Genomic DNA, 115,343 nt, shown 5'->3' with positions numbered 1-115,343 from the left:
GGACCTCCTGCTCGTCGACCGGCCGGGTGCCGTGCAGTCCCAGTTCCGCCTCTCGGCGCAGGCGATCAGCCGCACCGACCCGCGCTACCCGGCGCTGCAGCTGGCGAACCTCGCCTTCGGCGGTTTCTTCTCCTCCCGGCTGGTGGAGAACATCCGCGAGGACAAGGGCTACACCTACGGCGCCCGCTCGTCCCTGGAGTTCACCCCGGACGGCGCGACCCTGCTGGTCGACACCGACACCGCGAGCGCGGTCACCGCGGGCGCGCTGCTGGAGATCCGCTACGAACTCGGCCGGATGGCCATGGTGCCGCCCACCGAGTCCGAAGTGGACATCGTGCGGCAGTACGCGGTCGGCTCCCTGCTCACCTCGACGTCCTCGCAGGGCGGCCTGGCCTCCCAGATCGCCGCGCTGGCCATCCTCGGTCTCGGCGTCGACTGGCTGACCCAGCACCCCGACCGGCTCAAGGCCGTCACCGTGGAGCAGGTCGCCGAGGCGGCACTGGAGTTCTTCGCCCCCACCCGCTTCACCGGCGTCATCGTCGGCGACGCCGCCAAGCTCAGCGCCCTCCAAGCGCTGGGCGGGGTAACCCTGCAATGACAGCGGACACCAGGACCGGCGAGCCCTTCCGGCTCGCCGGTCCGCCCGCGCTCTCCCGCACAACAACCGTGCGCGACGAGATCGTGCGCAAAGACCCAGCCCGCCTCGACGACCTGTGGCGCCGCGGCAAGGTTCTGCTCCTGGACCGCACCGGCCGAACCCCAGTCACCGACGACGCCACCGCCCTGGCCCTGCGCGACGCCTCGACCATCCAGGCCGAACGCCCCGAGGAAGCTTCCCTCCTCGGCGAACAGGGCGAGGTCGCCTACTGGTCCGTCCCGGCCGCCGAACCCATGCGCCCAGACCCGATCGTCCCCCCGAACGCCTGGGGCCTATGGCCCGGCGCGGTGTCGGAGACAGGCGAGCAGTGGCACGACCTCCGAGGCATTGGCGCCCTCCTCAACGACACCGACGCGGGCCTGCTCACCGCCGCCGTAGCCCTGGCCAACTGGCACGCCCGCTCCCGCTACTGCGCCAAGTGCGCCCACCCGGTAGCCCGCACCTGCGCCGGCTGGGCGACCAAGTGCACCGGCTGTGACCGCGAGGAATACCCCCGCACCGACCCGGCGGTCATAGTCCTCATCCACGACGACGAAGACGAGTACGTCCTCCTCGCCCGTCAACCGATCTGGCCCCCGGATCGATATTCGGTCCTTGCCGGCTTCGTCGAGGCAGGCGAATCCCTGGAAGCCTGCGTCGAACGCGAGATGGAAGAAGAAGTCGGCGCAAAGGTCAGCGACATCCGCTACCTGGGCAGCCAGCCGTGGCCCTTCCCCCGCTCCATCATGATTGCCTTCGCCGCCCAAGCCGACCGGACCGCTGACGTCCACCTCGCCGAAGGCGAGATCGAAGACGCCCGCTGGTTCACCCGAGCCGAAATCCGCACCGCGTTCGAAGGCGGGGGAGAGGGCGTGGGCCTCATCCTCCCGGGCCCGACCTCCATCGCCCACCACATGCTCCGCGCCTGGGTGGGGAAGTAGTCGCTTGAAGGCAGGCGCAGCTGTTGATCCGGTAACGGATACTCAGGAGTCCTGATTAACGCCCTCTGTGGCCATCGCAGGGTCGATGGTCCGGCCTGGCCAACCGGCGACGAGGACGGTCGCGAACGAGCAACACAGCACTGCCTGATAGACGAGGGACACTGGTGTGCTGCCCGCGATGTACGTCGCCTGCTCGAGCCCGGACGACCACCACCCGGCGAGTGCCCCCAGCGCGAACACGTGCCAAGCCAGGAATGTCGTGCTGAAGGCGAGCAGGACCGTGCCTGGCCCCGCTCGCCGACGGGCGCGCAGCGCGGCGACCACCAACGCGGCGGCGTTGGCAGGCAGGGCCAGCAGGGACACGGCACCCAGACCCGCGGCGGCGATCCTGGTCGGATCGCCCGGCGGTCCGCCGAACAACAGCAGGCTCGCGCAGGCCTGCACGGACACGGCGCCGAGCCCCACCCAGGTTGGCCACGGGGTGCGGATCTCGTTCATCGTGCTTTCCTCTCGACGTGCTGTGGGCCCCGATACCTTCCACCGCACGCGCTGCGCCCGATGGGGCCTCCGCCCCAAACGGGCCGGACCTAGTCCGTCATGCCGATGTGGCCCCGCGCCCAGGAAGGGCTCGGGGCCACATCGGTCGGTCAGACCAGAGACTCCTCCTCAACCACCGGCCCAGCGAACTGAGCCTGATACAACGCCGCATAAGCCCCACCCGCGGCCAGCAGTCCATGATGGCTGCCCTGTTCCACGATCCGCCCGTCCTCCATCACCAGAATCAGGTCCGCGTCCCGAATCGTCGACAGCCGGTGCGCGATGACAAACGACGTCCGGTCCGACCGAAGAGCCGCCATCGCCTGCTGCACCAACAACTCCGTCCGAGTGTCCACAGAGGACGTCGCTTCGTCCAGGATCAGCAGGGCCGGGTTCGACAGGAACGCCCGAGCGATCGTGATCAGCTGCTTCTCGCCCGCGCTGACATTCGACCCCTCCTCATCGATCACCGTGTCGTACCCGTCGGGCAGCGAGTGCACGAACCGGTCGACAAAGGTCGCCCGGGCCGCCGCCAGGATCTCCTCCTCCGAAGCCGACGGGCGACCGTAGGCGATGTTGTCCCGGATGGTGCCGTGGAACAGCCAGGTGTCCTGCAACACCATCCCGACCTGCCCCCGCAACGAACGCCGAGGCATCGACGCGATATCGACGCCGTCGAGGGTGACGTGGCCTGAGTCGAGGTCGTAGAACCGCATGATCAGGTTGACCAGCGTGGTCTTGCCCGCCCCGGTCGGTCCGACGATCGCCACGGTCTGACCCGGTTCGGCCACCAGCGACAGGTCGTCGATCAGCGGCTTCGCCGGCTCGTAGCGGAAGCTCACGCGCGAGAACTCCACCCGGCCGCGTGACACCGAGGCAGCCGAGCCCGGCGAGTCGGCGGGTTCCTCCAAAGCGTCGAGCAGTTCGAAGACGCGTTCCGCGGAGGCGACACCGGACTGCAGGAGGTTCACCATGGACGCCACCTGGGTCAGCGGCTGGGTGAACTGCCGCGAGTACTGGATGAACGCCTGCACGTCACCGAGACTCATCGTCCCCGACGCCACGCGCAGGCCGCCGACGACCGCGATCACCACGTAGGTCAGGTTCCCGAGGAACATCATCGTCGGCATGATCAGCCCGCTGGCGAACTGCGCGCCGAAGCCCGCCTTGAACAGTTCCTCGTTCTGGTCGGCGAACTGCCGCTCGACCTCACGCCGCCTGCCGAAGACCTTCGTCAGGGCGTGCCCGGTGAAGGCCTCCTCGACGTGGGCGTTGAGCTTGCCGGTGGCCCGCCACTGCGCGATGAACTGCTTCTGCGAGCGCTTCATGATCGCCCCGGTCACCGCGATGGTGAGCGGGATGGTGACGATCGCGATCAGGGCCAGCGCCGGGCTGATCCAGAACATCATGGCGAGCACGCCGACGACGGTCAGCAGCGAGGTGAGCAGTTGGCTCATTGTCTGCTGCAGCACCTGGGAGACGTTGTCGATGTCGTTGGTGACCCGGCTCAGCAGCTCACCCCGTGGCTGTTTGTCGAAGTAGGACAACGGAAGCCGGTGGATCTTGTCCTCGACTTCGGCGCGCATCCGAAGCATGGTCCGCTGGACGACGCCGTTGAGCAGCAGTCCCTGGGTCAGGCCGAGCACCGCCGAACCGACGTAGAGAACCAGCACCACCGTCAGCACGGTCCCGACCGCGCCGAAGTCCACGCCCTGGCCGGGCAGGACGTTCATCGACGACAACATGTCGGCGACCCGGTCGTCGCCCGCCGCGCGCAGGCGCTCGACGGCTTCCTCCTTCGAGACACCAGCCGGTAGCTGCTTGCCGAACAGCCCCTCGAAGATCAGGTCCGTCGCCGTGCCGAGGAGCTTCGGGGCGATGGACATCAGCGCCACGCTGGCCACGGCGAGCGCCAGCACCGCGAGCACCTTCACGCGTTCCGGTGTCAGCCGGGCGAATAGCCGCTTCGCCGACGGGCCGAACGTCATCGACTTCTGCCCGACCATGCTCGACCCGAACGGGCCACCGCGTCCCGGCCCGCCCATGCCCTGGACGCGCTCGGTCACCTTCATCGTGGTCATGCCGCGTCCTCCGCGCTGAGCTGCGAAGCGACGATCTCCGCATAGGTCGGGCAGGTCTCCGACAGCTCGTCATGCGTCCCGAGTCCGACGATCTCGCCGTCCTCCAGCACAACGACCTGGTCCGCGTCCAGCACCGTCGACACCCGCTGGGCGACGATGATCACCGCCGAATCCCGGGTGACCGGCCGCAGCGCCGCCCGCAGCCGCGCGTCGGTCGACACGTCCAGAGCGGAGAACGAATCGTCGAACAGGTAGATCTCGGGCCTGCGCACCAAAGCGCGCGCGATGGCGATGCGCTGCCGCTGGCCGCCGGACAGATTCGTTCCACCCTGGGAGATCGGCGCGTTCAGCCCCTCGTCCAACGCCTCGACGAAGTCCCGCGCCTGCGCGATCTGCAGGGCCGCCCAGAGCTCCTCGTCGGTCGCCGCCGGCTTGCCGTAGCGCAGGTTCGACGCGATGGTGCCGGTGAACAGGTACGCCTGTTGCGGCACAAGTCCGATCTTGCTCCACAGCACGTCCTGGTCGAGCCGCCGAACGTCCTCGCCGTCGACCCGCACGACACCGCTGGTGGCGTCGAAAAGCCTGGGGATCAGGTTGAGCAGCGTGGTCTTGCCCGCGCCGGTCGACCCGATGATCGCCGTGGTCTGCCCGGGCCGGGCGGAGAACGACACGTCGCACAGCACCGGATCGGTCGCGCCGGGGTAGGCGAACGACACCCCGTCGAAGTCGACCTCACCGCCGGCCTTGACCGACATCACCGGGTCGGCGGGCGGCACCACCGAGGAGTCGGTGTCGAGTACTTCCTTGATCCGCACGGAAGCCACCGCCGCGCGCGGGACCATCATCAGCATGAAGGTCGCCATCATCACGGCCATCAGGATCTGCATGACGTAGTTCAGGAACGCCGTCAGCGCGCCGACCTGCATCAGGCCGTCGTCCACCCGGTGCCCGCCGAACCACAGCACACCGATCACCGACACGTTCATGATGAACATGACGAACGGGAACATGGCGGCCATGTAGCGCCCGGTCTTGGTGGCGACGTCGGCGAGCGCGGTGTTCGCCCCCGCGAACCGCGCGGTCTCGAACGGCTCGCGGACGAACGCGCGCACCACGCGGATGCCGGTGATCTGCTCGCGCAGCACTCGGTTGACATCGTCGATGCGGACCTGCATGTCCTGGAAGCCCGGGACCATCCGCTTGATGATGAAACCCAAGCCCACGAACAGGATCGGCACGCAGACCAGCAGCAGCCAGGACAGCCCGACGTCCTCTTGCAGGGCCATGACCACGCCGCCGACCATCATGATCGGCGCGGCGACCATCATCGTGGTCGTCATCATCACCAGCATCTGCACTTGCTGCACGTCGTTGGTGACCCGGGTGATCAGCGACGGCGCGCCGAACTTGGACACCTCGCGCGAGGAGAACGAGCCGACCTGGTCGAACACCCCCGCCCGCAGGTCACGGCCGAACCCCATCGCGGTCTTCGCGCCGAAGTACACGGCGATGACCGAGCAGGTGATCTGCACCAGCGACGCCAGCAGCATCCACGCGCCGACGCGCACGATGTAGCCCGTGTCGCCGTTGACGATGCCGTTGTCGATGATGTCGGCGTTCAGGCTCGGCAGGTAGAGCGACGCCATCGTCCCGACCAGCTGCAGGCCGACGACGTAGGTCAGCCAGGTTCGGTATCTGGACAGGTACTCCCTGAGCACCTTGATCAACATCAGTGTTCCCCCTCTTTGGTGACGCCGTGGAGCAGGACGCGGGCGATCTCGTCCGGCGTGATTTCGTCGAAGTCCATGCCAGGGTGCCGCGAGCCGAACACGAGGCTGCGGAGCGCGATCGCGGCGGTCTCAGGCGGGACGGACAGCTCGTCGCGGTGTTCGGCGAACATCTCGGTCAACGCGGTGTGGAGCGACCGGTTGGCCTCGATGATGAACTTCGGCGGCCCGTCCGGCGGCCGATCGCCGGACATCAGGACGCCGCGGACGGCGATCATCACCGCCATCGTCATGCGGAAGCGTTCGAGCAGGTGAGCGGTGATGCGCCGCACCTTGTCGTGCAGGTCACCCGCGCCTTCGAGTGCCGCGGCAAACGTTTGCGCGCGCTCTTGCGGGTTCATCGTCTCTTCGGCGGCGGCGACCATGAGCGCGCATTTGTCGGGGAACGCCCGGAAGATCGTGCCCTCGGCGATGCCCGCGGCCTCGGCGATCTGTTTCGTGGTGACGGCCTGGCCGTGCTCGATGAGCAGGGGGATGACCGCTTTGACGATCGCCTTGCGACGGTCGTCCGGGGTCATGCGGGGGGCTCGCTGCCGTTCGGTCACCCGAGCGAGTGTAATGAGTGAGTGCTCACTCATCAACTGGATTATGGACGTTGGCCGTTCGGCCGGGTTTGGTTCAGCTGAGGTCGGCCAGCAGCAGTTGGAGGACTACCTCTTCTTCGACAGCCCAGCCCGCTCGCAGTGCCTCGGTCAACGCCGGCTCCCACGGCGCCGCGCCAGGATCGGCGCCCAAGGCGGGGAGGTCGATGTTCTCGGCCCGCGCCAGGTCGAGGCCTTCGCGGTAGTCGTCGGCGCCCATGCGCCACGGCGTGCCGTTGGCCAGGACCAGAACCTGCCTGGTGAGCAGCAGGCCGGTGCGGTCGAAGTCGGCGTGACAGCGGATCTGCGCGCCCGACGCTGCCAGTCGCGCCAGGAGTTGGCGGGCGACGGTGTTCAGGTGGCCGGAGAGGCAGACCAGCGGCTTCGTCAGCCCGGCGTCGATCGCGGCCTCGACCAGGCGCGGGTTCTCGCACACCCAGACGACCGTTCCCGGTTCCACCAGGTCTTCCTTGGCGGCGACCAGGTCTCGGAGGTCCGCGTGGCGCGGGAGGGGCAGGCCCACGCTCAGGACGGTGGTCGCCAGGCCGTCCGGGGCGACTCCGCAGCGCTCCCACAGGGCGCGTTCGTCGCCCGCTGTCTTGGGGAAGTCGAGGCCGTGGGCCAAGGCCGCGGCGCGGAGCACCAGGCCTGCCACCTTCTGGCCCCGGTCCAAGGCGCGCGGGTGGGCGGCCAGGTCGGTTCGGGCGATCCACTCGGTGGGGATCGCGCCCGGGGTGAGGGTGAGGCGCGACAGGATCGCGGTGGCCTGGGCGGCCGGTTCCGCGAGCCGCTCCGGCGGGATCTTGGCGTACCGCCGGACGTGGTCGATCCACAGCGATGCCCATGGAGCTGTCTGGAGTCCGGCCGTGGTCAGGGCTTCGATGAGGATCTCGTCGGACCAGTCACGGCGGGAGGCGTCGACCGAGGGCTGTTCCGGGCTGAACACGGCCGCCTCGCCGTGAACCGCCGCCAACACCTCGTCGAGTCCACAGTGGAACTCGCCCGCGCGCAGTTGCTCGTCGAGGTCGGCGACGGCGATCGTCGTGCCGACCAAGGCGGTCAGTTCCCGGCCGATCAGCGCCGACACAGCCGACGCGGCGGCGGGATTCGGCGCCTTGTAGCCGAGTTTGACCTGACCCCGCGCCACGGCCTTGCGGGCTTGGCGCCACAGCACCTCGTACTCGGGACGGCCGTAGACCTCCGGCATCGTCACGGGTCGTCCCGTTCGAGGCCGCCGCCGTCCCAGGTGGTGTGCGTGCACGCGACACCGTGGCCGGACTTGGGGCGCAGCACGTCGTAGATGTGCATGCGCGGGATGCGGTCGGACACGCCCCAGCCGCTGGGCCAGGTGATCACCCAGTCCATGTCGAGGTCCACGAGCAGCCCCAGCATCCGGGCGATGGTCGGGTCGTCGAGCCGCTCGAACGCCTCGTCGAGCAGGACCAGCCGCAGCGGCGACATCCGGGACGTCGCCGCGACACCCGCGCTGATGGCGCCGTAGAACGCCGCCGCCGCAGCGAAAAGCGTCACGTAGGAGATCAGGCGGGTCTCGCCGGAGGAGAGCTGGCGCAGCCGCCGCGAGCGCGGCTTGCCGTCCGGTGCGCTGTCGCGCACCCGCACGGTGAAGGCGAACCAAGAGCGGTAGTCCAGTGCCCGCGCCAAGATCTCCGTGTAGCCGCCCGACGCGGAGTCGCGCTCGGCTTCGATGCGGTCGGTGAACACCTGCTGCAGCCGGGCGTCCTGTTCCTCGCTGCGGTCGGCGAACGGCATCCGCAGCAGCCGCAGAGCCTCCACAGTGGACTCGTCGAGCCACGCGGCGGGCTGCCAGTCGAGCTGGACATGGACGCCCTGGCTGGACCGGGCGGTGTCGAGCACGTCGTTCATCCGGCGCGTCAGGTCCTCGGCCACCGCGATCTGGCCGGACAGCCGCTCGGCGAGTTCACGGACCAGGTGCAGGGCGAAGATCCCCTGGTACTGCTCGGTGAGGAAGCCTCGACGTTCCGCCAGACGGTCGGCGACTCGCCTGGCCGCGACCGCGACCGGCGCCGGACCTTCCTCGGCGGACACGACGACAGTGAGGATGCCCGCGTGCCGCTCCGGCAGCACGTTGTGCGTGCCGGCCAGCGACGCCTGTAGCGCCTGCAGCTTGGTGAGGACGTTCTCCTCGCTCGGCAGCCGCTTCGCCTGCGACACCGCGGTTTCCAGGAGGGCGAACGCCTCTTCGTCGTCAGCCGGGCGGTCGTCGTCGATCGCGGCGGGCCACACGCCCGGAGCGGCCAGCGCGTCGGTGAACGCCCGCGCGGCCGTCGCGGCGGCGGCGCGCTTTCCGTCGATCTCGGCCACCCGGGTGTCGAGCAGCGTCTGCGTCTTCACCACCTGGTTGGACAGCTCCGTCGTGGACTTGCGGGCCGCGGGCAGCTCTTCCCGCGTGGTTCGACGCTGCCGTTCCAGCTCGGTCAGCTGGCGGGCCACGCCTTCGGCCTCGCCGCCGATCGCGGAGGTCAGCTCGGCCAGCGCGGCCGCTTCCCGGTGGAACGCCACGCACTTCTCGTTCGCCACGGCCTCGGCGGTGTCGCGGTCGTCGACGGCGGCGTTGTGGTCGTGCAGCGCCTCGACCAAGTCGCGCACCGTTCCGGCGCAACGCTTGGCGAGCGCGTCGCGCAGGCTCTCGGCGGCTCCCCGCGCCTGTGTCGCCGCGCGGTGGGCCTGGCGCAGGGCCTCGGTGTCGGCGGGCAGCCCGGCGGCGCCCGCGTCCTGGGCCAGCTCGGTCTCCATCGCCTTGACTCGGCCGTCGGCGCTGAGGTGCTCGGCGCGCAGCAGGTCGGCCTTCGCCGAGGTCTCGGCGGCCAGCCGCTCCGACTCGATCGCGCTGACCCGCCCGGCGATCAGATCGCGGTCGTCCGGGAACGCGTCGAGGTGCGACTCCCACACCTCGACAGCTTGAACGCGGCGGCGCAGCTCGGTTTCCGCGTCCGCCAGCTGATCGTGCATCGTCTCCAGCGCGGCGCCCAGCTCGGTGATCGACCGCTTGCGCGCGGCCTCCCGGGCGCCCGCGCCGACGAACTCGGCGTCCTTTTTGGACAGTGCGCCGGTGAGGACGCCCGCGCGCCACCGGCCCGACGACCACACAGTCAGTCCGGGGTGGTCACCCTCGTAGGACACGGCGTCGAGCAGCCGCGCCACGACGTCGGCGGGAACCGGGCTGTCCGGCTCGACGGCGGGCGCCAGCGCGGCGGACAGCGGGCGCGTCGCCTTGGTGTCCACGGTGGCGAGCACATCGGAGACCGCCGGGTCGGCGAGACCGTCGGCGGTGACCCAGGCGTTGAGCAGCCCACTGGCCTGCAGAGCCGCCTCAAGCCCGGCATCGGCCTCGCCCGCGACGAAGTCGACCAGGCGGTAGAACGGCCTGCCCGCGGCGGGATCGCGCTCGGCGGCGGCGTACTGCGGCGGCGGGGGAGTGGCGTCGACGCCCTTGCGCAGCTCGATCAGCCGCGCCTCGGTGTCCTTGATCCGCCCCACGAGGTCGTCGACGACCTGGCGGGCGCCCACGACCTGCTGGCGCAGCGCCGAGAGGTGCGGCGCCGCCCACTGCCGCGCGGAGTCCCTCGCCTGCCTGCTGGCGTCCGGCACCTCTTCGATGCGGGCGACCGAGGGCTGACCCGGCGGGCGGGGAGCGTGGTCCTCGGCGAACGGGCCGGCCTTGGTCCACGCGCGCGCCTGCTCGCACCACATCTCCGCGGCGACACCGAACCGTTGGCGGGCCTCATTTCGGCGGCCGGCGGTTTCGGTCGCCTCGATCTGCGCCTCGCGGGCTTTCGCCTGCAGGCGGTCGAGTTCGGCCCGCTCGGCGTCGAGCTTGCGCGCGCGCTCGTGCAGCGACATCGCCAGCGCGCCGCGCTGGGCGAGCTGCGATCCGGCCTCGGTGACCCGCGCGGCCGTGGCGGTCAGCTCCGCGTCCAGTCCATCCGGGGCGATCTCCGGTGGCGTGCGGCGCTGGATCTCCAGCGGCTCGGCCTCCGGGTCGGGCTTGGCCCGGACCTTGTCGGACATGGTGCGCGGCAAGGGGTTCGGCGCGACAGGCAGCGGTGGACACAGGCCCGGGTCGAGCCCGGCGGCCACCAGTCCATCCTCTGTGGAGTGTGCGAGTTCGGTGGCGTCCTCGAGATCGCCGCCGAGCCTGCGCAGCACGGTCAGCACGGTCTCGACCGCGCGGTCGGCGTGGTTGCGCTGGGTGGCGGCGTTGTCGAGCGCGGCGCCCGCCGCTTCGCGGGTGCGTTCCACCAGCCGCTCGCGGTCCTGCAGGTCGCGCAGACCCTGGTAGACGGGCAGCGACTTGAGCGAGTCGATGCTGTTCTCCAGCTCGGCGTCGCGCTCCTCCAGCAACTGGACTTTCTCCTCGCCACCACGGTGCTTGCCGCTGTCGGTGGCGAGTTTCCCTTGCAGGGTACGGATTTCGGCGTGCGCCTTGTCGAGGACGCCGTTCGCCGCCGCGGCCCGGCTGCCCGCCGCGTGCAGCGCGTTGAGGGCATAACCCGAGTAGCCCGACAGGAAAGCGCTCATCGCCTCGTCGGCCGAGCTGAGCCTGCCGATATTCTCCCGGATGGATTCCAGGTCCTCGAACGAAGTCGCGAGCTGCTCGACGACGCCGATGTCGAGCGGCGGCAGCGCGTCGGACAGGATCTGCTCGAGCTGCCCGTCCTGGACCTTGAGGCCGATGTCGGGGTTTCGCAGGGTGCGCTGCAGGTGGAGCAGGTCGCCGTAGCGGCCGCCCGGCACGCCGTAGACCGTCTCGGCGACTTTCGCGCGGAAGGCGGCCTCGTCGTAGATCCGGTCGGCGCCGAGGACATCGCGCAGCGCGGCCGGACCCAGCGGGACCCGGTCGGCGGAGGCGAGCTGGAAGTGGGTGCCGACGCGCGACGGCGTGACGAACCGCCACGAGTCGCTGATCTGCTGCGATGTCGCCGACGCCTTCACACCGATGCCGCAGGTCAGGTACTCGTCCTGACCGGCCGCGCCGGTGCGGTGCAGCTCGATCCACGCGTAGCCGATGCGGTTGGGGCCGCCGTCGTAGTCGTCGAGCATGAGCCTGCGGATCGAGACCGTGCCGGCGCCCTTGGAACCCAGGTAGCGCAGGTCGCCGTCGAGGCACAGCGGCAGCAGCAGTTCCAGGGTGCGTGACTTGCCGGAGCCGTTGGTGCCCTGGAAGATCGCGCGGCCACCGGAGAAGTCGAAGGTCTGCTCGCGGTACTGCCAGATGTTGACGATCCCGCCCCGGTGCAGCCGCCAGCGGCCCACCACCGGAGCGGCTGTCGGATCGGCCGCGGTGTCATCCGGCGTGCTCAAGACTCCCCTTCCTCGTCGAACAGCGACCACCCCGGTTCGGGGGCGTACTGGACCGGCGTCACGGTGTTGCGCGCGGGTGTGTCGTCCGGCTGCGGCAGCCAGCGGTGCGCCGCCGGGCTGATGAGCCACCCGTCGCCGTCCGGCACCGCCAGTGTGAGGCGGGTCAACAGGTCCGCGATCGAGGCGACAAGTGTCTCCAGGTCTTCGGTGGCCTGACGGGCCCACGCGGCCGGGTAGTCCTCGACCAGGTTCGCGCAGACCTCGCGCAGTCGGGCGGCCGACACCGGCACCCGCCCGTCCGGCCGGTCGGTCTCGTCGAGCAGTTCCGGCAAGGCGAGCAGGGCGATGCGAGCGACCGTACTCGTGCCGGGGAAGACCACGTCGGTCAGGTACTCCTCCGGGTCGGTGACGGCCACACCCTCCGCCCGGGTCTCGGTGATCAAGCCGAAGCACCGCTCCAACACCACGGATTCGCGGCGCTGCCTGCGCAGCAGCCAGTCGGCCTCGTCGGCCGGCAGGTCCGCGTGCAGCGTCACCGGGTTCTCCACCAGGCGACGGCGCACCGCGTGCTCGACCTGGCCCGGCGCCGCGGCGATCGCGACGAGTTCCTCGGCGGACTCGGCCTCGGCGAGCGAACCGGCGAGGAGCTGGCCGAGCAGGTCCGTGTGGATGGTGATCAGCGCCTCCGCCGGGACTTCGCCGATCAGGCCCGCGACGGTGCCGTCGGTCTCGCTGATCACGCCGAGGCCGATGAGGTGGCGCAGCGCGGCGGTCAGGGCGCGGCGGTCGGCGATGTCGTCGACGACGGCGATGCCCGCCTCGCTCGCGGTGGCCCGCACGTCGGCGACCAGCCGGGACAGCAGCACCTGCCTGCCCACGCCGGTCAGCGCGGCCATGGTCAGGCAGACGTAGGCGTAGCCGCGTGGGGACAGCGTCGGCTCACCGCGGGTCGGGTCGGTGCCGGGGCCCGCCTTGTAGAGGCGGGCGAAGCGGCGCTCGACGACGAGCCGGTAGCCCAGGAGCGCGGCGAACATCTCCTGCAGCGCGGTGCGGTAGCGGTAGACCATCGGGAGGAGGTCGCCGTCCGGGCCGCCTGGGCGCAGCAGCGGGTGGCGCAGCAGCACCTTGGCGCAGCGGGCGACGTTGGCCGCGTCGATGTCGGACAGCCCGACTAGGGGGTCTCTGGCGTCAGCGCGCACCGCGCACCTCCGCTCTTGCGATCCCGACGGCGGTGTCGCGCAGGGTCAGCGTGCCCGAGGTGCTGCGGATCATGGTGGTGCGACCGGACTCCGGTGTCAGCGTGAGCGTCAGGCCGCGGACCTGGTCGGTGGCCGCGCCCGGGTCGTCGGCGCCTTCGCGCTGCGCCATGGCCAGCGTCAGGAGCTCGCAGAACGCGCCCAGAGCCTCGCCGGACAGCGTGACACTGTCCAAAGCGGACGATGCGGCGGCCAGTTCGGCGGACGCCGACTCCCGGCGTTCGTCGGCCGCACGGGCCTGGGCGAGCAGACCCTGCTCGGTGATCGGGTCGTCCATGATCCGCGAAGTCCGTCCGCGCGCGCCGCGATCGCCCCGGCCGCGCACGCTCACGGACACGTCGACTGCGGGACCGTCGCTCCAGGCGGTGTGCTCGTCGTCGCCGTCGTGCTCCGGCGCGGGCAGGAGGTTGCGCGCGGAGTACATGCCGAAGGCGGCGGCGTAGATCGCGTGGGCCTCGTCGGGAGAGGCCGCGTTGAACCAGCCGGCGAGCCTGACCAGTTCCGCGCGCCTGCTCGGCAGCAGCCCGCCGCCGGTGGTGGCTCGGCGGACCGTGGCCAGCAGGGCGCCGATGGCCCGGGTCGTCGCGTCGCGCAGGGCGGTCACCTGGCTGGGGTTGCCGGGGCGGTCGGCGAACCAGTCGGTCAGGTCCTGCCAGTCCTTGTCGCGGCGGCCGCGGGTGCGCTCGACGGCGGTGCCCAACTGTTCGGCGGGCCGCAGGAGGCTGAGCAGCTCGGACCGGGCGCCCGCCAGCGTGGACAGGGTCGCGGCGATCTTCGGGGTGTGCCGCAGGACGTCCTCGACGACGACCTGGATGTACTCGACCAGCAGATTCCGGAACCCGGAGATCTCTTCCGGCGCCAGGTGATGGCGGGTGAGAATCTGGCCCAGGTAGGCGTAGAAGTCGCGGACCGTGGCGGCCAGCTCGGCGTGCTGCAGGAACAGGGTGGTGACCCGCTCGGCCAGCAGCTCCCGGGCCCGGCGGGCGGGCAGCGACCCGGCGTCGAGCTGGGTGCGCGCCGACGCCGTGGCCAGCGTCTCACCGAGCTGGACCAGGCCGCGCTCGATGGCGGGCAGCAGCTCACGGGACACCTCGCGGGCGCCCTCGGGAACCCGCAGCAACTCGTCGACGTCGCGCTGCACCCGCACGGCGAGCTTGCTGACCTGGTAGCGCATGCTGCCCTGCTGGAACTCGGCGATGCTCGCGGCGATCGTCTCGCGACGGCCGTGCACGAGGTTGCCCCACTCCACGAGCTGCCGCATTCGGGGAATCACCACGTCGACGTGCGACTCACCGATGTCGATGCGCCCGTCCCGCTCGGCGGCGGCCAGGGCGGAGGACACCTCGCCCGCCGAAAGGTCGGCAAGCAGGGTCGAGGTGAACAGCCGCATGATCGCGAGATAGGTGCGGTGGTGCTCACGCGGCTGCAGATAGGCGTAGAGCTGAAGCCTGTGCTCGGTGTCGGTCTCCTGCTCTGGCTCCACGGCGGCCCACGATAGCCAAGGGGGCCGACACCCGCGCACTCCGGGACCGCGCGCGCGATACGGTTCCCTCTCCAGGGGGAATCTTTGCGAGGAGGGACCGTGTCGTCGGCGCGCGCTATCGGACTGCTGTTAGGCGTCGCCGCCGACGTCGTCTTGGGGGACCCGCGACGCTGGCACCCGGTCGCCGGATTCGGCACCGTCGCCCAGCGCGTCGAGCGGACGCTCTACCGCGACCACCACGTTCCCGGCGTCGCATACACGGCCGCGCTGGCGGGTTCAGCCATCGCTTTGGGTGTGGCCGTCGAACGGGCGGGCAAGCGCCGCCCCTGGGTCCGGGTCCTCGGCACAGCGATAGCCACCTGGTTCGTCCTGGGCGGCCGCTCGCTGGCCGCCGAGGGCGCGATGATCGGCCGCCACCTCGACGCGGGAGCGGTGGAAGCGGCCCGGGAACGCATCCCCCACCTGTGTGGCCGCGACCCAAGCACGCTCGACTCACCCGCGATGGCCCGCGCCACCGTCGAATCGGTCGCCGAAAACACGTCCGACGCTGTCGTGGCGCCCCTGTTCTGGGGTGCGGTCGCAGGCGTCCCCGGCCTCCTTGGCTACCGCGCGATCAACACCATGGACGCGATGGTCGGCCACAGGTCCCCCCGCTACCGTCGCTTCGGCTGGGCCTCAGCCCGCCTCGACGACCTGGCGAACCTCTTGCCCGCCCGATTGGCGGCGGCGTTGACGGTGATCGGGGCCCCCGTGGTCGGCGGCGACCGCAAGGGCGCTTGGACAGCCTGGCAACGAGACGCCGCCGCACACCCGAGCCCCAACGCGGGTCGGGTGGAGGCCGCCTTCGCGGGGGCTTTGGAGGTCCGCCTGGGTGGCCGCACGGTGTATCCACACGGTGTCGAAGACCGCCCAGTCCTCGGAACCGGCCGCATGCCGGACGCGGGACACGTGACCAGGGCGGTGGAACTCTCCCGCGTCGTGGGTGCCCTCACCGCCGTCGTCGCCGCAACCGTCGCCCTCTTCACCGGCCCCCCGCGAGTCGCCCCTTCCGGCAAACGAGTCGCCCCGTCCGGCAAGTGAGTTCAACACTCACGCAGGCTTCGGCGTCGGAGTGCCGTGGCGTGCGGTCCGGTGTTCGCGCGGCTGAATGGTGAACTCACTTGCCGGACGGGGCGACTCACTTGCCGGAGGGGGCGACTCGCGGTTGGGTGGCGTGGGCCTTGTCGTCGTCGGCCAAGATCTCTGCCACAGAACGTCGCTTGGGGGCGTCCGTGCGCAGCATGCCGCCGGGTTTGATCTCTCGCCAAGTGAAGTACACCAAGCCAAGCAAGGCCATCGCGCCGAAGGCGATCCACTGCAGGGCGTAGGACAAGTACGGACCCACGTCCAGTTGCGGCAGGGGAAGGGCGCCCAGGACGCCGGGTGAGCCTTCCTCCAGCTGTGCGTACCCAGGCCGAATCGACAACCCAGCCGTCTCACCGACCGTGCGGGAGTCCACCGCGTAGACGTGTTTGCGGCCTTCCTCCGTGAAAGCCGGCCTGCCCTGTGGGTCGCGTTCGTCCGCCCGGACGCGTGCGACCAAGTCGACCGGGCCGGTGGGGGCCGGGGCGAAGTCGGGGACGCGGACGCCCTCGACCGGGCGGATGAAGCCTCGGTCGACCAGGATCACCTCGCCCGTCGCCAGCCTGAATGGGGTCAGGACCTCGAACGCCGCCGCGCCCTGCACCGTCCGAAGGCGGGCCACCGCTTCCGCTTTCGGCAGGTACGTGCCGGACAACGTCACCCGGCGCCACTGGGTCGCGGGGTCGGCGGACTGGATGGGGATGGGGGCGGCCTCGAAAGACGACGTGATGGCGTCGTTGGTGGACTTGCGGTCCTCGTAGCGGGTGAACTGCCAGGGGGCGAGCAGGGTGAAGCACGCCGTGGCGAAGACGACCACGACGAAAGCCAGCATCAGCCACCCAGGGCGCAGCAGCGACCGCACCCCACAACGGTAGGCCGGCGGCCGCTGTGACCTGGCTCCCGGTCCCCGAGAACCCCATTGGCGACCGATGAATGGCAAATGGGAATGGCAAATGGGAATTACTGCCGGGAACTCCCACCACTCGTCGGTTCTGCTGAAACCAGGCCTTGGCTAATGTTCAATTCGGGATCAATGTCCCCAACGATGATTCCGCACGGAGTCCACCCTGCGCCCGGACTCGGAAACCTCTGTGGTGACGAGTCTGGGTAACTCCAGAAGGAGCACCACCTTGAGGTTTCGACGAATTAGCGGCTTGATGCTGCTTATGGCAGGCGTGCTGGCGGTGTCGACCGCGCCCGCCGGGGCGCACGACCCGGAGACGCCCGAGGGTCAGGCCGCCGCGCGCGCGTTCATGGCCGACTACGAGCCCGCCGACCGCCGGGCCCCGATCACCGGGACCGCCGCGGGTGTGCCGTGCGTCAACGGCAAAGCCGACATCTACCCCTGCAAGAACGTCGACTTGGTCAGCGTCCTGCCGCTCTCCGGCCTCGGCGGCGGCAACGGCAACGACATCTGGGGTTGGACCGACCCGACCAACCAGAAGGAATACGCGATCGTCGGCCGGACCAACGGCACCGCGTTCGTCGACATCAGCACGCCGACCTCGCCGAAGTACCTGGGCAACCTGCCCTCCAACGGCGGCAGCAGCACCTGGCGCGACATGAAGGTCTACAAGGACCACGCGTTCATCGTCGCCGACATGATCAACGGCCACGGCATGCAGGTCTTCGACCTGACCCGCCTGCGCACCGTGACCTCCGCGCAGACGTTCACCGTCGACAAGCTCTACACCGGCTTCGGACCCGCGCACAACATCGCGATCAACGAAGAGACCGGCTACGCCTACGCGATCGGCTCGAACACCTGCAGCGGCGGCCCGCACATGGTCGACATCCGCACGCCGAAGAACCCGGTCAACGCGGGCTGTGTGTCCCAGGACGGCTACACGCACGACAACCAGTGCGTGGTCTACCGCGGCCCGGACACCCGCTACACCGGTCGCGAGATCTGCTTCAACTCCAACGAGGACACGCTGACGATCGTCGACGTGACCACCAAGAGCAACCCGGTGCAGCTCTCCCGCACCGGCTACTCGGGCGCCCAGTACTCGCACCAGGGCTGGCTCACCGAGAACCAGAAGTTCTTCCTGATGGACGACGAGCTCGATGAGCAGCGCTCGTCCGCGGACAAGAAGACCAAGACCTACATCTGGGACCTGACCAGCCTGACCGCGCCGCGGCACACCGGCACCTACAGCTCCCCGGTCGAGGCGATCGACCACAACATGTACGTCAAGGGCGACTACGTCTACCAGGCGAACTACCGCGCGGGTCTGCGCATCCTCGACATCAAGAACGTGGCGTCGGCGTCGCTGACCGAGGCGGGCTACTTCGACATCTACCCGTCCGCCGACGGCGCGCAGTTCAACGGCGCGTGGAGCACGTACCCGTACTTCCCGTCCGGCAACGTGGTCGTCAACGGCATCGAGCAGGGCCTCGTAGTCGTCAAGCCCAACCTGGGCGGCGTCGTCGACCCGCCGCCGACCGGCGGTAAGTTCGAGAACACCAACAACGTCAACATCCCGGACGCGGGCGCCGCGATCACCAGCGACGTCACCGTGACCGGCCAGGCGGGCAACGCCCCGTCGACGCTGAAGGTGAACGTCGACATCAAGCACACCTGGCGCGGTGACCTGGTCATCGACCTGGTGGCCCCGGATGGTTCCCTGTACCGGTTGAAGAACTCGTCGGGCAACGACTCGGCCGACAACGTGATCACCACCTACACGGTGAACGCTTCGACCGAGGTCGCCAACGGCACCTGGAAGCTCAAGGTCCAGGACGTCGCCCAGTACGACACCGGCTACATCGACGCCTGGAGCGTTCAGTTCTAGACCGCTGAGGGGTCCCGCCCGAACGGCGGGACCCCTCAGTCCATTCGCAATCCCAGAAGTTTCACAGCGACCTACTGGCAAGAATTGTCGGGTTCCCGGCGAAATAGGCGATGACTACCGTTTTCATACGGAGTCATCGCCTATTCGGTGTTTTCCGATATCTGGACTCCCTGCATCCAGAAGGAGCACTACCGTGCGGTATCGAAGAAATGTCTTCGCGGCCCTGGTCATCGCCGGGTCCATATTCGCCATGACGAATGCGACAGCGGGCGCCCACGATCCGAACACCCCGGAGGGTCAGGCCGCGATCCAGGAGTTCATGGCCGACTACCAGCAGCCCGACCGGAGCGCCGCGATCACGGGTACCGCGGCCGGCGTGCCGTGCGTCAACGGCAAGGCGGATCAGTACCCCTGCGAGAACGTCGACCTCATGAGCTACCTGCCGATGTCGGGCATCGGCGGCGGCAACGGCAACGACATCTGGGGCTGGACCGACCCGACCAACAACAAGGAGTACGCGCTGGTCGGGCGCAGCAACGGCACGTCGTTCGTGGACGTGACCAACCCGACCTCGCCGGTTTACCTCGGCAATCTGCCCACCAACGGCGGCACGAGCAGTTGGCGGGACATCGACGTCTACGCCAACCACGCGTTCATCGTCGCCGACTTCGTCACCGGCCACGGAATGCAGGTCTTCGACCTGACCCGCCTGCGTGCGGTGACCTCGCCGCAGACCTTCACCGCCGACAAGATCTACACCGGATTCGGCCCCGCGCACACGATCACGGTCAACCCGGCGACCGGTTTCGTCTACGCGAACGGCTCCAACACCTGCAGCGGCGGCTCACACATGGTCGATGTGCGCACGCCGAAGAACCCGGTCAACGCCGGCTGCGTGTCCCAGGACGGCTACGTCCACGACAACCACTGCGTCACCTACGACGGCCCGGACGCGGCGTACCGCGGGCGCGAGATCTGCGTGAACTCCAACGAGGACACGATCACCACCGTCGATGTGACCGACAAGGCCAACCCGAGGCAGCTCTCGCGCATCAGCTACACCGGCGCGAAGTACGTGCACCAGGGCTGGTTCACCGAGGGCAAGCGCTACTTCCTGCTCGACGACGAACTCGACCACGAGGGCGCGGCAGACAAGCGCGCGAAGACCTACATCTTCGACATGGCCAGCCTGGCCGCGCCGAAGCACATCGGCACCTACACCTCGTCGGTCGAGGCGACCGACCACCAGATGTTCGTGGTCGGCAAGCACGCCTTCCAGTCGAACTACCGCTCCGGCCTGCGCATCCTCGACGTCACCGGCGTGGCGAGCGGGTCGCTCACCGAGGCGGGCTTCTTCGATATCTACCCCAGCAGCGACGGCGTCGGCTTCAACGGCACGTGGGCGAACTACCCGTTCTTCAAGAGCGGCAACATCATCGTCAACGGGATCGAACAGGGCCTGTTCGTGGTGAAGCCGAACCTCGGCGGCGACCTGCCGCCGCGGGTGTACGAGAACCCGAACAACGTCAACATCCCGGACGCGGGCGCCGCGGTCACCAGCGACATCCAGGTCACGGGACTCGACGGCGCCGGATCCCCGACGACGAAGGTCGACGTCGACGTCAAGCACACCTGGCGCGGTGACCTGGTCATCGACCTGGTGGCCCCGGACGGCACGGCCTACCGCTTGAAGAACTCCTCGGGCAACGACTCGGCGGACAACGTCATCGCGACCTACACGGTCGACCTGTCCTCCGAGCCGCTCAAGGGCGTCTGGAAACTCAAAGTCCAAGACGTCGCCCGCTACGACACCGGCTACATCGACAATTTCAAGATCACGTTCTGACCGCTGAAGGGCCCCGGCCGGGGCCCTTCAGCGCGCCCTGACCCAGTCCAGCAGACCCGGGCAGGCGGCCTCGACCATGGCCATGACCTCGGCGAATCCCTTGTCGTCGCCGTAGTACGGGTCCGGGACATCGAGGTCGCCGCCCGCGTCGGGGTCGAACTCGCGCAGCAACCGCACTGTCGTCGGGTCGGGAACCCGGACACGCAACGCGCGGGCGTGTCCGGCGTCCAGCGCGATGAGCAGGTCGGCGTCAAGATGGTCGTCGCCGACCTGGGCGGCGCTGTGGTCGCTCGGGTAGCCGTTGTCGGACAGGACCCGCACGGTCCGGGGGTCGGCGGGGTCACCCACATGCCAGCCACCCGTCCCCGCGCTGGTCACCCGGACCTGGTCGGCCAGCCCGGCGCGGCGCAGGTGCTCGCCGAACACCAGGGCTGCCATCGGGGAGCGGCAGATGTTGCCAGTACAGACGAAGCAGATATGCACAGGGAGAGAGAGTAGGGATGGACGAGGAGCCGTGGTGGTCACCGGAGCGGATCCGGCGGCTGCCGGACTCGGAGCGCGCCCAGGCGATGAGCAGGCTCACCGAGGCCGTCGACCACCACATGACCGTGCGGTCCACCACCGACGACCTCGCCCGGCTGCGCTCGAAGCGCTGGCTACGCGAACACGGCCTCAGCGCCCTGGTCGACTAGCCAGATCAAGGTAGATCCGCCGCCGGCCGTCGCGCTTGGCGAAGACCGGCTCGAAGCACCCGGTCATCAACCGGTGCTCGGGGGAGAACCCCGTGGAGCAGGACGGCGGTGTGTTCCCCGTGGCCGTGCTCGACGTAGTGGACATCGACATCGGCGGCATGGACGAAGGCATGGTCGCGCAACCTGGCGGCGGCCGGAGAGCGGTCCAACCGAACTCATTAGGATTACCGCGATGACCAGCACCGGATCCGACGAGCACGCCCTCTTGCGGCACCACGGCGACGTCGACGCCGCGCCGGGCCTGCTCGACTTCGCGGTGAACGTGCGCGGCGAGCGTCCCCCGGCATGGCTGCGCGACCGCCTCGTCGCCGCGGTCGACCGACTGGGCAAGTACCCATCCGCTGCCGACGACCTCGCCGCCCGCACCGCCGTCGCCGACCGGCACGGCCGCGACGCCGACCAGGTGCTCATCCTCAACGGCTCCGCCGAGGGCTTCGCGCTGCTGCCTCGCCTGCGGCCCGCGCTCGCCGCGCTGGTGCACCCGTCGTTCACCGAGCCCGAGGTCGCGCTGCGGCAGGCCGGGGTGCCCGTCCATCGGGTGCTGCTCAGCGCGGACGACGGCTACGCCCTGCGCCCCGAACTCGTTCCCGCCGAGGCCGACCTGGTGGTCGTGGGCAACCCGACCAACCCGACCTCGACGCTGCACCCGGCCGACCTGATTCGCGCGCTCGCGCGGCCCGGGCGGACGGTGCTCGTCGACGAGGCGTTCATGGACGCGGTGCCCGGCGAGATCGAATCCCTGGCCCACGACCAGGAAACCCCCGGCCTGCTGGTCTTCCGCAGCCTCACCAAGACCTGGGCGCTGCCCGGCCTGCGCGCCGGATACGCGCTCGGCTCCCCGGACCTGCTGGCCCGACTCGGCACCGACCGTCCACAGTGGCCAGTTGGCACCCTGGTCCTGGAAGCCGTCATCGCCTGCAGCGAGCCGCCCGCGGTGGCCGAGACCGAGGTGGCGGCCGTCGAAGCCCTGTCCCACCGCGAAGACCTCGTCGAAGCGCTGGAGGAACTCGGCATCACCGTGACCGGTCCGGCGTCGGCGCCCTTCCTCCTGCTGCGCGTCCCCGACGGCGAGCGCGTGCGCCAAGGCCTGCGGGAACGGGGGATCGCGGTCCGCCGGGCCGACACGTTCCCCGGCCTGGGCCCCGACCATCTGCGGGTCGCCGTCCGCTCGCCCGAACAGTGCGCGCCGCTCGTGGCCGCGCTGAAATCCGAACTCGCCGTGGAGGTCACCCTGTGACGACCGTCGCCGACGCGGTGGCCGCGCTCGACGCCGCCTACCCGCCCGCGCTCGCCGAGAGCTGGGACGCCGTCGGCCTGGTGTGCGGCGACCCCGCCGAGGAGGTCACGGGAATCCTGGTCTGCGTGGACCCGACCGAGTCCACAGTGGACGAAGCGATCGAACTCGGCGCGCAGCTGATCGTCGCTCACCATCCGCTGCTGCTTCGCGGCGTGCACGGCGTCCCCGCCGACACCCCCAAGGGCTCGCTCGTGCACCGCATGGTCCGCGCGGGGGTCGCCCTGTTCTGCGCGCACACCAACGCCGACGCCGCCGACCCAGGCGTGTCCGACGCGCTCGCCGAGGCGATCGGCCTGACCGTCACCGGCCCGCTCAACCCCAACGCCGACGGCCGCACCGGCATCGGCCGGATCGGCACCCTCGACAAGCCCGAGCCGTTCGCCGTCTTCGTCGAGCGCGTGGCCCGGGCGCTGCCCGCCACCGAGGGCGGTGTGCGCGCCGCGGGCGACACCAACCGGCGCGTCCAGACCGTCGCGGTGTCCGGCGGCGCGGGTGACTCCTATCTCAGTGCCGCCGCCGCCGCGGGCGTCGACGCCTACGTCACCGCCGACCTGCGCCACCACCCGGCCTGCGAGCATCTCGCCGCGGGCGGGCCCGCCCTGGTCGACGTCGCGCACTGGGCCGGCGAGTGGCCGTGGTGCGACCAGGCGGCGGGCATCCTGCGCGCGGGCCTCGGCGGTACCGTCAGCGTCACCGTCTCCACCATCCGCACCGATCCTTGGACCGCCCAGTCCGCCGGGGCGCCAACCCGAACCGGGAGGTTCACCGGGTGAAAGCCGATCCCGCTGTCCAACGTCGTCTCCTCGACCTCGCAGGCGTCGACGCCGAACTGGCGCGCGTGCAGCACCAGCGGCGCACCATGCCGGAGCTGGCCGAGGTCGCCGACGGCGAGAAGGCCGCGCAGGCCAAGCGGGACGCGCAGGTCGCCGTGCAGATGCAGCTCGACGACCTCGACCGCGAGGTGGCACGGCAGGAGAAGGAGATCGACGCCGTGCGGGCCCGCGAGGACCGCGACCGCAAACTGCTCGCCGGTGGCACCGTCGGCGCGAAGCAGCTGACCGACCTCGAACACGAGCTGGCCACCCTGGAGCGCAGGCAGGGCATCCTCGAGGACGACCTGCTGGAGCTGATGGAGCGCCGCGAAGCCGTCGAGATGGACGGCAAGCACGCCTCCGTCGAGCTGGCGAAGGCCGAGGACGCGCTGGGCGAGGCCAACCGCCGCCGCGACGAGAACCTCGCCGACCTCGACACCAACGAGTCCCGCCGCGACGCCGAGCGGGCCAAGATCCTGCCCGACATCCCGGAGGACCTGCTGGCCATCTACGAGCGCAAACGCAAGCAGAAGGGCGTCGGCGCGGCCCTGCTGCGCGCCCGCCGCTGCGGCGCCTGCCGGATCGAACTCGACCGGCGCGAGATTTCCCGGATCAAGGACACCGCGGGCGACGAGGTCCTCGAATGCGAGGAATGCGGGGCGATTCTGATTCGGACCCCGGAGTCCGGCCTGTGAAGGTGATCGTCGAAGCCGACGGCGGATCCCGGGGCAACCCGGGCCCCGCGGGCTACGGCGCCGTCGTCTTCGACGCCGCCACCGGCGCGGTCCTCGCCGAACGAGCCGAGGGCATCGGCCGCGCGACCAACAACGTCGCCGAGTACCGGGGCCTGATCGCGGGCCTGGAAGCCGCCGCCGAACTCGGCGCGGACTCCGTCTCGGTCCGCATGGACTCGAAGCTGGTCGTCGAGCAGATGTGCGGCCGCTGGCAGGTCAAGCACCCCTCGATGCAGCCCCTGGCCCAGCGCGCCCGCGAACTGGTCCGCGCCTTCCAGCGCGTCGAGTTCGACTGGATCGCCCGAGCGAAGAACACCCACGCCGACCGCCTCGCCAACGAGGCGATGGACCGCCAGGCAGGCATCGAGCCGAAGGTCGCCAAGCCTGCCAAGGCGCCATCGTGGACCGGCGTCCAGGGCGAGCCGACCAGGTTGTTGCTGCTTCGCCACGGCCAGACCGCGATGTCGGCGGAGCGCCGTTACTCCGGCCGGGTCGACGTCGCCCTGACCGACCTCGGCGAGGCCCAGGCCGAGGCCACCGCGAAACGGGTCGCGAAACTCGACCACGTCGACGCGGGCACCCCGATCGTCGCCTCCCCGCTCTCCCGGACGATGGCCACCGCCCGCGCCGTCGCGGCGGCGACGGGCGGCGAGGTCACCACCCATGAGGGCCTGATCGAAACCAACTTCGGCGACTGGGACGGCCTGACCTTCGCCGAGGCGTCCGCTCGAGACCCTCGGCTACACACCCAATGGCTCTCGGACACCTCGGTCGCGGCCCCCAACGGCGAAAGCATGGACGCCGTCCACCGCCGAGTCCGCAAAACCCGCGACGACTTGATCACCAAATACGGCGGCAATACCCTGATCGTGGTCAGCCACGTAACCCCGATCAAGTCCTTGCTACGCATGGGTCTCGACGTAGGTCCCTCGCTGCTTTTCAGGCTGCATCTGGACTTGGCGTCGCTGTCGATCGTGGAGTTCTACCCGGATGGAAACGCCTCGGTCCGCTTGGTCAACGACACCTCTCACCTCGCATGACGGCACGGGCAACATAGGCGTCCGAAGCCCGAAGTCAGCCCGCGAGCGCGACGGGCGAGCGAACAGCCGCCATGAGCCGAGCGAACTCGGAGAGCGTCTCGTTCAAAGCCACAGCGGCAAGCGGCCGAACGAAGCCACCTTCCTCAGGTGCGGCGATCATCCGATCAAGCACAAAATGCCCGGGCAACACATCAGTGGCCCCCAGCGCCCGCAACAACGGCAACAGAGCGAAATCGATGGCCACGATGTGCCCCTGCGTCCCACCATTCGCCAATGGCAACACCGCGATGGACTCAAGCGTCCCCGAGGGCAGCAGGTCGAGCAGCGACTTCACCAGCCCGCTATACGCGGCGCGGTAGACCGGACTGGCCACGACCAGGCCATCTGCGGAAGACACGAGGTCGAGCGCCGCCCGAATCTCCGGGTGGTCGACGTCCTCGGACAGAAGGGCGACGGTCGGTAAGTCGCGTACCGCGATCGTGTGAACCGTGTGACCGGCCCGGCGCAGTTCGACTTCGGCGTGGGCCACCAAGATGGCCGCCCGGGTGCGCCCCGACGGACTCCCGGAGATGATCACCACCGATGCCATCGCACACCTCCTCATCCCTTTCACTTGAGTAGATCAGGTGCCCGCGACCTGCTCAAAGAGCGTCCACACCATGGGAGTGCCAGGGCAGGAGACGCGCTCCGTATCCTTGATGTGCGGGCGAGTCGGCAGGGCGGCCGCGGCGGTGTGAAAGCACCGGCGAGGAAAGTCCGGACTCCGCAGGGCAGGGTGGTTGTTAACGGCAACCCGGGGTGACCCGCGGGACAGTGCCACAGAAAACAGACCGCCTGGTGAAAGCCAGGTAAGGGTGAAACGGTGGTGTAAGAGACCACCAGCATCTCGGGTGACCGAGGTGGCTAGGTAAACCCCACCCGGAGCAAGGCCAAGAGGGAGCCTCCGGGCTCCTGCGCAGACGTTCGAGGGCTGCCCGCCCGAGTCTGCGGGTAGGCCGCACGAGCCTGCCGGCGACGGCAGGTCTAGATGGATGGTCGCCGATCGGGATTTCGGTCCCGTGGACAGGATCCGGCTTACGGTCGGCTCGCCCGCCCTGTCCGCTCGAAACTGTGAACGCTTGACATACACCGATCGGAGTAACTTCGCGCGAGACGCGCCTGAAGTTCACCTGTGAAATGTCACACCCCGCGTGCACGATGTGGTGCAGGTGGGTGAACTCCGCCGGTGACTGGGAAATTCGGGTGGTCATCGGCTCTGACCAGCCCTGTTCGACCGATGATGGGGGTAAACAAACTCATCCGACGGGAGGACGCGGGCCTGGTGGATCTACGGAGCGCATCACATCAGCTACCGATCGTAATGACAATCATGTGCTCCTCATGAGACCCTCCTGGGGGCCCAGCACAGACCTGCCGCGCCGGGTGGCACCGTCCGGCGCACTTGGGAGATCGAAATGACCACCCCGACCCTGATGACACTCGTGGACCTCGCCCAGCAGCAGCCGACCAATGTCGGCACCACAGGCGTCCGCGACTGGATTCTCAACAACATCATCCCCCTGCTTCTCCTCGTGGTCGCGCTGCTCGTGCTCTGGCTCGGTGGAGGTAAGGGCGACAACGCAGGCGTGATGCGCAGGCTCGGCGGGGTGATCGTCGCCCTGGGCATCATCGGCCTCGCGGTGACCACCGACGCGGGTCAAGGCATCGGTCGCTGGATCGCCGGCCTGTTCACCGGAGGATGACCTGACGTGCGGATCCGCACTGACGACGAGGTGTACCGGGTCGACGCCGTCTGGCTCGGCCCGCCCAAGGCGACCTTCCCCTGGCGTGCCCGCTACGTGGCCTGGGGCATCGGCTCGGTCGTCTTCCTCTTCATTCTCACCATCCTGCGCAACGTGGGCATCGGCCTGTTCTGGTCGTTCTCCTGGGGGATGGTCGCGACCGTAGCCATCACCATGTTCATCTGCTCGCGGATCAGCCATGAACGACCCCTTGGTGCGGTTCTTGCCATGTGGGTGCGCGAAGTGACGGCCCCTCGCGAGATCATCGAGGGAATCGGCGGCGCGGCCAGCGCCGCTCAGGTCCGTGTGCGTTCCGAACTGCCCCGGCGGCGCCCGCGGGGGCGGAAGCGGAACAACGGCTACAGGGAGGTCAGCGGTGTTCGGACGCGGTAAGCGTGAGCCGGATGTGCTCGCGACGTACCCGGCGGGACATTCGCAAGGCCGATCCCAGGGACAAGGCAAACACGCGCGCTACGAGCAGGCTCGCTACGACAAAGAGGTGCGCAAGCGCGGCAAGCGGCTGCCCGGTGAGCAGAGCCTGCCCAGCTACACCCCGGAGATCGCGACGCGCACGATCGACGGCCACCTGCTGCGCACCGGCACCGACGTCTACGCGTGGTACCGGCTCGCCCCGCAGCGCTGGTCGTTCCGGTCGGACTCGCAGCGCCAAGACCTGATCGCGGCCATCGCGGGCCAATACGCCGAGCTGTCGGGCCGCTGGATGCACCTGCGGGTCACCACCCGCCCGTACCCGATCCGCATGTGGGCCGAGGCGCACGTGCACAACGCGGTCAACCGCCTGCCCGACGTGCCCGGCGCGCTGTCCTTCGACGACTACCTCGTCGGCGAGCAGCAGCAGCTCATGGGCCGCTCGATGGCGGAGAAAGAGGTCTACCTGGGCGTCCAGGTGCAGACCCGCAACGTCATGGACCGCGCCGTCGAGCGGGCCGCGCCGCTGCTGCGCAAGGTCTTCCCCGAGGCCGTCGACGCCGAGCTGCTCGCGATCGAGAGCGAGGTCGAGCACCTCGACCAGGTCATCGGCTCGGCCGGGCTCGAAGGCCGACCGGTCACCGCCGAGGAGATCTCCTGGCTGATGCACCGGTCGTGCTCGCTGGGCCTCCCGGCGCCCCGCAACATGCCCGCCGTCCCCGGCGCGGCGTGGGAGCCCGAAGACCTGGCCAGCTTCACCGACGCCGCCGACTTCCACCAGGACCCGTATTCGCCCACGGTCACCGTGCGCGGCCGGACCGGCTCCAACGCGGGCGTCAAGCGGCACGTCGCGGTGCTGACCGTCGGCATGATGCACGGCCTGCAGATCCCCGAGATCGACGACCCGTGGGTCCAGCGCGCCGACCGGCTTCCCGCCGCCGTGGAATGGTCCGCGCGCATTTACGTGCGCAGGCCCGAAGAGGTCCAAGGCGAGCTCGCGCGGCAGATGAACAAGGTCCGCTCCCAGGTCAAGCACTACACCGATGAGCACGAGCTGGAGCCGCCGCAGTCGCTGGCCCGGCAGGCGAGCCGGGTGCTGGAGATCGACGACGAGATGACCTCGGGCTTCACCGCCCTGGCCACCCGCGTCCGCTCCTGGTGGCGCCTGGCCGTGTCCGGCCCGACCGACCGCGACGCGCTGCGGCTGGCCCAGGAGCTGCTCGACCTCTACAAGCCGAAGATCGCCATCGAGCACCCGGAGGCGCAGTACGCGCTGGCCAGGGAGTTCATCCCCGGCGAGCCGCTCGCCTCCGCCGCCTACCTGCGCCGCGGCTCGGTCGTCTGGGCCGCGTCCTCGGTGCCGACGGCCACGGCCGAGGTCGGCGACCGGCGCGGCATCCTGCTCGGCGAGACCTGCACCGCGACCCGGCGTCCGGTGGCGTGGGACCCGTGGATGGCGCAGGAGATCCGCGACTCGTCCGGCCTGACCGCGATGGTCGCCGGTCTCGGTGGCGGCAAGTCCTTCCTCGGCGGCGGCATCGTCTACAAGACGCTGCGCGCCGGGGCGCACTGGACGATCCTCGACCCGTCCGGCCCGCTGGCGAAGCTGTGCGACCTGCCCGAGCTGCGGCCCTACGCGCGGCCGATCAACCTGCTCAACGCCCAGGCGGGCATCCTCAACCCGTACCGGGTGGTGGCCGAGCCCAAGCTCGATCACTTCCTCGACGAGGAGGACCCGGAGCGCGCCTGGCGTCGGGAGAAGGCGCTGGCCGCCGCGACCCGTCGACGGCTCGTGCTCGACGTGCTCTCCGGTCTGCTGCCCTATGAGGTCTCGCGGCTGCCGCAGAGCCGCATCGTGCTGCTGCGCGCGGTCCGCACGGTCGGCGGTCGCGCCGACGCCGACCCGAGCCTGGTCTTCGACGCGCTGCGCCGCGATGCCAGCGAGCACCACGAGCACGCCGTCGTCGTCGCCGACTTCCTCGATGAGATGAAGGAGCGCATGTCGCTGCTCATCCCCGAGCGCGGTGCCGACCCGTACGACGAGCAGCGCGACGACCGGCTGACGGTCCTGACCATGGCCGGGCTGACCCTGCCGAAGGACGGTGTCGGCCGCGAGCACTGGACCGACGCGGAGGCCCTCGGCGTCGAGATGCTCAACCTCGCCGCCTGGCTCACCCAGCGCTCGATCTACGAGAAGCCCAAGGACATGCGCAAGGGCGTCTGGATCGACGAGGCGTTCTTCCTCTCCGAGGTCCCGACCGGCCGCGTCCTGATGAACCGCTTCGCGCGTGACTCGCGAAAGTGGAACGTCCGTGTGCTGCTGTCCTCGCAGATCCCGGCCGACTTCCTCAAGATCCAGGGCTTCGTCGCCCTGCTCGACTCGGTCTTCATCGGCCGCCTCGACGACGACCAGGCCCAGTCCGACGCGCTGCGCCTGCTCAAGGTCCCGGTCAACGCCGGCTACGAGCAGGTCATCGCCAGCCTGGGCAGGCGTCCGGCCCAGCGCGGCGTCGAACGCGACACCGCCCCCCGCCAGTTCATCTTCGGCGACGGCGCCGGTGGCGTGGAGCGCATCCGGATCGATCTGTCCGGCTCCCACCTTGAGCACCTGCGCGGGGTCATGGACACCACCCCGGACGCCATGCGCGAGCGCAACGCCCGCGCCGCCCTGCCCGCGGCCCCCGCCACCCCGGCGGCGCCCGCACTACCCGAACCGGAGCCGCTCGACGGCTCCACGATGCCCAGTGACGAGGAGTTCGAACGCGCGGCGGAATTCGAGCTCGGCCTGAGCGAGGACGAGTTCCTCCTCGAGCCGGACCCGGAACCGTCCGATAAGAAAGACGGCGAGAAGAAACGCGGTCGTGAGGACGCGGCATGAGCGATGATGTGCCATCGCAGAAGTTGATCAAGCAGAAGTTGATCAAGCTAGTGCCCGGTAGCCCGAGCTCGAGGTTGGTGGACGTCACATGATCACGTTCCTGATGGTGGTGGTCGCCGCCTCGCTGCTGTACGCGGCGCGGCGGCGGAAGAGATCACCCCATTCGCGCAAGCGGCTCACGATGCTCGCCGTCATCGGCATCATCGGGCTGCAAGCGGTGATCGGCAGTCCGGCCATGGCGCAGGACAACAGCTGCGTTCCCAACCCGGAGCGCCCCGGCGCGGGCATGGTCGGCGCGCTCGACCCGCCGCAGGGCAATGGCGAGGCCGACAGCCCATACCTGGTCTACGGCTACGCGGGCATGGTCTGGCACGTCTACGACGAGTCGTGCGGCGGTCTGGTGCCCAACGGTGTCAGCGACCCCGGTTCCACGATCGACACGTGGGCGGGCAACGAGCTGTTCAACATCGCCAAGAACATCATCGGCGCCACCAACTCGCTGCACTACACGCTGCTCAACGGCGGCGTCCTCGGCGGACTGAACGAGCAGATCGGCAAGGCGGCCGACTCCGTCTTCAACAACCTCTACGCCCAGCTCTTCAGCGTGTTCATGCTCGTCCTCGCCGTCCTGATGTTCCGCCAGATCTGGAAGGGCGACCTGGCCGCGGTCAGCAAACGCGCCCTGTTCGCCTTCGCGGGCATGTGGCTGGCGGCTTCGTCGATGGTCCTGGTCACCAACTACGACCGGATCGACGACCTGATCGTGCGCACCACCTCCGGCATCCAAGCCGGCTTCGTCGACCCAGAGGAAGACCGGGTCGTGCGCCACATCCTGCCGACCGAGCTGCACAACAAGGTCGTCTACGAGAACTGGCTGCGCGGTGAGTTCGGCAGCCCGGACGATCCGAAGGCGGCAGAGTTCGGCAGGCGCCTGCTCGACGCCCAGGCCTGGACCCGCGATGACATCGTCACCGGACGCGACGCCGACAACAACGCCGAGCAGCAGAAGAAGAACGAGTACAAGCAGATCGCCACTCAGCTCGGGTCGGCCACCGGCTACTTCAAGGGCACCGACGGCAGCCGCACCGGCGCGGGCATCCTCGCGATGTTCCAGTCGATCGTGTACTCGCTGTTCCAGTTCTTCGCGAAGCTCGCGGTGCTGCTCGCGCAACTGCTGCTGCGGATCCTCGCGCTGGCCGCGCCGGTGATCGGCCTGGTGGCGCTGGTCCACCACGACATCCTGCGCAAGGTCGGCCGGGCCGTCGGCGCGGTCGTGCTGAACGTGCTGGTCCTGGCCATGCTGGCGGGCATCCACTTCAAGTTCCTCGAGATGATCTTCTCGCCGGACGCCAAGCTGTCGCTGCTCACGCAGATGCTGCTGGCCGCGATCGTCACCTTCGTGTTCTTCCTGGTGGGCCGCCCGATGCGGCGCATGTGGCAGATGCTCGAGATGTCGGTCGGCGCGGCGGGCGCGTCCATGCCCGCGGCCGGGTCGGGGATCTTCTCCCGGTTCCGCCGCAACAAGCACGAGGGCACGACCCCGCAGGACGAGTTCTGGGAGACCGTCCGCGACGGCGAGGACGGCGAGTCCACCGGCCTGGCCAAACACAGCCAGGGCAACCGCAGGCCCCGGCCCGAGGCGAGCAACCCGGTCACCGCGACCGCCCAGCGGATGGACACCCGGCAGCCCGCCATCGGCGGACCGCGCCAGGCCCTCGAGTCGTCCATCACCCGGCTGGGTCCCGGCGACCACGACGTCGTCCTGCCCGGAACCCCACGGCCCGGCCGCGGCGGTCCGGCGACGATCGTGCGGGCGAGCAGCCGCGTGGTCGACACGGTGCCCGTCGCCGACCGCAACTGGGACCGCGGCGAGGACGCCGTCGTCATCCCGTCGCGGGTGCCGAACGCCGAATACGCCACACCCGACGCGATCGCGAGCCCGCGCCCCGCGGACGTGGAGATGGTCGCGGGCCGACCGGTGCACGTCGTCTACCGACCCTCCCGCGGCCTTGAGGTCGCCGAGTCCCCCCGGCGGATGCCGCTGCACGACGGTCCGCGTGAGACCGACTCGGTGGTGAGGTAGGCCGATGCCGATCCGCACCAACCGCGGCCGGGCCGCGGTCTACCGAAAGCTCTGGGGCTGGCCGATGCGCTCGCCCAAGCACCTCGCGGTGACGGCGGTGATCGCGGCCGTGCTGATCACCGGGCTGGGCATCGTCATCCCGAAGCTCGCGGGCAAGAACGGCCTGCCCGCGTCCGCGTCCACCACGTCAGGCCGCCCCGGGTCGGCCACCACCTACCTCGGCCAACCCCCGCAGCCCGGTGTCACCTCGGTGCCGACGTCGCTGCCGACCCGACTGCCGTCGCCGACCCAGCGACCGTCCTCGGCGCCCGCATCCCCGGAGGCGCTGGACACCGCCATCGCGTGGGCGGAGGCCTGGGTGTTCCATCCCGCGGGCACCACGACCGAGCGCTGGCTCGACCGGCTGCGCCCGCACACCACCGAGGAATACCTCGGGACGCTGTCCACGGTGGAACCCGCGAACGTGCCCGCGAACGCGGTCACCGGCCGGGCTGTGGTGAAGAACTCGTCCGTGGGCGCCGTCGAGGTCGAGGTGCCCACCGACAACGGAACTTTGCGGATCACGGTCATCAAGACCGACAAGGGCTGGCGGATCTCGGAACACAAGCGGGTGGGCTGATGCGGGCGACAGTGATGATCGGCGCGCTCGCGGCGGGCGGACTCGTCGTCGCCATCACCGCGGGCGTCGTCACGGTCGTGCAGAAAGACCAGATGGCCGACGCCATGCGGGTGGCCACGATGTCGTGCAACGCCACCCTGGGACCGGCGACGACCGGCCCCGCGGGATCGGGCGCGGGCGACGCGGCGCGGCTCACCGACGAGCAGCGCGGCACGGTCGCGCACATCATCGCGATCGGCAAGCAGCGCAACCTCGCGCCCCGCGCCTGGCAGGTCGCGATCCAGGCCGGGATGACCGAGTCCGGCCTGCGCAGCCTCAACTACGGCGACCGCGACTCGCTGGGCATCTTCCAGATGCGCCCGTCGATGGGCTGGGGTTCGCCCGCCGAGGTCACCGACCCGGTGTACGCGGTCAACAAGTTCTACGACGTCCTGCTCAAAGTCCCGAACTGGGAGAACCAGCGCCCGGGGGAGTCCGCGCAGGACGTCGAGCGCTCCGCGTTCCCCGACCGGTACCACCGGTGGGAGGCGATGGCCGCGCACCTGATCGGCACGCTGGGCGAGGTCGTCAACGCCACCGGCTGCGGTCAGGGAGTCGGCAACCTGCTGCCCGCCCCGACCGCGGCGGCGGGTGCGGCGATCAACTGGGCGCTCGGCCAGCAGGGCAAGCCCTACCAGTGGGGCGCGCTGACCACGCACCAGAACTCGTTCGACTGCTCAAGCCTGATGGTGCAGGCCTACCGGTCCTCCGGGATCACGCTGCCCCGCACCTCCCGCGAGCAGTACCGGGCGGGTGCGATGCTCCCGGTCGAACAGGCGCAGCCCGGCGACCTGCTGTTCTGGGCCTACGACGAGAACGACCCACGCACCATCCACCACGTCGCGATGTACCTCGGCGATGGCAAGATCGTCGAGGCACAGCAGGACGGTGTGCCGGTCCACATCAGGCCGGTGTCGTGGACCGAAGGCGAACTGGTCAACCAGGCCGTCCGGCCGGGCGTCTGAGGAGAAGTCGACATGAGCGAGCTTGCGAGCGAATCAATGTCACTGTGCCTTCGCGAGTGGAGCCACCGAATTTGTGAGGTGGCCGCATGAGCGAGCTTGCGAGCGAGTCAGTGTCACAGTGCCTTCGCGAGTGGAGCCACCGAACTTGTGAGGTGGCAGCATGAGCATGTACGCGCCCGACCCGCTTCCCCGCCACGCGGGCCCGCCCGCTTCGAGCACCCCGATCCGCGACTTCCTCAACTCCGCGCCCCGGCCTGGGATCAGCGAGGGCTACGCGGTGCTGCCGCGCGGGCTCGCCGAGGGCATGCCGCTGCCGTGGCAGCAGGCGATGTCGCACCTGCTGCACGAGTTCCACCAGGTGTACGCGCACCTGACCTGGCCGGAGTACCGGGTCGTGCCGTCGCGCCGGGAGCGGCTGGTCGACCTCGACGAGGACCAGCTGGCCGAGGTCGGCTGCCTGGTGGAGATCGACGTCGACGGCGAACTGGTCTACCGCGAGCGCAACGGCAAGCGCATCGAGGACCCGGAGCGGCACGAGGTCCTGGTCTCCTGCCTGGACCCGATTCCCAGCCAGCACCTCAACGCGAACCAGGACACCCCGCCGCGAGGTTTCCCGGTGCAGCAGGGCCCGCACTGGGGTTAGGTGGAGCCATGAGCGAGCTTGCGAGCGAATCAATGTCACAGTGCCTTCGCGACTGGAGCCACCGAACTTGTGAGGTGGCCGCATGAGCACTGACCCGAACCCGGACCCAGGCTGGTACTACAACACCCGCACCGGACAGGTCGAGCACGGCGAGGTCGGCCGCGCCATCGACCGTCTCGGCCCCTACCCCGACCGTGCGAGCGCCGAGCGCGCGTTGCAGACCGCGCGTGAGCGCACGGAGGCCGCCGATCGGGCTGATCGGGCGTGGAACACCGACGACGACTAAAGGCGGCCTTTTGCCGCGAGTTCAACGTTCAGGACAATGAGTTCAACATTCAGGCGAGTGACTTCGGTACTCGCGAGTTGGTCGGGCGGCCTGAATGTTGAACTCATCGTCCTGAACGTTGAACTCGCGGATGCGGTGGGTGGTCCGGAAGGTTTGGACCTGGTCGCGGTGGACTGTTCGCCTTGGGGTGGGGCGTGAGTGGGTAGGGTGCGGGGTGTGAACTCGCGGGTGATCGGGACGGACGGGGCCGAGGTCGACTTTGGGCGGGTGCGCGCGGATTTCAGTCTGCCGACGCAGTTCCCGGCCGCGGCGCTGGCCGAGGCGGAGCAGGCGGTGTCCGACGGGCCGAGAGGCGACCGGGACGACGCGACCGACTTGCCGTTCGTGACCATCGACCCGCCTGGCGCCAAGGACTTGGACCAGGCGATGTTCGTCGAGCGGGTCGGCGACGGCTTCCGGCTGCACTACGCCATCGCCGACCTCGGCGCGTTCGTCGTGCCCGGTGGCGCCCTCGACACCGAGGTGCGCAAGCGCGGCCAGACCATGTACCTGCCCGACGGCAACGTCCCGCTCCACCCGACCGCGCTGTCGGAGGGCATGGCGAGCCTGCTGCCCGACCAGGTCAGCCCGGCCGCCCTGTGGACGATCGACCTCGGCGCCGACGGCGAGCCCACCGCGGCCACCATCCGGCGCGCGTGGATCAAGTCCGTCGCCCAGTTCGACTACGAGACCGTCCAGGCCGCGATCGACGCGGGCGACCCGCACCCGTCCATCGCGGCTCTTCCCGAGCTGGGCAAGTTGCGCCGCGAGCACGCCGTGAAGCGGGGCGCGGTCGAGTTGCAGCTGCCCGAGCAGGAAGTCGAGCCGGACGGCGCGGGCGGCTGGCGGCTCGTGCTGCGCCCACGCACCCAGGTCGACGCGTGGAACGCGGAGATCTCGCTGCTCACCGGCATGTCGGCGGCGAAGATCATGCTCGACGCGGGCGTCGGTGTCCTGCGCACACTGCCCGACCCCGACGACAACGCGATCACCTGGCTGCGCCGCTCCGCGAAGAACTTGGGCATCGACTGGCCGGAGGAGCGCTCCGCCGCCGAACTGCTCGCCGACCTCGACCCGTCGCGGCCCGACGCGCTGGCGCTGTTCATGGACGCCACCCGGCTGCTGCGCGGCGCCGGCTACACCGTCTTCGACGGTCAGACCCCGGGATTGAGCACCCACGCGGGAATCGCCGCGTCGTACGCCCACGTCACCGCGCCGCTGCGCAGGCTGGTCGACCGTTTCGGCACCGAGATCTGCCTGGCCGTATGCGCGGGCGAGGAGGTGCCCGCCTGGGTGCGCGAGGCGCTGCGCGCGCTGCCCGCGCTCATGGAGGGTTCCGACAGCCTCGCGAGCAAGGTCGACCGCGCCTGCCTCGACCAGGTCGAGGCGTGGGTGCTCAGCGACCGCGTCGGGCACGAGTTCGACGCGGTGGTGCTGCGCAGCGACGCCAACTCCGCGGAGATCTTCATCCCCGAGCCGCCGGTGCTGGGCCGGTGTCCGGGTGAGGGGTTGCCCGAGGGCGCGACCATCCGGGTCCGGCTGACGGAGGCCGTGGTGGCTGAGCGCAGGGTCGAGTTCGAACGGGTGGAGGACGCGTGACCGAGGTCAGTCAGCTCAAGGTCGGGGTGCTCGGCGGGACCGGGCCGCAGGGCCGGGGTCTGGCGCTGCGCTGGGCGCGCGCCGGCATCAGCGTCGTTCTCGGCTCCCGTTCCGCGGAGCGGGCCGAGGCCGCCGCCGCCGAACTGCGTGAACTCGCCGGCGTCGAGGAGATCACCGGGCTGGACAACGCCGCGTGCGCCGCGACGGCCGACGTCGTCCTGGTCGCCGTGCCGTGGGACGGGCACCGCGACCTGCTGGAATCGCTGCGCGTCGAACTCGCGCAGAAGATCGTCATCGACTGCGTGAACCCGCTCGGCTTCGACAAGCAGGGCCCGTTCGCTCTGCCGGTCGAGGAGGGCAGCGCCGCGCAGCAGGCCGCCCTGGTGCTGCCCGAGTCTCGGGTGACGGCGGCGTTCCACCACGTCTCCGCGGTGCTGCTGGCCGACCTCGGCGTGTCCGAGATGGACATCGACGTGCTGGTGCTCGGCGACGACCGCGAGGCCACCGACACGGTGCGCGCGCTGGCCGACGCCATCCCGGGCATGCGCGGCATCTACGGCGGCAGGCTGCGCAACGCGCACCAGGTGGAAGCGTTCACCGCCAACCTGATCGCCATCAACAAGCGCTACAAGGCGCATGCGGGAATCCGCGTCACGGACGTCTGACGTGTTCTTCGACGACCTCGGCGAGCCGGTCCCGCTGACCGGGACCCCGTCGCGGGTGGTCAGTCTCGTCCCGTCGCTGACCGAGGCGGTCGAGACGTCCGCGCCGGGTCTGGTCGTGGGCGCGACCGAGTACTGCACCCACCCGGCCACGCTGGACGTGCCCAGGGTGGGCGGCTCGAAGTACCCGACCGTGGCCGCGGTGCTCGACCTGCGACCGGACCTGGTGATCGCCAACTCGGAGGAGAACCGGCCCGAGGATGTCGAGCGGCTGCGTGCCGACGGTGTCGCGGTGTGGGTGACCCGGGCGGCCGACACCGTTCCGGTGGGCTTGGCGTCGATCCGCAGACTGCTCACCCAGGGCCTTGGGTTGTCCGAGCCGGATTGGCTGCCTGCCGCAGAGGATGCCTGGCACCACGCGGAGCCGGTGCGCGCCACCGCGGTGATCCCGGTCTGGCGCAAGCCGTGGATCGTCGTCGGCCGCGACACGTTCGCGGGCGATGTCCTGCTCCGGCTCGGCGTCGCCAACGCCTACGCGAACCACGCCGACCGCTACCCGCGGCCGACGCTGGCCGAGCTGAACGCGATGCCCGCTGACCTGGCCGTGCTGCCGGACGAGCCGTACGAGTTCACCGCGACCGACGGTCCTGAGGCGTTCCCGGAGAAGCGATCCGTGCTGGTCAACGGCCGGTACCTGACGTGGTGCGGCCCGTCTCTGGTGGCCGCTCGCGAGTCCTTGGGTGCGGCGATAGCCGAGGTCTGCTGAAAAATTTGTGCAGACCCAATAAATTGTGTAGCCTCGTGTTATGACAAACGTGCTGCTAGTGCTGACCTCTGCCGCTTCGCTCGGTGGACACCCGACCGGTGTCTGGCTGGAGGAGTTCACCGTCCCGCTCCACGCTTTCCAGGCCGCGGGCTTCACGGTCGAAGTGGCCTCCGTCCTCGGCGGGACCCCGCCGATCGACCCGGCCAGCGGTTCGGGCGGTCCGACGGACACCCTCGCGCTCGCCGACGTGGATCCCACCGCGTACGACGCGGTCTTCCTGGTCGGCGGCCACGGCGCCATGGCCGACTTCCCGGACAACCCCGCCCTCACCGAGGTGCTGCGCAACACCGACGTGGTGGCCGCGGTCTGCCACGGCTCCGCAGGCCTGCTCAACGTCCCCGAACTGGTCAACGGCAAGGTTGTGACCGTGTTCAGCGACAGCGAGGAAACCGCGGCGGGTGCCGACGCGATCATCCCGTTCTCCTTGGCGCGCAAGATGGTCGAGCTGGGCGCCAACGTCGAGGCGGGCGACCCGTTCACCAGTTCGGTGCGCCAGGACGGCAAGCTCTTTACCGGCCAGAACCCGCAGTCGTCCGGCGCGCTCGCCGACCTGGTGGTGCGGGAACTGCGATGACCGACCTTTTAGCCGCCCTTCCGCTGCGCGAGCGCAAACGCGCCCGGGTGCGGGTGGGGTTGTGGTCGCACCTGGTGGAGCGGATCGAGAGGACGCCGTTCGCCGAGGTGTCGGTCAAGGAGCTGGCCGCCGCGGTCGAGGTCTCGGAGCCGACGTTCTTCAGCCACTTCCCGAACAAGGCCGACCTGCTCGGGTATCACATCTGCTTGTGGCGCATCAGGATGGTGCTCGCCTCGGTTGAGGCAGGGGAGGGGCGCGCGTTCCTGCTGCGGTTCTTCGACGAGACCGCGAAGTCCATTGTGGATGGTCCGAGGATGTGGTTCGAGATCACCGCGGAGATCGCGCGCGGCGGCGGTCTCTGCGCGCCCCAGGAGATCTCGGCCGCCGAGCGGCTGCTCGCCTTCGGCGACCCGGCGGCGTTGGAGATCACGGTGACTCCGCAGGCCGACCTGTTCGAGCACCACCTGCGGGTGGCAGGTCTGCCTGATGTCCCGGCCGCGGTCACCGCACTGCTGACGGGCTTCTACGGCGTCCCGCTGGCATTGGGCGAAAGCAGGCTCGACCAACTCGCCGACGCCTACCGCGACCACGTGACCCGCGTGGTGTGAGCGGTCAGCCGGTCCGGAACTCGTCGGTGGCTTCGCGAAGTGCTTGCAGGACACCGGGATCGCTGACGGCATGGCCCGCGGTGGGCAAGGTCAGCAGTGAGTCCGGCCACGCCTGGCGAAGTTCCCACGCCGTCACCGGCGGGCACACGATGTCGTAGCGGCCCTGGATGATCCGGCCCGGGATGCCCGCCAGCTTGCCCGCGTCGCGGATGAGCTGGTCGTCGTCGAGCCAGCCGCCTTGGGTGAAGTAGTGCAAAGCGATCCGGGCGAACGGGATGGCGAACGACGGCGCCGCGTACTGGGCGATCAGGGCGGGACTCGGGACCAGCGAGACCGTCGCCCCCTCCCAGTTGCTCCACGCCAGGGCCGCACGGGTGCGCAGGTCCTCGTCTTCGCCGAACACCAGGTCACGGTAGGCGGTCAGCGGGTCCGCGCCCGTCGGGACCAACGCGGCGAAGTCGGCCCACGCCTCGGGGAACAGCGCGCCCGCGCCACCCCGGTAAAGCCAGTCCAACTCGCTGGGGCGCAACAGGAAGACCCCGCGCAGGATGATCTCGCTGACCCGCCCGGGATGGGTCTCGGCGTACGCCACGGCGAGCGTCGCACCCCAGGAGCCGCCGAACAGCTGCCAGCGCTCGATGCCCAGGTGCTCACGCAGCCGCTCCATGTCCGCGACCAGGTGCCACGTCGTGTTGGCCGACAGGTCGGCACCCGGCTCACTCACATGCGGCGTGCTGCGCCCGGACCCGCGCTGGTCGAACATGACGATCCGGTAGGCGCTCGGGTCGAAGTGCCTGCGCTGGACCGGGTTGGTGCCCGCGCCCGGTCCACCGTGGAGGACCACCACCGGCTTGCCGCCGGGGTTGCCGCTGACCTCCCAGTACACGCGGTGCCCGTCGCCGACGTCGAGCATTCCGTGCTCGTGCGGCTCGATACCGGGATACAGGACGTCCATGCGCCCATGCTGCCCTACGCCTAGGGACGTCGATATGGCGATCGCACAATTTGGCCAGCCGAAGATCAATCCGACGGGGAGTGTCCCTGTTGGACCAAGCCCGGCCGCATGGCTTGAGCCACCCGGCCGGGCTTGAAATCTCTTAATGGAAGGCGTGCTCCGGGCCCGGGAACTCTCGGCCACGCACGTCCGCGGCGAACTGTTCGGCCGCGTTCAGCAGCACGCCCGCCACATCCGCGTAGCGCTTGACGAACCGAGGGGCCTTGGCGCGGCGCATGCCCGCCATGTCTTGCCAGACCAGGACCTGGGCGTCGCAGTCCGGGCCGGCGCCGATGCCGACGGTGGGGATGTGGAGTTCGTGGGTGACCTTCTTGGCCACCTCGGCGGGCACCATCTCCATGACCACGGCGAACGCCCCGGCCTCCTGCAGTGCCACCGCGTCGGCGAGGACCGTGTCGCCCGCGTCGCCGCGGCCCTGGACGCGGTAGCCGCCCAGGTTGTGTTCGCTCTGCGGGGTGAAGCCGATGTGGCCCATGACCGGGATGCCCGCGTTGGTGATGGCCCGCACGTGCGGCGCGAACACCTTGCCGCCCTCGAGCTTCACCGCGTGGGCGCGGCCTTCCTTCATGAACCGGACGGCCGTGGCCAAGGCCTGCTCAGGGGAGAGCTGATAGGAGCCGAACGGCAGGTCGGCGACGACAAGAGCCCGCTTCGCCGACCGTGTCACGGCCGACACCAGCGGAATCAGCTCGTCGACCGTCACCGGCAGCGACGTCTCGTACCCGTAGACGTTGTTCGCGGCCGAGTCGCCGACGAGGAGCACGGGGATCCCGGCCTCGTCGAACAGTTCGGCGGTGTACATGTCGTAGGCGGTGAGCATCGGCCACGGTTCGCCGCGCTCCTTGAGCTCCCGCAGGTGGTGGATCCGGACCCGCTTGGCAGGCTTCGAGCCTTGCGCTGCGGCGGCACCCGTCCCATAGGGGGCGGCTACTTCGGCGGAGTTCTTCTCAGCGGACATCGCTGTCGACCGTCCTTCCCTCGAAGCCCGCGTCGTCGCAGGTCCCCGGGTAATTGCGGATGGCTTACGGGTAAAGCCTGACACTCGGGCGATCGACAAGCGACTCGGTGGGACGAGCGTCACAGGAGACGGAAACGACACCGGAACACGTATGCGCCTGCCACCGATACCCAGGGTTGGAATCTTCGGGATGCGGCTCGGAGCTGACGCCTGGCCCGCCGAACGTCCTGATCAAGAACCCTCTCGCCAGGCGCTGGTGATGGGGAGGCGGCGGTCGCGGCCGAAGGCCTTGAAGCTGATCTTCGTGCCCGGCGGGTACTGGCGCCGCTTGTATTCGGCCCGGTCGACCATGCGCAGGACGCGGTCGATGAGTTCCGGGTCGAAACCGGCCTTGATCAGGTCGTCGTAGCCGCGGTCGCCCTCGATGTAGTCGTCCAGGACGGCGTCGAGGAGTTCGTAGTCCGGGAGGGAGTCGCTGTCCATCTGGCCGGGGCGCAGTTCCGCCGACGGGGGTTTGACGATCGAGTTCTCCGGGATCGGCGGGACTTCGCCGCGCTTCTCGGCTTCGGCGTTGCGCCACTTCGCCAGTTCCCACACCAGGGTCTTCGGCACGTCCTTGATCGGCGCGAACCCGCCGACCGCGTCGCCGTAGATCGTGGAGTAGCCGACGGCCAGTTCCGTCTTGTTGCCCGTCGCCAGGACCAGGTGGCCGTGCTGGTTCGACAGGCCCATCAGCGTGACGCCGCGGCAGCGGGCCTGGACGTTCTCCTCCGCCAGACCCGTCAGACCCAGTTGGCCGACGAACTGCTCGACCATCCCCGCGATCGGCTGTTCCGAGTAGTGCAGGCCGGTGCGCTCCGCCAGGTCCGCCGCGTCCGAGCGTGAGTGCTCCGAGGAGTACACCGACGGCATCGAGACCCCGTAGACCGCGTCCGCCCCCAAGGCGTCCACCGACAGCGCCGCGCACACCGCTGAGTCGATGCCGCCCGACAAACCCATGACGACCGACCGGAAGCCGTTCTTCTGCGCGTAGTCCCGCAGGCCCGTGACCAGCGCCGACCACACCTCGGCCTCGTCGGGCAGCGGCTCGGCGACGCCGGGGGAGTGCTGGGGCTGGTAGCCGGGCACCGGGTCCGTCGACACCGTCACGCGGCGGACGGTGAAGGTGTCGACCACCTCGGCGTCCGTGCGGGTCGCGCCGCCGGGGATGTCCATGTCGATGACCATCAGGTGCTCGACGAACTGCGGCGCGCGCGCCAGCAGCGTTCCGTCGACGCCGACGACCATCGAGTCGCCGTCGAAGACAAGGTCGTCCTGGCCACCGACCTGGTTCACATAAACGAGCGGCGCTCCGGCTTCGCGGGCCCGTCGGGCCACCAGCGGCAACCGGAGGTCGTCCTTGTCGCGCTCGTACGGGGAGGCGTTCGGGGACACCACGAGGTCCACTCCAGCGCGGCCGAGCCCGGCGATGGGGCCGCCCTCCTGCCAGATGTCCTCGCAGATCGCCATGCCGATCTCCAGCCCGCGGACCTTCACGATGTCCAGGTTCCGGCCGGGCACGAAGTAGCGGCGCTCGTCGAACACGCCGAAGTTGGGGAGGTGGTGCTTGTACTGCCGCGCCACCACCGCGCCGCCGTGCAGCACGGCCGCGGCGTTGCGCGGGCCGACATCATCGAGGTCGAGGTAGCCCGCCCACACCGGGATGTCCCCGCAGCCCGCCTCGACCAGCCCGCCCGCCAGCGAGTCGAGCGCCGTCCGCGACGCGTGCCCGAAGGACGCGCGCATGGCGAGGTCCTCGACCGGATAACCGGTCAGCACCATCTCGGGGAACACCACCAGGTGCGCCCCGGCCTCCACCGCCTTGCGCGTCCACTCGACGACCGTGGCGGCGTTGCCCGCCAGATCGCCCACAGTGGGGTTGACCTGGGCCAATGCGATCCGTAGCTGCGGCATACCGTCATCCTCCACCATGTTTTCGCCCCTGAGGCGAAAATGTGACCGGAGTCAGACTAGCCCTTGCCCGCCTTCACGTTCCTGATGGCCGCCCGGACTCGCTGCAGTGCCTGCTCCGCGTCGGAGTCGAACGGATTGTCGTGCACCAGATAGGTCCACGTCGACGTCGGCCTGCGCAGCCCGGCGGCGGCCAGGTCGACGCCGTCGGCGGTGATCTCGGTTTCCTCGAACGTCTCGACCGCCCGCTCGCGGATCTCCTTGAGGATTCCCTTGAACTCGCCGATCGCCGCGCGGTGGAACTCGTCGATCGGGGTCTCCCTGGCCAGCGCGCGCAGGTGGATGGTCTCCCGCACGTCGGACAGGAACGCCAGGTGCCTCGACCAGCGCTGGTCGAGGTGGAACAGCAGGATCTGCCGGGCCGCGGTCGCCAGAACATCCTCCGGGACGTCCTCGGCCAGCTTCTCCCAGCGGTCCAGGCACTGCTCCTTGAGCTGCTCGGCGGCGAGGTCGGTGCGCAGGACGTCGTCGCGGTAGGCCAGGACAAGGCCGCGCTGGTGCTCGATGAGCCGGGTGTAGCGCCACGTGTTGCGGTGGATGTCGAGGTGCACCCCCTCGGCGACCCGCTGCGCGTGCCCGATGAACCGCTTCGAGGTCTGGTCCTCGAGCCTGCCGTCCTCGGCCGGGTTGGCGCCCGCGGTGGCGTCCGGCGCGTACTGGGCGATCAGGTCGTCGCCGAGGCTGGCGAACACCACCGAGCGCCCCGGGTCGCCCTGGCGGCCGGACCGGCCGCGCAGCTGGTTGTCGAGCCTGCTGCTGGAGTAGTGCCCGGAGGCGATCACGAAGAGTCCGCCCAGGTCGGCGACCTTGTCGTGGTCGTTCTCGTCACCACCCGCGCCGCCGAGCTTGATGTCGGTGCCGCGCCCGGCCATCTGCGTGGACACCGTGACCGACGCGTGCGCGCCCGCGTCGGCGACGATCGCGGCTTCCTCGGCGTCGTTCTTCGCGTTGAGGACGACCGTGGTCACCCCGGCCCCGGTCAGCTTCTCCGAGATCCGCTCCGACTCGGCCACGTCGAGCGTGCCGACCAGGATCGGGCGGCCGCTCTCGTGCTGTTCGACGATCTCGGCGACCAGCGCGGTCTCCTTGGCCTCGACGGTGTCGTAGATCCGGTCGGGCTCGTCGACCCGCACGCACGGCTTGTTCGGCGGGATCACCGACACCTTGAGGTCGTAGAACTCGCGCAGCTGCTCGCTGACCGCGCTCGCGGTGCCGGTCATGCCGCAAACCCGCTGGTAGCCGCCCACGAGACCCTGCACCGAGATCGAGTCGAGCACCTCGCCGCTCTCGGTCGGGTCGAGCCGCTCCTTGGCCTCGACCGCGGCCTGCAGCCCGTCCGGCCACCGCTGCAGCAGCGCGATCCGGCCGCGGGAGGTGTTGATCAGATGGACCTTGCCGTCGCGCACGATGTAGTCGACGTCGCGCTGCAGCAGCGCGTGCGCGTGCAGGGCGGCGTTGACCGCGGCGAGCCGGTCACTGTGGTCGCCGGAGTACAGGTCGATGTCGCCGAGAGCTTTCTCCACGACCTTCGCGCCGCGGCTGGTCAGCCAGGCGTTGCGGTTGTCCTCGTCGCGCTCGTAGTCGCGGCCCGGGCGCAGGGTGCGCACGATCGCGGCGACCTCCGGGTCGCCTTGGGAGTCCTCGGTGGACCCGGCCATCACCAGCGGCACCCGGGCCTCGTCGACCAGCACCGAGTCGGCCTCGTCGATCAGCGCCACGTCGGGCTCGCGGTGGACCAGGTCCTCGACGTCGGTGCACAGCCGGTCGCGCAGCACGTCGAAGCCGATCTCGCTGACCGCGCCGTAGGTGACGTCCTTGCCGTAGGCGATGCGCCGCTCGCCGGGCGTCGACTCCTGGTCGACCCAGCCCACGGACACGCCCAGCAGCTCGTACACCGGCGCCATCCACTCGGCGTCGCGGCGGGCCAGGTAGTCGTTGACCGACATGACGTGCACCGCCCGGCCCTGCAGCGCGTACCCGGCGGCGGCCAGCGCGCCCGCAAGCGTCTTGCCCTCGCCGGTGCCCATCTCGACGACCCGCCCGTGCAGCAGCTCCATGGCGCCGACGAGCTGCATGTCGTAGGGCCGCTGGTCCAGGCCCCGGCGCGCCGCCTCGCGGCCGAGCGCGCACAGCTCGACCATGCCGTGCGCGTCGAGCCCGCCCAGCGCCTTCTCCCGAAGCTCGTCCGCCGCCTCGGTCAGCTCGGCGTCGGTGAGCTTCGCGACCCGCTCTTCCCGCCACTCGATAGAGGTAAGGACCTCGGTGTACTTCTTGAGGTCGACCGTCGAGGGCCGTTCCATCAAGTGCTGGAACAGGCCCTTGACCCGTGTCAGAAACGCAGCCACGTCTCCGGCCACCTCTCGTTCGTCTCGCAAGTGACGCCATTGTCGACCCTGTCACCTAACGGCGAAGTGTGGCCGATGAGTTCCCGGCTGACACACTGGTCAGGTGCTCCGACGCAGGCTGATGCTCCTGATGGTGGTGGCCGCGCTGAGCTCGTGCAGCGCGCAGGTCCTCGGAAACCCCGTGGCGGGTGACTCCGAGACCCTCGGTCCGAAGGGCCCCGTGCCCGCCGGGCTGGACCGGTTCTACGGGCAGACCCTGACTTGGCGCGCGTGCAGACCGCTGGCCCATGACGACGAGAGCAAGCGCACCTTCAACGACGAAGGCGTCAAGTGTGCCCTGCTCAGCGTGCCTTTGGACTACGCGAAGCCCGATGTGAAGACGATCACTATCGGGTTGCTGCGCAATCAGGCCACCGGCACCAAGATCGGCTCCCTGGTGATCAACCCGGGGGGCCCCGGCGTGTCCGGGATGACCGCGGCGGCGTCGATCGCGGGCAAGATCGAGGGCACCGAACTGGCGGAGAAATTCGACCTCGTGGGCTTCGACCCGCGCGGGATCGGGGTCAGCGAGCCGCGCATCCGGTGCCTGACCGACCCGGAGATGGACTCCGACCGGGTCGAGCCGGACAACACCACGGTCGCCGAAGAGGAGACGGAGAACAAGGACTTCGCCGCCAAGTGCACCGAGCGCAGCGGCGGCGCGGACGTCTTGGCCAACGTGGGCACCCGCGACGTCGCCCGCGACATGGACATCCTCCGCTCGGTCCTGGGCGACGAGAAGCTCAACTACGTCGGCTACTCCTACGGCACCCGCATCGGCACCGCCTACGCCGAAGCCTTCCCCGGCAACGTCCGCGCACTGGTCCTCGACGGCGCCGTCGACCCGCTGGAAGACCCGGTCAGCCAGGCCATCGGTCAGATCACGGGTTTCGACAAGGCCCTGGACGCCTACCTCGCGTGGTGCGCCCCCAAGCAGTCCTGCACCGTCAAGAACGAGACCCGACTGCGCCTGCTTCTTGAGGGTCTCAAGAAGCAGGCGCTGGCCGTGGGCGACCGGCAGCTCTCCGCGAGCGACGCCACCACCGGCGTCGCCGCCGCCCTCTACAGCGACGAGACCTGGTCCTTCCTCTCGGGCGCTTTGTCGGCCCTGGCCAAGGGCGATGGCAGCCAGCTGCTGCTGCTCGCGGACCTGTACCTGGGCCGCGACACCGACGGCAGCTACACGTCGACGATGGCCGCCCTGGTAGCCGTCCGGTGCGTGGATGAGCCTCGAATGACCGAGCGGGCACAGGTGGAGGACGCGACCCGGCGGATCATCGAGGGCACCAAGGACTCCTTCATGTCCGCCACCGACCCACCGTTGCCAGCCCTCGACTCGTGCGCGTTCTGGCCGGTACCGAACACAAGTCAGCCGCATCAGCCGAAGGTTGACGGTCTGCCCCCCACGCTGGTCATCTCCACCACAGGCGATCCGGCCACGCCGTACACAGCGGGCGTGAACCTCGCGAAAGCCTTAGCCGGGCGATTGCTGACATACGAGGCCACCCAACACACGGTCTTCATGCAAGGCGACAAGTGCGTGGACGACGCTGGGACCCGCTACCTGGTCGACCTGACGCTGCCCGCGGACGGCCTGCGCTGCAAGGGCTGAGTCGGTGCGGCCCGGGTCAGTGTGGCCGGGGTGGTGCGGATTCGGCCAGGTCGAAGCAGGTAAGACAAGGCGGCCACCGCCAGAAGTCGTAGTGCCCTTGGGGCGCGGTGAGACAGGGAGCGTTGCAGACCGCGTAGAAGGTCGTGCCGTGCGAGTGCTCGCACACTCGGGCCTCGGCGTCGACCCAGTGGAGCATCTCCCGGAACACCCCGACCATCCAGCGACCGCTCACCGCGCGCTCAATTCGGCAATCCACCGCTGGTTGCAGGCACGGCACATTCGAGTGTGCGCGTCGCGGCGGAAGTCCGAGAGATCACCGATGATGTGGTCCGTGAGCTGGTAGCGGCTCGGCGTGCGCGGCAGCGAATTCTTCGAGATCCGGACAAGCGTTTCACCATCGCGATCGATGAAGGCGTTCTGCACAGGCCGATCGGAGTCCCTGGTGTGATGTATCGGCAACTCAGATACCTCGCAGACGTCGCGCTCGATGTGGGGTTTCGGGTGGTACCTGCATCCGTGGGCGCGTATTACGGGCTCAGTGGAGCATTCATGCTCCTTGACTTCCCTCGTGAGCCCAGCGTCGCCTACTACGAAAACCATGGCGGATCCAGGTTTCCGGAAGCGAAAGAGGATGTTGCGGACTATCGGTCAGCGATGCGCGACATACTTGATATCGCGCTCAGCCCGCCTGAGTCAGCAGAGCTGATCAATGCGATTGCCGACGAGTCGCCGGAGTGGGCGTAAATTTCTAGCTCAAGCCTGATGGGGAAACCATGAGCTACTCCGAATCTCGCGCGAAGTACGCTGAGATGGTCGACTCAGTGGTCAACGACCACGAGGAAGTCGTGATCACCCGTGCTGGACGCGAGTCTGTCATGATCGTGTCGCTTGACGACTATCGGTCACTCATGGAGACGGCGCATCTACTACGCAGTCCTGAGAACGCGCGTCGTCTGATCACCGCGATCGATCGACTGGAGTCCGGCGGCGGCGCGCGGAACGACATCGTTGAATGAAGCTGATCTGGGACGAGATCCTGTCTCACCGCACAGGCGGCCGGGCCAGGCACGTTCGCAGGTCGGCAAACACACACCACGCTGGTCGGCGCACTGGGATGTAGTCAGCGGGCACCCCGCCAGCAGTGATCGTTTCCCGGTACGTTGCCACCGCGTCCGTGGCCCGCCGAGTCAGCGAAGGGTCGGTCAGAACGTCCACTGTGTACAACCCGAACCGCGCCCGATAGTCGCCCCACTCGTAGTTGTCCGTGAGGCTCCAATAGTTGTACCCGATCACCTTGACGCCTTCGCCCATCGCCCGCTGAACCCAGTACAAATGGTCACGCAGATGCGAAGACCGGCTGTACCCATCCGCCCGTGCCCCGTTATCAGTCGGCATCCCGTTCTCCACCACGTACAGCGGCAGATGCGGATACTGCCGCTGATACTCCTTGAGCGCGTAATAGATCCCATCCGGCTGCGGCGCGATCTTCCAGAACTCACCCGACGCCCCGTGGATCGCCGTGAGGTTGTCCAGGCTCAGCCCGTAGTAGTAATCGATCCCCACGAAGTCGAGCTTGTCCCCGACCCGGTTCAGGAAGTCCGCGTCCGCGAAACCCTGCAGCGGCGGCGGCAGGTACGCGATGTTGCTGCTGACCTGGCTCCCCGGGTCGACCTCATGGATCACGTCGAATCCAGACCGATGGGCGGCCACGAGATTGGTCATCATCGTGCCCGCTTGAAAGACCCCGACCCCGCCGTTCTGCCGCTCGTGGTGCCGGTACTGAGTCGGCTCGTTGAACGTGATCCACAAAGCGCCCAGGCCGCGGTAGCGGGTCGTGATCGCGCGCGCGTAGACCAGCCAGTCGGTAACCGTGCGGGGGTTCGCCCAACCGCCTTGGTCGACGACCCAGCCCGGATGCACGAAGTGCGTCAACGTGATCATCGGTGTCATGCCCGCCGCGCGGACCTTCGCCACGATGTCGTCGTAGTAGGCCAGTTCCGTCTCGTCCCACTCGCCCGGCCGGGGCTGCACGCGTGCCCACTCCACGCCGAAGCGGAACGTGTTGACCCCGAGTTGTCGCGCCAGTTCGATGTCGGCGGCGTACCGGTGCCGGAAGTCGACCGCGTCCCGGTACGGGTGCTTGATCGCGGACGTGCCCTGCTCGATGTAGCGCCGCCAGTTGCTGTCCGGCGCGAAGCCCTCCGACTGGAAGCCGGACAGCGAGACGCCCCAGTGGAAACCGGGTGGCATGGGAGTGGCTTGGGCGGGCACTGCACCCAACCCAAGCAGCAAGACGACGACCGCGAGCAGGGGCACCAGGCGCGACATGGACCATCCTCCGGCTAGGGGACCACCCATTCAGCCAGAGGTGAAGCGGTTTCGCATCCGCCGGTCAGGGAGTTCGCTGGAAGTGGTGAACTTCGGCCGCGTCCCGATATCCCATCCGCCGATACCAGGCGCGCGGCCAGTCCGTGGCCTCCGCGGTGAGGAAGGACAAATCGCAGCCCGCGTCCCGAGCCCGGTGCAGGGCCTCGATCACCAGGCCCTTCGCGTAGCCCTTACCCCGGTGCTCCGGCCGGGTGATGATGTTCTCGAACTGCGCCAATCCCTCTGACACGCAAAGCTCTCCCCGGGCCACCACATCCCCGGACGCGTCGCGGACACCGAGGAAAGTGACGTCGGCGCCCCGGGAGTAGAGCCGCACACGGTCGGCCAGTTGCGCGTTGGACTCGTCGCTGTCCTGGGGAAAGTCCGCCTTCCAGTCCTCCAGCATCGACGGCCGCAACTCGTCGAACGAGAGCGCCTCGACCGGACCGCGGACCCGTGCGGGCAGCTCGCCGCAGTGGATCATCGTGACGATCCGCTCCGCTGTGTATCCCGCGGCGTCGAACGCGGCTGCCGCCGCCGCGCCCTGGCGGCCGTCGGTGAAGTTGACCAGCCGGTGCGCGTGTCCGTTGTCGCCCAACATTTTGTCGGCCGCCGCGATCACCGCCGCGGGCTCGACCTCCCCAGTGACGATCACCCGGTTGTGGTGCCACGATGCCGGATAGTCGTGCTGCAGCAACGCGTGCCCCCACCCGAGTTCGACGATCTCGGTCGCCTGCACCCGAGCGAACCGGTCTTCGAATGCCGCGATCCGGCGCAGCGCCGCAGTTGTCTCCACGCGCCAATGATGGCGCAGGCATCAGCCTCAGGGATGTGAATAAAACATCCTCAGGTCTGATCAAGACCAGACGAAAGTCAGGGGTTCCCGCTCCCGCCGGCCCGACACAGTTGATACCGGACCACAAAAGACAGAGGGGAACCCGAAATGTCGCGTCAGAAGAGATTACTGGCCGTGGGGGTGGCGGCCGTCCTGGCGTCCGCGGTGGCGCCTCCGCTCGCCGCGGCCGACGCCGCGCACACACCCGTGCCGAGGATCCAGTGGCAGCAGTGCCCGGACGACAAGCACCTCATGTGCGCGATGGTGCCGGTGCCGCTGGACTACGCCGACCCGAGGGGCAAGAAGATCAGCCTGCGGCTGGTCAAGCGACCCGCGGACCAGCCGAACCGCAAGATCGGGACGTTGTTCATCAACAACGGCGGCCCCGGTGGCTCCGCCGCGGACTTCGCCATCGGTGCGGGCGACCTGCTCGGCGCGAGCACCCGGCAGCGGTTCGACATCGTGGGCATCGACCCGCGCGGCATCGCCGGTGAGCGCAACTGCCTGACGGAGGGCTGCGGCAGCGAGCCCGTCGTCTGCGCCGCGGCGCCGGAAGACCCGCCGGGCCCACCGATCCCGACGGCCGCTTTCCCGCGTAGCGAAAGCGAAGTGAGCGCCCAACTGGCGTTCGACGACTTCTACCGCGGGCTGTGCGACAAGCGCGGCAACGAGATCCTCGACCACATGTCGACCGCCGACACCGCGCGCGACATGGACCTGATGCGCCAGGCCGTCGGGGACCGGCAGCTGAACTTCTACGGCATCTCCTACGGCAGCGTCCTCGGCGCCACCTACGCCGCGATGTACCCGAACAAGGTCCGCGCGCTCATCGTCGACGGAGTGCTCGACCCGGTCGCGTGGTCCACCGGTCGCGGCGACGACGCCAAGTACGTCGCGTCCGCCCGGTTCGGCAGCGAGTACGGCGCCTGGGAGTCGCTGCACAGCTCGTTCGCCGAATGCGACCGCGTCGGCGCGGCCCGGTGCCCCGCGGCGGGCCAGGCGAGCGGCAAGTTCCACAAGGTCGTCGAGCGGCTCAAGCAAGGTGACGTGGACACACCGGACGGCAAGCTCAACTACCAGGAAGTCATGGGGACCCTGCTCGGCGCGATGTACCGGCCGGACAACTACCCGCTGATCATGGACTTCGTCGAGGCCATGCACCAGCAGATCTTCGGCGCCTCCCGGGCGCCGAGCCGAGCAGGCGTCGCCTGGACGAAACTGCGCGCCGCCGAGCGCCCCGCCGTCCCGACTTTCGGTGAGGAGACCATCGCCCCGACGTTCCACGGCGTCCTGTGCTCCGACAGCGTCAACCCGACCGACCGCGAAGCCCCGATCCGCTCCGCCGCGCACGCCGAGGCAAACGGCCCCGGCTTCGGTGAACTGTGGTCGTGGATCTCCTCGCCGTGCGTCAACTGGCCGGGCTCGTCGAAGTCGGCGTTCCGCGGCCCGTACACCGTCAAGACGTCGACGCCGCCGCTGATCGTCGGCAACTCCCACGACCCGGCCACCCCGATCAGCGGCGCCCGCGCCCTCAACGGCCTGATGAAGGGTTCGCGGATGCTGACCCTCGACGGCTGGGGCCACGGCACGCTGGCGATGAGCGAGTGCGTCACCGGGAAGTTCGAGTCCTACCTGATCAGCCGGAGACTCCCGGCGCCCGGCACGGTGTGCCAGACGGACGTTCCACTGTTCCCAGTCGCTAGGTAGCCACCTCGACACGGTCGCGTCCGCCGATGCGGACGCGGCCGTGTTTTAGGCCGAGCTAGAGCACGTCGACTCTCGGATCGTTTCCGCCCAACGCTTGTCGCCGGTCAGTATCGAAGTCGCCCCATCGACCACCGCGGTAGCGAAGGCCGACAGCCGGTTTACGACCGGTCGACTGGCGTTCCCTGATTTCCCGCCGCCGCGCCCGGCTTGCCTCCTACGCCTCCGACAAGAGACGGACGCCGGCACCTGAAATCACCTGGATCGCGCTTCCTTCAGGCAGACGTGCACGTCGAAGGCGGCGATGAGGGACGCGCGTCGCAGACCTAGTGACCCGACTGGTTCCTCAGGTCCTCCAGACCGGTCGCCTCGGAAAGGCCGGGAGCCGAGCCCGCGAGTTCGTTCAGCGCTTCGAGAAACGGGTCCGCCTGTCGAGTGAGCCGGAGGACGCTTTCTGCTTCGACCTCGACGCGCAAGACATCGCCAGGGTTCACCCGAGCCGCGACCAGCGCCGCCGCCGGCAGTGTGACCTGATTCTTCCTGCTTACCTGTGTGTCGTGCGGAGGCTCGCCATCGTCACGCTCCACCTGAGCGCCCACGACGTATCAGCCATCCCTCCGCTTTGTCGTGATCAGCAGCGCCAACACCGCGCCCGCGGCGCAGACGATCGACGTGATCAGGAAGATGTCGGTGTACTGCGTGACCAGCGCTTCCTTCAGCTGGGTCGTGTACGCCGCCATCTGCCGCGCGAACTCCGCCTCGTCCATCCCGAACGGCAGCGGCGGGTTCAGGTTCGCCGTCAGGCTGTGGAACCGGTGCAACCCCCACGCCGACAGCGCCGCGACACCCACGAGCATCCCGGTCATCCGCGCGACCACCACACCCGCCGACGCGACCCCGTGCCGCTCAGCCGGAACCACCCGCAGCACCGCCGCCGACAGCGGCGCGATCACCAGCCCGAGCCCGAAACCGGCCACCGCGAGATCGGTGTCCAAAGTGGGCAGTCCCAACACATGCGCCGTCGACTCGACGTCGACGGTCCACCGCGACATCAGCAGATATCCGATCCCCGCGACCAGCATCCCGATGACCGTCACGATCCGGTCCCCGAACCGCGCCGCCGCGAAACCGCCCACGAGCGCGCCGATCGGCAGCGCGATCAAAAAGCGCAGCAGGACGAACACCGCGCCGCTGTCGTCGTCGCCGAGCAGCGACTGGGCGAACAGGTCGACGTTCACCAGCGTCACCATCAGCGCCGCACCGGCCGCCGCGGACACACCGAGCGAGGCCAGGAACGGCCGCATGGCCACCCCAGCCGGGTCGATCAGCTTGGTCCGCGCGCGCCGCTCCCACAGCAGGAACGCCACCAGCGCCACCACCGCCCCGACAAGCATCGCTGGACCCCAGGACGGCAGCACCGCATCGCGCGGGGTCGGGTTGTAGAGGCCGATCACGGCCAGCCCGAGCGTCACCGCGAGCAGCAGCCCGCCGACGACGTCCACCCGCACCGGGTTCTCGGCGCGCTGGTGCGCGGGCACCGTCAGCTGGATCGCCACCATCGCGATCACCGCCAGCGGCACGTTCACCCAGAACACCGCGCGCCACCCGGAGATGTCGGCCCACAGCGGAAGACTCGCCACCGCCACGCCGTACAGCGGCCCCAGCACGCTCCCGAGTTCCTGCGCCCCGCCGACCGCGCCGAGCACGGTCGAGCGTCGGTTCTCGTCCCACAGGTCGGCGGCCAGCGCCATCGTCACCGGCAGCAGCGCTCCGCTCGCGACGCCCTGGATCACGCGCCCGGTGACCAGCACCGTGAGATCACCGGACAACGCGGTGACCACGGAGCCCACCAGGAACCCGAGCAGACACAGCTGCAGCAGCAGTTTGCGGCCGAACCGGTCCGAGGCCTGGCCCAGCAGCGGCATCGCCGCGATGTAGCCCAGCAGGTACCCCGTGACGATCGGGGTGACCTTCTCCAGCCGGTTGATCGGGATCTGCAGGTCCTCGATGATCTGCCGGATCACGCTGACCACCACGTAGGTGTCGAGCGCGCCGAGCAGCACCGCGAGCCCGCCCGCGCCGATCGCGATCGACCGGCCGCGCCCGATGGTCCCCGTCATCCGGCTACGCCGGCGCGGTGATGGTGACCGGCTTGCCCACCTCGGACAGCGTCAGGTCGACCGTGGCCTCGCCGCCGTCGGAGGTGGGCAGCTTCACCGAGGCCTTGACCGGCAGCTTGGTGTCCTCACGCAGCCAGAAGGTGACGTCCACATCGGAGGTCACCCCGGGCACGATCGCCGAGACCACGTCCTGGGCGCCGCGTCCCTTGACCCGGTAGGTCGACACGCCGTCGACGTCTTCCTTGGCCTCGGTCTTCGGGTCCTTGATCTGCGCCAGCACGTTCGCGATGCCCTTGTCGGGATTCAGGATCGCCGACGGGTCGTACAGGTTCGAGGTCAACGCCGCCGGGTACTTCTGGAAGCCGCCGGTGGGTCCCTTGATGTAGAGGGCGTCGTCGATGAGGACGAACTCGCCCTCAATGAGCTGGCCCATGAGGGTCAGCTTGACCGTGCCCTTCGCCGCGCCCGACGGTCCGCCTTCGCGGGTCAGGTCGCCCTCGGCGTTCTGCACGGGGATGGCCGCGACCGTCCCGTTGACCTTCAGGCTGAAGTGCGCGCTGCGGACGTCGCGCGTCGCCGCGGCCGCGTCCTTCATCAGCGTCGCCCCGTCCGGCAGGCTCGCGCCGCCCGGTGCGTCAGTGTCCGAAGTGCACCCAGCGGCGAGGGCCGCGGTGAGCGCGAGGGCCCCAAGGAAGATCCGGCGCGTGACCATGGTGCGCATCGTAGGGCCACCTCGCTGAGACCGTGCCTCAGCCGGTCCGGAACGTCTTTCGGTACGCGAGCGGTGACACACCGACTGCTGTCCGCATGTGCTGGCGCAACGATGTCGCGCTGCGCAGCCCCGACCGTTCGGCCACTTGGTCTATGGGCAAGTCGGTGGTCTCCAGGAGGTGCAGCGCGTGCCGGACGCGCTGCTGGATCAGCCAGGTGCCGGGCGACTCACCGGTCTCCGCGCGGAAATGCCGGGAGAAGGTCCGCACGCTCATCTTCGCGTGGGCGGCGAGCGTGCTCAGCTCCAGCGGCGCGTGCAGCCGGTCGAGCGCCCACGCCCGGGTCGCCGAGACACCGCCTGCGCCGACCGGCAGCGGCCGGTCGATGAACTGCGACTGCCCGCCCTCGCGCCACGGCGGCACCACGCAGTACCGCGCCGCCCGGTTCGCCACCTCGCTGCCGTAGTCGGACCGCACGACATGCAGGCACAGATCGATCCCCGCGCTCAGGCCGGCGGAGGTCAGCACGTCGCTGTCGTCGACGAACAGCACGTCCGGGTCGAGGTGGACCGCCGGATATAGAGCACGGAACTGGTCTACGAAGCGCCAATGGGTCGTCGCGGGACGGCCGTCGAGGATGCCCGCGGCGCCCAGGACGAACGCGCCGGTGCAGATCGACATGACCCGGGTGCCCGGCCGGATCAGGGCGAGCGCGTCGGCCAGCGGACCGGGCAGCGTCCCGTCATGGCGAGGTCCCGGCGCGCGGGTACCCGGCACGATCACCGTGTCCGCCCAGGCCAGGGCTTCGGGGCCGTGGTCGAGCACAGCGGTGAACCCGGCGGTCACCGACACGGGCTTCGCGTCCACACCGCACACCACCACCTCATAGAGCGGCGACCCGTCCGCGTCGACCGAGGCGTTGAAGATCTGCGGCGGGATGCACAGGTCGTAGCCCACCGCCTCTTCGACGGCCAGGACCGCCACTCGATGTGCCATGGCCAGATTCTTTCACATAGTGGCAATCAGGCCACTTGTTCGACGGTCGACGAACCAACAGGCTGTGCCGCGTGACCCAACTGGATATCCGCCCCCGCCTGCACCGGGCCTGGATCGTCGCGGCCGTCGCCTTCGTCGCGCTCGTCGGAGCCGCGGGCTTCCGCGCCGCGCCGAGCGTGCTCATCGACCCGCTGCACCGCGAGTTCGGCTGGTCGACGGCCACCATCTCCGGCGCGGTCTCGATCAACCTCATCCTGTTCGGGCTGGTCTCACCCTTCGCCGCCGCGCTCATGGAACGCCTCGGCATGCGCAAGGTCGTCGCGGGCGCGCTCCTGCTGGTCTCCGCGGGCAGCGGCCTGACGGTGTTCATGACCGAGACCTGGCAGCTCCTGCTGCTCTGGGGTGTCTGCGTCGGCACCGGCACCGGCGCGATGGCCCTCGCCTTCGTCGCCACCGTCACCTCCCGCTGGTTCGTCCAGAAGCAAGGCCTGGTCAGCGGGGTCCTCACCGCCGCGGGCGCGGCCGGGCAGCTCGTCTTCCTGCCCCTCGTCGCCCACCTCGCCGAGGACAGCGGCTGGCGCACCGCGAGCATGACCGTCTCCATCGCCGCGCTCGCCGTCGTCCCGCTGGTGCTGCTGGCCCTGCGCGACAACCCCGCCGACGTCGGCACCACCGCCTACGGAGCGGACCCGCTCGACCCGCCGCCGGTCTCCGCCACCGCCGATCGGACCGCGATGCGCGCGATCACCGTGCTGCGAGGCGCCGCGCGCACCCGGACGTTCTGGCTGCTGGCGGGCGGCTTCGCGATCTGCGGCGCGTCCACGAACGGGCTGATCGGCACCCACTTCGTCCCCGCCGCCCACGACCACGGCATGCCGCCCACCACCGCCGCGGGCCTGCTCGCCCTGGTCGGCATCTTCGACGTCGCGGGCACGATCCTGTCCGGCTGGCTCACCGACAAGGTCAACCCGCGTGTCCTGCTCGCCGTCTACTACAGCCTGCGCGGCGCGTCCCTGCTCGTGCTCCCGCACCTGTTCGCCGCCACGACCGAGCCGCCGATGTGGGCGTTCATCGTCTTCTACGGCCTGGACTGGGTCGCCACCGTGCCGCCCACGGTGGCCCTGTGCAGGCGCGCGTTCGGCGCCGACGGCCCGATCGTGTTCGGCTGGGTATTCGCCTCCCACCAGGTCGGCGCCGCCATCGCCGCGCTCGGCGCCGGACTCACCCGCGACCACCACGGCAGCTACGACCTGGCCTGGTACGTCGCGGGCGGCCTCTGCGCGATCGCGGCTGTGATGTCCATTCGCATCCGGGTCGCTGCCCCCGCGAGCGGCTGAGCACATCTACGCTGCGCCTATGGATCGCCAGCAAGAATTCGTGCTGCGCTCGCTAGAGGAGCGCGACATCCGGTTCGTCCGGCTGTGGTTCACCGACGTTCTCGGTTTCCTGAAGTCGGTGGCCGTGGCACCGGCCGAGCTGGAAGGCGCGTTCGCCGAGGGCATCGGCTTCGACGGCTCGGCGATCGAGGGGTTCTCCCGGGTCTACGAGTCCGACATGATCGCGCGCCCCGACCCGGCCACCTTCCAGGTCCTCCCGTGGGAGACCCCGGAGGGCGAGCCGTACTCGGCGCGCATGTTCTGCGACATCGCGATGCCCGACGGGTCGCCGTCCTGGGCCGACCCGCGCCACGTGCTGCGCCGGACCCTGTCCAAGGCCAGCGAGGCGGGCTTCACCTGCTACGTGCACCCGGAGATCGAGTTCTTCCTGCTCAAGGACATCCCGGTGGACGGCAAGGAGCCGACCCCCGCGGACAACGGCGGCTACTTCGACCAGGCCAGCCACGCCACCGCGACGCACTTCCGCAGGCACGCCATCGAGACCCTCGAGGCGATGGGCATCTCGGTCGAGTTCAGCCACCACGAGGGCGCGCCCGGCCAGCAGGAGATCGACCTGCGCTACGCCGACGCCCTGACCATGGCCGACAACGTCATGACGTTCCGCTACGTGGTCAAGGAGGTCGCGCTCACCCAGGGTGTGTTCGCCTCCTTCATGCCCAAGCCGTTCTCCGACCAGCCCGGCTCCGGCATGCACACCCACGTGAGCCTGTTCGAGGGCGACCGCAACGCGTTCTACGACAGCGAGGACCCGTACCAGCTCTCCGCCACCGGCAAGGCGTTCGTCGCGGGCCTGCTCAAGCACGCCCGGGAGATCTCCGCGATCACCAACCAGTGGGTGAACTCCTATAAGCGGCTCATCGTCGGCGGCGAGGCCCCGACCGCGGTCTGCTGGGGCCACGCCAACCGGTCCGCGCTGGTCAGGGTCCCGATGTACTCGCCAAGCAAGGCGTCGTCGCGCCGGGTGGAGATCCGCTCGCTGGACTCGGCGTGCAACCCGTACCTGGCCTACTCGGTGATCCTCGCCGCCGGCCTCAAGGGTGTCGCCGAGGGCTACGAGTTGCCGCCCGCCGCCGAGGACGACGTCTGGTCGCTGTCGGACGCCGAACGCCGCGCCGCCGGCTACGCCAACCTCCCGCAGAACCTGGGTGAGGCCCTGGTCGAGATGGAGAACTCCGAGCTGCTCGCCGAGACCCTGGGCGAGCACGTCTTCGACTTCTTCCTCCGCAACAAGCGCACCGAATGGGACGCCTACCGCCGCAGCGTCACCCCCTACGAACTCCGCACCCTTCTGCCAGTCTTGTAGATGTGCGTGAACCTGTCGATGAGCCCTGCCCCCCGCAAACCGCACCCAAGGGGAACGTGACGAAAGCTGACCCCGGTGCCCCCAAAACGCACCGTTCCCCGACACGTGACCAACCTTTGAATTCCGGGGAGGCGGTCGAGCCCCCGGTGATCGGCTGCACGGTGGCCGGGTGCGCGGACCTTCCCGCCGCCCGGATCGCCGCGGAGACCTTCCGCCGCCACCACCCCGGCGCCACCTTCGTCACGCTCCTCGTCGACGGCCCCCGCGCCGACGGCGTGATCGTGCCCGCCGACATCGGCATCGGCGCCGACGAACTCGCCGTCCTCGCGACCGGCCACACCGCGCGCGAAGCGTGTGTCGCGCTCCGGCCGCGACTGATGGAGTGGTTGCTCGGCAAGCACGACAGCCCGGTGCTCTACCTCGACCCGTGGGTTCGGGTCTACGCGCCGCTCGTGCCACACCTCGGCGACGCCGCGCTCGCGCTGGTGCCCAAGGTGCTGCGCCCGCTGCCCGCCGACGGTCTGCGCCCCGACGCCGACGCCCTGCGCGCGGCCGGGGTCTACGACGAGGGATTCGTCGTGGTCGCCCACGGAGCCGAACACTTCCTGCACGCCTGGGCCGAGGCCTCCACCGCCGACCCGGACTCCGCGGGCGCGTTCCTCGACGGCGCACCCGCCCTCGTCGACCACCGTGTCCTGCGTGACCCCGGGTTGGGCTTGTCCCGCTGGAACGCCGCCCAACGGCCGCTGGCCCTGACCGCCGACGGCTCGGTGACCTCGGGCGGAGCGTCACTGCGGTCGGTCAACTTCGCCGGCTTCGACCCGACCCGGCCCTGGCTGCTCAGCGCCGACATCGCCGACCACCAGCGGGTCCTGCTCTCCGAACACCCGCTGCTCAACCGCGTCTGCGCGGAGTACGCGAGCGAACTGGGCGAAGCGCCCGAGCCCACGGTCCGCTTCGGCGCGCTCGCCGACGGCACCGCGTTCCCGCCGTCGCTGCGGTCCGCGTACCGGCGAGCCAGGACCGGACGGGACAAACCGCCCGCCGCGGGCGCCGACCCGGCGGGCTTCCTGCGCTGGGCCTGCGCGCCCGACCCCGAACTGCCGCGCTGGGCGGTCGCCCTGTGGCGCGACGACACGGAACCGCGCGAACGCTTCGCCGACCCGTTCGGCGCCGACGCCGTGGCCTTCCGCGACTGGTGCGCCACCGACGCCGTCCTCACCGGCAGGCTCCACCCCCGCGCCGTCCCCGGCCAGTCCGAGGTGGCGCTCGTCGACCAGATCGGTGTCTCCGTGCTCGGCGCCGGACCGCTGGCCGACCGGGTCCGGCTGGCCGCCGGAGCCTCCGGGCTGCCCACGTCCGACCAACCCGTGTACCCAGTGGTGCTCGCCTGCGAAGGCACGTCCGGGATACCCCTGCAGCGGCACGTCATCGTGGTGCGCGACGAGTTCGGCCCAGTCCCGCCGCGCGCCGACGAACGCTGGCTGGCCTGGCCCGCGTCCGCCCCGGCCCCGGACGGCGTCGCCACCCACACCGTGCCACTCCCGGCCGTCGACCCGGGTGCCCGCGACGACGGCGCCAAGGAGGACGCTCGGGCCAAGCTCGGTCTCGACGCGGCGCCGGTCTTCGTCGCCCTCGCCGACCACGCCGACGACCTCATCGCGGCGTTCGCGGCGGCGTTCGGCGACCGGGCCGATGTCCGGCTGCTCCTGCTCGTGCCCGAATCGCGGGCCAGGACCGAGACCATCGAGCGGCTTCGGTCCGCAGCCGCGGGCAATGGCCGCGTCCGGCTGGTCACCGAGGCGTTCGACCGCGCGGTCGATGCCGCGGACTGGGCGATCTCGCTGCACGAACCGGGCTGCGCGGACACCGCGAAGGTCAACGCCTGGCTCACCGAGACCTCGCTGCGGGGTGTCCCGCTCATCACGATCTCCGGGGGAGTGGGGGCGGACCTGCTCGGCGCCGACGGCTGCGTCGCGCTGCCCACCGACGAGTTCGCCGCCGACACGATGATCGCCGGTGCCATCCGCGACCTCGCCGACGATCACGCCACGGCCGACAAGGTCGGCTCGGCCGCCCGGACGTCCCTGCTCGACAACCTCGCGCTCGCCGTCACCGGCGCCGCCGTGCGCAGGCGCATCGAACTGGCCTACCGCAGCTGGCGGGCGGGCCGCGCGGTCGCCGGGGCCGCCGACGACGACCCGCTGCGCGCGCTCCGGGCCGCCCGGCACGCCCTGCTGCGCAGGCCCGACGCCGACGTCGGGCACCGGATCCCGATGGCGCCGCAGCTGCGCCGGGCCGTGCTGCGCGTGCTCAACCACTACGACCAGCACCTGACATCGGTCCTCAACTCGCTCATCGACGGGGTCGAGCGGACCGCGGTCGAACTGGTCGAACGCCAGGAGAAGCTGGCCACCGCGGGCGCGGGCCACGACATCGACCTGCTGCGCGCCGACCTCGACCTGATGGTCGAACGCGGGGCGCACCTGTCCAAACAGGTCTCCGCGAACGGTGAAGAGGTCGTGCGGCTGCGCGGTGAGGTCAGCCGGGGGACCAGGGCGGTCAAGGAGCTGTCCACCCAGGTGCGGGAGACCCCGCCGCCGACGGTGGACCCCGAGCACCTGCGCGCGCTCACCGACATGCTGGCGGCAGGGCAGGCCCGAATCGACGCCCTGGAGACCAAGCTCAACGAGCGCCTCGGGGAGCGCGACAGCAAGGTCGCGATGAGCACCTGGTCCTCGGACCAAGCCCTCCGGGCCACCGACGCGCTGCGCAGAGTCGTTGTGCGACAACACGAACGGGTGATTCCGGCGGAGTTGGCCGACGTGCCGACCTCGCTCGTCCTGTGCGACGCGGGCTTGCTCCGGCTGCCCGCGCACGACGCGGTGATGTCCCCGGTGCTGTCGAGCAACGGGGTCTGGGAGCCGGACATCGCGGAGCTGATCGACTCGCTCATCGAGCCCGACAGCGTCTTCCTCGACATCGGCGCCTACGTCGGCTACCACGCGATCCGGGTGCTCGGCAGGCTCGGCACCAGTGGCACGGTCGCCGTCGTCGAACCGGCTGGGGATGCCGTGAAACTGTTGCGGCACAACGTTTCCGAGAACGTCAGCGCCGCCGTGGCCGAACGCCTCGTGGTGCTCGAGGGAGCGGCATGGGACAGCCAGTCTCCGCTGGTGGGGACCCCTGCGGCGGGTGGTGGGCTGGCCATCGGGCCACAAGATCCACAAAAAGTGATCACCACCACATCAGGTGAATATCCGATCGCGGGCGTTCGGCTGGACCGCGAGCTCGACGGACTGGAAGCCACCCGCGAACAGCGCCTGTCGGTCGTGAAAGTCGACGTTCCGGGCCGCGGACACCGCGCTTTGGGGGGTCTCGTGCGCCGGCTGCGCAAGGACCGACCGCACGTCGTGGTGGCTATCGATGGCGCTCTGACCAGGGAATATGGGGACGAGCCCGGCGTGGTCCTGCGGGAGTTCCGCACGTGGGGCTACGAGTTGGTGCGGCTGGGCGAAGAGCGAGCGGTGAAGGTCGAGGATGTGGTCGACGAGGTGCTCACCGGACAGGTGCGCACACTGTGGCTGCGACCCTCCACAAGCCGCTGACCAGCCGATTTGACTTTGCGATCAGCTACCGCGTAACTTTCTCCATGTCGCACGGAGCGCCGGACAGACCAGGACGCAAGAGCCTGGCGGGGACGGAGCGGAAGAAAGCTTCTGGTAGGTTTCAGGAGCCGGACACCACCGGGTCGAGCGGGTTGACACCGCGAATCGAACCGGGTAAAGTTCTGCGGCGTTGCCTGAACCGGAATCCCTGCAAGGATCACTAGATCCCGCATGGGTCCGATGCAGACACAAAACTTATTTAGCAATACCAGCCTCTGATGCTGTCGCTCCTTACGGGGTGGTTATTCGGATGTGCGTGTGTTGTTTGAGAACTCAACAGTGTGCCGATTTAAGCCAGTAGAGCTTAAATATAGAACCCCTTTAGTGGGTTCCTTTGAGATGAATTGATGCCAGTTTTGGTGTCTTTTTGTCAGGTTGTCAAACATTCATTATTGGAGAGTTTGATCCTGGCTCAGGACGAACGCTGGCGGCGTGCTTAACACATGCAAGTCGAGCGGTAAGGCCCTTCGGGGTACACGAGCGGCGAACGGGTGAGTAACACGTGGGTAATCTGCCCTGCACTCTGGGATAAGCCCGGGAAACTGGGTCTAATACCGGATATGACCACTTCACGCATGTGTTGTGGTGGAAAGTTCCGGCGGTGCAGGATGAACCCGCGGCCTATCAGCTTGTTGGTGGGGTAATGGCCTACCAAGGCGACGACGGGTAGCCGGCCTGAGAGGGCGACCGGCCACACTGGGACTGAGACACGGCCCAGACTCCTACGGGAGGCAGCAGTGGGGAATATTGCACAATGGGCGAAAGCCTGATGCAGCGACGCCGCGTGAGGGATGACGGCCTTCGGGTTGTAAACCTCTTTCAGCAGGGACGAAGCGCAAGTGACGGTACCTGCAGAAGAAGCACCGGCTAACTACGTGCCAGCAGCCGCGGTAATACGTAGGGTGCGAGCGTTGTCCGGAATTATTGGGCGTAAAGAGCTCGTAGGCGGTTTGTTGCGTCGGCCGTGAAAACCTGGGGCTTAACCCTGGGCCTGCGGTCGATACGGGCAGACTTGAGTTCGGTAGGGGAGACTGGAATTCCTGGTGTAGCGGTGAAATGCGCAGATATCAGGAGGAACACCGGTGGCGAAGGCGGGTCTCTGGGCCGATACTGACGCTGAGGAGCGAAAGCGTGGGGAGCGAACAGGATTAGATACCCTGGTAGTCCACGCCGTAAACGGTGGGTGCTAGGTGTGGGGAACATTCCACGTTCTCCGTGCCGTAGCTAACGCATTAAGCACCCCGCCTGGGGAGTACGGCCGCAAGGCTAAAACTCAAAGGAATTGACGGGGGCCCGCACAAGCGGCGGAGCATGTGGATTAATTCGATGCAACGCGAAGAACCTTACCTAGGCTTGACATGGACCGGAAACCTGCAGAGATGTAGGCCCCCTTGTGGTCGGTTCACAGGTGGTGCATGGCTGTCGTCAGCTCGTGTCGTGAGATGTTGGGTTAAGTCCCGCAACGAGCGCAACCCTCGTTCTATGTTGCCAGCGCGTAATGGCGGGGACTCATAGGAGACTGCCGGGGTCAACTCGGAGGAAGGTGGGGATGACGTCAAGTCATCATGCCCCTTATGTCTAGGGCTTCACACATGCTACAATGGCCGGTACAGAGGGCTGCGAGACCGCGAGGTGGAGCGAATCCCTTAAAGCCGGTCTCAGTTCGGATCGGGGTCTGCAACTCGACCCCGTGAAGTCGGAGTCGCTAGTAATCGCAGATCAGCAACGCTGCGGTGAATACGTTCCCGGGCCTTGTACACACCGCCCGTCACGTCACGAAAGTCGGTAACACCCGAAGCCCATGGCCCAACTGCTTGCAGAGGGAGTGGTCGAAGGTGGGACTGGCGATTGGGACGAAGTCGTAACAAGGTAGCCGTACCGGAAGGTGCGGCTGGATCACCTCCTTTCTAAGGAGCATCTGACCCGCGGACCACTTGTGGTTCGTGTGGGAGGGCCATGCTGCCAGCGAATGCCTGGTGGGTGGTTGCTCATTCGCTGTGGAACTACTGGACGAGCTGAGACTCGCGGCGCCGGTCATCCGGTTAGTACTGCACATCCGTAAGGGTGCGCGTGGAACGCTGAGGACCGGGGTTGTGGAGTGGATGTGTGTCGGCACACTGTTGGGTCCTGAGACAACACCCGTTGTGGGGTTGTCCTCTGGTCAGGGCCACCGCAAAGAACAAACCGTGGAAGCGGAAGCTTCGGTAGGTGTTCTTGAGATTGTGGTGGGTTTCTGGTTGGTGTTTGAGAACTGCACAGTGGATGCGAGCATCTTTGTAGCAAGATATTAAGGGCATACGGTGGATGTCTAGGCATCAGGAGCCGATGAAGGACGTAGGAGGCTGCGATAAGCCTCGGGGAGCTGTCAACCGAGCTGAGATCCGAGGATGTCCGAATGGGGAAACCCGGCATCAGTCATGTGGTGTCACCCGCACCTGAATCTATAGGGTGTGTGGAGGGAACGCGGGGAAGTGAAACATCTCAGTACCCGTAGGAAGAGAAAACAACCGTGATTCCGTGAGTAGTGGCGAGCGAAAGCGGATGAGGCTAAACCGGATACGTGTGATACCCGGCAGGGGTTGCGTGTTCGGGGTCGTGGGACCTTTCTAACAGATCTGCCGGTCTGTTGAGGAGTTAGAAAACACTTGGGTTAGTGGAACGTTGCTGGAAAGCGCGACCGTAGAGGGTGAGAGTCCCGTACGTGAAAACCCGGTGTCTCCTGAGAGTGTTCCCAAGTAGCAGCGAGCTCGTGAAATTTGCTGTGAATCTGGCGGGACCACCCGCTAAGCCTAAATACTTCCTGATGACCGATAGCGGACTAGTACCGTGAGGGAAAGATGAAAAGTACCCCGGGAGGGGAGTGAAAGAGTACCTGAAACCGTGTGCCTACAAGCCGTCAGAGCCTTTCGGGGTGATGGCGTGCCTTTTGAAGAATGAGCCTGCGAGTTAGTGCTGCGTGGCGAGGTTAACCCGTGTGGGGTAGCCGTAGCGAAAGCGAGTCTGAATAGGGCGCTTGAGTCGCGTGGTCTAGACCCGAAGCGGAGTGATCTACCCATGGCCAGGGTGAAGCGACGGTAAGACGTCGTGGAGGCCCGAACCCACTTAGGTTGAAAACTGAGGGGATGAGCTGTGGGTAGGGGTGAAAGGCCAATCAAACTCCGTGATAGCTGGTTCTCCCCGAAATGCATTTAGGTGCAGCGTCGCATGTTTCACGCCGGGGGTAGAGCACTGGATGGTCTAGGGGGCCTACAAGCTTACCGAAATCAACCAAACTCCGAATACCGGTGTGTTAGAGTGCGGCAGTGAGACTGCGGGCGATAAGGTTCGTAGTCGAGAGGGAAACAGCCCAGAACACCAGCTAAGGCCCCTAAGTGTGTGCTAAGTGGGAAAGGATGTGGGGTCGCCCAGACAACCAGGAGGTTGGCTTAGAAGCAGCCACCCTTGAAAGAGTGCGTAATAGCTCACTGGTCAAGTGGTCCTGCGCCGACAATGTAGCGGGGCTTAAGCACACCGCCGAAGCTGTGTCATTCACACAATACATCCACCGTGTCTTTCGGGATTCGGTGCAGTGGTGTGGATGGGTAGGGGAGCGTCGTGCAGCCATGGAAGCGCCGGAGTGATCCAGGTGTGGAGGCTGTGCGAGTGAGAATGCAGGCATGAGTAGCGAAAGAAGAGTGAGAAACTCTTCCGCCGGATGACCAAGGGTTCCTGGGCCAGGCTAATCCGCCCAGGGTAAGTCGGGACCTAAGGCGAGGCCGACAGGCGTAGTCGATGGACAACGGGTTGATATTCCCGTACCCGTGTGGACGCGTCCCTGGTGAGCTCGGTGATACTAACCGCCCAAAGCGAGTCTGGTCTTCGGACCGGGTGAGTGGAGCGCGGGACCTGATCCGGTAGTAGCCAAACGATGGGGTGACGCAGGAGGGTAGCTCCGCCAGCAGTTGGTGTCTGGTGTAAGCGTGTAGGCCGGTTGATAGGCAAATCCGTCAACCGTTAAGGCTGAGACGTGATGCATAGCCGAATGAGGCGAAGTAGAGTGATCCCATGCTGCCGAGAAAAGCCTCTAGTGAGTTTCCACGCGGCCCGTACCCCAAACCGACACAGGTGGTCAGGTAGAGAATACCAAGGCGATCGGGTGAACTATGGTTAAGGAACTCGGCAAAATGCCCCCGTAACTTCGGGAGAAGGGGGGCCACAGCGCTTGAAGCCTCTTGCAGGCTAGGGCGAGGTGGCCGCAGAGACCAGCGAGAAGCGACTGTTTACTAAAAACACAGGTCCGTGCGAAGTCGCAAGACGATGTATACGGACTGACGCCTGCCCGGTGCTGGAACGTTAAGAGGACCGGTTAGTCCTTCGGGGCGAAGCTGAGAATTTAAGCGCCAGTAAACGGCGGTGGTAACTATAACCATCCTAAGGTAGCGAAATTCCTTGTCGGGTAAGTTCCGACCTGCACGAATGGCGTAACGACTTCTCGACTGTCTCAACCATAGGCCCGGCGAAATTGCACTACGAGTAAAGATGCTCGTTACGCGCGGCAGGACGGAAAGACCCCGGGACCTTTACTATAGCTTGGTATTGGTGCTTGGTTCGGTTTGTGTAGGATAGGTGGGAGACTGTGAAGCCCTCACGCCAGTGTGGGTGGAGTCAATCTTGAAATACCACTCTGATCGTACTGAGTGTCTAACTTCGGACCGTGATCCGGTTCAGGGACAGTGCCTGGTGGGTAGTTTAACTGGGGCGGTTGCCTCCCAAAGGGTAACGGAGGCGCCCAAAGGTTCCCTCAGCCTGGTTGGCAATCAGGTGTCGAGTGCAAGTGCACAAGGGAGCTTGACTGTGAGACTGACAGGTCGAGCAGGGACGAAAGTCGGGACTAGTGATCCGGCGCTGGCTGGTGGAAGCGGCGTCGCTCAACGGATAAAAGGTACCCCGGGGATAACAGGCTGATCTTGCCCAAGAGTCCATATCGACGGCATGGTTTGGCACCTCGATGTCGGCTCGTCGCATCCTGGGGCTGGAGTAGGTCCCAAGGGTTGGGCTGTTCGCCCATTAAAGCGGTACGCGAGCTGGGTTTAGAACGTCGTGAGACAGTTCGGTCCCTATCCGCCGCGCGCGCAGGAGACTTGAGGAAGGCTGTCCCTAGTACGAGAGGACCGGGACGGACGAACCTCTGGTGTGCCAGTTGTCCCGCCAGGGGCATGGCTGGTTGGCTACGTTCGGAAGGGATAACCGCTGAAGGCATCTAAGCGGGAAGCCTGTTCCAAGATGAGGTCTCCCACCCCCTTTGAGGGGTTAAGGCCCCCAGCAGACCACTGGGTTGATAGGCCGGAAATGGAAGCCCAGTAATGGGTGGAGTTGACCGGTACTAATAGGCCGAGGGCTTGCTACAAACATGCTACGCATCCACTGTGCGGTGTCTGAGACACCAACCACCCCACCACCACAACACCTACGTGTGTTCTGGGTTGGTGGGTTGAGGTTGACAGTTTCATAGAGTTACGGCGGTCATAGCGGCAGGGAAACGCCCGGTCCCATCCCGAACCCGGAAGCTAAGCCTGCCAGCGCCGATGGTACTGCACTCGTGAGGGTGTGGGAGAGTAGGACGCCGCCGGACAAAAGTTGCAGGGTGCCCCTGTATTCGCAGAACACGCGAATACAGGGGCACTTTTGCGTTCGTTTCTGGGGGGCGACCCCCCAGACCCCCACGGTGCGATCGGTGGCCATCCCGGCCATACCCAGTATTTCGGGCTCGCGCTGCGCGCTTCGGAGTATGTAACCAATCGCTGGGTCGCCCACGGTGCGATCGGTGACCATTCCAGCCCTACCGATCCGCTACCGATATTCGGTCGCCGCATTTTTCTTCGCGGGGCACGATGGGCAGCATGACGATTCAGCGCCACGAGGATGCCGAGCAGTTCTGGAACACGGCCAAGGCACTGTTTCTTCAGGATCCGGTGCGGCACACCGTGGCGATCACCGTGATCAGCCAGCTCATCGAAGTGCCCGACAGCTACCGCGACTCCCTGATGCTCACCGTGCACGGCACCGACGGAAGCCTGCTCGGCGCGATGTTCTGTACAGCGCCCTGGCCGCTCTCGGTATCCGCGCTGCCGGTCGAGACGCATGCCGAGGTCGTGGATTACCTGTTGGCCGAAGGCATCGAGGTCACCGGCTCCGGCGGACCCCGCGATGTCGCGGACCCGTTCACCGAAACGTGGATCGCGGCCTCGGGCCAAACCATCGAGCAGACAATCCCGATGCGCCTGTATCACTTGGGCGAACTGGAAATGCCCGCCAACGTCGCCGGTGAGTTTCGGCTGACGGGCGAAGCGGACGTGTCGACGGTCGGGGGCTGGTGGGAGGACTTCTTCGCGGAAGCCACCCACGGTGGTAACCCCGAATCGGGTGAACATGACGTGCGCAAGGCCCTCGAATTCGGTCGGGCGATCGGGCTTTGGACCGACAACGACGAGCCGGGATCCTTCGCCGCGGCTTCTCCTCCGCGAGCTGGAATGAGCCGGATCGGTCCCGTCTACACGCCCGCGGACAAGCGAGGGCGCGGGTACGGGGCGGCGGTCACCGCGCATGTCGCGAAGTGGGCGGTCGACCAGGGCGCGGAGCATGTCCTGCTGTTCACGGACCTGGACAACCCGACGTCGAATTCCATCTATCAGCGCATCGGGTTCCGGCCGGTCTTCGATGCCGTGGAGTACGTGTTAGCGGACCGGCATACTCTCGAAGCGTGACGCCCGTAACCATCCTCGTCCTGCAGCTCGCCGACAACGACCCGCCCGGACAGCTCGCCGAATGGCTGACCGACGCCGGTGCCGATGTCCGAATCGCGCACCCGTACCGCGAGAAATTCGACGGGGACCTCGACGACTACCAAGCTGTGGTCTGCCTCGGCGGGCAGATGGGCGCCTACGACGTCATCGACCACCCGTGGCTCGCCGACGTGCGGTCCCTGCTCGCGACCTGCGTGACCAAGCAGACCCCGCTCCTCGCGATCTGCCTTGGCGCGCAGCTGCTCGCCGTGGCCATGGGCGGCCAGGTCGAGACCGGTGACAACGGTCCGGAGATCGGCCCCGGCCTCATCGCCAAGCGCGACCTCGCGTGGACGGACCCGCTGTTCGCCGACCTTCCCCTGATGCCGGACGTCGTGCAGTTCCACCACGACACTGTCTCCCGGCTCCCGAACTCCGCGGTGCTGCTCGCCTCGTCGACGCGGTACCCGCACCAGGCGTTCCGCATCGGCCAGGCCTACGGCATCCAGTTCCACATCGAGACCACGCCTGAGATCGTCCAGGCGTGGGCCAATGCCGACCCGGAAGGCGCCGAGCAGGCCCGCCCGGGCGACCTGGAGCCGGAGCGCCTGGTTGAACTGCACGACGACGTCGAGGAGGTCTGGCGGCCGTTCACCGAGCGGTTCGTGAAGCTCGCCCGCGGCGAGCTGACACCGGTCGAGCCCGCCCGCCCGCAGCTCCCCATGATCTGACGACATGGCCGACCGCGCCCGCTCCATCTCGTCCGCCGCCCGCTTCGGTCTGACCGAGAGCCGAGCGGAGGACGAACTGCGCGCCGCCGGACTCTGGGGTGACACGGGCCCGGTCAGCGAGCACGAAGTGACCTTGACGGCCCTGTCGCGTACCCCCGACCCGGACCTCGCACTGCGCGGCCTCGACCGCGTGCGCACCCTTGATCCTGAATCCTGGCCGGAGTTGCGCGCGGCACTGACCGTCGACCGCAGGCTGCGCGGCAGGCTGCTGTCCGTGCTGGGTTCGTCCACCGCGCTGTCGGACTTCGTCGCGGTGCGGACCGGGGAATGGCGCAGGCTGCGGGAGTCCGGGACGGATGCCGCCGGCTATACCGACACGCTGCTCGCCGCTGTCAACGCGCCCATGACCGGTGGGGCGCAGGGGCCGGTGGCGGCGTTGCGCGGCGCGGAAGCCGTGCGGGCGCTCAAGTTCGCCTACCGCGGGCTCATCCTGGAACTCGCCGCGGACGACCTGGGGCACCTGGTCGAACCCGCCCTTGAGGAACCGTCCTACGAGCAGGTCGCGGGCAAGCTCAGCGACCTGGCCGAAGCCGCGTTGCGGGCTGCGCTGGCCGTCGCGTGGGCGGAGAACGGTGGTGTCGAGGCGCAGGAACGCGCTCAGCTCGCGGTGATCGCCATGGGCAAGTGCGGCGGCCACGAGCTGAACTACGTCAGCGACGTCGACGTGGTCTTCGCCGGCGAAGGCGACACCACCCTGACGACCCGGGTGGCCAGCGCGATGATGCGCGTGGCGACCGAGGCGTGCTTCGAGGTCGACGCCGCGCTGCGCCCGGAAGGCAAGGCGGGCGCGCTGGTCCGCACCATCGACGGCCATGAGGCCTACTACAAGCGCTGGGCCCGGACCTGGGAGTTCCAGGCGCTGCTCAAGGCACGGCCGATCGCGGGCGACGCCGATCTCGGGCGCGCATATGTCGACGCGGTCAGCCCGATGGTGTGGATCGCCGCCGACCGGGACAACTTCGTCGCCGACGTCCAAGCCATGCGCCGCCGGGTCGAGGACCACGTGCCCTCGCAGTTGCTGGAGCGGGAACTCAAGCTGGGCCGGGGTGGGCTGCGTGACGTCGAGTTCGCGGTGCAGCTGCTGCAACTCGTGCACGGCCGCACCGATGAGTCACTGCGTCTCGGATCCACTGTGGACGCTTTGGCCGCGCTCGGCGCGGGTGGCTACGTCGGCCGGTCGGACGCGGTGGAACTGGCCGACTCATACCGGTTCCTCCGCACCCTGGAACACCGGCTGCAGCTGCAGCGGCTGCGCCGCACCCACCTGTTCCCGGCTGAAGCCGACACCGCCGACCTGCGCTGGCTGGCCCGCGCGGCGGGCGTCGGCCCGGATCGGGGCCGCTCGGCCGCCCAGGTCCTCGTCGCCGAGTTCCGGGCGCACGGCAACAAGATTCGCAGGCTGCACGAGAAGCTGTTCTACCGCCCGCTGCTCGCGGCGGTGTCCCGGGTGCCGACGGACGCGTTGCGGCTCAACGAGAAGCAGGCGGCGGCGCGGCTCGCCGCTCTCGGCTACACCTCGCCGGACGGTGCGCTGCAGCACATCAAGGCCCTCACCGCCGGGGTGTCCCGCCGTGCGGCCATCCAGACCGCGCTGCTGCCGGTCCTGCTCGACCTGCTCGGCGCGACGGCCGACCCGGACGGTGGATTGCTGGCCTACCGCAAGGTTTCCGAGGCGCTGGCGGCCACCCCGTGGTACTTGCGCGTGCTGCGCGACGAAGGCGCGGTGGTGCAGCGGCTGGCCAGGCTGCTGGGCACGTCCAAGCTCGTGCCCGACCTGATCGTGCGCGCCCCCGAGGTGCTGCGGCTGCTCAGCGACCCGAAAGCGTTGACCGACCGCGACCCGGCCGAGGTCGCCACGTCGCTGCGCAACGCGGTGAATCGGCACAGCTACCTGGGGAACGCGGTCACCGCCGCGCGATCCCTGCGCAGGCACGAGGTCCTGCGCGTGGCGTGCGCGGACCTGTTGGGGTTCATGGACGTCATGTCGGTCTGCGAGGCGCTGTCGAGTGTGTGGAGCGCGGTCCTGCAGGCCACCCTGGCCGCGGTCGACCGGTCGGAGGCGGCGGCCGCGGGCAGTCACCCGGCGACCATCGCCGTCATCGGCATGGGCAGGCTCGGTGGCGCGGAACTGGGCTACGGTTCGGACGCGGACGTCATGTTCGTCTGTGAGCCCGCCCCCGGAGTGTCCGATTCGGACGCCCTGCGCTACGCGAGCCGGGTCGCCCAGAGCGTCCGCAAGCTGTTGGGTTCGCCGAGCCAGGACCCGCCGCTGCAGGTCGACGTCGACCTGCGGCCGGAGGGCAGGCAGGGCCCGATCGTGCGGACGCTGGAGTCGTACCGGACGTACTACAAGCAGTGGAGCGAGGTCTGGGAGGCCCAAGCCCTGCTCCGCGCCCGCCCGGTCGCGGGGGACGAGGACCTCGGGGCACGGTTCATCGAGATGATCGACCCGGTGCGCTACCCGCAGGGCGGCCTGGATGCCGCCCAGGTAAGGGAAATCCGGCGCATCAAGGCCAGAGTGGACACTGAACGCCTACCCCGCGGTGCCGACCCCACGACCCACACCAAACTGGGCCGCGGCGGCCTCGCGGACGTCGAGTGGACCCTGCAGCTGATCCAGCTGCGCCACGCGCACGCCCACCCGGCGTTGCGCACACCGTCCACAATGGACGGCCTCACCGCCGCCGAGGCGGCAGGCTTGATCACCTCGGCTGACACGGCCGCGCTGCGCGAAGCCTGGCTCCTGGCGACCCAGGTCCGCAACGCGGCCACGTTGGTCCGCGGCAAACAGACCGACCAGGTCCCCACCATGGGCCGCGAACTGGCCGCCGTCGCCGCCGCCCTGGGCCACCCCTCGGACGCCGACGCCGGAGCCTTCCTCGACTCCTACCGCCGCACCACCCGCCGCGCCCGCGCGGTGATAGAACACGTCTTCTACGACGACTGATCCCGCAGGCACGGACGAACTCACCCGGCGGTCACACACATGAGGACCGCCGGGTGTGAACACCACCTCAACGTGAAAGCGATCGTCCGGCGCGGGCGGCCAAACCCCCGCCCACCTCGGGGGGACGTCCCTTGGCCAGTCTATCGGGGAGGGGTGTCGGAAACTGGGTGTGCGGGGTCGGTTGTGGACAACCCGTGTTCATGTGGATAAGGCTGAGGCGCTGGTCACGACCATGGGTGGACTGTCGGGGGCGGACCTTAAAGTCGAGGCATGAGCTGGAAAATCCGCATCCCGGTGCGTTCCTACGAGCTCGACACCCTCGGCCACCTCAACCACGCCGTGTACCACCAGTACGGCGAGGTCGCCCGGGTCGAGGGGTTCGCCGCCGCGGGCTGTCAGTGGGGTGACTTCGTGACGCGCTCCGTGGCGCCGGTGCTGCTGTCCTCGACGATCAACTTCCGGCGTGAGGTCCGCGGGGGTGAGCAGGTCGACGTGACCTGTGTGGTCAAGTTCGGCGCGGGCAAGACGTTCAACACCGACTCGGTGATCCTCAAGCTCGACGGCACCGTCGCCGCGGAGATCACCTGTGTGCTCGGCATGATGGACCTCAAGGAACGCAAGCTGGTCCCAGACCCGTTGGCGACGCTCACGGAATTCGGCTTCGACCCGACCGCGCTGTCCGACTAGCCGCGCCGTCCGGTGAGGAGTGCGGCGCCGGGAGGCGCCGCCCGTCCGTCATGCCATCACTTCGCCGACCTCGACTTCCACGACGACGTCCGCGCGCCGCAGCAACTCGGCGGCGAGAGCGGGGGACTGCAGGTCGTCGGGTCCGTACACCGGAACGTCGAGGCCGGCCTGCGCCTCGCGCACCGCGAGGGGTGACGCGGTCAGCAGACCGCTCACCGCCAGCACCGGGTGGTTCGCCGCCCGCAGGCGCTGCACCCCATACAGGGCACCGGAAGAGTCGGCCGCGGCGAACAGCACGCCATCGGTGATCCGGCGGATCTCCGGCCGGTCGAGCAGCTGCGCGGTCTCCGGCTGCAGCAGACCGTCGGCGATCTCCAGGACGATCGCGTCGACGCCGCGGGCCATCAGGTGGCCGTGGAGCAGCAGCGAACTGGCCACCAGCCGGTCCAGTGGGATGCGGAACGTCGTGGACATCCCCGCGTCGGTGAAGTCGAGGGCCACGATCGCGCCGGAGTCGCGGAACAGCCACGGGTCGCCGCCCGCCGCGGTGCCGGTGACCTTCGCCGCGCCGACCCGCAGACCCGAGCGGGACAGGCCGTGGACCAGGGACGCGACGGTCGTCGTCTTGCCCGAGTTCATCGAGGTGCCCACGACGATGAACGTCGGCGGCTTGCGCAGGGCCAGCAGCGGCGGCGCGCCGAGGCTCAGGTCGGACACGTTGAGCACGCGTCCCGACTGGTCGCCGACCAGGCCCAGCGGGCGCACGGTCGTCGGCGCGCTGACCGCGGCGTTGCGGCTGCGGACCTTGCCGAGCACGCCGCCCGCCGCGACCAGGTCGCAGGCGCCCAGGTCGTCGGGCAGTTCGGCTTCGAAGTGGTCGGGGGCGTACCGCGCGCCGTAGGCGACGAGGATTTCATCGCCGACGTAGAGCTTGGCCTTGCGGCCGTCGGTCAGCTCCAGCAGCGTGTGGTAGCCGAGCTTGGTGACCTCGGCGAGCACGAGATCACCGTGTTTTGGCTGATCATCGCCTTGATGGACGAGGGTCAGCGGCGCGTCGCGATCGAGATTTCGCACCGAGTAGGCCGCCTTGAGGCGATCGACGCGTGCGGGATCAAGGGATGCGAACATGGCGGTTCCTCGTCGATAGCGTGGAGGCGCCCGATCGAGAGCCGATCGGACGTTATAGCGCGGCAGCGTAAGGCCTGCTTGCCGCGCAAGGGAATCCCACACGAGATCTCGATTCGGGAAACACTCCCGTAACCGGGACTGCATCCCAGGTCGCCATCAATCTTCCACCCTTTCGGGTGGTGCCCTCAAGACGTGAAACGGGGCGGCGGTCGGGTTTCCCCACAACCGCCGCCCCGAGTCAGGACGGGATCAGCCGATCACACGTCGTAGAACTGCTCCGGCGTGTCGCTGACTGGGTCTTTGTGCGCGCCACCCTGTTTGACCAGGTGATTTGTGGTTGTTGGATCAAGAAGACGTTGTTGTGACTACTCGCGGGGGAACATGTTGAGCCATAGCTGGGTTACGTGGGCGACGGCTTGGGGCTTGACCCCGGATGTTGGACACGGGGTTATGCGGCTTGATTCAGCGTAGCCGGTGTCGGGTGGCGGCTGTTCTCGTAGTCGATCGGGGACATCTGTCCGAGGTGGGAGTGGCGTCGTCGGGTGTTGTAGCGGTGCAGCCAGCCGAAGGCGGCCAGCCGCGCATCGCGTTCGCTGGCCCAGTTCTGTGCGCCTTGCAGGGTTTCGCGTTTGAACGAGGCGTTGAGGCTTTCCGCGGCGGCGTTGTCCGCCGAGCTGCCGACCGCGCCCATGGACTGGATCACCCCGGCCTGATGGCAGGCCTCGGCGAAGGCCCGAGAGGTGTATTGGGCTCCGTGGTCGGCGTGGAAGATCGCCCCGGCCAGGCTGCCCCGGGTGCGCTGGGCCGCCCGTAGTGCGTCGATGACCAGCTCGGTGCGCATGTGATCGGCGATGGCCCACCCGGCCAGCCTGCGCGAGCACAGGTCCATCACGGTCGCCAGGTAGCAGAACGTGCCGTCGGCGATCGGTAGGTAGGTGATGTCGCCGACGTACCTGGTGTTCGGCGTTTCGGCGGTGAAGTCCCGTCCGAGCAGGTCCGGCGCCTTGGCCACGGCGGGGTCGCCGATGGTGGTGCGATGTCGGCGGCGCAGCCGCAGACCGGCCAGGCCGATACCGCGCATGACCCGGGCGACCCGCTTGTGGTTGACCTGGTGCCCTGCCTCGCGCAACTCGGCGGTGACCCGGGGGACACCGTAGGTGCCCGCCGAGTCACGGTGAATCGTGCGGATGCGCGCGGCCAACCGATCGTCGGCGGTGGCGCGGGCCGCGCGGTCGGGCGCGGTGGCTTTCCAGTGGTAATAGCTGGACCGGGCGATCCCGATGACCTGACATAACCGCTTCACGCCGTAAAGGCGCTGATGGTCGGCGACGAACTGGAAGCGGTTCACCAGCGCGTCTCCCCGGCGAAATACTTGGCCGCCTTGCGCAGGATGTCGCGTTCCTCCTCCAGTTCGCGGATCCGCTTGCGCAGCAAGGTGTTCTCGTTGTCCGCCGAACCCGACGGCGACACCGTCGCCGTCGCCGGTGCTCCGGTGCGCTGCCCGTCATCGAGCCGAATCCAGCTGCGCAGCGTCTCGTGGTTGATCCCGAGGTCCTCGGCCACGGACTTGATCGTCGCGCCCGGCCGAGACCGGTACAACGCGACCGCCTCGGCCTTGAACTCCGGCGGATAGTGCTTCATCACCATCTGTGCGGGACTCCTGTCCACCCGGACCGTCAGGATCCAAGTGTGTCTGGTGTCCAACATCCGGGGTCAAGGCCCCTTCGAGGTACGGCGGGATTCCTGTGCCGTGGCCGGCAGCAAGTCGCCGGTAGCGGTCTGGCCACGACTCTGGCAGCTGCGGAGGTCGTCCGGCGGTTCGGTGTTGTTGCGTTCCAGCCATACGGATCGGACGGCGATTGCCGTTTGCTCCGGTACGAGCAGGCCATGTTCGAGCAGGATGTTGAGGTCGACTAGGTCGCGGACCCGCGAGTTCTCACGTTCCCCGAAGTCACGGAGCATGCCATGGAGCTTCTCTGCCGCGTGTCGGTGGATGTCGATCGCTTCGACCTCAACTGCTGGGATACCGGCGAAGGCCAAAGAGCTGGGTATGGCGAGCATGTCGGTGGCATGACGTTCATGAGTCCTGGGAGACACGTCGAGTTGGATGCGCCCGAAAGGCTTGTCAGCCAGTTGCGCGCTGACTTTGGCCCGCCAGGTGGGGAATCCGCCGCTGTCATCGCGTAGCCGTTCCGGCGGGCTGGCGGTGAAGATGAAGTAGTCATGGTCGAGGTCGATGGCGAGGATGTCGATAAGTCGCTCGTGGAGGTCTGGCGCGCTGTTGACGTCATCGCGCAGGCCGAGATCGACATCCTTGGTCAGGCGGGCATCGTCGCGTAGACGAAACCTCAAGTGCCATGCCGCCTTTGAGTACCCATTGCCCCGGCTCGGCCGCTTGGATGCGGGCGATGACGCGTTCGAACATCACCCGTCGGCGTAGCCGGTCCAGGCTGACTCCGGTCTCGGCGGATTGTGCGAGTAGGCGTTGCTCCAACGCGGTGCGTAGTGCCTGCGCCGATTGGTAGGTCACGGTGTCTCCGCTTGTTGGATCGCGCGTTCGATGTAGAGCGCGGCGCGGGGATCAAGGGTTTCGGCGCGGGCGCGGAGGCGGCGAGTGGTGACGAGACCGGCGCGACGCGCCTCGTCGATGGCGCGGGCGAGTTGGTCCTCATCGGCAGCGTTGGCGGCGATATCGATGAGCGTTCGCAGTGGAGTGGTCACCCGGTATCCGGAGCGTTCGGAGATGTCATTGGTGGGAAGCTCGGCGAAGTGGAGCGCCACGGCTTCGTCGCGCATGGTGAACCCGGGTGGAACCGTCAGATGGACATACCGTGATTCGAACTCGCCGATGCCATGCACGGCCATGGCCGACTCGTGTGACACGATCGCTCGTCCTCGTGACCACAGGGTCCAGCGAGCGAGCTCATCATGTGCGCCCGGAACCCACTCAACGAGGCGGAACAGGCCGCGATCAACGCGCAACCAGTTACCGGCTCCAACGTGATGGGCCTGCGCCTGGTGAGAGTAGCCAAGTGACTTCGCCTGCGCGGCCGTGAAGTGGCCGCCCTGCTGGGCGGCGAACTCGAAAAGCCGTCGACGGAGGTCGCGTCGATCAATAGCCACGAGCCGATCCTACAGTAGAACTTTAGTTCTAGCCTCGCTCGGACAATGGAAATCAAGTTATGGCTGAGTATTGGCGGCTGCCGAGGTTGCGACCTACCGGTGGTCTGTCAGCTTGACCCCGCAAGCGGTGTGTGTGCTGCGACGCGATTGACTGTGGCCACGGGGTGCTCACGTGGCCGCCAGAGGTTCGCCCAGTTGTCTGACTTGTGAACGGCCTGGTTGACATCCGCCAATAAGCGACAGTCACCTTGTGAACTGACCACAAAATAGTGGCTGACCTGCTACAACACTGCTGGTCATGGGTTTGGGCGGTTTGGAAGTGTGTGCCGGCAAAGTCATGGCCCGCCAGCAGGGTGCGGGCGGGCCATGACTTTCGCTCGGACGGCCTGTTGACGGCCTGGGAGGGTGGTCTGGCCAACGTTTCCGCTGGTCAGACCACCGTGAAGCTCCCTGGATCACACGTCGTAGTACATGCCGAACTCGTACGGGTGCGGACGCAGGCGCAGCGGGTCGATCTCGTGCTCGCGCTTGAAGGCGATCCAGGTCTCGATCACGTCCGGGGTGAACACGCCACCCTCGAGCAGGTAGTCGTGGTCGGCCTCGAGCGCGTCGAGCACCTCGCCCAGCGACGCCGGAACCTGCTGGACCTCCTTGGCCTCCTCCGGGGGAAGCTCGTAGAGGTCCTTGTCGATCGGGGCCGGGGGCTCGATCTTGTTCTTCACGCCGTCGAGGCCCGCCATGACCATGGCCGCGAAGGCCAGGTACGGGTTGCCGGACGAGTCCGGGCAGCGGAACTCGACGCGCTTGGCCTTGGCGTTGTTGCCCGTGATCGGGATACGCACGCAGGCCGAGCGGTTGCGCTGGGAGTAGACCAGGCTGACCGGGGCCTCGTAGCCGGGCACCAGGCGGTGGTAGGAGTTCACCGTGGGGTTGGTGAACGCCAGCAGCGACGGGGCGTGGGCCAGGATGCCGCCGATGTAGTGGCGGGCGGTGTCGGACAGGCCCGCGTAGCCGGACTCGTCGTAGAACAGCGGCTCGCCGTCCTTCCACAGCGACTGGTGGGTGTGCATACCCGAGCCGTTGTCGCCGAAGAGGGGCTTCGGCATGAAGGTGGCCGACTTGTCGGCCTCCCACGCCGTGTTCTTGATCAGGTACTTGAACAACTGCAGGTCGTCCGCGGCGTGCAGCAGCGTGTTGAACCGGTAGTTGATCTCAGACTGGCCGGCGGTGCCCACCTCGTGGTGCGCGCGCTCGACGGTGAAGCCACCGTCCTGCATGTTCAGGACCATCTTGTCGCGCAGGTCGGCGAAGTGGTCGACCGGCGGCACGGGGAAGTAGCCGCCCTTGAAGCGGGTCTTGTAGCCCTTGTTCTTGCCGCCCTCTTCCGCGCCGCTGTTCCACCAGCCCTCGACCGAGTCGATCTCGTGGAACGAGCCGTTCTCCGTGTAGTCGAAGCGGATCGAGTCGAAGATGTAGAACTCCGCCTCGGCGCCGAAGAACGCGGTGTCGGCGATGCCGGACTCGGTGATGTACTGCTCCGCCTTGCGCGCGATGTTGCGCGGGTCGCGGGAGTACGCCTCCTTGGTGAACGGGTCGTGCACGAAGAAGTTGAGGATCAGCGTCTTCTCCGTGCGGAACGGGTCCAGGCGCGCCGTGTACGGGTCGGGCAGCAGCAGCATGTCCGACTCGTGGATCGACTGGAAACCACGCACCGAAGAGCCGTCGAACGCGAGGCCCTCGGTGAAGGCGTCCTCGTCGAACGCGGACGCGGGGACGGTGAAGTGCTGCATCACGCCGGGCAGGTCGCAGAACCGCACATCGACGAACTTCACTTCTTCTTCTGCGATGAAGCGCAGGACCTCGTCGGGAGAGTTGAACACGCTCGTTGACTCCTTCGTATTCTCCGCCGGTCCAATCCCGGCACATCGCGCGAGCGGGCAACCGTCCCTGCCTGCGATCACGGCCGCAGTGCCGTGCCCGCTCTGCGTGATGACGCTAAGAGGGTGGTGTTGCCCGACCATCACCGAGATGTTTCGCCGATGTTAACGACGGCCGGTTTTGCTCAAGAGGATGCCAGGAGCGGGCACGGATGGCACTTCGTCCTACGCTGGTGGGGTGAGCAGATGGACTGGTTCGTGGTTGTCCGGCCCAAGCGCGGCCATCGCCCCCACCGACGGTGAGATCCGGTGGCGGGGCGACCGGCTCGGCCTGCCCGAGCGCGGCTCCGGCTCGGTCGCCTCGCCGGCGATCCGGCTGGGCGCGTTGATGATCGATCTGGTCTTGGCCTCGCTGGTGACGTCCCTTTTCGTACGCAGGGACTTCGACGACCCGACCACGATGTGGACCTTCAACCTGTGGGCCATGGGGGTCTGGTTCGTGATCTCCGCGGTGGGGGTGTCGCTGGCCGGATTCACCCCGGGCAAGGCCATCCTGGGGATGCGGGTGGTGCGGATGGATGGGAGCGCGCTCGTCGGTCCGCTTCGGGGGATCGCGCGCACGGCTCTGGTGGGTGTGATCCTGCCCGCAGCCATCAATGACAAGGATGGTCGGGGGTTGCACGACCGGCTGCTCGGCACTCTGGTGTTGCGTACCCGCTAAGAGCATTCGCCAAGGTGCACGGCGTCCGCGACGTGGGTGAACCCGACCTGGCGGTACACCTGCTCGGCGCCGTCGTCGCCGGGGGTCAGCCAGGCCAGCGTGACCCCGGCGCGGTCGGCCACGGTCCGTACGGCGTACGCGGTTACCAGCGTCGCCAGACCCTTGCGGCGGTGCTCGGCGGCGGTGGCTATTCCGCCGATTTCCGTGACCCCATCGGCGACGCCGGTCCACGACGCCACCGCGACCGGCTTGCCGTCCAGGCGGGCGAGGATTGAACCGCCTTCCTCGACCGGACCGGGCTCGCTGCTTGCTCCTGGCTCACCGGGCGCGCCGAACGCGACGTGTGCGACGGCGTTGGCGGCTGTCGCGTCGCCTGCTGTTACCACCCGCTGGATGGTGACCCCGTGGGGGACCTTGGGAACGGTCACATCGGCCGGGTCGACGGTCATCAGGGGGATCCTGGCCGTCACATTCAGGCCCGCGGCGATCAGGAGGTCGGCCGCGCCGGGGCTGGCCTGCTCGATCAGCTCGAACCGGAGCAAACCCGACGGAAAGGCGGCCCGGAGGATGTCGACGCTGTCGGCGAGGTCGGTCACCCGCTCGCCCGGCTCGGTGGCGACGGCGTAGGACGTCATCGGGTGTCCGCCGTCGGTGAGCATGCCGGTGAACGGCCCGGCCGGAATCACGGTCTTCGAACGCGCCAGCCCGTCGCGCTGGGCGGTGGCGATTCGGACGGCGAGTGGATCGGTATCAAGCACGCGCCGAAGGTAGCCGCGCGGACCTGTGAGCGCGCCCGAATTACCCGAGGGCGTCGAGGTCGAGGGTGGCCGGGAAGGGGACTGCCGTGGTGAAGGTGCCGGTTACCTCGTCCCCGTTCTGGTATCCGAACGCCTCAGTCAGATGGCATGGCATCAACGACGTCGGCTCGCTGGTATCGACGATCCAGTAATGCGGGATGCCCGCATCGGCGTACTCGCGGTGCTTGGTGATGAGGTCGGTGCGTTGCGAACCGGGCGAGACAATCTCGATCACCACGAGGATCTCCGAGGCCCGAATCAGCCCGCCTTCGGCGTCCTGTCGAGCCTCGGCCTCGCTCCGGTAGATGATCAAATCGGGTCGCCTGCTGTAACCCGGCTCGCCTGGTGGGCGGAACTCAAGGTCGATATCGAGGTCTTGCACAACCTCGAACTTGTCGGGCAGTTGGTGCAGCAACTGGACATAGAGCTTCCCCGACGCCTTCATGTGTCGGCGGGTCGGGCTGGGAGACATCAATACGCGGCCCTCTAGCAGTTCGGTGTACCCGACCTCGGTCTCGCCGAGCGTCAAGTACTCCTCGATGGTCAACAGGTGCGTGGGCGCGCTCGACTCGGCTTGATGCTTTGGCATCGCGGTCACTGGCTCCTCCTCACGTCTGCTGTCAACTGTGGCAGAGGGGTACGACAAATGGCCTAACGACGGCGGAGGGTTCGCTGCACGCTGCGCATCTTGGCGCCGGGGGGCATCGGGCCCTTCGGCATGGCCGCGCCGCGACTGGCGATGGCGGCGAGGCGCTTCTCGACGGTGTCGATGTCGGCCGGGCGCAGGTTGTTCGGCAGCTTCATTAGGTGTCGCTGCAGGTTGCGCAGCTGGACCTGGCCCTCTTCGTTGCCGACGATCACGTCGTAGATCGGGGTGTCGCCGACGATGCGGGCGATGCGCTTCTTCTCCTGGCCGAGCAGGTTCTTCACCCGGTGCGGCGCGCCCTCGGCGACGAGGATGACGCCGGGCCTGCCGATCACCCGGTGCACCGCGTCGAGCTGCGTGGTGCCCGCGACGGTCGGGGTGACCCGCCAGCGGCCGCGCAGGTTCTCCAGCGCCCACGCCGCGGCGCCGGGCTGGCCGTCCGCCTTCGAGTAGACGTTCTTCTGGACCCGCCGACCGAAGATGATCACCGCGGCCAGCAGACCGAGGGCGATGCCCACCGGCAGCAGGAACCACTCGATCCCGAGCAGCAGCCCGATGCCGAAAACGACGCCGGTCACCACCAGGAGGGCGCCCAGCATCCAGGGGATGAGGGCCTTGTCCTCCTTGCGCTGCATGTTGAACGCCTGGAAGAGCTGTCCGCGCTTCGCCTTCGACGCAGCCTTGCGCGCCTTCTTGGCTTCCTTGGCGGCCGCCTTGTCCTGCTTGTCAGCCATAACCACCAGGATACGGTGCGTGGTCCCGCGTCCGTCGGGTGCGCTCTCTGTCAGGATGGGAGACATGGCCGGCGCACCTGATCCGCTCGCCGGGCTCGACCCGGACCAGCTCGCCGCGGTGACCGCCCCGCGCGGGCCCGTGTGCGTCCTCGCAGGCGCCGGGACCGGCAAGACCCGGACCATCGTCAGCCGCATCGCCAACCTCATCCACGCCGGGCACGTGAGCGCCGGGCAGGTCCTGGCGGTCACGTTCACCGCGCGGGCGGCAGGAGAGATGCGCACCCGGCTGCGCGCGCTCGACATCCATGCCGCGCAGGCCCGGACCTTCCACGCCGCCGCCCTGCGCCAGCTGCGCTACTTCTGGCCCCGCGTCGTCGGCGGCGAGCAGTGGGAGCTGATCGACGGCAAGCTGCGGCTGGTCAGTCAGGTCGCGAACAAGCTCGGCCTGGGCACGGAGCGCGAGACCCTGCGCGACCTGGCGAGCGAGATCGAGTGGGCCAAGGCGTCGCTGATCGCGCCCGTGGACTACCCGGCCGCCGTCGCCCGCTTCCATCGCGAGACACCGGCGCCCGCGGAGAAGATCGCCGAGGTCTACACCGGCTACGAGGCGCTGAAGAACCGCGCCCACCAGCTCGACTTCGACGACCTGCTGCTGCACACCGCCGCAGCCCTGGAGGAGCACTCGGCGGTGGCCGAGGAGTTCCGCGACCGCTACCGCTGCTTCGTGGTCGACGAGTACCAGGACGTCACCCCGCTGCAGCAGCGTGTCCTCGACGCGTGGCTGGGCCGCCGCGACGACCTGACCGTCGTCGGTGACGCGAACCAGACGATCTACTCCTTCGCAGGCGCCTCGGCCCGGCCGCTGCTCGACTTCACCCGCCGCTTCCCCGAGGCGACTGTCGTGCGCCTAGAGCGTGACTATCGCTCAACGCCGGAAGTGGTGTCCTTGGCGAACCGCGTCATCTCCGCCGCGCGCGACCGGCCCGCCGGGTCGCGGCTGCGGCTGATCGGCCAGCGCAAGCCCGGGCCGGACCCGGTGTTCGTCGAGTACGACGACGAGCCCGCGGAGGCGACCGCCGTCGCCGGGCGGATCAAGGACCTCATCGAGCAGGGCGTCGCGCTCAGCGAGATCGCGGTGCTCTTCCGGGTCAACGCGCAGTCGGAGGTCTACGAGCAGGCGCTGACCGAACTGGGCGTCCCGTACCTGGTGCGCGGCGGTGAGCGGTTCTTCAACCGCCAGGAGATCCGGCAGGCGACGGCCGCGCTGCGCACGGCGGCGGTCCAGTCGCCGACCGGCGAGCTGCCGAAACTCGTGCGGAGCCTGCTCGAACCGCTCGGTCTCACCGCTGACCCGCCTAGCGGCGGCGCGGCGCGCGAGCGCTGGGAGTCGCTGCTGGCCCTGGTCGAACTCGCCGAGGAACTCGCCGCGACGGTCGCCGACGCCGACCTCGCGCGCTACGTCCACGAACTCGAACTGCGCGCCCAGGCCCAGCACCCGCCGACCGTGGAGGGCGTGACGCTGGCGTCGCTGCACTCGGCCAAGGGCCTGGAGTGGGACGCGGTGTTCCTGGTCGGCCTGGTCGACGGCACGCTGCCGATCCAGCACGCCGACGGCAACGAGGCGCAGATCGAGGAGGAGCGCAGGCTGCTCTATGTCGGTGTCACCCGAGCCCGTGAGCACCTGTCGCTCACTTGGGCGCTCGCGCGCGCCGAGGGCGGCAAGCGCTACCGCAGGCGCAGCCGCTTCCTCTACGGCCTGATCCCGGAGAACCATCCGACCGCCCGGGTCGCCGCTTCCGCGACCCGCAAGCGTGATCGCGGGATGCCGATGATCAGGCACTGCCGGGTCTGCGGCGACGAGCTGGCGGGGACCATGGCGTTCAAGCTCGGCCGCTGCGAGACGTGTCCGGTGGATCTCGACCACGGCCTGCTCGAACGGCTGCGGCAGTGGCGGCTGGAGCGCTCCAAGGCGCTCCGCGTGCCCGTCTACGTCATTTTCACCGATGCCACACTTTTGGCGATCGCCGAACAGTGTCCGGCGGATCGGGCCGCGCTCGTGTCCATTTCCGGTGTGGGGGCCGTCAAGCTGGACAAATTCGGGCAAGAGGTGCTCTCGGTGGTCGCTAACGTCACCCGTTCGAACGGTATGTGACTGGCGTCACAGGAAGTTCTGGAAAATCGGTTGCGAGGGCCCTCGCAACCTGAATAACCTGCAATAGCGGGCCACGAAGTGGCCCGAAGATTCGGACCTAGGACAGACGGAGGAGGTGGCCATCGTGAAGATCTTCATGACGAACGCGAACCCAGGCTACTTCCTGTCCCTGGGTAGTTCTGTGTCGCCGTCCTGGGGGTCGGCGCGCGAAGCGATTCACGTCCAGCGTGAGCGCCTCGCCGTGTGCACCGCTACCGCTGCCGGCAGCGGCAGCAAGCACGCCCGCACTCTCGATGTCGACGTTCCGACCAATCCGTCCGCCACCTCGGGTGGGGTGACTTGACCCAACGTCAAGTAACCCCAGGCTCCCGAGGCCGCGGACTCCGATACCGGAATCCGCGGCCTTTTTCTTTGCCCTACACCGGCTCCACGGAGCCACCAGACTGAAATCAGGAGATTTCAAGCCATGAGTACCGCCACTGTTCCGCTCACCGGCGGAGCATTCACCGACCTTCTCGGACCTCCCGGTTCCGGCGTCAGCGAGCTGCTGGACGCGGCTCCGTCGGCCGGACTGGACCTTCCTTGCCGGTCCGCCGACAACCCCGACCTGTGGTTCGGCGACACCCCCACCGAGCTCGAGCGCGCCAAGCTGCTCTGCGGCGACTGCCCGGTGCGCGCGGCCTGCCTGGCCTCGGCGCTCGCGCGGCACGAGCCGTGGGGCGTCTGGGGTGGGGAGATCTTCGAGCGTGGCGTCGTGATCGCGCGCAAGCGGCCCCGTGGCCGCCCGCGCAAGGAAGACGTCGCACGAGAGGCCGCCGACCGCGCGGCCCACACCCAGGATGAGGTTGCCGCATGAACGCCCAGCTCAAAGACCCCATGTACACGTTCAAGCCCGAAGGACCCACGCAAATGCTGATCTATGAAAATCTCGCTCGATCTCGAACGCGACAGGCGGAACAGGTCGCGTACACGCACCGCCTGGCCCGCCGGATGCACACCGCCAAGCGCTGGGAACGAGTCTCGAAGTGGGCGGCCAAGCGCGCCCACCGTGTCATTTCCTCGCTCTAGGCCCTACCTGGACGGATGCCCGCCACCGCGCCGCGGTGGCGGGCATCCGCCGTTTTCAGTCTTCGAGGACCGCGAGTTCGAGCTCGCGAAGCCGATCCCGGTCGGCGATCACGTCGATCTCGATGATCTTGCCGTCGGTGATCGTGAAGGCGAGCACCAGGGCGAGCTTGCCGTGAGGAGCCATCGCGAGTCCGACCGCGCCGTCGATCAGGGCCGTGCCGGTGAACTGGGCCCGACCGGTCGCGGCCATCGCGCCCTTGGCCACGGTGTCCGCGCCGCGCACCAGGATCGGTTCGGGAGTGGGGACGACCGCGCGGTCCGCGCGAAGCACCACGTCCGGGTGGAGAAGGGTGACCAGCGCGTCGAAGTCCCCGCCGCGGGTGGCGGCCAGGAAGGCGTCGACGACCCGCCGGCGCAGGGCCAAATCGGCGTCGGGGGTGGGAGTGCTCCCCTTGACCCGGCGGCGGGCCCGACTCGCGAGTTGCCGCGCCGCGGCCGGGGATCGCTCGATCATCGGGCCGATGTCGTCGAACGGCACGGCGAACATGTCGTGCAGAACGAACGCGAGCCGCTCGGCGGGCGTCAGCGTGTCCAGCACGACGAGCAGCGCCAGCCCGACCGAGTCGGCCAGCTCCGACTCCCGCTCGGGGTCGCCACCGGCGTCCCGACCGGCGACCGGGTCGGAGAGCAGTGCCTCGAACGGGTCTTCACGCCGCGTTTCGCGTGACCGCAGCATGTTCAGGCACACCCGGGCCACCACTGTGGTCAGCCACCCGGTCAGGTTCTCGACCTCGCTGGTGTCGGCGCGGTCGGCGCGCAGCCAGGTCTCCTGGACGGCGTCCTCGGCCTCGCTGAGCGAGCCGAGCATCCGGTAGGCCACCGCCCGCAGGTGGGTCCGGTCTTGCTCGAATCGCTCGGTCAGCTCGTCCATCGGTCACATTCCTCGGTCGTGGGTGTCAGCCAACCAGATCACCTGCGGCGAAACACAAGGGAAACTTCGTGGAAATCCAACCGCGGGTCGCGCCGGTTAGCGTTGGGGCCCCTTGGATCGCAACCGGCCGGTGAGGCAGACGGTGGCCCAGAGCACCTTCGATGGACGCGGCAAGCGCAGACGCCGGGCCGAAGTCGGCCGCACCGGCGCCCGGTTCGGCCCCGTCGGCGCGTGGCAGGACGAGTCGGAGCCGGTGGACCCGCTGTTCGTCGAGCCGGACCCGGAGTCGCCGGTCGGTCTGACCGGCGCGCGGTTCGGTGGCGGGCGGGCGAAGTCCCAGCGCGCGGAGCCCGACTTGGAGCCGCCGCACGATATCGAGCCCGAACCCCCCGAACCCGTTGTCGAGCCCGAGCCCGAGCCCGAGCCCGGCTATGCCAAGCCGATTGCCGAGGAGTACCTCGACTGGGTGCACCGGCCTGAGTCGCACTCGCTGGTCCGGCCGTACGCGTGGACCGGCGGCCGCACCCGGACCGGCACTCAGCTGGCGATCGAGGCGATCGTGCAGACCGCGGGCCCGGCGCCGACCTGGGAGTCGCGGACGATCACCGAACTGTGCACGACCCCGCGGTCGGTCGCCGAGGTCGCCGCGCTGCTGTCGGTGCCGCTAGGGGTGGCCCGAGTGCTGATCGGGGACCTCGCCGACCAGGGCGTCCTCGTTGTCGAGCGGGTCGCGGGGAACGCTCCCGACCTGGAGATCCTCGGTCGTGTCCTGGCGGGTCTGCACAACCTCTGACAGTGGTGCCCCGAGGGTTCCGTGACGACAGCCGACCACGGTTGCCCGCCATCCGTACGATCACACGGCGGGTGACCAACCCTTTGAATTTCGGGGAGGCGGACTAGTGCACACTCACGACGGCATCGACTGGACCAGCAGGCTTGTGGCGATGCGGCGGACCGATGAGGTCGAAGCCGAGGTCAACTGCTGGGTCGCCGACCGCCTGGTCGACGAGCTTCGCGATGGCGCGACGGTGATCGACGTCGGGTCCGGTTCGGGTGGCATGAGCGCGGCGTTCGCGGCGGCTCTCGCGGTGCGCGGCGGCGGCCGGATCGTGTTGGTCGACGCCGTTCCCGAGTTGCAGGCCGCGGCGAGTGAAGCAGTCGCGGCGGTCGCGGGCGACAAGGTCGAACTTGTCGCCGTGCTCGCCGACGCGGCCGATCCGGGCCTCGCCGACCACGTTCCCCCAGGCGACCTGGTGTGGGCCTCGCGGGTGGTGCATCACCTGCCTGACGAGCGCCAGGGCGTCGCGGGGTTGGTGCGGCTGCTGAATCCGGGTGGCAGCCTCGCGCTCGCCGAGGGCGGTCTCAGCACCCGGTGCCTGCCCTGGGACATCGGCGTGGGGGAGCCCGGTCTGCAGGACCGCCTCGCCGCCGCGCAGACGGCATGGTTCGCCGAGATGCGCGCGGGGATCGAGGACGTGGTGCGGATGCCGTTCGGGTGGAACCGCGCGCTGGCCGAGGCGGGCCTCACCGACGTGGGCGCGTTCAGCTACCTGGTGGATCTGCCCGCTCCCGCCTCACCCGCCGTGCGGGAGTCGGTTGCCGACTGGCTGGCCTGGATGGCCCGGGTCGGCGAGGAACGGCTGTCGGAGTCCGACCGCGACGCTCTCGACCGGCTGATGGACCCGGACGGTCCCGACTGGGTGGGCAGGCGCGACGACGTGTTCCTGCTCAGCGCGAACACCATTCACCACGGCCGCGCGGCGTAGCGTCGGTAGCCATGACCGACCAACCCGCCGCGACGTGCTCCCTGTGCGGCAAGTCCCGCGCGGACGCGTCGCCCGTGGAGGCGCTGGCCTGGTCGTCGGAGACCGACGACCGCGGCACGCGCTGGCTGTGCCCGGCGTGCGCGCGTACCCACGTGCGCGACATCGAGGGCAAGCTGCCCGCCGAGTACTGGTGATCAGTCCACGTCGGCGAAGCCGGGCTGCCAGCGGGAGATGATCTCCCGCATGCCGACCTCGGCGTCGAGCTGGCACAGGATGCCGGTCGCGCCCGCGGTGACCCGCTGGACCAGCAGGTACTGCGGCGGCAGGTTGAGCGAGCGGCCGGTCTTGAAGTCCTGGCCGCGCAGGTCGCCGACCCGCTCGGCCTGCCGCTGCATCCAGCGTCGGGTGAAGTGGAACTTCTCGACCGCGGCGGGCTCGGCGAACGGGGCCAGGTAGGCGAGGACGTCCTCGGCCTCGATCTTCATGCCCGCCCGGACGAAGCCTTCGTCTCGCATGAGCTGCAGCAGCCGGTCGGAGTTCCCGTCGAGTGACAGGCGGGTCATCATCCCCAGCGGCCGGGGCAGGCCGTCGGGCAGCCGGGCGACGGCGCCGAAGTCGATGACGCAGAGCCTGCCGTCCGGGGTGATCATGAAGTTGCCGGGATGCGGGTCGGAGTGCAGCAGCCCGGCCCGCGCCGGCGAGGAGAAGTGGAACTCGCACAGCAGTCGACCGGCGTGGTCGCGCTCGGCTTTGTCGCCGTCGCGGATGATCCTGGCCAGCGGCTTGCCGTCGACCCACTCGGTGACCGTGACCTTGGGCGCGCTCGCCACGACCTTCGGGACCAGCACCGAGCTGTCGCCGTCGAACGCCTTGGCGAACGCGCGCTGGTTGTCGGCCTCGGCGCGGTAGTCGAGCTCCTCGGTCATCCGGTCGGACAGCTCGCGCAGCAGCGGCTTGACCTCCAAGCCCGGCACGAACGGCTGGAACAGCCTGCTGAACCGCTGCAGCTGGCGCAGATCGGAGAGCAGCGCCTCATCGGCGCCCGGGTACTGGACCTTGACCGCGACGATCCGGCCGTCGTGCCACGTCGCCTTGTGCACCTGCCCGATGCTGGCCGCGGCCGCGGGGACGTCGTCGAAATCGGCGAACCGGTCGGCCCACCCGCGACCCAGCTGCTGGGCCAGGACCCGGTGCGTCGCCGCCTTCGTCATCGGGGGCGCCGCCGACTGCAGCTTGGTGAGGGCCTCGCGGTACGGCTCCGCCATCTCGTCGGGCACCGCCGCCTCGAACACCGACAGCGCCTGGCCGAACTTCATCGCGCCACCCTTGAGCTGCCCCAAGACGGCGAAGAGCTGCTCGGCGGTGCGCGCGGACAATTCGGCGCTGACCTCGTCGGCACTCTGCCCGGCGAGCCGCTTCCCCCAGCCGCCGACAGCGCGCCCGGCCACCCCCAGGGGAATGGTGGCTAGCCGGGCGGTGCGCGCGGCAGTCTTGCGTGGCATCTCCGTCACGCCATGATTGTCCCTTGTCATGGGGCGGCGGCGCAGCTGATTGCGGTATGGGCAACTCCACGTCGTCTCACCCAGCCTCCCGAGCCGCAGCCACACCGCAGGCGCAGTGCGGGTGTGGCGGCCACGCGCGGTGGGCGATCGTCGCGTCGACCGGGTCGAGTTCCAGGCTGCGCGTCCACACCGCGGGCGGGCGTGGCCCAGGATCCGCGAGCCATCGCAGCGCCGCGAGGACCTGCGCGGCGGCGAGCCCGGCTGTGGCGTGGATGGCGGCCAGATCGGCGAGCTGCGGTCGGCCCGCGAGTTGCGCGGCGACCATCGGCCAGCACTTGTCGCGGTCGGTCCGATGTCGATCGGCGCAGGTCAGGCAGGCTGTGACGGCGGGGATGACCACTGGGCCGACGATGCCGACGCCGTCGCGGACGCGGATCGGCAGGTGCGGGACACCCTGTTCGACCAGCCGCGCCACGACCGCCGGGTCGGGGACCAAGGCGTCGGTCAGCAACGCGAGGTCAGGCTGGGCGCGGGTGTCGCGCACGCCAGGGTCGACCCGCCGGATCGCGTCGCGTGCCGCCGTCGCGCGCTCGCGGCCGACGTCCTCGGGGGTGAATCCCGTGCCGACGTCTTCGGGCTGGACCTGGCCGCGGGCCTCGACCCGGACAGCGCCGATGCCCGCGGCGGCCAGCAGGCACGCGGTCGCCACGGCGAGCCTGCCGTCGCCGTGCACCGACACCGTGGCCTCCGCGCGGGCCCTCGGGTGGCTCACCGCGCGGTGGACCGTGGCCGCGGTCAGGTCGCCGGCGAGCCTGCGGGGGAGCGGGACGCTCGGGCAGGCGGCGTCCTCGACGAGGCCCCGGTCGGCCAGCCCGCTGATCAAGTCGCGCAGCTGCTCGCGGTGTCGCGGGCCGACGCGGTCGAGCAACTCCGCTGTCGTGCGGGCGCCGGTGAGGGTCGCCGCGGCGTCGGCGATGGACGTCGGCAGGTCCGCGACGATCATGGCGTGGCGTGGATCAAGGCCGATCTGGATCTCGTCGGCACGTCTGCGCAGGACAGCGAGGCCGGGGCGGAGCCGGGGGCGGTCCGGGTAGCTGAGGTGGATCATGGTGGCCAGCGTGCCCGATTCCGCCGAATGGTGGATCCGTTTATCCACAGGCGAAAGCTCACACTCCCGCGATGTCGGTGCCGCCCTTTACGGTGGTGTCTGTGGCCGAACCCAGTGTCGAGGTGCGTCGCAGCAAGCGCAGAACCCGCACCGTCACCGCTTACCGCGAAGGTGACACGCTGATAGTGCAGATCCCCGCCCGGCTCTCCAAGAAAGAGGAGGCGCACTGGGTGGCGGAGATGCAGCGCAGGCTCCTGCGCACCGAAACGCGCAGGCGCTCGCCCGCGCGAACATCCGACGCCGCACTGCTCGAGCGGTGCGGCGAACTCTCCGACCGCTACTTCGACGGCCGGTGCCACCCCTCGGGGGTGCGGTGGGTCCCGCCCATGCGCACCCGCTGGGCGTCGTGCACACCGGTCGACCGCACGATCCGGGTCAGCGAACGGCTACGGGAAGTGCCTGCCTGGGTGTTGGATTATGTGCTGGTGCATGAGCTGGCGCACCTGCTGGAGTCCGATCATGGGCCGGCGTTCTGGGAGCTGGTCCGGGCTTATCCGAAGGCGGATCGCGCGATCGGGTTCCTAGAGGGCCTGTCCGCCGCCGCCGGCTGGGGCATCACCTCCGAGGACTAGACCTGAGCGCGAGTCGCCCCTCCAGGCAAACGAGTCGCCCCTCCGTGCGGGTGATTTCGACACTCGAATGTCGAAATCACCCGCACGGAGGGGCGACTCAGTTGCCTGGAGGGGCGACTCGCGCTCAGGCTTTGTCCTCGCCCTGGTCCTCTTCGAGCTTGGCGATCATGTCGTCGACGTCGGACTTGGTGCCCAGGCGTTCGGCGAAGTCCATGGGGTCGTCGAGATCGTCCGCCGTGGGCATGAGGTCCGGGTGGCCCCACAGGCCGTCGCGGGTTTCGATGCCGTGCTGGTCTGTGACCAGTCGCCAGAGGGCCGCTGCCGCGCGGAGTTTGCGGGGGCGCAGTTCGAGGCCGACGAGGGTGGCGAAGGTCTGTTCCGCCGGGCCGCCGGAGGCGCGGCGGCGGCGGAGGGTTTCGCGGAGGGCGTCGGCGCCGGGCAGGCGGTCGGTGACGGCTTCGCCGACGACGATGTCGACCCAGCCCTCCACCAGTGCCAACAGGGTCTCCAGGCGGGCCAGGGCGGCCTTCTGCTCCGGGGTGGCCTGTGGTTCGAGCATGCCGGACTGCATGGCCTTCTCGATCGTCTCCGGGTTCGCCGGGTCGACCTGGCTCGCCAGTTCCTGCAGCGCGGTCGTGTCGACCTTGATGCCGTTGGCGAACTCCTCGACCGTCGCGAGCAGGCGCTGCCGCAGCCACGGGACGTGCGCGAACAGGCGCTGGTGGGCGGCCTCACGTGCGGCCAGGAAGACCATGACCTCACTTGAGGGCCGCTCCAGGCCCTTGGTGAACTCCTCGATGTTCGCCGGCACCAGCGCGGCGGTGTTCGCCGGGCCCAGGGGCAGGCCGATGTCGGTGGAGGTCAGCACCTCGGACGCGAGCTGCGCCAACGCGTTGCCCAGCTGCGAGCCGAACGCCATGCCGCCCATCTGGCCGACCATCGCCAGCAGCGGACCGGCCTGCTGCCGCGCCTCGTCCGGCAGGGCGTCGACCCAGGCGCCGGACATGCGGCGGGCCACCGGGTCGCACAGGCGCTGCCAGGTCGGCAGGGTGTGCTCCACCCAGTCGCGCGGGGTCCATGCCTTGGTGACGGTCGCGCCCGCGGGCAGCGTGGTCACCGGGTCGAGCCACATCTCCGCGAGGTGCACGGCGTCGTCGACGGCGGTGCTGGAGGTCGAGGGGGCGAAGCCCACCTGCCCGGCCAGCTTCTGCACGGCGATCTGCTTGGCGAGGTCGTAGTTGACCGGCCCAGTCGACGAGCCGGTCTGGCTCAGCATCTGACCGAGCTGGCTGAGCATCTGGCCCAGCTGGTCGAACGGGTTCTCCGGACCGCCCTGGGCGTTCGGGTCCTTCTTCTTATCCGGGTCATTGGGGTCCGGCATTCCGAAGCCGAACGTGAACTCGCTCATGGGTCCACGGTACGCGGCTGAGCCGTTCTCGCGATGTCAGGTGATCCGCTCTAGGTGAACGCACGTACTCTGTCGATTCGTGAGCACGCCACCGGACGCCCCCGCGGCGCACACGCCGCCGATCGGTCCCACCGAAGGCTGGAACCTGACCCGCCGAGGGTGGACCGTGTTGTCCAGTTCGCTGCTGGTCATGGGCCTGCTGGTGCTCGGGTTGTTGGTGCCCGTGCCCTATGTCTCCCTCGGCCCCGGCCCCACCTATGACACCCTCGGCGACGTCGAAGGCGTGCAGGTGGTGAGCGTCAACGGCACCGAGACGTTCCCGACCAGCGGCCAGCTGCGGATGACCACGGTGTCCGTGCAGGACGACGTCAGCATGTTCGAGGGGGTCGCGCGGTGGGTCAGCGGCCGCTACGCGCTGGCGCCGCGCGAGGAGTACTTCAAGCCCGGTGTGACCGAGGAGGAAGTGCAGGAACAGAACAGCAAACTGTTCCAGGACTCGCAGAGCAACGCCGAGATCGCCGCCCTGCGGTACCTCAAGTATCCGATGAAGGTCATCGCCCAGGAGATCACCTCCGGCGGGCCCGCCGACAAGGTCCTGGTCCCCGGCGACCGGCTGCTGGTGGTCAACGGCAAGACGATCACCGCCGCGGCCGATGTCCGCGAGGCGTTGGTCGGGACCGCCCCCGGCCAGGCCGTGCCGGTCACCTTCCACCGTGAGGGCCAGGAGAAGTCGGGGACGATCACCCTGGGCAAGGCCACCGACTTCGGCGCCCCGGACCAGCCCCACGGCTTCATGGGCCTGGCGGCCGCCGTGCGTCCCGACGTCACGTTCAAGACCTCGATCACCCTGGCCGACGTCGGCGGGCCGTCGGCGGGGCTGATGTTCGCGCTGGCCATCGTCGATCGGCTCACCCCCGGCGACATCGGCGACGGCGCCGTGATCGCGGGCACCGGGGAGATCACCGCCCAAGGCCAGGTCGGCGACATCGGCGGCATCCCGTTCAAGATGATCTCCGCCCACGAGGCGGGCGCCACGACGTTCCTGGTCCCCGCCGACAACTGCGCCGAGGCCAAGGAGAACGCCCCCGACGGCCTGCGCCTGGTGAAGGTCGAGAACCTCGAAGGTGCCGTGCGCGCCCTCGAGGACCTCAAGGCCAACCGGGAAGCGCCCTCCTGCTAGCTGTTATCCACACCGCTGAGCACTTATCCACAGCCCACCCACGAACCTGCCCGCGGCACCCCAACGCCGATAGACTGGCCAAGGGACGTCCCCCCGGGACGGGTGGGGGCTGCTTGGTGGGCTGTGCCGCGCGTATTCGTTAATCGCGCAAGGTGTCCAGAAGGGCCGCGGTCAGGTTCGGGGCCAGGTCCTTGTGCTCGATGACCTCGTCGGTCTCCCCATCGGCGCTGCGCAGCCGCAGCACGCACGCGATGGTGCCGTCGCGCAGGGCGGCGGCGACCAAGCGGGCCTCCCGGGCCTGGGGGTGCGACGCCGCGATTCGTTCCAAGGAGTCCGCGTCGTCGGGGAGGTCGGCTTCCGCCTCCGGGGGCAGCATCACGATCTCCTGGGCGAGCGCGCAGCCGTGGACCGCTTCCGGCCACATGATCGCGGCCAGCGCCGCACCCAGGTCGTCGTCGGACAACGCCTCTTGCGCGACCGGGGTCAGCGCGGCGTCCGGGTCGATCTGGCCGACCAGGTCGGGCTGCTCGCGCAGCAGGTGGGCGGTCGGCACCAGCGCGAACAGTTGAGGCGCCTGGTCCCAGCCGCCGGAGGCCACGAACTCCTCGACCTCACGGGTGGTGGCGGACAGGTCACCGGCAATAGGCATGCTCACCGACACATCGTCGCATCCCGTTCACCCGATCCGGCATCCGCCGGCGCGGTCATCCACACAATTCGGACACCTTCACGGGAACCTGAGGCCTCCCTAATAGAGTTGAACAATCAGGACGGGTCTCGACTTCCGCCCACAAGTTCTCAGCAAGCGACTCTGGAGCGTGCCAAGTGGCCACTCGGCCCCCGATCGGCCTGCCGAAGCTGTCCCGGCGCAGCCGGATATTGCTCGTCATCGGTTCGATTTTCCTCCTCTTCCTGCTGGTCGGATCGCGGCTGCTCACCACTTATGTGAACTGGCTGTGGTTCGGCGAGGTCGGGCTGCGGTCGGTGTTCACCACCGTGATCTGGACCCGGCTCGCCCTGTTCCTCGCCGTCGGCGTCCTGGTCGGCGGCCTGTTGGCGCTCAGCCTGTGGATCGCCTACCGCTCGCGGCCGGTGTTCGTGCCCGTGTCGAGCGCCGACGACCCGCTCGCGCGCTACCGATCGACCATCGTGCAGCGCGTCCGGCTCTTCGGCATCGGTGTCCCGGTGCTCGTCGGCCTGATCGCGGGCTCCGCCGCGCAGAACGACTGGCAGGTCGTTCAGCTGATGTTCAACGGCACGTCGTTCGGCATCACCGACCCGCAGTTCGGCAAGGACCTCGGCTTCTACGCCTTCACCCTGCCGTTCGTCACCTGGCTGATCAGCTGGCTGTTCGTGGCCGTGGCGCTCGCCTTCTTCGGCTCGCTCGTCATCCACTACATCTTCGGCGGCATCCGCCTCGCCGGTAAGGGCGGCCAGCTCGCCGCCCCCGCGCGCGTGCAGCTGTCGATCATCGCGGGCGTGTTCGTCCTGATCTACGCCGCGGACTACTTCTTCGAGCGCTACGAGCTGTTGTTCTCCTCCCGCAACGCCTTGTTCAGCGGCGCGACGTACACCGACCTCAACGCGGTGCTGCCCGCCAAGCTGATCCTGATGTTCATCGCGGCCTTCTGCGCCGTGGCGTTCTTCGCCGGCGCGTTCCTGCGCAACCTGCAGCTGCCCGCCATCGCGACCGCGCTGCTCGTCCTGTCGAGCATCCTGGTCGGCGCGGCGTGGCCCGCGGTCGTGCAGCAGTTCTCGGTGCGCCCGAACGAGAACGCCAAAGAGGCGATGTCGATCCAGCGCAACATCGAAGCGACCCGAGCCGCGTTCGGGTTGACTCCGGACAAGGTGACCACGGAGGACTACGCCGGCAGCACGACGGCGTCGTCCACGCAGATCCGCGCCGAACAGAGCAGCATCAACACAATCTCCAACGTGCGCCTGCTCGACCCGAACATCCTCGCGCCGACGTTCACCCAGCGCGAAGGCCGGGAGAACTTCTACGGCTTCCCGGAGAAGCTCGACGTCGACCGCTACACCATCGACGGCAAGACGCAGGACTACATCGTCGCCGCCCGCGAGATCAAGACGTCCGGCCTCACCGAGACCCAGGGCGGCTGGATCAACCGGCACATGGTGTTCACCCACGGCAACGGCTTCGTCGCCGCGCCGGCGAACACGGTCAACTCGGCCATCGAGGATTCCAGCGACCAGGGTGGCTTCCCGATCTTCAAGGTGAGCGACCTGGCCACCAAGGGGCCCATCAAGGTCGACCAGCCGCGCATCTACTACGGCGAGCTCGCCACCGACCCCTACGCGATCGTCGGCGGCAAGAACGGCGACACGCCGATGGAGTACGACACCCCCACGAGCACGGTGTCCTACGAGGGCAAGGGTGGTGTGCCGATCGACAGCTTGTTCAACAAGCTGATCTTCACGATGCACCACGCCGAGCGCAACATCCTGTTCTCGTCGCAGATCGGCGAGGGCGCGAAGATCATGTACAACCGCAACCCGCGGGACCGCGTCAGCAAGGTCGCGCCGTGGCTGACCCTCGACGGCGACCCGTACCCGGCTGTTGTCGGCGGCAAGATCACCTGGATCGTCGACGGCTACACCACGCTGGAGAACTACCCGTACGCGCAGCGCACACAGCTCGGCGAGGCCACCACGGACTCCCTGAGCGGCGTCGTGCGGCAGGACAACCGGACGATCAGCTACATCCGCAACTCCGTCAAGGCGACCGTGGACGCCTACGACGGAACGGTGTCGCTGTACGCGATCGACGAGCAGGACCCGGTCCTCAAGGCGTGGCAGAACGTCTTCCCCGGCACGGTCAAGCCGAAGTCGGAGATCTCCAAGGAACTGAGCGAGCACTTCCGCTACCCGGAAGACCTGTTCAAGGTCCAGCGTGAGCTGCTCTCGAAGTACCACGTGTCCGACGCGGTCGAGTTCTTCTCGCAGAAGACCTTCTGGAACGTCCCGACCGACCCGACCGAGGACAACAACGGCGCCGCCGCGAAGCAGCCGCCGTACTACGTCCTCGCGCAGGCGCCCGGTCAGACGAAGAACACCTTCCAGATCACCAGTGCGCTGACCCTGCTGAACCGGCAGTTCCTGGCGTCCTGGGTCTCGGTCTCGTCCGATCCCGAGGACTACGGCAAGATCCGCGTGCTGCGCCTGCCGACCACCGGCGCGTCCCAAGTGGAAGGTCCGGGACAGGTGCAGAACCGGTTCCAGACCACGCCGGAAGTCACCGAGAACCGCACGCTGTTCAACAACCCAAGCGTGCGGGTCAGATTCGGCAACCTGCTGACACTGCCGGTCGCCGGTGGGCTGCTCTACGTGGAACCGATCTACATCCAGCGCACCGACGCCAACTCCTTCCCGCAGCTGGCCCGCGTACTCGTGTCGTTCGGCAACAAGGTCGGCTTCGCGCCGACCATCAACGAGGCGCTCGACGAGGTGTTCGGCGCGGGAACCGGGGACACGGCGACCAACCCTGGCAACAACCCGCCGCCGCCGACGACGCAGCCGGGCACGACGCAGCCGCCGCCCACCACCGGTGGCGGCAGCGGCTCGGCGGAGATGGACCAGGCGGTCCAGGCCCTCAACGCGGCCATCACGCACCTGCGTGACGCCCAGAAGTCCGGCAACTTCGCCGAACAGGGCAAGGCGTTGGCCGAACTGGACGCCGCCACGAAGAAGTACGACGAGGCGAAAGCCAAGCAGGGTCAGGGATCGCCGCCCCCGTCCTCGCCTGGCGCCGCACCGTCGCCGACCCCGCCGCCCACTGGCGGCGGGTGATCCCGATCACTGGCAGGGCACCTGATTTGCACCTTTCCGTAGCCCCCGCGTACAGTTCCACTTACCGACGCGGGGTGGAGCAGCTCGGTAGCTCGCTGGGCTCATAACCCAGAGGTCGCAGGTTCAAATCCTGTCCCCGCTACGAGATCTGAGAAGACCCCCGCTCGACGCCAACGGCGCCGAGCGGGGGTCTTCTCGTATATCAGGGTCTTCTGGCTTTGCGTGTGAGAGCGTCACAGCGCCGCGGACACGGCGAAGCGGCAAAGAACTGCTCGGACCGGCCGCCGATGCGTGTGCGACCACAGGAGACCCCTGGGCGGCCCGTCCAACGCGGGAGCGCGCGCATGGGACCGCTCGTAGGCCCGCCACCAGCCCGGCGTCGCCGGAATTCACGGAACCGCACCCCGCCGAAACCCCCAGGACAGCCCCATGTAAAGTTCTCCTTACGACGCGGGGTGGAGCAGCTCGGTAGCTCGCTGGGCTCATAACCCAGAGGTCGCAGGTTCAAATCCTGTCCCCGCTACAGATGCGGAAGGCCGGTCCACACGGACCGGCCTTCTTGCTATCCGACGGACCTGATCAAGTTGAAGTATCATCAAACGGTTGGTCCACACAGGACTCTTCGCCGCAATCCGCGCATGATCCTCTTGTTGTTGAGTTCCGGCCACCTACGTTCGTAGGGAATCTGATAACAGCTCAGAATGGCCGGCGACCTAATCACGTGATCTGGCGCACATTGCGTCGATCATTCCCGGCGATCACTGATTACGACTTGCTTCCCGGACTGCGCCGAATGGGTATTCGCATTCCCGACAGGCCACTCCTTTGGGTGAGTCAGTCCTGTTGGGACCGTCCGTTCTTGCGCCAGACGGGCCCAGTGACGTGGGCTGTTCGGTTGCGTCCAAAAGTGGGGACGCCGTTTGTTTAACGATCAGCCATTGTGGACTGGGCGACCTGGCCACTGTGGACAGCGCGCCGATGTCGTGGGACCGTGGTCAGGTGTCTGAATTGAATGCAACTGCCGCGGCCCTTCTGGGTCTGCTGCACGAAGGTCCGCAGACCGGCGGCCAGCTGGTGTCCGCTGCGCGCGAGCGCTTCGGCTCGTTTTTCAGCGTCACGCGCAGCCAGGTCTATCGCGAACTGCCCGCGCTCGCCGACGACGGACTTGTCCGTCTCGGCAAGCAGGGTCCGCGGTCGAGTCAGCAGTACGTGATCACGGCCGCGGGCAAGAAGGCGTTCAAGGGTTGGCTCGGTGGCGAGCCCGGCCCTGATCACCTTCGCAGCCCGCTGATCCTGCGCCTCGTCCACGCGAGCACGCTCACCGCGAAACAGCGGGTGGCGCTGCTCGACTCCGCCAAGGTCGTCTACAACGGCGAACACGAATCCGCGAAACTGGCGGCCAAGTCCGCCGAGGATCCGTACGCCAAGGCGATCGCGGAATTCGGCATGGCGCGGGCCAAGGCAGTGCTGAAGCTGCTGGATTCGATCCCGAAGTCCTGACCGCCGCAGCGGCGGCGTCCGCGTCCGCGTAATCTCTTTCGACGTGAACCCGGACGTCGCCACTGACATCAAGGACCTCTCCGCCACGCTCGCGAGTGTCGAGGCGGTGATGGACCTCGATGGGCTGCGCGCGCAGATCGCGGATCTGGAGGAACAGGCAGCTCGTCCGGACCTTTGGGACGACCCTGACGCCGCGCAGAAGGTGACGAGCCAGCTCTCCCACCGGCAGTCCGAGCTGCGCAAGGTGGAGGAGCTGCGCTCCCGCCTCGACGACCTGCCCGTGCTCTACGAGCTGGCCGAAGAGGGCGAGGGCGACGCCGCCGCGGCGGCCGACGCCGTCGCCGAGCGCGAGAAGCTGCGGGCCGACATCTCCTCCCTGGAGGTGCGCACGCTGCTGTCCGGGGAGTACGACGAGCGTGACGCCCTGGTCACCATCCGCTCCGAGGCCGGTGGCGTCGACGCCGCCGACTTCGCCGAGATGCTCATGCGCATGTACCTGCGCTGGGCGGAGCGCCACGGCTACCCGGTCGACGTCTTCGACACGTCCTACGCCGAAGAGGCGGGCATCAAGTCGACGACGTTCCGGGTCACCGCGCCCTACGCCTACGGCACGCTGTCGGTCGAGCAGGGCACGCACCGGCTGGTCCGCATCTCGCCGTTCGACAACCAGGGCCGCAGGCAGACCTCGTTCGCCGCGGTCGAGATCACGCCGAACCTCGCCCAGACCGACCACGTCGAGATCGAGGACAAGGACCTGCGCGTCGACGTCTACCGCGCGTCCGGCCCCGGCGGGCAGGGCGTCAACACGACCGACTCGGCCGTGCGCCTGACCCACATCCCGACCGGCATCGTGGTGTCCTGCCAGAACGAGCGCTCGCAGCTGCAGAACAAGGCCTCGGCCATGGTCGTGCTGCAGTCGAAGCTGCTCGAACGCCGCAGGCAGGAGGACCAGGCCAAGATGGACGCGCTCAAGGACAGCTCCAGCGGGTCCTGGGGAAACCAGATGCGCTCCTACGTCCTGCATCCGTACCAGATGGTCAAGGACCTGCGGACGGAGTATGAGGTGGGCAACCCGTCCGCGGTGCTCGACGGCGACATCGACGGCTTCCTCGAGGCTGGGATCCGCTGGCGTCGTACCCAGTAGTCACCACGGATGCACGCACCGTCACCAGCAGAAACGCTAACCCGAGGCGAGGCAACGGCTCCATAACACGCGCGGGTAGACTCGCCCACCGTGATCCGCCTCGAACAGGTATCCAAGGTCTACAAGACCTCCACGCGGCCCGCCCTGGAGAATGTCTCGGTCGAGATCGACAAGGGTGAGTTCGTCTTCCTCATCGGCCCGTCGGGGTCGGGGAAGTCGACGTTCCTGCGCCTGTTGCTGCGCGAGGAGGTCCCCAGCAAGGGGCACGTCTACGTCGCCAACTTCGACGTCGCCCGGATGGCACGCCGCCGCGTGCCCCGGCTCCGGCAGTCCATCGGCTGCGTCTTCCAGGACTTCCGCCTCCTGGCGAACAAGACCGTCGCCGAGAACGTGGCGTTCGCGCTGGAGGTCATCGGCAAGCCACGGCACACCATCAAGAAGGTCGTGCCCGAGGTGCTCGAGCTGGTGGGCCTCGAAGGCAAGGCCGAGCGCATGCCGCACGAACTGTCCGGCGGTGAGCAGCAGCGCGTCGCCATCGCCCGGGCCTTCGTGAACCGGCCGCTGATGCTGCTGGCCGACGAGCCGACCGGAAACCTGGACCCGGACACCAGCCAGGACATCATGCTGCTGCTGGAGCGGATCAACCGCACCGGCACGACCGTGCTGATGGCCACGCACGACCACTCCATCGTGGACTCGATGCGGCGCCGCGTCGTCGAGCTCGATCTCGGCCGTGTGCTGCGCGACGACGCCCGCGGTGTCTACGGCGTCGGCCGCTGACCCACCTGCCCCCAAAGACGAGGAACACCAACCCCGATGCGTGCCAGCTTCGTGTTCAGCGAGGTCGTCACCGGCCTTCGCCGGAACATCACGATGACCATCGCGATGATCATCACGACCGCCATCTCGCTCTTCCTGCTCGGTGGTGGCCTGCTCGTCGTCCGGATGATCGATAACACCCAGGAGCTGTACCAGGACAAGGTCGAGGTCAGCGTCTACCTGACCAACGACGTGTCCGCGAACGACAAGGGCTGCACGGCGGACCCGTGCAAGGGCCTGCGGTCGTCCCTGGAGACCGACCCGGCGGTCGAGGAGGTCGTATTCGAGAACCGCGACCAGGCGTTCGAGCGGTTCAAGCGGATCTTTGAGGCGCAGCCGGAGCTGGTGAAGCTGGCCCGGCCGGAGGCGCTGCCCGCGTCGTTCCGGGTGAAGCTGGTCAACCCGGACCGGCCCGAGGTGATCACCCAGTCCTACGGCGGCAAGGCCGGGATCGACACCATCACCGACCAGAGCGAGTTCCTCGACCGGTTCTTCAACGCGCTCAACGGTGTCCGCAACGGAACGTTCTTCATCGCGGGCATCATGGCGATCGCGGCGCTGCTGCTGATCTCCAACACCGTCCAGCTCTCCGCGTTCACGCGGAAAACCGAGGTCGGCATCATGCGCCTGGTCGGCGCGACCCGGTGGTACACGCAGCTGCCGTTCCTCTTGGAAGCCGTGGTCACCGGTGTCGTCGGTGCGCTCGTCGCGATCGGAATGCTGGTGATGGGCAAGGTCGCCTTCGCCGACGACGTGCTCGCCGACCCGATCCAGGCCGGGGTGGTGAAGTCGGTCGACGCTTCGGACATCGCGCTGGTCTCGCCGATCCTGCTGCTGATCGCAGTGGTCATCTCGGCGATCACCGGCTACGTCACCCTGCGCCTGTACGTCCGCACGTGACAATCCCGTCGCTGCCCGTTCCCCGCCGCACGTAGAGTCACGCGTCATGGCAAGGGAAAAGGGTCAGAAGGTGATCGTGTCGAACCGCAAGGCTCGGCACGATTACGCGGTCCTCGACACCTTCGAGGCGGGGGTCGTCCTGGTCGGAACCGAGGTCAAGAGCCTGCGCGAGGGGCGTGCGTCGCTGGTGGACGCGTTCGCGACGGTCGACGACGGCGAAGTGTGGCTGCGCAACCTGCACATCCCGGAGTACACCCAGGGCACCTGGACCAACCACGAGCCGCGGCGCACGCGCAAGCTGCTGCTGCACAAGGGTGAGATCGAGCGGCTGATCGGCAAGATCAAGGAGTCCGGCCTGTCGCTGGTGCCGCTGTCGATGTACTTCAAGGACGGCAAGGTCAAGGTCGAACTCGCGCTGGCGAAGGGCAAGAAGTCCTACGACAAGCGCCAGGACTTGGCCAAGCGCGACGCCCAGCGCGAGATCAGCAAGGCCTTCGGCCGAGCGGCGAAGGGCATGTGAACGGGGCCGCCCCGGCCCGCTGAGCCTTGCTCGCTGTGGGCGAACACGATGTGGAAACAAGTGGAGCACTCTCGAGGTTGAGTAAGTCAGACTCAACTTTGGAGGGTGATCCACATGGCCGAGGCGTTCACGCTTCCGGTGCTTCCGCTCGACGACACGGTCCTGCTGCCCGGCATGGTGGTGCCGATCAGGATCGGCGGTACGGACATCGCGGGCGAGGTGCGCGCGGCGGTGGAGGCCGCGCAGGCGTCCGCTGAGGACGACAAGCCGCGGGTGCTGCTCGTCCCCCGACTCGACGGCAAGTACGCCCGCTACGGCACGCTCGGCGTGGTGGAGCAGGTCGGCAGGCTGCCCGGCGGCGAACTCGCCGCGGTGGTCCGCGGCACCGGCCGGGTCCGCATCGGCGCGGGCACGACCGGGCCGGGCGCCGCTCTGTGGGTGCAGGCCGAACTGGCCGAGGAGCAGATCGGTGAGCGCGCCGAGGAACTGTCCCGCGAATACAAGGCGCTGGTGACGACGATCCTGCAGCAGCGCGGGTCGTGGCAGGTGGTCGACACCGTCGCGCAGGTCGACGACCCGGCCGCGCTCGCCGACCTCGCCGGGTACGCCTCCTACCTGTCCGACGAGCAGAAGGTGTGGCTGCTGGAGACCACCGACGTGGTCACCCGGCTGGAGAAGCTGATCGAGTGGGGCCGCGAGCACCTGGCCGAACTCGATGTCGCCGAGACGATCCGCAAGGACGTCAAGGAGGGCATGGAGAAGCAGCAGCGGGAGTTCCTGCTGCGCCGGCAGCTCGCCGCGGTGCGCAAGGAACTGGCTGAGCTGGAGGGCAAGCCCGCGTCCGAGGAGCAGGACTATCGCGCCCGGGTGGAGGCGGCCGACCTGCCGGAGAAGGTGCGCGACGCCGCGTTGTCCGAAGTGGACAAGTTGGAGCGGACGTCGGAGCAGTCGCCGGAGGTGGGCTGGATCCGCACGTGGCTCGACACCGTCCTCGACCTCCCGTGGAACACACGAACCGATGACGCATACGACATCGCGGGCGCACGGGCGATCCTTGACGCTGACCACGCGGGTCTCGACGACGTGAAGGACCGGATCATCGAGTACCTGGCCGTGCGCAAGCGGCGTGACGAGCGTGGGCTCGGTGTGGTCGGCGGCAGGCGCAGCGGCGCGGTGCTGGCGCTGGCCGGTCCGCCCGGGGTCGGCAAGACGTCGCTGGGCGAGTCGGTGGCCCGGGCGATGGGCCGCGAGTTCGTCCGGGTCGCCCTCGGCGGTGTCCGCGACGAGGCGGAGATCCGCGGGCACCGGCGCACCTACGTCGGCGCTCTGCCCGGCCGGATCGTCCGCGCCATCAGCGAAGCGGGCTCGATGAACCCCGTGGTGCTGCTCGACGAGATCGACAAGGTGGGCTCGGACTACCGCGGCGACCCGACGGCCGCGCTGCTCGAAGTCCTCGACCCGGCGCAGAACCACACGTTCCGCGACCACTACCTGGAGGTCGAGCTCGACCTGTCCGATGTGGTCTTCCTGGCCACGGCGAACGTCATCGAGCAGATCCCGGCGCCGCTGCTCGACCGGATGGAGCTGGTCCGGCTCGACGGGTACACCGAGGACGAGAAGGTCGTCATCGCCGCCGGCCACCTGCTGCCCAGGCAGTTGGAACGGGCGGGCCTGACCGCCGAGGAGGTGTCGGTCGACGAGGCCGCGCTGCGCCTGCTGGCCGGGGAGTACACCCGGGAAGCCGGTGTGCGGCAACTGGAACGGGCGATCGCGCGCATCCTGCGCAAGGTCACCGCGCAGCTGGCGCTCGGCTCGGCGGAGCTGCCGCTGACCGTCGGCGCCGGGGATCTGCGTGGCTACCTCGGGAGTCCGAAACACACTCCCGAGTCGGCTGAGCGCACCTCGGTTCCCGGTGTGTCCACTGGCCTCGCGGTGACGGGTGCGGGCGGCGACGTGTTGTTCGTTGAGGCGTCGCTGGCGGAGAAAGGCACCGGCTCGAGTGGAGTGACCCTGACCGGTCAATTGGGTGATGTCATGAAGGAATCCGCGCAGATCGCATTGTCCTATCTGCGGTCACACGGGCCGGAATTGGGATTGCCGGTCGCCGAATTGGCCGACCGCGGCGTCCACGTCCACGTGCCCGCGGGCGCGGTCCCGAAGGACGGGCCGAGTGCCGGGGTCACCATGACCACGGCGCTGGCGTCGCTGCTCTCGGGCAGGCCGGTGCGGTCGGAGGTGGCGATGACCGGTGAGGTGTCGCTGACCGGGCGGGTGCTGCCGATTGGCGGGGTGAAGCAGAAACTGCTGGCCGCGCACCGGGCGGGAATCACCACTGTGTTGCTGCCGCGGCGCAACGAGCCGGACCTGGACGACGTGCCCGAGTCGGTGCGCGAGGCCCTGACCGTGCACTTCGTCGGTGACGTCCGGGAGGTGCTGGAACTGGCCCTGGCACCCGCCGGGGAGGCCGTGCTCGCCGCGTGACGCGTATTTGGGCCATAGCTCGGGAACCATTGTTTCCGCGCTATGGCCCAATCGAATTCTGTGAGGGTTTTCCCTTAAGTCCGACAGTTCATATCGATGTGCTGAACAGCGGTTTCCGACGGGTAGCGCTGGTCAATAAAGTGAATTCGCGACACCGTCGAAATCCCTGCGTCTCCGCCGCCCGCCAGCGGGCCGACGGCGGAGGCCCTGCATGAGGGAGACCTTCGATGGGACAAGTTCGCCCGGCCCGGCTACGCCGCTTCGGTGTGCCCGGCCTGATCACCGCCCTGGCGTTGGGTGTGTTGACACCCACCGCCGCGGCTGAGGGCATCGTGCTCGGCGCCGACCGCGCCGACGCGGTCAAGGACAGCTACATCGTCGTCGTGAAGGACAGCGCCGCACCGAGATCCGCGTCCGCGCGGACCGCGGCGGCGCTGACCGGCAAGTACGGCGGCTCCGTCACGGTGGCGTGGCAGCACGCCGTGAACGGGTACTCCGCGCGGATGACGGCGGGACAGGCGCGCAGACTCGCGGCCGACCCCGCCGTCGCCATGGTCGAGCAGGACGCGCTGGTGAAGGTCAGCGAAGACCAACTCAACCCGCCGTCGTGGGGATTGAACCGGGTCGACCAGCGGAACCTGCCGTTGGACAACAAGTACAGCTACGGCACGCGGGCGTCGAACGTGACGGCCTACGTGATCGACACCGGCGTCCGCGTCTCGCACAGCACCTTCGAGGGCCGGGCGACGTGGGGCACGAACACGGTGGACAGCAACAACACCGACTGCCACGGGCACGGCACGCACGTAGCGGGCACGGTGGGCGGCAAGGAATACGGCGTCGCGAAGGGCGTCAAGGTCGTCGCGGTCAAGGTGCTCAACTGCTCCGGGTCCGGCTCGAACACCGGGGTGATCAGCGGTGTCGACTGGGTGACCCGCAACGCGGTGAAACCCGCTGTGGCCAACATGAGTCTCGGCGGCGGGGCGGCGGCCTCGCTCGACACGGCGGTCCGCAACTCGATCGCCGCGGGCATCACGTACGCGCTCGCGTCGGGCAACGACAACGGGAACGCCTGCAACTACTCGCCCGCCCGCGTCACCGAGGGCATCACGGTCAACGCGTCCGACCGCAATGACGCGCGCGCCAGCTTCTCCAACTTCGGCACCTGCACCGACATCTTCGCGCCTGGCGTGGGGATCATGTCGGCCTGGATGACCAACGACACCGCGACGAACACCATCAGCGGCACGTCGATGGCCGCGCCGCACGTCGCCGGAGCGGCGGCGGTCTGGCTGGGCAACCGGCCGTCGGACACCCCGGCGCAGGTGCAGGCGGGCCTGATCGCGGCGTCGACGCCGAACAAGGTCACCAACCCGGGCACGGGGTCGCCGAACCGGCTGCTCTACATCGACCCGGGCACACCGTCGAACCCGGTCGCACTGCCGAGTCCGGGGAACCAGACCGGAACCGTCGGGGTCGCGACGAGCGTCAAGCTCTCCGCCACCGGAGGCACGGCGCCGTACACCTGGTCGGGCACCGGGCTGCCGCCGGGAATCGCGGTGGGGCCGAGCACGACGCAGTCGGTCGCGGTCGAGGGCACGCCCACCGCGGCGGGCTCCTACAACGCCTCGGTGACGGTCAAGGACAGCGCGGGCACGACGGCGACGGCCAACTTCACGTGGACTGTCACCGGCGGCGGGCAGCTCACGCTGCCGAGTCCGGGTGATCAGACCGGGAAGGTCGGGGTGGACACGGGGGTGAAGCTGGTCGTCTCGGGCGGCACCGCGCCGTACACGTGGACCGCTACTGGATTGCCGGGCGGCATCGCGCTGAACCCGACCGACACCGATGTCGCGATCATCGGTGGGACGCCTACGACCGCGGGGGCTTTCGCGGTGAAGGTGGACGTTCGTGACAGCTCCGGTGCCACCGCTTCGGCTTCGTTCAAGTGGACGATCGAGGGCGGTGGGGGAGACCTCACGCTGCCGAACCCTGGTGATCAGACTGGTGCCGTCGGCGTGGAAGCCGGGGTCAAGCTGGCTGTCTCCGGTGGTACTGGGCCGTATGCGTGGTCGGCCTCCGGGCTGCCTGCGGGGATTTCGCTGCAGCCGGGGGATACCGACCGGGCTGTGTTGTCCGGGACGCCTTCGGCCGCGGGGGTTTTCGCGGTGAAGGTGGATGTTCGTGACAGCTCTGGTGGCAGTGCTTCTGCCTCGTTCACCTGGACGGTGACTGGTGGTTCTTGTCCGCCTGCGCAGAAGGTGGTGAACCCCGGTTTCGAGTCTGGTGTCACCGGGTGGACTTCGTCGGTGAATGTCATTGGGCAGCACAGTGCTTATCCCGCGCATGGTGGGACGTGGAGTGCTTGGCTTGGTGGGTGGGGCTCGGCCAGCAATGAGTCGTTCGCACAGGCTGTGGCTGTGCCCGCGGGCTGTTCAACCGCGAAGCTGTCGTTCTGGCTGCTCATCGATACCGATGAGGATGAGCCGACTGTCTATGACCGGATGACTGTTTCGGTCGGTGGCAAGACGTTGGGGTCGTTCTCCAATGTCGATGCTTCGGGGTATCGGCAGGTTACGTATGACGTGGCGGAATTCGCCGGGCAGACGGTGACTGTGCAGTTCGCGTCCACTGAGGACAGTAACTTGCAGACGTCGTTCTTGGTGGACGATGTGACTGTGTCAGTTGGGTGATTCCTTGGGCGGCAAGGGTTTTCCCTTGCCGCCCTTGGCAACTATGCGCGTTCCAGGAACGTCAGTACCGCACGGACTCGGCGGTGTTCGACGCTGCTGGGTTCAAGGCCCAGCTTCGAGAAGATGTTGCCCACGTGCTTCTCCACGGCGCCGTCCGAGACCGTCAGGGCATTGGCGATGGCCACATTGGACAGTCCTTGGGCCATCAGGCCGAGCACCTCTCGTTCACGGGGTGTCAGTAGGTCGATCGGGTTGCGGCGTCCTCTGGCCATGAGCTGCGCGATCACCTCCTGATCGATGCACGTTCCGCCGTTGGCGACGCGCCGGACGGCGTCGACGAATTCCGCGACGTCGGCCACCCGTTCCTTGAGTAGGTAGCCGACGCCGCCCGCGCCGCCTGCCAGCAGCTCGACCGCGTAGCGCTCCTCGACGTATTGGGAGAGCACCAGGACCGGTAGGCCGGGCAGTTCCACGCGGGCCCGCAGTGCCGCTCGGAGGCCCTCGTCGGTGAAGCTTGGGGGCATTCGGACGTCGACAATCGCCAGGTCCGGGCGATGCTCGGTGACCGCGGTGAGGAGGCTGTCGCCGTCCTCCACCGCTGCCACCGTCTCGATGCCCTCGTCTGCGAGTAGGCGGGTGACGCCGACGCGCAGCAGTACGGAGTCTTCGGCGATCACCACGCGCACGGGAGGTCCGCCCTGATCACTGTCGGCCCGCCGAGGGGGCTCACCACTGTCATCACACCGTCAATCGTGGCAGCGCGGTCGGCTAAGCCCGCGAGCCCACCCCCGGGGCGCAGGTTCGCGCCGCCGGTGCCGTTGTCGGTGATCTCGACGACGACCTGGTCGCCGACGGGTCGTTCCTCGCGCCAGACGCGGATCATGGCCGTGGTGGCGCCCGCGTGTTTGGCGATGTTGGTCAGTGACTCGCCCACGATGAAGTACGCGGTGCTCTCCACCGCGGCGGGCGGGCGCGGGTCGACGGTCACGGTCACCTCCACCGGCACCGGACACCTTGCCGCCAGCGAGGACAGGGCCGCGTCGAGGCCCCGGTCGCCCAGGACGGCCGGGTAGATGCCGCGGGCGAGGTCGCGCAGTTCGGCGACGGCCAGTTTGGCGTCGGCATGGGCCTCGTCGATCAGGCTGCGGGCGCCCTCGGGGTCGGCGTTGAACTTGCCCTTCGCCCGGCCCAACCCCATCGCCACCGCCACGAGCCGCTGCTGGGCGCCGTCGTGCAGGTCCCGCTCGATGCGGCGCCGCTCGGCCTCCGCGGCGTCGACCCCGCGGGCCCGGGAGGCCTGCAGCCGCTCGGCCTTCGCGGTGAGGTCGGCCGTGCGGTCCGGCCCGAGCATTGCCACGGCGAGCTGCGAGTGCAGCCAGGCGTAGCGCGGGGCCACCCACAGGGCCAGCGGGACCAGCGGGATGCTCGCGACGGCGAGGGTGAACCCGATGATGGACAGCGGGAACTCCAGCATCAGGTACAGGAAGTCCCGCCACGTTCGGCGGTCGGTGAGCAGGGTCCGCCACTGCCGCAGCATGCCCTCGCCCGGGTCGGCGAGCACCGGCTCCGCGGGAAGGTCGGCGCCGGTCAGCGTCCGCGCCCAGTACCGGTGCGCGTTGCCGAAGGCCCGGGCGGACACCGCCGCACCGACCAGGATGACGACCCCCACCCAGATGATCACCGTCGAGACGCCCACGCACATCAGGACCACGGTCGTCACGAACGTGAACAGGCTCAGCGGGAAAGCGCCCAGCAGATAGGCGATGGAAGCCACCGGATGCGGATACTGCCGCGTCGTCACATCACACCCCCGGTCACAGGCTGCCAGGACCCGGCCGGTGGGCGCACCGGACCCAGCATGACCCTGGCGAACCGAGCGTGCGCCGCCCCCATGCCCTTGGTCAACGCGACCGTGCAGGCCAGCAGCAGCACCCCCAGCGCCGCGAACGGCAGCGCCTCGACGGTCGAGTCCACCACGATCCACGGGCGGTCCCAGTCCCACATGCGGTAGCTGCCGGTCGGCAGGTAGCGGAAGTACACCGGCAGGAAGACCAGGCTCAGCGAGGTCGCCCAGAACGACACCATGATGGTGAACTCGGCGATGCCCACCGGCAGCAACAGGATGAAGTACGTCAGGCTCTTCCAGGTGGCGGCGTCCTTCACCCGCGCCTGCCACCGCTTTGTCTCCGGCAGCGGCTCGTGCGGGCCGGCGATGTAGGTGTCGAGCAGGGCGTAGACCCGGGCCCGCTCCACTTGGCCACCCCCGCGGCACAGCACCACCGCCAACGCCAGCAACGGCAGCCCCACCCACACCACAGCGGTGCCGATACCCACCGTGAACAGCACAACCAGGACCACGAACGCCGTGATCCCCACCACCAGATTCATCAACAAAAACGCCAACGCCCCGAACAACGGCGGCGCGGGCCGGGTGCCGTCACTGTGGATCGTGGTCATGTTCGTCCCCTCTCGTCTGGACCAAGCATCACGGCCCGGGATGGCGCGAACCATGGGGTCGACCACCGGCCCGAAGGTGGGGCTAACCCCACCTTCGGGAAACCGGAATGAACTGGCGGGGACGACGCGTTATCCTGGTGGAGAACATCCACGAGGGGGTGAACGGTTTCGACTCTGGACGTCGATTCAGTGGGAAGCGTGCCGGTGCAGGCGAGATGACCACCGTAAGCGTCGCTCGCAAACCAATAAGCGCCGAAACTAACGTTCGCGCTGACTACGACCTCGCTGCCTAAGTAGCGGGTCGGGTCTGTCGGCCCAGGGATGCCTCCGCCCTGGATCCCGGCATCAGCTAGGAGGACTACCGCCAGCCTCGGTCACGGGGGTTGGTTGGGAAACAAACAGTGACTGGGCTCGTCACACCGGCTTGTTCGCGTGACCGGTGGGGCCAAGTAGAGACAAGGCGGACTGCGCACGGAGAAGCCCTGATGAAGCGACAGAGGACCCGGGTTCGATTCCCGGCACCTCCACGAAGGTCTCTGACCTGCGGTTTCACGATTGAATCGTGAAGCCGTTCGAACCGGAACAAGCCCCGGCCGCACCTGATGCGCCGGGGCTTGTTGTCATTTGGCGACAGCTCAACACCCGCTCAGCGGCATGAGAGTGCGTTTGGCGATGTCCGTGTTTGCGAGTGTTGACGGGTCTGGGTGAACGGCGGTGCGCCGTGTTGTCACGAGCTGGTGGCTGTCTGCGATCGTAGGGTCATGGAGATCGAGTTGGCGGATGCGGTTTCGGCTCTGCGTGATGAGTTGCTGGAGGCGGCTTCCCGCGCTGGGGAGTCTGCGGTGGGTTTCGTGGTGGGGCCGATCGAGTTGGAGTTGAGGGGCCCCGCGTTCTCCGGACAGCTCGTCGGTGAGATTCCTATGCTGCGAGCTGGGTATTGAGGAAATCGTTGTGGACCTCAAGTGGCGTCCGGTATCCGATTGCGGAGTGGAGTCGGGTCCGATTGTAGAACCCTTCGACGTATGCGACAACGGCCTGGCGCGCTTCGGCTCGTGTGGCGAATGTCATGTGGTGCAGCCATTCGTTCTTCAGTGCGGAGAAGAACGATTCGGCCATCGCATTGTCCCAGCAGACACCGGTCCTGCCGACCGATTGACGCATTCCCAAGGCGGTGAGATGGGCGGCGTAGTCGTAAGAGGTGTAATTGGAACCCCGGTCGGAGTGGAAAATGCAGTCACGCTCGATGGTGATCGTGACGGCGGCATTATCGAGCGCGGCCCGGATCAGCGATGTCCGGTAGTGATCGCCCATGGACCATCCGACGATCATTTTCGAGTAGCAGTCGATCACCGTCGCCAGATAGAGAAACCCCTCGCCGGTCGCGATATACGTGATGTCGCCGACCAGCTTCGTTCCCGGCGCGTCGGCGGTGAAGTCCCGTGCGACCAGGTCGGGGATCCGTTGGCCGGTGCCGGCCTCGGTAGTGGACGGCCGCCACGGCTTCGGCTGCCTGGTGACCAGCCCCGACTCGCGCATCAACGCCCGCACCAGCTCCTGGCTGACCTGGACGCCGGAGCGGGCCAGGACGGCGTGCACCCGGCGGTGCCCGTAGACATGGTGGTTCGCGTCGAACACCGCGGTGATCATGTCTTGCAGGGCTCGCCTGCGCGTCGAGGTCGCGCTTTCGGGGCGATTTCTCCATTCGTAGAGTCCCGCGCGGGAAACCGACATCCAGGCACACATCCTGCTGATCGGATAGCTGTCCTTCTCGCCGTCGATGAACTCGTACTTCGAGGTCACCGATATTCCTGGGCGAAGAAGGCCGCCGCTTTTCCCAGGAACTCGGTACGCATCCGCAGCTCCTGGTTCTCGCGTTCGAGTTCACGCAACCGAGCGCGTTCGCTCACGGTCAAAGGCTCCTCGTCGACCGGATGCTTCCGCCGGTACTGGGCAACCCAATTCGCCAAGGTGCCCTCATTTACGCCGAGTTCCCGCGCCACCTGAGCGACCGGACGAGGTGGCTGTGAATTGACCACCATCTTCACGGCCTCATCCCGAAACTCGGGCGAGAACTTCCTGCGCTTCTCTGCCATCGATCATCCTTCCGTACAGACCGACCTTAATAGGTCAGCTGTCCGGAAACTCAGGGGCTCCTCAAGTTCTCCGTCGAGTTGAAGGCGGACGTGAAGGTCAAGAGCGGGTTCAAGGCGTGGGTGGTGTCGGCTGACGTGGAGGGTGGGGTCTCGCGGGGTCGGACGCACAAGGTGAAGGTGACGCTGCGTCCGCAGGACGAGCAGGGTCAGGATCTGCGGGTCAGTGGGAACATGGCACGCCGGTCGGGTGCCCCGGTGGAGCGGATCGAGGGCTGAGCGCGGTGAAGGCCGGCCGGGTGGTGTGTGTGCAGGGCGCTGTCGGCCCGGGTTCGGGTTATGTGGTGGGCCCTGGTCGGGTGTTGACCTCGGCGCATGTGACTGGGCCGGTCGGGTCGGTGGTGCGGGTGTTCAGCCCGCTGCGACCCGAGGTGGTCGTGGAGGGTGTCGTCGCCTGGGCTGGGGCACCCGAGGGCTGCGATGACGCGGCGGTGGTGTCCATCCCGCCGATGTCCGTTGCGGCGCAGGGGTGGCAGCGGTTTGGACGTCTGGTGACCGAGCGCGCGGGTCTGCCGTGCACGACCTGGGGGTTACCCGATGGAGTGCAGCGGGAAGGCAGGCCCGCGGAGGCTCGGCAAGCGACTGGTCGGATCAACCCGGGCGACCGGATGGTGAGCGAGCAGTACACGATCACCCTGGACGGGCACCCGTATGCGAGTGTTCCGTCGGGGTCGCCGTGGGCGGGGATGTCCGGTGCCCCGGTGTTCAGCGCGGGCCTACTCATCGCAGTGGTGGCCGCGGACCCTGCGTACGCCCAGCATGGCGAGCTTCTAGCCGTCCCCTCGTATGTCCTGTGGGCCGATCCGGGCTTCCGTGTCGCGCTGGACGCGGACTCCGGTGGCGTTCAGGCGCGGCTGGATCCGGTCGAGGTGTCAACCATGGCGACGGCGCCTAGTGGGGAGATCGCGACACCGTCGGCGTTGTTGTTGGCCCGCAACGAGGTCGCACCGTGGCGTCCCCGCACCGACCTACTCGCCGACATGCGCGCGTGGGTGGATGAGTCTGGGCCTGGGGTGTGGTTGGAGTACGGCCCGGCTGGTCAGGGCAAGACCCGCCTGGCCGCGCAACTCGCTCACGAGCTTGCGCCACGGTGGTCGATGTTCTGGCCCTCACCGGATGCCCCGCCCGCCGAGTTGGCGGGCGTGGTCGCGGACTTGGTCTCGCCGATGGTGATCGTGCTGGACTACGCCGAGGGCCGCCGCGGCCAGGTCGGCGCGGTCCTGTCCGCACTTCCCAGGGGGCAGCGGGTGAAGGTGTTGCTGCTGGCCCGCACCCGTGGGCCCTGGTTGGACGACCTCGCGGCCAGTGGCGACCTGGTGGCCGACCGACTCGCCGCCGCGGTCGAACATGAGCTCGGTGGACTACCTGAACCGGACCCCGCCGTAGCGGCGGATACCGCCTACCGACAGGCAGTCGATGCCTACGCCGCCGGACTCGCTCTGGTCCGCGGGTATGAACACCATCCGTGGACCGCTATCGCCGCGACGATCGGCGACCGGGGGGACGGCGAGGTTGGCAGCGCACACCCGTTGACGCTGCAGATGATCGCGTTGGCTGATCTCCTCGATACCGCGATGCCCGAACGAACCGGCAAGGCATCGACCGTGGAGGACCGGGTCCTCAACCACGAACGCCGCTACTGGAAGTCGATCGTGGCCACCCGACCCGCGCTGGCGGTGTTCACTGATCTCATCGATGACGTTGTGGCCGCGACCCTGCTGAGCGCCCCGACCACCGCGGTTGACGCCGAGCGGGTGATCCGTGACGGAATCCCCGCACTGGCCGACCAACCCACCAACATCCTCGCCAACTTCCGGGCTGTTCTCGCCGCACTGTTCCCAGCCGACACGGAGGATCGGGTGTTCGACACGCTGCAACCCGATCGGCTCGCCGAACACTTCGCCGCCAACCACCTGCTCAAAGGCCGGGACCTCACCGCACGACTGGCGAAGACCGCCTCACCCGAGCAGGCCACGCGGCTGCTGACCGTGCTGACCCGGGCCACAGTCCACCACCCGGACCGACACCACCTGGCCGAACACGTCACCGGTCTGATCACCACGACACCCCACACTCTCGCCACGGCCGCACTCACCCTCACCACCAGCACCGAACAACCCGAATCCCTACTCAACGCGCTCCACGACATCGTCGCCGCACCCTCCACACCCGTAGACCTGCTGCATCACCTCGCCGACGAACTCCCCCACATCAGCCACCGACTCGCCGATCTCGCCGCCGAACTCACCCAACGACTCGTTGACCACCACCGTCAACTCGCCACCGATCACCCCGACACATCCCTGCCGGACCTCGCGATGAGCCTGAACACCCTGTCGAATCACCTGGGGGGTCTGGGGCGGCGGGAGGAGGCGCTGGCCGCGATCACCGAAGCGGTCACCACCTGCCGTCAACTCGCCGCGGACCGCCCGGACGCGTTCCTGCCCGACCTCGCGATGAGCCTGAACAACCTGTCGGTCGATCTGGGGGATCTGGGGCGGCGGGAGGAGGCGCTGGCCGCGATCACCGAAGCGGTCACCATGCGGCGTCAACTCGCCGCGAACTGCCCGGACGCGTTCCTGCCGGACCTCGCGATGAGCCTGAGCAACCTGTCGAATCACCTGGGGGATCTGGGGCGGCGGGAGGAGGCGCTGGCCGCGATCACCGAAGCGGTCACCATGCGGCGTCAACTCGCCGCGAACTGCCCGGACGCGTTCCTGCCGGACCTCGCCACGAGCCTGAGCAACCTGTCGAATCAC

Annotated in this window: 95 protein-coding genes, 2 tRNA genes, 3 rRNA genes, 2 other RNA genes and 1 pseudogene (2 of these 103 cut by a window edge); 63 read left to right on the top strand and 40 right to left on the bottom strand. The window is 68.5% G+C overall.

All coding sequences use genetic code 11. The features are described from left to right. Positions 1-598, top strand: the 3' end of a protein-coding gene (locus tag ACUZ2Y_RS14520; protein ID WP_476331181.1) for a M16 family metallopeptidase. It extends 758 nt beyond the left edge of the window; the window shows 598 of its 1,356 coding nt (coding positions 759-1,356); its start codon lies off the left edge, out of view; the stop codon is at positions 596-598. Beyond that, complete coding sequence (gene nudC, locus ACUZ2Y_RS14515) at positions 595-1,578, top strand: NAD(+) diphosphatase (RefSeq protein WP_476331178.1); 984 nt, start codon at positions 595-597, stop codon at positions 1,576-1,578. The genes ACUZ2Y_RS14520 and nudC overlap by 4 nt, the downstream gene beginning before the upstream one ends. Before the next feature lie 42 nt (positions 1,579-1,620). On the opposite strand, the gene ACUZ2Y_RS14510 is transcribed toward nudC, so the two are convergent. The 8 genes from ACUZ2Y_RS14510 to ACUZ2Y_RS14475 all read right to left on the bottom strand — a co-directional run bounded on the left by ACUZ2Y_RS14510 (position 1,621) and on the right by ACUZ2Y_RS14475 (position 14,646). Next, positions 1,621-2,076: a hypothetical protein gene (locus ACUZ2Y_RS14510; protein WP_476331175.1), complete on the bottom strand. Its 456-nt coding sequence runs from the start codon at positions 2,074-2,076 to the stop codon at positions 1,621-1,623. A gap of 149 nt (positions 2,077-2,225) precedes the next feature. After that, on the bottom strand, positions 2,226-4,160 hold the full coding sequence (locus ACUZ2Y_RS14505) for an ABC transporter ATP-binding protein (RefSeq protein ID WP_476331820.1): 1,935 nt from the start codon (positions 4,158-4,160) through the stop codon (positions 2,226-2,228). A gap of 32 nt (positions 4,161-4,192) precedes the next feature. Continuing rightward, the gene (locus ACUZ2Y_RS14500; protein WP_476331172.1) at positions 4,193-5,926 is read right to left on the bottom strand and encodes an ABC transporter ATP-binding protein; all 1,734 of its coding nucleotides are present in this window, start codon (positions 5,924-5,926) and stop codon (positions 4,193-4,195) included. Beyond that, complete coding sequence (locus ACUZ2Y_RS14495) at positions 5,926-6,528, bottom strand: TetR/AcrR family transcriptional regulator (RefSeq protein WP_476331169.1); 603 nt, start codon at positions 6,526-6,528, stop codon at positions 5,926-5,928. Before ACUZ2Y_RS14495 ends, ACUZ2Y_RS14500 begins: the two co-directional genes overlap by 1 nt. Positions 6,529-6,601: 73 nt before the next feature. Continuing rightward, complete coding sequence (locus ACUZ2Y_RS14490) at positions 6,602-7,771, bottom strand: DUF2399 domain-containing protein (RefSeq protein ID WP_476331818.1); 1,170 nt, start codon at positions 7,769-7,771, stop codon at positions 6,602-6,604. Positions 7,772-7,773: 2 nt separating this feature from the next. Next, a complete protein-coding gene (locus tag ACUZ2Y_RS14485; RefSeq protein ID WP_476331166.1) occupies positions 7,774-11,907 on the bottom strand; it encodes a TIGR02680 family protein in 4,134 nt (1,377 codons plus the stop codon). Then, entirely contained in the window at positions 11,904-13,106 is a 1,203-nt protein-coding gene (locus ACUZ2Y_RS14480; protein ID WP_476331163.1) for a TIGR02678 family protein, read from the bottom strand. Before ACUZ2Y_RS14480 ends, ACUZ2Y_RS14485 begins: the two co-directional genes overlap by 4 nt. After that, positions 13,096-14,646 (bottom strand): DUF2397 domain-containing protein, encoded by a 1,551-nt coding sequence (locus tag ACUZ2Y_RS14475; protein ID WP_476331160.1) that lies wholly within the window; start codon positions 14,644-14,646, stop codon positions 13,096-13,098. Before ACUZ2Y_RS14475 ends, ACUZ2Y_RS14480 begins: the two co-directional genes overlap by 11 nt. Positions 14,647-14,745: 99 nt before the next feature. On the opposite strand from ACUZ2Y_RS14475, the gene ACUZ2Y_RS14470 reads away from it, so the two are divergent. After that, on the top strand, positions 14,746-15,726 hold the full coding sequence (locus ACUZ2Y_RS14470; RefSeq protein WP_476331157.1) for a cobalamin biosynthesis protein: 981 nt from the start codon (positions 14,746-14,748) through the stop codon (positions 15,724-15,726). A 97-nt stretch (positions 15,727-15,823) separates the two neighbouring features. On the opposite strand, the gene ACUZ2Y_RS14465 is transcribed toward ACUZ2Y_RS14470, so the two are convergent. Then, on the bottom strand, positions 15,824-16,630 hold the full coding sequence (locus ACUZ2Y_RS14465) for an SURF1 family cytochrome oxidase biogenesis protein (protein WP_476331154.1): 807 nt from the start codon (positions 16,628-16,630) through the stop codon (positions 15,824-15,826). A 268-nt stretch (positions 16,631-16,898) separates the two neighbouring features. On the opposite strand from ACUZ2Y_RS14465, the gene ACUZ2Y_RS14460 reads away from it, so the two are divergent. Together ACUZ2Y_RS14460 and ACUZ2Y_RS14455 are read left to right on the top strand one after the other, a co-directional pair. Further along, the gene (locus ACUZ2Y_RS14460) at positions 16,899-18,563 is read left to right on the top strand and encodes a choice-of-anchor B family protein (RefSeq protein WP_476331151.1); all 1,665 of its coding nucleotides are present in this window, start codon (positions 16,899-16,901) and stop codon (positions 18,561-18,563) included. Positions 18,564-18,756: 193 nt separating this feature from the next. Next, a complete protein-coding gene (locus ACUZ2Y_RS14455; RefSeq protein WP_476331148.1) occupies positions 18,757-20,409 on the top strand; it encodes a choice-of-anchor B family protein in 1,653 nt (550 codons plus the stop codon). A 27-nt stretch (positions 20,410-20,436) separates the two neighbouring features. Here ACUZ2Y_RS14455 and ACUZ2Y_RS14450 read toward each other — a convergent pair whose 3' ends face one another. Further along, complete coding sequence (locus tag ACUZ2Y_RS14450) at positions 20,437-20,892, bottom strand: low molecular weight protein-tyrosine-phosphatase (protein ID WP_476331145.1); 456 nt, start codon at positions 20,890-20,892, stop codon at positions 20,437-20,439. A gap of 17 nt (positions 20,893-20,909) precedes the next feature. Here ACUZ2Y_RS14450 and ACUZ2Y_RS14445 point away from each other — a divergent pair, with 17 nt between their 5' ends. From ACUZ2Y_RS14445 to ACUZ2Y_RS14420, 6 genes are all read left to right on the top strand, one after another. Next, positions 20,910-21,101, top strand: a complete 192-nt coding sequence (locus ACUZ2Y_RS14445) for a hypothetical protein (RefSeq protein WP_476331142.1) — start codon at positions 20,910-20,912, stop codon at positions 21,099-21,101. A gap of 92 nt (positions 21,102-21,193) precedes the next feature. Continuing rightward, positions 21,194-21,337, top strand: a complete 144-nt coding sequence (locus tag ACUZ2Y_RS14440; protein WP_476331139.1) for a hypothetical protein — start codon at positions 21,194-21,196, stop codon at positions 21,335-21,337. Further along, the gene (gene cobC, locus ACUZ2Y_RS14435) at positions 21,334-22,398 is read left to right on the top strand and encodes an Rv2231c family pyridoxal phosphate-dependent protein CobC (RefSeq protein WP_476331137.1); all 1,065 of its coding nucleotides are present in this window, start codon (positions 21,334-21,336) and stop codon (positions 22,396-22,398) included. Before ACUZ2Y_RS14440 ends, cobC begins: the two co-directional genes overlap by 4 nt. Beyond that, entirely contained in the window at positions 22,395-23,231 is an 837-nt protein-coding gene (locus tag ACUZ2Y_RS14430) for a Nif3-like dinuclear metal center hexameric protein (protein WP_476331134.1), read from the top strand. Before cobC ends, ACUZ2Y_RS14430 begins: the two co-directional genes overlap by 4 nt. Further along, a complete protein-coding gene (locus ACUZ2Y_RS14425) occupies positions 23,228-23,965 on the top strand; it encodes a zinc ribbon domain-containing protein (RefSeq protein ID WP_476331131.1) in 738 nt (245 codons plus the stop codon). The genes ACUZ2Y_RS14430 and ACUZ2Y_RS14425 overlap by 4 nt, the downstream gene beginning before the upstream one ends. Positions 23,966-23,967: 2 nt before the next feature. Continuing rightward, the gene (locus ACUZ2Y_RS14420) at positions 23,968-25,044 is read left to right on the top strand and encodes a bifunctional RNase H/acid phosphatase (protein ID WP_476331815.1); all 1,077 of its coding nucleotides are present in this window, start codon (positions 23,968-23,970) and stop codon (positions 25,042-25,044) included. Positions 25,045-25,078: 34 nt separating this feature from the next. Here the strand turns inward: ACUZ2Y_RS14420 and ssuE are convergent, their stop codons facing one another. Continuing rightward, a complete protein-coding gene (gene ssuE, locus ACUZ2Y_RS14415) occupies positions 25,079-25,633 on the bottom strand; it encodes an NADPH-dependent FMN reductase (RefSeq protein WP_476331128.1) in 555 nt (184 codons plus the stop codon). Between the two features lie 118 nt (positions 25,634-25,751). Here ssuE and rnpB point away from each other — a divergent pair. The 14 genes from rnpB to ACUZ2Y_RS14345 all read left to right on the top strand — a co-directional run bounded on the left by rnpB (position 25,752) and on the right by ACUZ2Y_RS14345 (position 39,075). Beyond that, an RNA gene (rnpB, locus tag ACUZ2Y_RS14410) (RNase P RNA component class A) lies at positions 25,752-26,136 on the top strand. A gap of 362 nt (positions 26,137-26,498) precedes the next feature. Then, positions 26,499-26,786: a hypothetical protein gene (locus ACUZ2Y_RS14405; protein WP_431423351.1), complete on the top strand. Its 288-nt coding sequence runs from the start codon at positions 26,499-26,501 to the stop codon at positions 26,784-26,786. 6 nt (positions 26,787-26,792) lie between these two features. Next, positions 26,793-27,218: a hypothetical protein gene (locus ACUZ2Y_RS14400; protein ID WP_476331125.1), complete on the top strand. Its 426-nt coding sequence runs from the start codon at positions 26,793-26,795 to the stop codon at positions 27,216-27,218. 106 nt (positions 27,219-27,324) lie between these two features. Further along, complete coding sequence (locus ACUZ2Y_RS14395; RefSeq protein ID WP_476331812.1) at positions 27,325-30,132, top strand: ATP-binding protein; 2,808 nt, start codon at positions 27,325-27,327, stop codon at positions 30,130-30,132. Positions 30,133-30,220: 88 nt separating this feature from the next. Next, complete coding sequence (locus ACUZ2Y_RS14390) at positions 30,221-32,215, top strand: magnesium transporter (RefSeq protein WP_476331122.1); 1,995 nt, start codon at positions 30,221-30,223, stop codon at positions 32,213-32,215. A 4-nt stretch (positions 32,216-32,219) separates the two neighbouring features. After that, positions 32,220-32,834, top strand: coding sequence for a hypothetical protein (locus tag ACUZ2Y_RS14385; RefSeq protein WP_476331120.1), 615 nt, complete (start codon positions 32,220-32,222; stop codon positions 32,832-32,834). After that, positions 32,834-33,838 carry a C40 family peptidase gene (locus tag ACUZ2Y_RS14380; protein WP_476331117.1) on the top strand — a complete coding sequence of 335 codons (1,005 nt, stop codon included), beginning with the start codon at positions 32,834-32,836 and terminating at the stop codon, positions 33,836-33,838. The genes ACUZ2Y_RS14385 and ACUZ2Y_RS14380 overlap by 1 nt, the downstream gene beginning before the upstream one ends. A gap of 160 nt (positions 33,839-33,998) precedes the next feature. After that, positions 33,999-34,481 (top strand): hypothetical protein, encoded by a 483-nt coding sequence (locus ACUZ2Y_RS14375; protein ID WP_476331114.1) that lies wholly within the window; start codon positions 33,999-34,001, stop codon positions 34,479-34,481. A gap of 82 nt (positions 34,482-34,563) precedes the next feature. Further along, on the top strand, positions 34,564-34,767 hold the full coding sequence (locus ACUZ2Y_RS14370) for a hypothetical protein (RefSeq protein ID WP_476331111.1): 204 nt from the start codon (positions 34,564-34,566) through the stop codon (positions 34,765-34,767). A gap of 228 nt (positions 34,768-34,995) precedes the next feature. Next, positions 34,996-36,405 (top strand): RNB domain-containing ribonuclease, encoded by a 1,410-nt coding sequence (locus ACUZ2Y_RS14365; protein ID WP_476331809.1) that lies wholly within the window; start codon positions 34,996-34,998, stop codon positions 36,403-36,405. Further along, positions 36,402-37,070 carry an NADPH-dependent F420 reductase gene (gene npdG, locus ACUZ2Y_RS14360; protein WP_476331108.1) on the top strand — a complete coding sequence of 223 codons (669 nt, stop codon included), beginning with the start codon at positions 36,402-36,404 and terminating at the stop codon, positions 37,068-37,070. The genes ACUZ2Y_RS14365 and npdG overlap by 4 nt, the downstream gene beginning before the upstream one ends. A gap of 1 nt (position 37,071) precedes the next feature. Beyond that, positions 37,072-37,833 carry a helical backbone metal receptor gene (locus ACUZ2Y_RS14355; RefSeq protein WP_476331105.1) on the top strand — a complete coding sequence of 254 codons (762 nt, stop codon included), beginning with the start codon at positions 37,072-37,074 and terminating at the stop codon, positions 37,831-37,833. Positions 37,834-37,873: 40 nt separating this feature from the next. Then, entirely contained in the window at positions 37,874-38,467 is a 594-nt protein-coding gene (locus ACUZ2Y_RS14350) for a type 1 glutamine amidotransferase domain-containing protein (RefSeq protein ID WP_476331103.1), read from the top strand. Further along, on the top strand, positions 38,464-39,075 hold the full coding sequence (locus ACUZ2Y_RS14345) for a TetR/AcrR family transcriptional regulator (protein WP_476331100.1): 612 nt from the start codon (positions 38,464-38,466) through the stop codon (positions 39,073-39,075). The genes ACUZ2Y_RS14350 and ACUZ2Y_RS14345 overlap by 4 nt, the downstream gene beginning before the upstream one ends. Before the next feature lie 4 nt (positions 39,076-39,079). Here the strand turns inward: ACUZ2Y_RS14345 and pip are convergent, their stop codons facing one another. The 4 genes from pip to secA2 form a co-directional block, all read right to left on the bottom strand. Then, the gene (gene pip, locus ACUZ2Y_RS14340; RefSeq protein WP_476331098.1) at positions 39,080-40,030 is read right to left on the bottom strand and encodes a prolyl aminopeptidase; all 951 of its coding nucleotides are present in this window, start codon (positions 40,028-40,030) and stop codon (positions 39,080-39,082) included. 142 nt (positions 40,031-40,172) lie between these two features. Further along, positions 40,173-41,048: a 3-methyl-2-oxobutanoate hydroxymethyltransferase gene (panB, locus tag ACUZ2Y_RS14335; protein WP_476331096.1), complete on the bottom strand. Its 876-nt coding sequence runs from the start codon at positions 41,046-41,048 to the stop codon at positions 40,173-40,175. Between the two features lie 231 nt (positions 41,049-41,279). Next, positions 41,280-43,001 carry an NAD+ synthase gene (locus ACUZ2Y_RS14330; RefSeq protein WP_476331093.1) on the bottom strand — a complete coding sequence of 574 codons (1,722 nt, stop codon included), beginning with the start codon at positions 42,999-43,001 and terminating at the stop codon, positions 41,280-41,282. Between the two features lie 56 nt (positions 43,002-43,057). After that, a complete protein-coding gene (secA2, locus tag ACUZ2Y_RS14325; RefSeq protein WP_476331090.1) occupies positions 43,058-45,403 on the bottom strand; it encodes an accessory Sec system translocase SecA2 in 2,346 nt (781 codons plus the stop codon). 103 nt (positions 45,404-45,506) lie between these two features. Here secA2 and ACUZ2Y_RS14320 point away from each other — a divergent pair, with 103 nt between their 5' ends. After that, a complete protein-coding gene (locus tag ACUZ2Y_RS14320; RefSeq protein ID WP_476331087.1) occupies positions 45,507-47,054 on the top strand; it encodes an alpha/beta hydrolase in 1,548 nt (515 codons plus the stop codon). A 16-nt stretch (positions 47,055-47,070) separates the two neighbouring features. Here ACUZ2Y_RS14320 and ACUZ2Y_RS14315 read toward each other — a convergent pair whose 3' ends face one another. Continuing rightward, positions 47,071-47,286 (bottom strand): hypothetical protein, encoded by a 216-nt coding sequence (locus ACUZ2Y_RS14315; RefSeq protein WP_476331084.1) that lies wholly within the window; start codon positions 47,284-47,286, stop codon positions 47,071-47,073. Beyond that, positions 47,283-47,477: a hypothetical protein gene (locus ACUZ2Y_RS14310; RefSeq protein WP_476332167.1), complete on the bottom strand. Its 195-nt coding sequence runs from the start codon at positions 47,475-47,477 to the stop codon at positions 47,283-47,285. The genes ACUZ2Y_RS14315 and ACUZ2Y_RS14310 overlap by 4 nt, the downstream gene beginning before the upstream one ends. Between ACUZ2Y_RS14310 and ACUZ2Y_RS14305 the strand changes: the two genes are divergently transcribed. Together ACUZ2Y_RS14305 and ACUZ2Y_RS14300 are read left to right on the top strand one after the other, a co-directional pair. After that, positions 47,391-47,798 carry a DUF5753 domain-containing protein gene (locus ACUZ2Y_RS14305; protein WP_476331806.1) on the top strand — a complete coding sequence of 136 codons (408 nt, stop codon included), beginning with the start codon at positions 47,391-47,393 and terminating at the stop codon, positions 47,796-47,798. The two genes, ACUZ2Y_RS14310 and ACUZ2Y_RS14305, sit on opposite strands and share 87 nt — an antisense overlap. Before the next feature lie 29 nt (positions 47,799-47,827). Further along, positions 47,828-48,070 (top strand): type II toxin-antitoxin system Phd/YefM family antitoxin, encoded by a 243-nt coding sequence (locus ACUZ2Y_RS14300; protein ID WP_476331081.1) that lies wholly within the window; start codon positions 47,828-47,830, stop codon positions 48,068-48,070. A 25-nt stretch (positions 48,071-48,095) separates the two neighbouring features. Here ACUZ2Y_RS14300 and ACUZ2Y_RS14295 read toward each other — a convergent pair whose 3' ends face one another. Together ACUZ2Y_RS14295 and ACUZ2Y_RS14290 are read right to left on the bottom strand one after the other, a co-directional pair. Then, on the bottom strand, positions 48,096-49,382 hold the full coding sequence (locus ACUZ2Y_RS14295) for a glycoside hydrolase family 1 protein (RefSeq protein ID WP_476331078.1): 1,287 nt from the start codon (positions 49,380-49,382) through the stop codon (positions 48,096-48,098). Between the two features lie 64 nt (positions 49,383-49,446). Then, complete coding sequence (locus ACUZ2Y_RS14290; RefSeq protein WP_476331075.1) at positions 49,447-50,217, bottom strand: GNAT family N-acetyltransferase; 771 nt, start codon at positions 50,215-50,217, stop codon at positions 49,447-49,449. A gap of 147 nt (positions 50,218-50,364) precedes the next feature. Between ACUZ2Y_RS14290 and ACUZ2Y_RS14285 the strand changes: the two genes are divergently transcribed. Beyond that, on the top strand, positions 50,365-51,963 hold the full coding sequence (locus ACUZ2Y_RS14285) for an alpha/beta hydrolase (RefSeq protein ID WP_476331072.1): 1,599 nt from the start codon (positions 50,365-50,367) through the stop codon (positions 51,961-51,963). A 323-nt stretch (positions 51,964-52,286) separates the two neighbouring features. On the opposite strand, the gene ACUZ2Y_RS14280 is transcribed toward ACUZ2Y_RS14285, so the two are convergent. From ACUZ2Y_RS14280 to ACUZ2Y_RS14265, 4 genes are read right to left on the bottom strand one after another with little or no spacing between them, the layout of a single operon-like run. Continuing rightward, a complete protein-coding gene (locus ACUZ2Y_RS14280; RefSeq protein ID WP_476331069.1) occupies positions 52,287-52,559 on the bottom strand; it encodes an AbrB/MazE/SpoVT family DNA-binding domain-containing protein in 273 nt (90 codons plus the stop codon). 6 nt (positions 52,560-52,565) lie between these two features. Continuing rightward, positions 52,566-54,080: an MFS transporter gene (locus ACUZ2Y_RS14275; RefSeq protein ID WP_476331066.1), complete on the bottom strand. Its 1,515-nt coding sequence runs from the start codon at positions 54,078-54,080 to the stop codon at positions 52,566-52,568. 4 nt (positions 54,081-54,084) lie between these two features. Further along, complete coding sequence (locus tag ACUZ2Y_RS14270) at positions 54,085-54,801, bottom strand: LppX_LprAFG lipoprotein (protein ID WP_476331063.1); 717 nt, start codon at positions 54,799-54,801, stop codon at positions 54,085-54,087. 28 nt (positions 54,802-54,829) lie between these two features. After that, on the bottom strand, positions 54,830-55,786 hold the full coding sequence (locus tag ACUZ2Y_RS14265) for a GlxA family transcriptional regulator (protein WP_476331061.1): 957 nt from the start codon (positions 55,784-55,786) through the stop codon (positions 54,830-54,832). A gap of 71 nt (positions 55,787-55,857) precedes the next feature. Here ACUZ2Y_RS14265 and ACUZ2Y_RS14260 point away from each other — a divergent pair, with 71 nt between their 5' ends. From ACUZ2Y_RS14260 to ACUZ2Y_RS14215, 10 genes are all read left to right on the top strand, one after another. Further along, positions 55,858-57,123 carry an MFS transporter gene (locus ACUZ2Y_RS14260; protein WP_476331058.1) on the top strand — a complete coding sequence of 422 codons (1,266 nt, stop codon included), beginning with the start codon at positions 55,858-55,860 and terminating at the stop codon, positions 57,121-57,123. 19 nt (positions 57,124-57,142) lie between these two features. Continuing rightward, entirely contained in the window at positions 57,143-58,486 is a 1,344-nt protein-coding gene (gene glnA / locus ACUZ2Y_RS14255; protein ID WP_476331055.1) for a type I glutamate--ammonia ligase, read from the top strand. A 116-nt stretch (positions 58,487-58,602) separates the two neighbouring features. Next, complete coding sequence (locus ACUZ2Y_RS14250; RefSeq protein WP_476331052.1) at positions 58,603-62,094, top strand: FkbM family methyltransferase; 3,492 nt, start codon at positions 58,603-58,605, stop codon at positions 62,092-62,094. Between the two features lie 449 nt (positions 62,095-62,543). After that, positions 62,544-64,061: ribosomal RNA gene (locus tag ACUZ2Y_RS14245) — 16S ribosomal RNA — on the top strand. Between the two features lie 370 nt (positions 64,062-64,431). Beyond that, positions 64,432-67,540, top strand: a 23S ribosomal RNA gene (locus tag ACUZ2Y_RS14240). Positions 67,541-67,648: 108 nt separating this feature from the next. Beyond that, positions 67,649-67,765 (top strand): 5S ribosomal RNA (rrf, locus tag ACUZ2Y_RS14235). Together the 16S, 23S and 5S rRNA genes form the textbook arrangement of a ribosomal RNA operon. 259 nt (positions 67,766-68,024) lie before the next feature. Beyond that, positions 68,025-68,897, top strand: a complete 873-nt coding sequence (locus ACUZ2Y_RS14230; protein ID WP_476331050.1) for a GNAT family N-acetyltransferase — start codon at positions 68,025-68,027, stop codon at positions 68,895-68,897. Continuing rightward, a complete protein-coding gene (locus tag ACUZ2Y_RS14225) occupies positions 68,894-69,646 on the top strand; it encodes a type 1 glutamine amidotransferase (protein WP_476331047.1) in 753 nt (250 codons plus the stop codon). The genes ACUZ2Y_RS14230 and ACUZ2Y_RS14225 overlap by 4 nt, the downstream gene beginning before the upstream one ends. Positions 69,647-69,650: 4 nt before the next feature. After that, the gene (locus ACUZ2Y_RS14220) at positions 69,651-72,653 is read left to right on the top strand and encodes a bifunctional [glutamine synthetase] adenylyltransferase/[glutamine synthetase]-adenylyl-L-tyrosine phosphorylase (RefSeq protein ID WP_476331044.1); all 3,003 of its coding nucleotides are present in this window, start codon (positions 69,651-69,653) and stop codon (positions 72,651-72,653) included. A 270-nt stretch (positions 72,654-72,923) separates the two neighbouring features. Next, positions 72,924-73,340, top strand: coding sequence for an acyl-CoA thioesterase (locus ACUZ2Y_RS14215; protein ID WP_476331041.1), 417 nt, complete (start codon positions 72,924-72,926; stop codon positions 73,338-73,340). A gap of 48 nt (positions 73,341-73,388) precedes the next feature. Here the strand turns inward: ACUZ2Y_RS14215 and ACUZ2Y_RS14210 are convergent, their stop codons facing one another. From ACUZ2Y_RS14210 to glnA (ACUZ2Y_RS14190), 5 genes are all read right to left on the bottom strand, one after another. Beyond that, positions 73,389-74,468, bottom strand: a complete 1,080-nt coding sequence (locus tag ACUZ2Y_RS14210) for a P-loop NTPase family protein (protein WP_476331038.1) — start codon at positions 74,466-74,468, stop codon at positions 73,389-73,391. Positions 74,469-74,916: 448 nt separating this feature from the next. Beyond that, a protein-coding gene (locus tag ACUZ2Y_RS14205; RefSeq protein ID WP_476327507.1) for an IS3 family transposase occupies positions 74,917-76,115 on the bottom strand; the annotation gives its coding sequence in 2 pieces (ribosomal slippage) (positions 74,917-75,833 and positions 75,833-76,115; 1,200 coding nt in all). A 66-nt stretch (positions 76,116-76,181) separates the two neighbouring features. Then, complete coding sequence (locus ACUZ2Y_RS14200) at positions 76,182-76,820, bottom strand: nucleotidyl transferase AbiEii/AbiGii toxin family protein (RefSeq protein ID WP_476331035.1); 639 nt, start codon at positions 76,818-76,820, stop codon at positions 76,182-76,184. Between the two features lie 174 nt (positions 76,821-76,994). Next, positions 76,995-77,591, bottom strand: a complete 597-nt coding sequence (locus tag ACUZ2Y_RS14195) for a type IV toxin-antitoxin system AbiEi family antitoxin domain-containing protein (protein WP_476331032.1) — start codon at positions 77,589-77,591, stop codon at positions 76,995-76,997. 455 nt (positions 77,592-78,046) lie between these two features. Next, complete coding sequence (glnA, locus tag ACUZ2Y_RS14190) at positions 78,047-79,471, bottom strand: type I glutamate--ammonia ligase (protein ID WP_476331029.1); 1,425 nt, start codon at positions 79,469-79,471, stop codon at positions 78,047-78,049. A 235-nt stretch (positions 79,472-79,706) separates the two neighbouring features. Here glnA (ACUZ2Y_RS14190) and ACUZ2Y_RS14185 point away from each other — a divergent pair, with 235 nt between their 5' ends. Beyond that, positions 79,707-80,189 carry an RDD family protein gene (locus ACUZ2Y_RS14185; RefSeq protein ID WP_476331026.1) on the top strand — a complete coding sequence of 161 codons (483 nt, stop codon included), beginning with the start codon at positions 79,707-79,709 and terminating at the stop codon, positions 80,187-80,189. Here the strand turns inward: ACUZ2Y_RS14185 and ACUZ2Y_RS14180 are convergent. The 3 genes from ACUZ2Y_RS14180 to ACUZ2Y_RS14170 form a co-directional block, all read right to left on the bottom strand. Further along, positions 80,186-80,947: a GNAT family N-acetyltransferase gene (locus ACUZ2Y_RS14180; protein ID WP_476331023.1), complete on the bottom strand. Its 762-nt coding sequence runs from the start codon at positions 80,945-80,947 to the stop codon at positions 80,186-80,188. The two genes, ACUZ2Y_RS14185 and ACUZ2Y_RS14180, sit on opposite strands and share 4 nt — an antisense overlap. A gap of 40 nt (positions 80,948-80,987) precedes the next feature. Then, positions 80,988-81,575 carry a Uma2 family endonuclease gene (locus ACUZ2Y_RS14175; protein WP_476331803.1) on the bottom strand — a complete coding sequence of 196 codons (588 nt, stop codon included), beginning with the start codon at positions 81,573-81,575 and terminating at the stop codon, positions 80,988-80,990. Between the two features lie 62 nt (positions 81,576-81,637). Continuing rightward, a complete protein-coding gene (locus ACUZ2Y_RS14170; protein WP_476331021.1) occupies positions 81,638-82,366 on the bottom strand; it encodes a DUF4191 domain-containing protein in 729 nt (242 codons plus the stop codon). A gap of 64 nt (positions 82,367-82,430) precedes the next feature. Here ACUZ2Y_RS14170 and ACUZ2Y_RS14165 point away from each other — a divergent pair, with 64 nt between their 5' ends. From ACUZ2Y_RS14165 to ACUZ2Y_RS14150, 4 genes are all read left to right on the top strand, one after another. Next, complete coding sequence (locus ACUZ2Y_RS14165) at positions 82,431-84,518, top strand: ATP-dependent DNA helicase UvrD2 (protein ID WP_476331018.1); 2,088 nt, start codon at positions 82,431-82,433, stop codon at positions 84,516-84,518. A 124-nt stretch (positions 84,519-84,642) separates the two neighbouring features. Continuing rightward, a complete protein-coding gene (locus tag ACUZ2Y_RS14160) occupies positions 84,643-84,861 on the top strand; it encodes a hypothetical protein (protein ID WP_476331015.1) in 219 nt (72 codons plus the stop codon). A 123-nt stretch (positions 84,862-84,984) separates the two neighbouring features. Further along, entirely contained in the window at positions 84,985-85,374 is a 390-nt protein-coding gene (locus ACUZ2Y_RS14155; RefSeq protein ID WP_476331012.1) for a WhiB family transcriptional regulator, read from the top strand. Beyond that, on the top strand, positions 85,371-85,586 hold the full coding sequence (locus tag ACUZ2Y_RS14150) for a hypothetical protein (RefSeq protein WP_476331010.1): 216 nt from the start codon (positions 85,371-85,373) through the stop codon (positions 85,584-85,586). The genes ACUZ2Y_RS14155 and ACUZ2Y_RS14150 overlap by 4 nt, the downstream gene beginning before the upstream one ends. 55 nt (positions 85,587-85,641) lie before the next feature. Here the strand turns inward: ACUZ2Y_RS14150 and ACUZ2Y_RS14145 are convergent, their stop codons facing one another. Then, positions 85,642-86,517 carry a sigma-70 family RNA polymerase sigma factor gene (locus ACUZ2Y_RS14145; RefSeq protein ID WP_476331007.1) on the bottom strand — a complete coding sequence of 292 codons (876 nt, stop codon included), beginning with the start codon at positions 86,515-86,517 and terminating at the stop codon, positions 85,642-85,644. A gap of 130 nt (positions 86,518-86,647) precedes the next feature. Here ACUZ2Y_RS14145 and ACUZ2Y_RS14140 point away from each other — a divergent pair, with 130 nt between their 5' ends. The 3 genes from ACUZ2Y_RS14140 to ACUZ2Y_RS14130 all read left to right on the top strand — a co-directional run bounded on the left by ACUZ2Y_RS14140 (position 86,648) and on the right by ACUZ2Y_RS14130 (position 88,477). Then, on the top strand, positions 86,648-87,310 hold the full coding sequence (locus ACUZ2Y_RS14140; protein ID WP_476331004.1) for a DUF742 domain-containing protein: 663 nt from the start codon (positions 86,648-86,650) through the stop codon (positions 87,308-87,310). 106 nt (positions 87,311-87,416) lie between these two features. Continuing rightward, positions 87,417-88,283 carry a class I SAM-dependent methyltransferase gene (locus ACUZ2Y_RS14135; RefSeq protein WP_476331001.1) on the top strand — a complete coding sequence of 289 codons (867 nt, stop codon included), beginning with the start codon at positions 87,417-87,419 and terminating at the stop codon, positions 88,281-88,283. A gap of 11 nt (positions 88,284-88,294) precedes the next feature. Beyond that, positions 88,295-88,477, top strand: a complete 183-nt coding sequence (locus ACUZ2Y_RS14130) for a hypothetical protein (RefSeq protein ID WP_476330999.1) — start codon at positions 88,295-88,297, stop codon at positions 88,475-88,477. Here the strand turns inward: ACUZ2Y_RS14130 and ACUZ2Y_RS14125 are convergent, their stop codons facing one another. Next, positions 88,478-89,785, bottom strand: coding sequence for an ABC1 kinase family protein (locus tag ACUZ2Y_RS14125; protein ID WP_476331800.1), 1,308 nt, complete (start codon positions 89,783-89,785; stop codon positions 88,478-88,480). Positions 89,786-89,861: 76 nt separating this feature from the next. After that, positions 89,862-90,893 (bottom strand): hypothetical protein, encoded by a 1,032-nt coding sequence (locus ACUZ2Y_RS14120; protein ID WP_476330996.1) that lies wholly within the window; start codon positions 90,891-90,893, stop codon positions 89,862-89,864. Positions 90,894-90,964: 71 nt separating this feature from the next. Here ACUZ2Y_RS14120 and ACUZ2Y_RS14115 point away from each other — a divergent pair, with 71 nt between their 5' ends. Next, a complete protein-coding gene (locus tag ACUZ2Y_RS14115) occupies positions 90,965-91,525 on the top strand; it encodes a M48 metallopeptidase family protein (RefSeq protein WP_476330994.1) in 561 nt (186 codons plus the stop codon). A gap of 124 nt (positions 91,526-91,649) precedes the next feature. Here ACUZ2Y_RS14115 and ACUZ2Y_RS14110 read toward each other — a convergent pair whose 3' ends face one another. Further along, a complete protein-coding gene (locus ACUZ2Y_RS14110; RefSeq protein ID WP_476330992.1) occupies positions 91,650-92,933 on the bottom strand; it encodes a zinc-dependent metalloprotease in 1,284 nt (427 codons plus the stop codon). Between the two features lie 79 nt (positions 92,934-93,012). On the opposite strand from ACUZ2Y_RS14110, the gene ACUZ2Y_RS14105 reads away from it, so the two are divergent. Beyond that, positions 93,013-94,113, top strand: coding sequence for a YlbL family protein (locus ACUZ2Y_RS14105; RefSeq protein ID WP_476330989.1), 1,101 nt, complete (start codon positions 93,013-93,015; stop codon positions 94,111-94,113). 139 nt (positions 94,114-94,252) lie between these two features. On the opposite strand, the gene ACUZ2Y_RS14100 is transcribed toward ACUZ2Y_RS14105, so the two are convergent. After that, positions 94,253-94,762, bottom strand: coding sequence for a PPA1309 family protein (locus tag ACUZ2Y_RS14100; RefSeq protein ID WP_476331797.1), 510 nt, complete (start codon positions 94,760-94,762; stop codon positions 94,253-94,255). A 176-nt stretch (positions 94,763-94,938) separates the two neighbouring features. Between ACUZ2Y_RS14100 and ACUZ2Y_RS14095 the strand changes: the two genes are divergently transcribed. From ACUZ2Y_RS14095 to ACUZ2Y_RS14050, 10 genes are all read left to right on the top strand, one after another. Next, entirely contained in the window at positions 94,939-97,920 is a 2,982-nt protein-coding gene (locus tag ACUZ2Y_RS14095) for a UPF0182 family protein (protein WP_476330986.1), read from the top strand. A 68-nt stretch (positions 97,921-97,988) separates the two neighbouring features. Beyond that, positions 97,989-98,062 (top strand) — tRNA-Met (locus tag ACUZ2Y_RS14090). Between the two features lie 307 nt (positions 98,063-98,369). Continuing rightward, positions 98,370-98,443 (top strand) — tRNA-Met (locus tag ACUZ2Y_RS14085). A gap of 476 nt (positions 98,444-98,919) precedes the next feature. Continuing rightward, positions 98,920-99,420: a PadR family transcriptional regulator gene (locus tag ACUZ2Y_RS14080; RefSeq protein WP_091374211.1), complete on the top strand. Its 501-nt coding sequence runs from the start codon at positions 98,920-98,922 to the stop codon at positions 99,418-99,420. Positions 99,421-99,463: 43 nt separating this feature from the next. Continuing rightward, entirely contained in the window at positions 99,464-100,564 is a 1,101-nt protein-coding gene (gene prfB / locus ACUZ2Y_RS14075; RefSeq protein WP_476330983.1) for a peptide chain release factor 2, read from the top strand. 90 nt (positions 100,565-100,654) lie between these two features. Continuing rightward, on the top strand, positions 100,655-101,344 hold the full coding sequence (ftsE, locus tag ACUZ2Y_RS14070; RefSeq protein ID WP_476330980.1) for a cell division ATP-binding protein FtsE: 690 nt from the start codon (positions 100,655-100,657) through the stop codon (positions 101,342-101,344). Between the two features lie 36 nt (positions 101,345-101,380). Then, a complete protein-coding gene (gene ftsX / locus ACUZ2Y_RS14065) occupies positions 101,381-102,283 on the top strand; it encodes a permease-like cell division protein FtsX (protein ID WP_476330978.1) in 903 nt (300 codons plus the stop codon). Between the two features lie 46 nt (positions 102,284-102,329). Beyond that, entirely contained in the window at positions 102,330-102,803 is a 474-nt protein-coding gene (smpB, locus tag ACUZ2Y_RS14060; protein WP_091373415.1) for an SsrA-binding protein SmpB, read from the top strand. Between the two features lie 114 nt (positions 102,804-102,917). Next, a complete protein-coding gene (lon, locus tag ACUZ2Y_RS14055) occupies positions 102,918-105,284 on the top strand; it encodes an endopeptidase La (RefSeq protein WP_476330975.1) in 2,367 nt (788 codons plus the stop codon). Positions 105,285-105,511: 227 nt separating this feature from the next. After that, entirely contained in the window at positions 105,512-107,977 is a 2,466-nt protein-coding gene (locus ACUZ2Y_RS14050) for a S8 family serine peptidase (protein WP_476330972.1), read from the top strand. 41 nt (positions 107,978-108,018) lie between these two features. Here ACUZ2Y_RS14050 and ACUZ2Y_RS14045 read toward each other — a convergent pair whose 3' ends face one another. Genes ACUZ2Y_RS14045 through ACUZ2Y_RS14035 form a run of 3 tightly spaced genes read right to left on the bottom strand, consistent with a single transcriptional unit; the run spans position 108,019 to position 110,434 of the window. After that, the gene (locus tag ACUZ2Y_RS14045; RefSeq protein WP_476330969.1) at positions 108,019-108,663 is read right to left on the bottom strand and encodes a response regulator transcription factor; all 645 of its coding nucleotides are present in this window, start codon (positions 108,661-108,663) and stop codon (positions 108,019-108,021) included. Continuing rightward, positions 108,651-109,751, bottom strand: a complete 1,101-nt coding sequence (locus tag ACUZ2Y_RS14040) for a sensor histidine kinase (protein WP_476330966.1) — start codon at positions 109,749-109,751, stop codon at positions 108,651-108,653. The genes ACUZ2Y_RS14045 and ACUZ2Y_RS14040 overlap by 13 nt, the downstream gene beginning before the upstream one ends. Before the next feature lie 23 nt (positions 109,752-109,774). After that, positions 109,775-110,434, bottom strand: a complete 660-nt coding sequence (locus ACUZ2Y_RS14035) for a sensor domain-containing protein (protein WP_476330963.1) — start codon at positions 110,432-110,434, stop codon at positions 109,775-109,777. A 154-nt stretch (positions 110,435-110,588) separates the two neighbouring features. On the opposite strand from ACUZ2Y_RS14035, the gene ssrA reads away from it, so the two are divergent. After that, positions 110,589-110,964: a transfer-messenger RNA gene (gene ssrA / locus ACUZ2Y_RS14030) on the top strand. 231 nt (positions 110,965-111,195) lie between these two features. Further along, positions 111,196-111,375 carry a trypco2 family protein gene (locus ACUZ2Y_RS14025; protein ID WP_476330960.1) on the top strand — a complete coding sequence of 60 codons (180 nt, stop codon included), beginning with the start codon at positions 111,196-111,198 and terminating at the stop codon, positions 111,373-111,375. On the opposite strand, the gene ACUZ2Y_RS14020 is transcribed toward ACUZ2Y_RS14025, so the two are convergent. Next, positions 111,353-112,527, bottom strand: a protein-coding gene (locus ACUZ2Y_RS14020; RefSeq protein ID WP_476330957.1) for an IS3 family transposase whose coding sequence is annotated in 2 segments (ribosomal slippage) — positions 111,353-112,269 and positions 112,269-112,527 — 1,176 coding nt in all. Because the reading frame shifts where the segments join, the coding sequence is not laid out codon by codon here. The genes ACUZ2Y_RS14025 and ACUZ2Y_RS14020 overlap by 23 nt on opposite strands. A 72-nt stretch (positions 112,528-112,599) precedes the next feature. Here ACUZ2Y_RS14020 and ACUZ2Y_RS14015 point away from each other — a divergent pair. Together ACUZ2Y_RS14015 and ACUZ2Y_RS14010 are read left to right on the top strand one after the other, a co-directional pair. After that, positions 112,600-112,803 (top strand): annotated as a pseudogene (locus ACUZ2Y_RS14015) (trypco2 family protein); the annotation flags it as partial. Positions 112,804-112,901: 98 nt separating this feature from the next. After that, positions 112,902-115,343: the 5' portion of a tetratricopeptide repeat protein gene (locus tag ACUZ2Y_RS14010; RefSeq protein ID WP_476330955.1), read on the top strand. It continues 1,254 nt past the right edge of the window; only the first 2,442 of its 3,696 coding nucleotides appear in the window; the start codon lies at positions 112,902-112,904; the stop codon falls past the right edge of the window.

The sequence above is a fragment of the Actinokineospora sp. UV203 genome (assembly GCF_056323665.1).
The sequence above is the reverse complement of the archived record's forward strand: the minus strand, read 5'-3'. Positions and strand labels throughout refer to the sequence as shown.

Excerpts from the sequence above, each read along its gene's own strand:
- ftsX (WP_476330978.1), top strand. The coding sequence starts at position 101,381 with ATGCGTGCCAGCTTCGTGTTCAGCGAGGTCGTCACCGGCCTTCGCCGG.
- ACUZ2Y_RS14405 (WP_431423351.1), top strand. The coding sequence starts at position 26,499 with ATGACCACCCCGACCCTGATGACACTCGTGGACCTCGCCCAGCAGCAG.
- ACUZ2Y_RS14390 (WP_476331122.1), top strand. The coding sequence starts at position 30,221 with ATGATCACGTTCCTGATGGTGGTGGTCGCCGCCTCGCTGCTGTACGCG.
- ACUZ2Y_RS14175 (WP_476331803.1), bottom strand. The coding sequence starts at position 81,575 with ATGCCAAAGCATCAAGCCGAGTCGAGCGCGCCCACGCACCTGTTGACC.
- ACUZ2Y_RS14050 (WP_476330972.1), top strand. The coding sequence starts at position 105,512 with ATGGGACAAGTTCGCCCGGCCCGGCTACGCCGCTTCGGTGTGCCCGGC.
- ACUZ2Y_RS14270 (WP_476331063.1), bottom strand. The coding sequence starts at position 54,801 with ATGCGCACCATGGTCACGCGCCGGATCTTCCTTGGGGCCCTCGCGCTC.
- ACUZ2Y_RS14125 (WP_476331800.1), bottom strand. The coding sequence starts at position 89,785 with ATGCCACGCAAGACTGCCGCGCGCACCGCCCGGCTAGCCACCATTCCC.
- pip (WP_476331098.1), bottom strand. The coding sequence starts at position 40,030 with ATGGACGTCCTGTATCCCGGTATCGAGCCGCACGAGCACGGAATGCTC.
- ACUZ2Y_RS14370 (WP_476331111.1), top strand. The coding sequence starts at position 34,564 with ATGAGCACTGACCCGAACCCGGACCCAGGCTGGTACTACAACACCCGC.
- ACUZ2Y_RS14510 (WP_476331175.1), bottom strand. The coding sequence starts at position 2,076 with ATGAACGAGATCCGCACCCCGTGGCCAACCTGGGTGGGGCTCGGCGCC.
- glnA (WP_476331055.1), top strand. The coding sequence starts at position 57,143 with ATGGATCGCCAGCAAGAATTCGTGCTGCGCTCGCTAGAGGAGCGCGAC.
- ACUZ2Y_RS14295 (WP_476331078.1), bottom strand. The coding sequence starts at position 49,382 with ATGTCGCGCCTGGTGCCCCTGCTCGCGGTCGTCGTCTTGCTGCTTGGG.
- ACUZ2Y_RS14100 (WP_476331797.1), bottom strand. The coding sequence starts at position 94,762 with ATGCCTATTGCCGGTGACCTGTCCGCCACCACCCGTGAGGTCGAGGAG.
- ACUZ2Y_RS14285 (WP_476331072.1), top strand. The coding sequence starts at position 50,365 with ATGTCGCGTCAGAAGAGATTACTGGCCGTGGGGGTGGCGGCCGTCCTG.
- ACUZ2Y_RS14215 (WP_476331041.1), top strand. The coding sequence starts at position 72,924 with ATGAGCTGGAAAATCCGCATCCCGGTGCGTTCCTACGAGCTCGACACC.
- nudC (WP_476331178.1), top strand. The coding sequence starts at position 595 with ATGACAGCGGACACCAGGACCGGCGAGCCCTTCCGGCTCGCCGGTCCG.
- smpB (WP_091373415.1), top strand. The coding sequence starts at position 102,330 with ATGGCAAGGGAAAAGGGTCAGAAGGTGATCGTGTCGAACCGCAAGGCT.
- ACUZ2Y_RS14150 (WP_476331010.1), top strand. The coding sequence starts at position 85,371 with ATGAACGCCCAGCTCAAAGACCCCATGTACACGTTCAAGCCCGAAGGA.
- panB (WP_476331096.1), bottom strand. The coding sequence starts at position 41,048 with ATGTCCGCTGAGAAGAACTCCGCCGAAGTAGCCGCCCCCTATGGGACG.
- ACUZ2Y_RS14220 (WP_476331044.1), top strand. The coding sequence starts at position 69,651 with ATGGCCGACCGCGCCCGCTCCATCTCGTCCGCCGCCCGCTTCGGTCTG.
- ACUZ2Y_RS14120 (WP_476330996.1), bottom strand. The coding sequence starts at position 90,893 with ATGATCCACCTCAGCTACCCGGACCGCCCCCGGCTCCGCCCCGGCCTC.
- ACUZ2Y_RS14110 (WP_476330992.1), bottom strand. The coding sequence starts at position 92,933 with ATGAGCGAGTTCACGTTCGGCTTCGGAATGCCGGACCCCAATGACCCG.
- ACUZ2Y_RS14265 (WP_476331061.1), bottom strand. The coding sequence starts at position 55,786 with ATGGCACATCGAGTGGCGGTCCTGGCCGTCGAAGAGGCGGTGGGCTAC.
- ACUZ2Y_RS14035 (WP_476330963.1), bottom strand. The coding sequence starts at position 110,434 with ATGACCACGATCCACAGTGACGGCACCCGGCCCGCGCCGCCGTTGTTC.
- ACUZ2Y_RS14380 (WP_476331117.1), top strand. The coding sequence starts at position 32,834 with ATGCGGGCGACAGTGATGATCGGCGCGCTCGCGGCGGGCGGACTCGTC.
- ACUZ2Y_RS14115 (WP_476330994.1), top strand. The coding sequence starts at position 90,965 with ATGTCGGTGCCGCCCTTTACGGTGGTGTCTGTGGCCGAACCCAGTGTC.
- ACUZ2Y_RS14490 (WP_476331818.1), bottom strand. The coding sequence starts at position 7,771 with ATGCCGGAGGTCTACGGCCGTCCCGAGTACGAGGTGCTGTGGCGCCAA.
- cobC (WP_476331137.1), top strand. The coding sequence starts at position 21,334 with ATGACCAGCACCGGATCCGACGAGCACGCCCTCTTGCGGCACCACGGC.
- ACUZ2Y_RS14155 (WP_476331012.1), top strand. The coding sequence starts at position 84,985 with ATGAGTACCGCCACTGTTCCGCTCACCGGCGGAGCATTCACCGACCTT.
- ACUZ2Y_RS14500 (WP_476331172.1), bottom strand. The coding sequence starts at position 5,926 with ATGTTGATCAAGGTGCTCAGGGAGTACCTGTCCAGATACCGAACCTGG.
- ACUZ2Y_RS14130 (WP_476330999.1), top strand. The coding sequence starts at position 88,295 with ATGACCGACCAACCCGCCGCGACGTGCTCCCTGTGCGGCAAGTCCCGC.
- ACUZ2Y_RS14230 (WP_476331050.1), top strand. The coding sequence starts at position 68,025 with ATGGGCAGCATGACGATTCAGCGCCACGAGGATGCCGAGCAGTTCTGG.
- lon (WP_476330975.1), top strand. The coding sequence starts at position 102,918 with ATGGCCGAGGCGTTCACGCTTCCGGTGCTTCCGCTCGACGACACGGTC.
- ACUZ2Y_RS14165 (WP_476331018.1), top strand. The coding sequence starts at position 82,431 with ATGGCCGGCGCACCTGATCCGCTCGCCGGGCTCGACCCGGACCAGCTC.
- ACUZ2Y_RS14025 (WP_476330960.1), top strand. The coding sequence starts at position 111,196 with ATGGAGATCGAGTTGGCGGATGCGGTTTCGGCTCTGCGTGATGAGTTG.
- ACUZ2Y_RS14210 (WP_476331038.1), bottom strand. The coding sequence starts at position 74,468 with ATGTTCGCATCCCTTGATCCCGCACGCGTCGATCGCCTCAAGGCGGCC.
- ACUZ2Y_RS14385 (WP_476331120.1), top strand. The coding sequence starts at position 32,220 with ATGCCGATCCGCACCAACCGCGGCCGGGCCGCGGTCTACCGAAAGCTC.
- ACUZ2Y_RS14350 (WP_476331103.1), top strand. The coding sequence starts at position 37,874 with ATGACAAACGTGCTGCTAGTGCTGACCTCTGCCGCTTCGCTCGGTGGA.
- ACUZ2Y_RS14145 (WP_476331007.1), bottom strand. The coding sequence starts at position 86,517 with ATGGACGAGCTGACCGAGCGATTCGAGCAAGACCGGACCCACCTGCGG.
- ssuE (WP_476331128.1), bottom strand. The coding sequence starts at position 25,633 with ATGGCATCGGTGGTGATCATCTCCGGGAGTCCGTCGGGGCGCACCCGG.
- ACUZ2Y_RS14330 (WP_476331093.1), bottom strand. The coding sequence starts at position 43,001 with ATGCCGCAGCTACGGATCGCATTGGCCCAGGTCAACCCCACTGTGGGC.
- ACUZ2Y_RS14345 (WP_476331100.1), top strand. The coding sequence starts at position 38,464 with ATGACCGACCTTTTAGCCGCCCTTCCGCTGCGCGAGCGCAAACGCGCC.
- ACUZ2Y_RS14375 (WP_476331114.1), top strand. The coding sequence starts at position 33,999 with ATGAGCATGTACGCGCCCGACCCGCTTCCCCGCCACGCGGGCCCGCCC.
- ACUZ2Y_RS14505 (WP_476331820.1), bottom strand. The coding sequence starts at position 4,160 with ATGGGCGGGCCGGGACGCGGTGGCCCGTTCGGGTCGAGCATGGTCGGG.
- ACUZ2Y_RS14300 (WP_476331081.1), top strand. The coding sequence starts at position 47,828 with ATGAGCTACTCCGAATCTCGCGCGAAGTACGCTGAGATGGTCGACTCA.
- ACUZ2Y_RS14275 (WP_476331066.1), bottom strand. The coding sequence starts at position 54,080 with ATGACGGGGACCATCGGGCGCGGCCGGTCGATCGCGATCGGCGCGGGC.
- ACUZ2Y_RS14445 (WP_476331142.1), top strand. The coding sequence starts at position 20,910 with ATGGACGAGGAGCCGTGGTGGTCACCGGAGCGGATCCGGCGGCTGCCG.
- ACUZ2Y_RS14170 (WP_476331021.1), bottom strand. The coding sequence starts at position 82,366 with ATGGCTGACAAGCAGGACAAGGCGGCCGCCAAGGAAGCCAAGAAGGCG.